This window comes from Pseudoalteromonas sp. NZS71_1, from assembly GCF_015864305.1.
GTDB lineage: Bacteria > Pseudomonadota > Gammaproteobacteria > Enterobacterales > Alteromonadaceae > Pseudoalteromonas > Pseudoalteromonas arctica.
In genome coordinates this window covers 1-115,343 of sequence record NZ_JADYXM010000001.1, presented here as the reverse complement: position 1 = coordinate 115,343, position 115,343 = coordinate 1, and the positions used below count along the sequence as shown (strand labels likewise).

The following is a 115,343-nucleotide window of genomic DNA, read 5'->3' as shown; positions in this document are numbered from 1 at the left end:
ACAAGGTGTAAAGTTAACACCTTGGTTAAACGCAAAAGCAGCTAACGAAATACACCTTGCTGAAGAGCAAGTACAGAGCGATTTTTATCTAGACGGCGGTTTAGCAGCTCCATTACCAGTACGTGAAGCTTACAACCGAGGCGCTCGTAAAATTGTTGTAATAAGAACGGTTGACGCTAATTTTCAAGCGCAATCTGCATGGGTACAAAAGCTAAGATCATTTGCTATAGCATCAGGCTATTGTCCAAAAACATTGGACTACTTGATACAGCACGAGAAAGCGTATTTAGACGAGCTTGAGTTTATTGCAAACCCACCAAGTGATGTTGAAATAATACAAATTTTTGCAGACGAAAAACTGCATAGCAAATTATTAGGTAGTTCAAATAACGATTTACGTTTTGATCATAAATTAGGCTTAGATGCCGGTCGCTCATACCTAGCAATGCAAAATTTACAGATTAACAGCAACAACAATTACAGTGCACCTACACAATACAGCTATAACTAAGTAATACAGCGATAGCCAATTAAATATAATTTAAAAAAAAGCGCATAACTTTATGCGCTATTTTTTTGCCATTCTTAATCCTCATTACGCCTCATATAAACCTTACTGCATCAAAATAAAAACTATTGCATCCCGCACCTATGCGCAAAATAAAATACTGAATCTTAAAAAGATATTATTGATTTTTTAACTAATCAATATAAAGTGTAGGTGTGATTTATTATTCATATTTATAGAAATAAAATTCAATGTTGAGTGTGCTTACTTACAGATTATTAAACACCAATACACACTTAACTATCGGGTAAAGCCAAACTTAAACACTATTATGTTTAATGCATAGTGAGCTGCCGGGTTTTTTAAGTTAAGTAGCGCTACATGCAGAGTTTAAAGTCGGTGCTAACATAAAGTAAAAGTATAAAATAAAAAGGGATTAGTAATGTTCGATACCGTCGTCAAAAGTGTAAACAACCTTTTATGGGGAGAAGGTCAGGTACTTATTTATATACTTTTGTTTACAGGTATATGGTTTTCGGTACGACTAAAAGCAATTCAAATACTTAAATTTAAACATATGTTTAGCCTTTTAAAAGGCAGCAGCAAATGTAAAAAAGACGACATTTCATCATTTCAAGCGTTGTGTACAGGGCTTTGCGCACGAGTAGGTACCGGTAATTTAGCCGGTGTGGCAGTGGCAATTTCACTTGGCGGCAGCGGAGCTATATTTTGGATGTGGGTAATAGCCATATTGGGTATGGCTACAGGCTTTGCCGAAAGCGTACTTGGGCAAGTATATAAAGTGCGCGATAGTGGCGGCGAGTTTAGAGGGGGTCCTGCGTATTATATTCAGCAAGGTTTGGGTAGCCGAGCATTCGCAATTGTGTTTGCCGCATGTTTATTTTTAGGTTACGGCTTTACGTTTAGCGCAATGCAAACGAACACAATTACCGACGCACTCAACTACGCGTTTGAAGTTCCTACATTTTATTCAGGCCTGGTTATTACCGTACTAGCCGGCTCAATTATACTCGGTGGCTTTAAGGCAATTGCCCGATTTGCAGAACGTGTTGTGCCAATAATGGGCATTGTGTTTGTACTTGCCGCCGTTATTATTACGATTATAAATTTCACGCAAGTACCCGCCATGCTTAAAGATATATTTTTATCGGCGTTTGGTTTACAAGAAGCCGGAGCGGGTGCAATGGGCGCAGCCATTAAAAACGGTATTCAACGTGGTTTATATTCTAATGAGGCCGGTGCAGGTAGTGTTCCGCATGCTTCAGCAAGTGCCAGCCCAATTCCTAATCACCCAGTAACGCAAGGTTACATACAAATGCTAGGCGTATTTTTCGATACAATAGTACTGTGTAGCTGTACCGCTGTGATCATTTTATTAGCCGATATAGACATAAGCGGTGAAATGGAAGGCATTCGTTTAACACAAAGCGCGATGACCGCTCATTTAGCACAAGGTGGTGTTTATTTTGTCGCAGCTGCTATTACCTTATTTGCTTTTACATCGGTTGTGGCAAATTACGCCTATGCAGAGAGCAACTTGCACTTATTTAAGCTCGACAACAAAGTAGGGCGCGGCATTTACACTTTGCTTTATTTATCAATGATGTTGTGGGGCGCGTCGGCCACATTAAAAGAAGTCTGGGATTTAGCCGATATTGCCTTAGGGTTAATGACAGTGGTTAACGTTATCGCTATTATACTGTTAACGCCGACTATTTTGTCTGTCACGAGCGATTACCACGCACAAAGAGACAAAGGTTTAGAGCCCGAATTTAAAGTAAAAGATGTAAAGGTACAGGGCAAATGCGAAGACGGCATTTGGGATTAATTCAGCACACTTAACTATAAAAAGCGGTTTTATGGCAACATAAAGTCGCTTTCTATTTTGCATAAATATTCACTCTCAGTGTTATAAAAATAACTGAAGAAACTAAAATTAAAGGCACAATTTTTTAGATGATCGAGATTCACGCAGGGAAAACAGCGGCTAAAATTATTAACGAACAGGGCTTTAAACCTGAACTTTTCACCTCTTTTTTAGGTGCAAGTGGCGGTCCTAAATGGTTTACATTATTTGGCTTAGATAAATATATTTTTGGTGAATTTTTTAAAAACCGTACCCAACCACTTAATTTAATCGGCTCATCTGCTGGCGCTTTTCGCTCTGCGTGTTTTGCACAAAACGATCCCGTTGCTGCCATTGAGCGATTAGCAAAATCGTATTCGCAAACTAGGTACTCAAGTAATAAACCAACACCAAGTGAAATCACAATAAAAGCGCGCGCATTACTTGAAGATGTTTTTGGCGATAACGGCGTAACCGAAATTATTAATAACCCAACATTTAAAGCACACTTTATAGTGGCAAAATCAAATGGCTTTATTGCCAGCGAAAATAAATTAATACAACTACTGGGTTTATCAAAAAGTTATATGCTAAATCGCGTTAACCGAAAATTATTAGGCTCGCAATATGAGCGTTTTATATTTGGCCCAGCAACAAGTGACTTATCAATTACCGACAGCTACAATTTTAAAACGCAAAACATAGCGCTTACTCAAAATAATTTAAAAGACGCGTTACTTGCATCGGGTTCAATACCACTTGTTATGCAAGGCATAAAAAATATTGCAGGCTCGCCGCAAGGAATATATCGCGACGGCGGAATTATCGATTACCACTTTGATTTAAAAATTAATAACCCAGGCTTAATTTTATATCCGCATTTTAATAGCGAGCCAAAAGCAGGGTGGTTCGATAAAAATTTAAAACGCAAAGTATCACCACTTAATTACGACAACGTAGTAATGATCACCCCATCAAAAGAATTTGTAGCAAGCTTACCTTACGGAAAAATCCCAGATAGAAATGACTTTACCGATCTTGATGCAGATACACGCATTAAATATTGGAATACCGTTTTTAGTGAAACTGAAAAGTTAGCCGAGGCGTTTGATGAAAAAGTTAAATAATAAAAGCTTTAATTTAAAATCATATTACTAATTTAATAACTGAAAATTGGCAACTCACAAATTACGGTATGTTATTAATGAAAAAGGGAGTAAAACCCTTTTTTATTAATGGGTTATGGTGACAGTCAATATTGATATTTTAACGTTAAATAGAACGAATGATATTAAAAATTGCCTTCCCAGTTTAGTTTTAACAAAAAAAGTAAAAAATTTCCATAATTTAGCTCTTTGTTGATTTATATTTTCCTAAAAAATAGGGTGGAAGGTACGTAATTCTGGATTTAATAGAGTTTATTCTAAAGAAGAAAAGGAAAACCATTTCAAAAAAGAATGAATTTTAATTAATTAATTTGGAATTGTATTTTTCAAGTTTTTGAAGTTCGACATGAAAGCTGTAAAAATATCTTTTATAAAGCCAAAAACTATCATTAGGCATAGCCAAATTATTATAGTTAAAGTGGTTAGTTATTTTTATCAGTTCGGATGTTTTTATATTGTGTAAAATTTTTATATGTTCGCTATCTAGGTAATGCGATATAAGCATTAGGTCATCAATATCTTTCTTTACATCATCACATACGGATTTTAAAAATTCTTTCCAGTTCATGTATCTCTGATAATATAATATAAGGTAAGGTGTTGGACTATTGATATCTATCAAATGAAGTGACTCTTCAATACTATCTTCTGTGAGTCTAGCTAAAGTTAAATCAGTATGCTCTTCTATTGTATCTTTTTCTTGAGGCTTATTTGCAGTTTGATGAATAGCATTAAAAAGATTTCTATAGTTTTTTGACATATTAGAGTTATAACTGACTACAATTGGTAATATATTTTTTTTATCTTGATTAGATTTCAAATGAATAACTATAAAATAAAATATATAGCTAGGTATTACCGCAAAAGATAAGCGATAAATTAAGTTTTCAAAATTTTGCCCCCATGAAACTAAACAAGGTATATAATCAGAAAAAAAATTTACTAAGGTAAAAATTAAAAAGCATACCGCAAATATAATATTAAGTAGTTTGTTTTTTGGTAAAATTGTAGGTTTCATTCTAACTTCCTGTTTTTATTTAGAATTCGGCGGTTATATTAAGTAGCTGCTCTTTGTAAGTCAGATAAATACTTATCTTAGATTTTATGGTTCTCTTTAAGAGTTTTATACATTAATTCAGATTTTCTTGCAGACCATTTATAACGCTAAACTAGTTGAACACCTGAGGGTTTAACCTTTCCCCAGGGAGTTGATATTGTATGATCTTCAATCGAAATTTTACAGTCTGACCAAGCGCCTTTTTCAAGTAATAGTGAAAGTAAATGTTTGTGAAGCTCCGATTCAAACGTTGTAATTTTCAGACAAATTATGATCGATTAGATAGCGCTAATAATAAATAGTTGTTGTGACTAAAAATAGTTAAATTAATAAAGTTATTAATCACTTTGGAGATAAGGATTTAGTTGGAAAGATTTGAGGGGGTTTGTTTATATAGCGGAAATACATGATCATAAAACATCACTCGCTGAAATAACCCATAAATTCATAAACTTTATGTTGAGAAAACGCCCCGCCAAAATATCTAAATGGCGGGGCGTTTGTGGTTTTTCGTGTGCAAAATAGCGTAAGCGCACACGAATTGCAGCAAAAGCCTTTTTAAGCGTAGCGGCTGCAACCCGTAACATAATGTGATTTATGGGGAGTGCAAATAACCATACTAATAGTAAGGTTACGTAATAATTAAAATCAATTATTACGTACCACTGGAGACTTGATGATAGGAACCTATGAAGCTTTGCTTCATGAAAGGCCACACACAGAATTAATATAAAGACCATTAGATAAATGGCCGCATCCAATAACCCAGTCCCGCTTAGAAAAATATCCTAGCGCAACGCGCCCACTGATAAACAATTACTTTTATAAATTCAACACTGTATTTTTTAAGAGGGGACCCGCGTGCGGGGAGATTTCTAAAAAAATGCAGGGTTGGAGCACAATGCTAAAAAAAACCCCGTAACTGTATTACGGGGTATAACTCCCATCTAAATATATACCTTCAGACTAACCAGTTAAAAATATAGACTGGTTTGTTGCTCTATCCCTTGTTAATTAAGTACACATACTTGATTTTATTCCATGAATAACTTAAGTTTAGACGGGGTGATTATTTAGACTAGTTAAAAATACATGCGGGTGTAAAATGCATAGTTCGCTAATAGAGTTTTTGTTTAATACAGATTACAAATCTTATTCTTTAAAACCAGTTGAACAATTGGTGTGTATGAGAATGCTATACCTTTCAAGTAAAGGAGAATCAATTTCTCTTTCTAATATTGCTGATACTTGTAATTGTTCAAAGCAAACTGTTTATTCAGCCGCTTCAAAACTAGTTGCCTTGGGTTTGTTTGATAGCCAACAAAATATTGGCAAGATGACTGATTATATAGTTAACCCGGATTTTCTAGATACTAGTCAGTTTGAATTACCAGAACAAGAGCCAGGTATTAACTCTTCAAGTTCGAGTGAAGAAGATATGTGGAATAGTTTTGATGCTAAAAATCTGTTCGCAAATTATGAGAGCACAGCTAATGTTAAAGAGAGCCCAATAAGTATTGAAGATGCGCATATTGATACGTTGCTAATGCAAGGGCATCAACCTGTAGATTTAGTGGCTAATCACTGTGCACCATCAAGCTCAAAAAGAAGTAAAGCCAGAAAGAAACGTAAAAAGAAATAACTTACTATTTAACAACCCATAAATTCATAAACTTTATGTTGAGAAAACGCCCCGCCAAAATATCTAAATGGCGGGGCGTTTGTGGTTTTTCGTGTGCAAAATAGCGTAAGCGCACACGAATTGCAGCAAAAGCCCTTTTAAGCGTAGCGGCTGCAACCCGTAACATAATGTGATTTATGGGGAGTGCAAATAACCACACTAACAGTAAGGTTACGTAATAATTAAAATCAATTATTACGTACCACTGGAGGATTGATGATACGAACCTATGAAGCTTTGCTTCATGAAAGGCCACATATGAAATTAATATAAAGACCTTTTGATAAATGGCCGCATCCAATAACCCAGTCCGCTTAAAAAAATATCCTAGCGCAACGCGCCCACTGATAAACTTCTCTTTTTCTCTTTTATCGCCAAATGCGTCGCCTTTCAACTCGTTGAAAGCCTACGCATGGCGCTATGTAAAAAAAACCCCGTAACTGTATTACGGGGTATAACTCCCATGTAAATATATATGCTCAGACTAACCAGTTAAAAAAATAGACTGGTTTATTGCTCTATCCCTTAATAACCAAGAAAGCATACTTGATTTTATTCTATGGATAATTTAAATTTAGACAGGTTGGTTATTTAGACCAGTTAAAAATGTAGATGGGTGTAAAATGGATAGTTCATTAATAGAGTTTTTGTTTAATACAGATTATAAATCTTATTCTTTAAAACCGGTTGAGCAATTGGTGTGTATGAGAATGCTGTATCTTTCGAGTAAGGGGGAATCAATATCTCTTTCTAATATTGCGAGTGCTTGTAATTGTTCAAAGCAAACAGTTTATTCAGCTGCTTCAAAACTAGTAACATTAGGTCTGTTTAATAGCCATCAGAATATTGGAAAGATGACTGATTACGAAGTTAATCCAGATTTTCTAAATCTCAAGCAGATAGCTTTACCTGAGAATAAGCCTGATCATTGTTCTTCTAACTTAAACGAAGAGGATTTGTGGAATAATTTTGATTCTACAAATATCTTTAGTAACAATGAAAATACAGATAATGCTAAAGATAATTATGTGAGTATTGAAGATGCGCATATTGATACGTTGTTAAGGCAGGGGCATGAACCAGCACAGATAGTGGCTAATCACTGTGTACCTTCAAACTCAAAAAGAAGCAAAGCCAGAAAGAAACGAAAGAAGAAATAACAAGATATAAGACTACCCATAAATTACGTTATGTTAAATTGAGTGGGTTTTAATAAAGCGAGCGTGATTATACAAACCAGCTCGCTTTTAGGAGAGTAACTTGGTGGTTAATTAAGCTCTGAATCAACCCAAAACTTAGTTCCTTTTAATACAGCTTGTAGTGCAAGGCCGTTTTCGGTTACAGAATATACAGTAACTTGATCTGCAATCGCTTCGGCAACCAGTGCACCGCCTTTATCTTCATATTTTGCTGCTGCATCAGCGTTTCCGCCAAATGCCCAACCATGTTCAATAAATCTGTTTAATGCAGCTTGGTTATGAAAAACCATTACAACGTTAAAATCTTTAACGCCTAAGCCAAGTCCTAAACCGGCTTCGCCCATATTCATGTAAGTCGATTTACCTGTAAGATTATTTCTAACAACACCGTAACCACCGCCAAAGCTAGCAAGCACTACATTTACATTCGCGTTATCGAATACAGCATAACCAGCAGAGTTAGCAATTTGTTTTTTAACATCAGGTTTTTCAGCGTATAATTTATCTAATGTGTTTGCTTTCATACTTTGTACAAGTGAACGTTTTTCGCTTGGTGATGCACTACCTGTAGTAGCACACCCAGTTAACGCAACTGTTAAAGCAAGTACGCTTAGTATAATTAGTTTTTTCATAATTTTTTCCTTAATAAGATATAGCAACCAACAACCATAGAATAATCACGGTATTAAAATAATTAGAGCTTTACTATGTCCAATACTAGACAGTATCGGACTTTAACGTTATTCTGTAAGTCTATTATTTAATTGAATATTTATACATTATGCTTGTTGCTTTGGTTGATACGTTAAAACAATTAAGATATCAAATTGCCCATCTAGATGACGGTACTCTCAATTCAGAATACCCAGAACTTGCATCCTTTATACAGGAAATTGGCTTGACTGTAACTGAATCAAAAGCTGATCTGACATTCTTGTATCAGTTTTTATATGTTTATGGCCGAAAGTCAGAAGCCACTTATAGTCGTTTTCGAAATGAGCTTGAACGCTTTTATTTATGGTCGTGGTTAATAGCAGAAAAATCAGTATTTGATTTAAAACGTGAAGATATTGAAGCTTACGTTGATTTTATGGTTGAACCCGATAAAGCATGGGCTGCAACTTCAGTGCAATGGCGTTATAAAGATGAACAAGGAATTCGTCGATTAAACCAAAATTGGCGCCCTTTTATGCTTAAAGAATCCATTGCTAGCCAACAAACATTATCGTCTATGTTTACAGCATTAAATGTTTTTTATAAGTTTGCCTTACTAGAAGAAAAAACGTTTGCTAACTTTGTCCCTGTTGTTAAAAAAAATAGCCCTTACTTAGTTGTACAATCACAAATTCAAATTCCAGACACATTAAGCGATATACAATGGGAATATGTTTTTGGTGTTACGCGTGATATGTGCGAACAAAAACCAGAGTTGGAGCGAAATTTATTTACGCTCGCATGTTTAAAAGGATTATATTTACGAATATCAGAATTATCTGAACGGCCACAGTGGTCTCCAGTTATGTCTCATTTTTGGCAAGATAATGATGGGTTTTGGTTTTTACGTATTATGGGTAAAGGAAATAAATTACGCGATGTAACATTAAGCGATGATTTTGTTGAATATTTAAAACGCTATAGAGTGTATAGAGGTTTACCTGCCCTTCCCCGTGTTGATGAATCAGACCCTTTAGTTCATAAAATTCGTGGTCACGGTGGTATGACTGTAAGGCAAATTAGACGTTTAGTTCAACAAAGTTTTGATTTTGCACAACAATCATTACTTGATGATGGTTTTAAAGATGACGCTGAACAACTTGGTGCAGCAACTGCGCACTGGCTTCGTCATACGGGTGCTACACATGATGCGCAAACCAGACCGCTTAAACATTTATCAGAAGATTTAGGACATTCTAAAATTGCGACTACCGATCAAATTTATATTCAAACAAATATTAAAGAGCGAGCAAAGTCAGGGCTAAAAAGGAAAATTTAATGGAGTACTTAGTAATAGCATTTATTGGCGGACTATTTTTAATTTATTCTCTAACACTTCGCCAGCTAGAAAAAACAGAAGTAACAGGTCCAATGTTTTTTGTTGTTGGCGGAATATGTTTAGCAATGTTACTACCCAATGAAGGGCAAAAAATAAAAGAAGGCGTAGATCTTCTATTGCCGTTTATAGAACTAACGCTAAGTATATTTTTATTTTCGGACGCAGCTAAATCAAAATTAAGTGTATTAAGACATAGTTTTCAGTATCCAAGTTTATTATTGTTTGTAGCCCTGCCCTTAACTTTGTTACTTGGTATTGCTGTTGCGTTATTTTTATTTTCTGAGCTTTCACTTATTCAAGCGGCGTTACTTGCTATTATATTAACACCTACCGATGCAGCATTGAGTAAAGGATTATTAGCTAGTACGCAAGTACCCGAAAAAATACGCGAAGGAATAAATACTGAAAGTGGGTTGAACGACGGTTTGTGCGTACCCGTATTTTTAATATTTATATTACTCGCAAAAAATCCTGAATCAGCTATTACTGCAACGCAAACATTAAGTGTGTTTGGTCGAGAGCTGGGACTTGCTTTATTAGTAGCAATTACAAGTATCGTTATTTTTATACCGTGTTTAAATTTTGCAATGAAACGACATTACTTTGCACAAAATACAAGCCCATTTTTATTACTTGGTTTTGCTATGGCAGTGTTTTCTTTTACGCAATATTTTCATGGCAGTGGGTTTATTGCGGTATTTGTTGCAGGTTTATTATTTGATAAATTCTCGACTGAAGAAGTAAGAACAGAATTAATTGATGATTCAGAACACATTGCAGATTTTACATCTCTTATGATTTGGTGCTTGTTCGGGTTTGTTTGCGCTTACTTAGTCATTCCTAAACTAAATACTGAGATTATAATTTACGCTTTATTGAGTACAACATTAATTAGAATAATTCCAGTTATGTTGTCACTACAGTTTACGGCATTGAATATTAAAGAGCGTTTTACATTTGCGTGGTTTGGACCAAGAGGTTTAGCATCAATTGTTTTTACATTGATGGTTATAGATACGCAAATAGAAAACAAATATCAAATTGCGACTATAGCAATGACGACTATTTTGTTTAGTGTATTTATACATGGTATTAGCACTAAACCTATTGCCGATAGCTTTGTTAAAAAATAATTATTTAAACTAGGTAAATTAAGAATACGTATTAAAAAAGGCGTAACGGTTATTTTCATCACTGATGAAGTTAATCGTTGCGCCTTTTTGTATTTAATAAATAATTTACTAAATTTGTATTTAGATAAAACTATTTAAGTACTCTTATATAAGCGATCTTATTTAAGCACTCTTATTTTATAAAGTTATTTAAGAACCTGTGCTAGTAATTCAATTGGGTGTTTTGGTTTAAATTGTTCAAAACGTTTAACTTGGCTACGACAAGAAAATCCCGTAGATAAAAGTTGCTCAGGTTTATTTTTATCTACAATTGGTTTCCAGCTCATTTCGTAAAGCGCACGTGAGTTATCTTGATTTTGTGCTTCGTGGCCATAAGTTCCCGCCATTCCACAACAACCTGTATTTGTTGTTTTTAATGTTAAACCAATATCATTGAAAATTGTTTGCCATACATTTGCTGCTTTTGGCAGCGCAGTTGTTTCAGTACAATGACTCAGTAATGTAAATTCGGTATCTGTATTTTGCTTTGCGCTTAGTGATTTAAACGATTGTGTTTCTAGCCATTCATGAGCAAGCTGCACATTAAATTCGCCACGGTTATTTTCTAAAATTGTATTATATTCATCGCGATAACACATAACGAGTGACGCATCTAAACCGACTAACGGTGCATTAATATCATTTAATTTATTTAAAAACTCGGCTGCATTTTTAGCTGTAACTTTAAATTCATGCAAAAAACCTTTTACGTGTTGCGGTTTACCATTTGGTTTAAAAGGTAACAGCATTGGTTTTTTGCCAAGTTGTGTTATTAAAGTAATAAAGCTTTCTACTAATTCGGCTTCGTAAAAACTCGTAAATGGGTCTTGTACTATTAATACATAGTCACTTTGTTGTTCTGCGTTTAATTTATTTAGTAAATCAAAATCGAATTTTTGTGCTTTAGTAATACGTTTTGAAAGTGCAGGAATACTTAACTGTGGTGTATCAACATAACCAACTGTTTTTTTAATAACATTGCTTACTAATGATGTTTTAACAATTGGGTTTATAACTTTAGCGAACTTTGCCATTAATGGCGCGCTGTTTTCTATATTGCCAACAAGGTAATCTTTTAGCGGGCGTGCATAGTAACTATGATAATAATTTAAAAAGCGCGAACGAAAAGTGGGTACATCAACTTTAATTGGGCATGCAGTTGTACATGCTTTACACGCTAAACATTCATCCATTGACGCTTTTACTTCGTGAGAAAAATCGTAAATACCTTTTCGTTTTTCGCGGCTATGAACAAAACGTTCCCACCAGGTAATGACTTCACCTTTGTTTAGTTGCTTTTCTACTTCGAGTAAATCTATATCTTTAGACTCTTGAAGGCGTAACCATTCACGCATTAAACTTGCGCGTCCTTTTGGTGAGTTACGTCGGTCGCCGGTCACTTTATACGATGGGCACATTGGCGAGTTTTCATCGTAATTAAAGCATATGCCATTACCATTACAGGTCATTGCGTTGTTAAAACTGGTTTTAACTTCTATTGATATTTGCTTATCGAAGTGCGCTCTCTTTTGTCCATCCACACTAACTAGTGAGTCTTCACTATCGATAGGAGTGCATATTTTACCAGGGTTGATACGATTATTAGGATCGAAAGCTGTTTTTATTTTTCGAAGTTGCGTATATAAATGCTCACCAAAAAACTCAGGGCTATATTCACTACGGTAACCTTTACCGTGTTCGCCCCACATTAAACCACCGTACTTAGCGGTTAGTTTTACGACCTGATCTGAAATAGTTCGCAGTAGTTTTTCTTGTTCTGGGTCGCACATATCAAGTGCCGGGCGCACATGTAAAACGCCCGCATCAACATGGCCGAACATACCATACTGTAAATTATGGCTGTCGAGTAATGCTCTAAATTCGACAATATAATCTGCTAAGTTTTCAGGCGGTACAGCGGTGTCTTCTGCAAAGGCGAGTGGTTTTTGACTGCCTTTTACATTACCTAATAAACCCACTGACTTTTTACGCATTGCGTAAATTTTTAGTATATCGCTTTTATCACTGGTTAACTGATAACCAATAACGCCATTAGCTTGATTTGCTACGCATTGCTCTAGAAGCTTACAAAGCGTGTCTACTTTGTCTTTTATTTCATCGTTTGATACTGCATTAAACTCGACCATGTTAAGGCCTTGCATATCTTTATTTGGCACGTCGGTTATTAAGTCCGATACTAAATTCCAAATAATATCTTCACGCGCTAAGTTTAAAACTTTGCTATCAACGGTTTCTACCGATGTTGCGCGTGCATCGACTAAAAATGGTGAATGACGAAGTGCGGAATCAAAACTATCATACTTAATATTAATAAGCGTTTTAAATTCGGCAATAGGCGTTAGGTTTAATTTAGCTTCAGTTACTATACCTAATGACCCTTCTGAGCCAGTTATTAAGCGGCTCATATCAAAAGTAAGTAAGTCATCACTTAGCACATGCTCTAGGTCGTAGCCGGTTAAAAAACGATTTAACCGTGGAAACTTAGCTAAAATAGCAGCGCGTTCATTAACTGATATATCTAAAACTGTTTTATATAAACTACCAATTAGTGAGTCTTGATTCGCTATAATTTGTGCTTTGTCGATGTCTATTGGGGAGGTGCACATAGGTGTGCCATCAACTAAATAAGTTGTTAGCCCTAAAACATGATCGCTCGTTTTACCGTAAACTAACGAGCCTTGCCCCGATGCGTCAGTACTTATCATGCCACCAATAGTTGCCCTGTTACTGGTAGATAAATCAGGTGAGAAGAAAAAACCATAAGGTTTTAAAAAGTCATTAAGTTGATCTTTTATTACGCCGGTTTGAACGCGTACCCAGCCTTCTTCTACATTTATTTCGAGGATTTCGCGCATATAGCGAGACAAATCTACAACAATACCAGGTGTTAACGATTGTCCGTTAGTGCCTGTTCCACCGCCACGAGGACCAAAAGTTAATGATAAAAACGGGTCGCGAGATGCTGTTTGCAATGCGAGCTGAATATCTTTTTCACTTTTTGGAAAAATAACACCTTGCGGTATTTGCTGATACACACTGTTATCGGTTGAAGCGGTAATACGCGTTGCATAACTTGCGTCGGTATCTCCGGTAAAACCTTGGTTTGCAATGGTATTTAGGTAGTTTGCGACAAGTTCTGTCGCGGCATCTTGCTGTGTAATTGTTGCTATCATGACGGCGATATTTTAGGGCATTTGACTAATTATATCATGGTGATGGCGAATAGAAATTGAAGATTTTACAGTTTGTAACACTCTTTTAGTCGATTTTAATGCAGCTTAAATTATACTCATACTAACAAGTAATGAGGTGTGTTATATGAAAAAATTACTATTACAGATCAGTGGCGTGTTATTTATTTTGCTAGGATTATTTTTTGCGGTTGTAGCTAGGGCGTGTTGACCTTTGGTTGTTGAATTTGCAGCAGTATGTTTGGTTTTTAGGCAAGGCAGAGCCTATGTAGTGTGGTTACTCCCCATAAATAGGCGATAACGCAGCATAAATACCAAACATGCGCTGCCCAATGGGTTCTTTCTAGGGACGATTAACTCTTTGTTGCTCGGTTTTTACTTAGCCCACTAGGTTACAAACCTCGCGCCGCGATTAAATCGCCCTTAGATTGAACAAATTTCAATCCACAAAGCTCAACACGCCCTTAGCCTTCACTTATATTTTTTATGGCGGGTTTATTATGCTTTTCGTTTTACTATCCTAAAGCGCGACATTACTTATCATTTTGTCAAAAGGCGTTAACTAAATCATGTGCCTATTTAGATAAAAAATTAGCCCGTTAATTTACTTTTAATTGAGTATAAAAAAATGCCAGCAATTTATTGCTGGCATTTTTATAGCTTACCTATTTATAGCTTACATATTTATTACTTTGCTAATTTTTTAGCTAGGTATAACCATGTTTCTATTACTGTGTCTGGATTTAGTGAAACAGAGTCAATACCCTGCTCTACTAACCATGCAGCAAAGTCTTCGTGATCTGAAGGACCTTGGCCACAAATACCTACGTACTTTCCTTTTGCTTTAGCTGTTTTAATTGCCATAGAAAGTAGCTTTTTAATTGCAGGGTCACGCTCATCAAATAAATGTGCGATTAAACCAGAATCACGGTCAAGACCAAGCGTTAACTGTGTTAAATCGTTAGAGCCGATAGAAAAACCATCAAACATTTCTAAAAATTCATCTGCAAGTAATGCATTTGAAGGTAGCTCACACATCATGATTACTTTAAGACCATTATCGCCGCGTTTAAGGCCATGTTCTTCTAGTAATTCAATTACGCGTTTGCCTTCTTCAAGGGTACGTACGAATGGGATCATGATTTCTATGTTAGCCATATCCATGTCGTTTCTTACGCGTTTTATAGCTTCACATTCTAGTGCAAAACAATCGCGGAAGTCTTCAGAGATATAACGGGCTGCACCACGAAAACCAATCATTGGGTTTTCTTCTTCTGGCTCGTATTGCTGACCGCCAACTAGGTTTGCGTATTCGTTTGATTTAAAATCAGACATACGAACAATTACACGCTCTGGTGCAAATGCACACCCTAGAGTAGAAATACCTTCAACCAGTTTTGTTATGTAAAACTCTACTGGTGATTCGTAACCGGCAATCATGTCAGTAATTTCTGCTTTTAATGCATCTGTTTGAGCATCAAAATTTAATAACGCTTTAGGATGAACGCCAATCATACGGTTGATAATAAATTCAACTCGCGCAAGGCCAACACCTGCATGCGGTAAGCGTGCAAAGTCAAATGCACGATCGGGGTTACCTACGTTCATCATAACTTTCATTGGTAGTTCTGGCATTTTATCAACGCGTGACGTTAGTATTTCAAAATCTAAAATACCTTCGTAAATAAAGCCGGTATCGCCTTCGGCGCACGATACTGTTACTTCTTGGCCCGCTTTAATTAAATCAGTTGCGTTGCCACAGCCTACCACTGCCGGAATACCAAGTTCGCGTGCAATGATTGCCGCGTGACATGTACGGCCACCACGATTGGTAACAATCGCCGCTGCACGTTTCATGATTGGTTCCCAATCAGGATCTGTCATATCGGTTACTAAAATGTCGCCTACTTGTACTTGATCCATTTCTTTGATTGAATCAAGAACACGCACAACACCGCTACCAATTTTATGACCAATTGCACGGCCTTCAACAACAACGTTGCTTGTACCATTTAATTGAAAGCGTTCCATTACGTTAGAGTCTTCGTTTGAGCGTACAGTTTCTGGACGTGCTTGAACTATATATAGTTTGCCGTCGTTACCGTCTTTTGCCCATTCGATGTCCATAGGACGACCGTAATGTTTTTCGATGATTACAGCTTGCTTGGCAAGTTCTTGCACTTCTTCATCTGTAATCGAAAATTTATTTGAAAGCTCAGGGGCAACATCAACGATGTCTACTTGCTTACCGTGTGCTTTATCTTCTGAGTAAATCATTTGAATGGCTTTAGAACCAATGTTACGACGTACTACTGAAGGTTTATTTTTAAGGAGTGTTGGTTTATGAACATAAAACTCATCAGGGTTAACTGCGCCCTGTACAACCATTTCACCTAAGCCGTAGCTTGATGTAATAAATACAACGTCTTCAAAACCAGACTCTGTATCAATGCTAAACATTACGCCAGATGCTGATTTATCTGAACGTACCATGCGCTGAATACCAGCCGATAACGCCACACCACGGTGATCGTAACCTTGGTGAACTCGATATGAGATTGCACGGTCGTTAAATAATGAAGCAAATACGTGTTTAATAGCGACCATGACTGAATCGATACCAACAACGTTAAGGAAAGTTTCTTGCTGGCCTGCGAATGATGCATCTGGCATATCTTCAGCGGTAGCTGATGAACGTACTGCGAATGATACATCTGCTGCAGTATCGCCATGGAGTTGGCTATATGCGTCGCGAATGGCTTGATCTAGGTTTGGTTGGAATGGTGTGTCGATTATCCATTGGCGGATGTCGGCACCGACTTTAGCGAGTGTATTTACATCATCAACATCAAGTGTATCTAGGATGTTGTGAATCTTTGCTGTGAGTCCTGATTGATCTAAAAACTCATTAAAAGCATCTGCGGTAGTTGCGAAACCACCCGGTACTTGTACACCAGCGTTTGCTAGGTTTGAAATCATTTCGCCAAGTGAAGCGTTTTTACCGCCAACTCGAGGAACATCTTGCATACCAAGCTCTTGATACCAGAGAACGTATTCTTGCACGGATCTTTCTCCAAAAAAAACAAATTGTAGGTCTAACTGTGAGAGTTAAGAAAGAAAACCTTTTATAAAGGTCATCATCATTCTACACTGGCAATAGTCCTCACGTAAACCGTGAGAAACCCATTTTAGGGATTTAAACGCAATAAAAAGGTTAATTATGAGAACTGCTTTTTATATATCAGATGGAACCGCTATTACTTCAGAGGTGTTTGGGCATGCGACTTTGTCGTTGTTTCCTATCGATTTTAATCATAAAACAATTCCATTTGTAGAAACTGAAGAAAAAGCGCACGAAATTAAAGCATTAATTAATGCAACCGCTGCAAAAACAGGCGAAAAGCCATTTGTTTTTTTTACTTTTGTTAATCACAATTTAAGTGAAATTATAAAATCGGCTGATGCAGTCACGTATGACTTTTTAACTACATATAGCGAAAAAATAGAAAAAGAACTGAATGTAGCCCCAGTTCCTAAAATGCATCGTACGCATTCTATCCACGAAAAAAGTTATGACTTTAGAATTGATGCCGTTAATTATGCTCTTATGAATGATGATGGCGGAAATATTAAAAACTTTTCTGAAGCAGACATCATTTTAATTGGCGTTAGTAGAAGTGGTAAAACACCCACAAGCTTATACTTAGCACTGCAGTACGGCATTAAAGCGGCTAACTACCCTATTACAGAAGAAGATTTAGACAATGAAGGTTTGCCTAAGTGTTTAGTCCCTTATAAACATAAGTTATTTGGACTTACGATTGACCCTGAGAGACTTGCGGCTATTAGGCATCGACGTATGGCGAACTCTAAGTATGCTTCAATTAAACAGTGTCGTATTGAGGTTCGCGAAGTGGAAATGTTGTATAAGCGTCATAAAATTGCTTACTTTAATTCTACGCATCATTCTGTTGAAGAAATATCTGCAAAAATATTGATAGAAACAGACTTGGAGCGACGTAAGTACTAACTTACTCATCAAAGAAATAAAAAAACCGCAACTAAGCGGTTTTTTTGTATCAATAAATATTATTTACGTGCGTCTTTTAGTAAATCAGCTACTAAAAAGCCTAACTCTAATACTTGGTCGGCGTTAAGGCGTGGGTCACACTGCGTTTTGTAACGCTGTGCTAGGTCATCGTCAGATAAACCGTAAGCCCCGCCTGTACACTCTGTAACGTGCTGGCCTGTCATCTCTAGGTGAACACCACCTGCGTATGAACCTTCAGCTTTGTGTACAGCGAAGAACTGACTGATCTCGCGCATAATATTGTCGAAGTTACGTGTTTTGTAACCTGATGTCGCTTTTTCAGTGTTACCGTGCATTGGATCTGAGCTCCAAATTACTTTACGGCCTTCTTGTTGAACTCTTCTTACTAGCGCTGGAAGTTTTTCAGGAAGTATATCTGCACCCATACGCGTAATTAGCGTTAAACGACCAGGAATGTTATCTGGGTTTAATGCATCAATTAAACGAATTAGGTCATCTGGGTCCATACCTGGGCCAACTTTAACACCAATTGGGTTTTTGATGCCTTTGAAAAACTCAATATGTGCATGGTCTAGTTGACGAGTACGTTCACCAATCCAAACAAAGTGAGCAGAACAATCGTACCAATCACCAGATAAGTGGTCGCGACGAGTAAGCGCCTCTTCGTAACCAAGTAATAACGCTTCGTGAGAAGTGTATAAATCGGTTTCTTTTAAGCTTGGCGCAATTGTAGAGTTAATTCCGCACACTTCCATAAACTCTAGTGCGTCTTGAATTTTATCAGCAAGTTGTTGGTATTTTTCTTTAAGTGGATTTGCAGCAACAAAGCCCATGTTCCAACGGTTTACCTGGTGAAGATCGGCAAGGCCACCTTGTGCAAAAGCACGTAATAAGTTTAACGTAGCGGCACTATGATGGTATGCAGTCATTAAGCGTTGTGGATCGGGTATACGTGCTTCTTCTGTAAACTCGATATTATTAATAATGTCGCCACGGTAAGATGGTAAAGACACGCCATTAATTGTTTCTAAGTCTGCTGAACGAGGTTTAGCGTATTGACCAGCCATGCGCGCTATTTTAACTACAGGGCATTTACCGCCGTAAGTTAATACAACAGCCATCTGTAAGATTGTTTTGAATGTATCGCGAATGTTAGCGGCATTAAAATCGCTAAATGATTCTGCACAGTCACCACCTTGAAGTAAAAAAGCACGACCTTCGCACACATCTTCAAGTTGTTTGAATAGGCTTCTTGTTTCTTCAGCAAAAACTAAAGGCGGTGCCGTTTTTAATTGGCTTTCTACTGATTTAAGTATTTCTTGATCCGGGTACTGTGGCTGCTGCAGTATTGGCAGCTCTCTCCAGCTATTTGGGTTCCACGATTGCATAATTTTTCCTCATTCCTACATTACCTGATAAGAAGAAATTAACGTATGCAGGCCCCTATGTTCAAGGACTAAATTCACTATTTTCCAATTATTTAGTTATGAGTTAAGTATAATAGTAATCTTACTTAACCTAGGTGGTTATATAACATACACTTTAGTTTTATTTCGAAGAAACTAAAGTGTTTAAATACATGCGTTTAGAGCTAACTATTTACAATTTTAACGCATTGAGAATAAAGAGTACATAAGGGTATGTTATACGTAATTTTGCTAGGAACACATCATACTTAAATAACAGCTTCTGTAATCTTAACTTTACGCGGATAATTAATTAATAGCTATCAAGTGCTATGTGCAGACCTTAATGTATGATATGAGTGTTTGTGGTAATCATTTATCTGCGCTTTAAATCCTAGACGCATAGTCTTGTATAGCACTCGTATGCAGGACTATATTCACAAGTGCCACAACTTAAAGGTGTGGTAGGCCATTAAGTTTTCTCTTCAAAGTGATAGTGCTAATTTACAATTCATCATGATTAAAGCCGCTACTGCTTGAAGTATCCTTAAAGAGGAACTGATATCAAAAAGCATTTGTAGTCATTGTAACCTTTAGCCTGATCACCGTACTGCCAACACGGTGTAATATGAGTCAGTAATTATAAATACTAGGACTGTTAGATAAATATATGAAAATTATATAACTCCGCTTAACTCATTTTTCTAAACTTAGTTTTATCACCTACTACTTAGATAATCTAGTACTTGGCGTATTAGCCTTTTTATATACGACAAAGTAAATACTCCAATCTCATATGAATTAGTAAGGAGTTTCAATCTTTCTTCATTTATATATTCCCACGTTAAAGAACACATCATACTTAATTGAAATATAATATTACTATGAGCCCCGAGTACTATTTGTTATTTATTTAGACAAAACAAAGTGCATGTAATAATATAAGACTAGTAAGATGTGTTCTTTGAGGTGTGTAATGGTAACTAAGGTACAAATTAGAAGTCAGTTTGATTTAATGAACGAATTAACTTTGAGGTTGATTGAAGAACTAAAAGAGTGTGAATTCTCCAAAGCGGAATATTATCAATTACCAGATGTAAGTAGTTTCGATGAGAGTAAAGTTCCAGAATCTATACTTGTTTCTAAAATCACTGGAGTACCTGCTCAAAAAGCAATCCTAAACTCTTTTTCAGACATGTATAAAAAATCAGGATTAAGCAGTCGTGTTTTAAAAAGGCACCCTGGTTTGCTCGTTATTAAAAATGCAGATAAACAAGCTTTAAATAATCGTATAGCTCAAGTAAATAAAGCTAAAGCTACGTTTAAAGAATGTATTTTAGCTATTGATAGCAACGATGCTCGATTTGAGGCAGTTCACAATGCTATACCAAATTTAATAACGCTTGCTGCATATCGTAAAATTCATAGTGAAAGCGAATCGCCATTTTCGGTTAGGTTTACTTGGATGCACAAACACGCAACTAAAACGCTGACTAAAAAAATGGCTCTCGAAATGCTCGACAAATCGGCCAGTTATCGAAATCCAAGAATGATAGATCAACAAAAATGGCAATCACTTGTAGCTCAAGAACAATTACGGGTTGCTAGTTTAGGCGAAAAGGAAAAACTTAGAATTCGCCGCCCTACTCGAGTGAGTCCACAGGTAAATGTGAGATATACGGCGCAAAATCGCTATCATGTGAGTGCTGCATTACCCTTTATTCTGATTAATCCAGAACCAGACGTAAAATTAGGTATATTACCTGATTATCAAAAACCCGAAACTCACCCTCGTAAGCGCGAGTATGATTTTTTGGTTGATAGGTTATATTTAGAACAGGTTGAGCGGTAGTCATTATGTTAAAAAGGCCACATAGTGTGGCCTTTTTAGTTATCCGTACAGTATTTAAAATAACGGTTATTATTTTTCTACTATTTCTTCAATTTTATCTTCATCAATCAGTACGGCATTTTCAACAATGCGTTTACCGCCTTGGATTTCAATGCGTTTATTGTGTTTGTTCAATGTAAGTATTTCATCGCAAAACTGATCAGACGGGTGCATTTCGTATGTGTAATCGATAATGTTACCGGTTTTGTCATCTTTAACATTTGTAATGCTGTATTCTGATATTGCACCTTTTTCAATCAAATCTTTCATTGTGGTGGTCATATCACGACGAAGTGCTTTTAATTTATTTTCGGTAATATCATCAGTTGAATAAATAGATCCGTATTTTTCCATAATTGAAAGTAATCTAAAATGGTACGTTTTACCTGGTGCTGCATAACGCCAAAGGTGATACAAACGAAGCATCATCCAACGCGATAATCCACGTTTTAATTCTTGAGCGCTATTAAAGTAATACCCTTTGTATTCAAGGTTATCAATCATGTTATGAACAAATGCATTTAAACAGGCAACACATTTTACATTGCCACCCTGACCTTTTTTGCCACTAAAATGCAGTGACGATAAAAAGTTCATGTTTGACTCGTAAAACGAATCATCTATATCAGAATTTTTAGTATCTGTTGCCGAATATTTAAATGAAAGTTTAGAACCTTGCAATGCTTCAAGTGACTCTTTTATTGCAGGATATGGCATTGACTGCCCTACCGCTTTGAGTTCTTGTGCTAATTCGTTCATAGAAAAAACAACCGCGTATTGAATACCGGATTTAAAATTAATTTTAACTATTTTGCCTTTAGAAGCTAAACGAATAAGTGCTCGCTCTACTTTTTCTTCTCTATCTGATGGCCAAACAAGGTATTCAACATCTTCGCCATCTTTGCGTGTACTTACAACAGCTGGCGTTATTTTTATTTCGCCATCGTACAAAATACCATCTACTTTTTCAGATATTTTACGCGTAATAATTGTTTTTTTAGGCGCTTCTTCAAGTGGCAATTTTTTATAGCCCGAGCGAACAAAGCGTCCCCACAAATCATAGTGATTAAACGTGTTTGAATATGCACGTAATCCATGTGCTGCGTTTTCAATAGAAATTCGCACGTCTTTGTTGTCTGTAAATAGTGCTAAACTTTCGTTATCTATTGCACTTTCCACCCCGTGGATTTGGCCCCTAAGTGTATCGGGCAAGTTATCTACCGAGATGTTGACCTTTCGGCTCATTGTTCTTATTTCCATTTTTATTGCGACAGCTAATAACAACACATTAAGCAACAAAAGTTAAATGTTTAAGTTAGTATAAAAGTGATCTGACTTTAAATAAAACGTTTGGATCACTATTATACTAAGTGATGTACATTACTTACGATTTCAGATCATATTTATACTAACTGGACTATCACAAATCTAATTTTTACTAACTCAGCTGTTATTTTGTCCATTACAATGGCTTAATTTTAAAATTAAGCACGACAAATACACCAAAAAATATATTCCCCTGTGGATAAAGCCTTACCGAGTTAGAATAGATCTGATCTGTACCAAGTACAGATCAGATCTATACTAATTAAAAGCGTATTTTTATGTTGCGACTAGTGCATAACTTTATAATTTACTTAGTAAAAAACTGATCTGCAGGGCTCTTTTTGTTCATAACTTCATGCGTAACCTGTGCATAACTCTATATTTAAAATAGACCTTAGTAAAAAGCTGATCCGCAGGTAGATAAAGATCTGATCTTAACCAAGTATAAACCTGATCTGCTTTTTTAAACATTATTCATATAAATCATAATGTTATGTGCTGTTTTTACACCCTTAGCCTTTATTACCTTATATATTTAACCACCTTTAAACTTCTTTATTTATACTAAGCAATATTAAAGGTGTAAAAATATTTTTAGATGTCTTGTTTTTAAAATGCATGTCGTCTTAAATAGTTGTTTACAGCTATTTGAATGGACATTATACTAACTGCCTAACTTTGAGGAAGAAAGTATGTCTATCAACAATAACGCATTAAGTACCTATCGGCTTTTGAAAGCCACAGCTGAAGTTGCTGAAAAATCATTAGAAGGACGTATTCAGCACTACCGTGCCCATCTTAAATCAGAAGAAAAAGAATTAAGAACGTATACACAAAAAGCAGCTGCTGATTTACTAGGTTGTAATAATCGTACTTTAAAAAGACGTCATGATAATGGCGACTTCGATGATTTAAACATAAAACGCGGTGCTAACGGTCACTATGCTTACACATTAGTAAATATTTTTGCTATGGCCGATATTATGGACATTAAACCAGATCATCGTACTGGTGATGACAAACTGCAAGTTATTGTAATTAATTCTCTCAAAGGCGGCTGCGGTAAAACTACCAGTATGGTTAATATAGCGGCAGCGCTTGCAACTACAAATATTAAACGTTATCGCATTGGTATTATAGATTTAGACCCACAAGGCTCTTCTTCAAGCTTTTTTCCTTCAAGTGAGCACGACCCGATTACTGTTGGTGATTTAATGCGTGATTGCATAGATTTAGACGAGGGTGAAACATGGCCTGAATTTGTGTCTAACTCATTTTTACCAACGCATATCCCAAATATTCGTGTATTACCATCGGGTATGGATGACTTTTACTTTGAGCACGAAACGGCAACATTGCTCAAAGATACCTCAAATTATGAGCAAACTCGCCATTACCACAAGTTACTTGAGAAAGTAATTGATCCCGTTAAAGACGAGTTTGATATTATCTTAATTGATACTGCACCTACCCTTAACTTTATGTTTTATAATGCATTAATGGCATCTACTGCGATGCTTATTCCTGTTCATCCGGAAGCTGTAGATTTTGATGCTAATAACAAATATTTAAAACGACTAGGTGAGATTTACCATACAGTTGCAGCACTTGGCCATGAGGGCTGGGACTTTATGCAATTTTTAGTGACCAACTATGTGAAAGGTAATCACTCACAGCGCGATATCGTTAAAGATGTTCGTAGTGCATTTGGCCGCCAAGTAATGAGCTACCCAATCAATCACAGCTCCGCGATTACCGCTAGTTCATCGTCTTTCAACACTATTTTTGATCAAAAAGCATCAGACAGCTTAGCAAGTCGTGAGTCATTAATGCGCGCTCAAGAAAATATTAAAGACGTGGTCGATGAGCTAGAAATGCTTATTCGTTCAAATTGGCAGTCAACTCAATCAACACTCAATACCCCTAAGTAAGGATGTTAAATAAAAATGGCTAAAAAACGTAAAAATGACACCCGCTTAGATCCATTTGCAACTGCTGTAGGTAGCAGTAGTCTTGATGCATTACTAGAACAAGCGAATGCTGGCGATGTAATTAGAATGCCTGCACCGAGCGACCCTGCTCGTCAAATTACGCTTGTTTGTAAAGTGATCGCACATGCTGATATTGAATCTACCACTGGTGTATATGGCAAAAATCGTCGTGTACAGGCACTTCTAAACGAAAAGTCAGTATCAGACATTCTTCCTGCAATTCGTGAGGATGGCCGAAATCAACATCCTGCCCTACTTTGGGATCAAGGTGACAAAAGTTTAGTTCTGGCAGGTTCACGTCGTCGTATGGCCTGTATTTTAGGTAACGCAGATTATTTAGTACTTAGTTCAAGCGATTTTACTGATCAAGATGCAAAAATTTTAGCGGTATCTTCAGATCAATACATTGCTCCTAGTTTATGGGAGCTTGGCCAAGCTTACCAACAAACTAAAAATGAGCTTATTGAGCAAGGTAAAAAAGGATCTTACAGAGAGATTGCCGCGGTAGAAGGTGTATCGCATACTGCAATTGCAGATGCAATTAAAGCTTATGAGCAAATTCCTGCTGATGTCATTGCACTTTACCCTACTGCTAATCACGTAGGTCGCGAAGTCGCTAAAAAGCTTGTTAGCGCAAAGGAGCGAGACGAAGAGGCGTTTAATCAACTTGTTAGTGCCCTTGCTAGTGATGAAGAGTTAAATGCGATTACAAGCGACGAAAAGCGTGCAATGGCGATCACTAAATGCCTAACTTCAGAGCCACAAGTAGCTGTTAAGCGCGAAGCTGTACTAGAAAATAACTTTATATCGGTACAACGCAATTTAAAAAGCGGTGATGTCTCTATCAAAATTGATAATAAAGTAATGACAGACAAGCGCTTAGAGCAATTAACTAAGTTATTAAGTGCCTTTAATTAGTTAGTTAAATAATGATCTGTCAGGCATATTTACTTAGTTAAATAGTGATCTGGCAGATTGTTTTGTTAGTAAAAATCTGATCTTTACTAGCCTATTTCCTCTTTAAATAATCATATTCCTTCTTCAAGATCACTTTTTTACTAACTAATCTCCTCTTTTTAGCTACATTCCTTCATTTATTATTATTGTTAGTAAAATCGTGATCTGTAATGCCTGCTTTTATGTTTCTAACTATATGTAACTTCTACCATTGCAGTTGTTTTAAATATTATTTTGTAAAATTGGATGCTTATTTTTACTTACAAACCGATTTTTTACTAAGTTATCAGCTCCAACCAGTTTATATCTTGTTAATAGTGCTTTAGCTCAGAGCACATAAGGCATATACTGGCAGGATTATTTTTAAAATTTAATGCTTAGAGTGACATGTCTGCTAACTTATCAAAAAATGATTTAATGGCTATTTTTGAAGAAATTAAAAATGAGCAGGCTACCCAGTTTCCTCTGTCTGAACGCTTTATTAAAAAACTTTTCCGTGAAAATGTTTTAGATAAAGGAAAAGAATATTATAAGAAAGGTCAAATTACTTGGCTAGAACACACCCCTAATTTTTCTGTAGTCGACTCTACTGTACAAGTGGATAATGGATCATCGTTTAATCAACGTATTGAGATCAGTAAAGTACCAACTGGTTATTCTGTTGATACGCATTGTACGTGTAATGCAAAAACTAAATGCCGACACTTAGCTGCTATTTTATTTAAGCTCAAAATAGAGCACTCTGGTGAATATGGTGAAGATTACTTTATTAATGACTGGTTTAGCGAATTAAGCGCACTTAAAAGTGGTGATCAAAACACGCCATCGCAAGTATTATTATTTGTATTAGATATTGAAAATAACAAAGTATTCTTAACACCTAAAATAGCGAATGTTGAGACTAAAAAGAATTACACGCTAGGTCGAAACCTGACCGAGCAGCAGTTAAATAGTTTTGTAACGCCGAGTGACTTACTCGAAAGTGATTTTAGATTATTTAGTTGGATACGCTCACAAAATGCAGTGGGAAGTATTGAGCTAAAAGGCCAGTGGGGTTTTAGTGCCTTACAACAGTTGATAGCTACAGAACGCCTGTTTTTCCAGCGTTCTCGAGTGCCAATTAAAGCGCAATCTGGCCAAGCATTAAGTTTTAGTTGGGAGCAAGATAAAGATCTCTCACAATTAGTTATTAAGCTTGAGCAAACACAAAACTGGGCTTTATTAAAAACAACACCACCTACTTACCTCGATTTAGATCATTTAAAAGCGGGCCGTCTTCGCACCCCATTGAGTGCAGACGAAATAGCACATTTACAAACTATGCCTGCTTTGCATGACGCTAACTTTGATAGAATATACAAGCAGCTTGCCGATAACTTTGGTGCAGGTGTAATACCCCACCCTACTAATTTACAGCCAACATTGCCTAAAATCTCTAGTAATGCTGTTTTAAAAGTAACTATGGGCGATCAAGGTTTATCTCTTTCGTTGTTATTTAAGTATAAAAATAAAAACTATTTAGCAGGTGCTGCACCTGCAAGTACGATTAATAGTGCATTTGAAAATACTGTAACTAACGAACTAATTAACTTAGGATTTGAATTTTGTAAAGGGGGTTTACAAAGTGAACTAGTATTTACAAAGCAGTCTTCAATCCATTTGCATTGGCTAATATACGAAGTATTCCCTGGCTTTAAGCAACGTGGTTGGCAAGTAAGTGTAAGTAAAGTAACGAGTCCTAATCCGCAGTGTGAAGTTAGTTTACATGTACACCGCGCAGCAGGGCATCAAATGCACTGCAAAGTATTGCTATGTGATGCTAAAGCATCGCTGTTGTTTACTAATACTGACCCGCTATATCAGTCATTAAATCGCCAAAGTGAACTATTTTACTACTATCCGCTTGGTCGTGAATTTGGGGTTATCAATAAGTCAGCAATTAACTTATTAAATGAATTTAAAGAGCGTTTTGAATTTGTAAAAACACGAGACGAATTTAATATTCCGCTTTCGTATTTACCTGAATTAGTAAAGCACACTGCTATAAACGTAGAGCTTCACGACGACTCATTAGAGCTATACTTACAAGAGCTAAATAGTCCCGATAAAGCAATTACTAAGGTTTCATTACATGGCTTAAATGACTCAGTAACACTTCGTGAGTACCAACAGCAAGGTGTTGACTGGCTTAGCTTTTTAAAACGTCACCAATTAGGTGGTATTTTAGCTGATGACATGGGCCTGGGTAAAACCTTGCAAGTTATTGCATTTTTAGCCAGTACATTTAACCGCCCGCAAGCAGGCCCTACACTTATAGTGTGTCCAACTAGTTTGGTGAGTAACTGGAAAAACGAAATTATTAAGTTTGCTAAAAGCTTAAAAGTCACCACTATTTTTGGTTCAAATCGTAACGATCCTTTACAGCACTTAGCGCAAGCGCAGTGTATACTTACTACATATCCACTTTTAAAGCGTGATATTGCATATTATTCGCCATTATATTTTGAAAATATAATCCTCGACGAAGCACAATACATTAAAAACGATACCGCACAGGTTTCGCGATTAGTTAAACGCTTAAATGCCGACTTTAAACTTTGTTTAAGTGGTACTCCAATCGAGAATAATTTACTTGAGCTTAAATCGTTACTCGATTTTGCTATGCCATCGTTACTTGGGTCTCAAGCCCACTTTAAGCAGCACTTTCAAACGCCTATTGAGCGTGAAGCTGATATGGAGAGAGCTGAGCAGTTAAAAGCGTTAATTATGCCTTTTATAATGCGCCGCACTAAAGCACAAGTAGCGCAAGAGCTGCCTGAAAAAACAGAGCTAACTAAAGAGTTTGAGTTTGAGCCTAAGCAAAAAGAAATGTATCAAGGTATTACACGTTCATTAGAAGAGAAGCTAATAGACTTATTTGCCGAACAAGGCGCACAAAAAAGTAAACTTGCATTTTTAGAGGCACTTTTAAAGTTAAGGCAAATTTGTTGCCACCCTAAATTAATAGATCCAGACACTCAAGCAGGCTCCGCTAAGCTTGAATGGTTAACAACACACTTACCGCTTATGTTAAGTCTCGGTCGTAAAATTATTATATTTAGTCAGTTCACATCGGCACTTGATTTAATAGCCCAACGCCTTGAAGAAATAAACATTAACTTTAGTATGCTTACGGGCCAAACGCGTCACCGAGATAAAGTAATCGACGAGTTTACCAGTGGTAAAACATCTGTGTTTTTAATTAGCTTAAAAGCCGGCGGTACAGGCCTTAACCTTACACAAGCCGATACAGTTATTCACTTTGATCCATGGTGGAACCCTGCTGTAGAAAAGCAAGCGACTGATAGAGCTTACCGTATTGGCCAAACTAACCCTGTATTTGTGTATAAGCTCATAATGAGTAATTCAATAGAGCAAAAAGTATTTAAAATGCAACAAGATAAACAAGCCCTTGTAGATGCGTTATTTACTGATAAATCAATGAGCTTTACAAAGTTTGATGAACAACAAATGTTATCGCTAATTAAAAACTAAATTGATTTAAAAAGTTTTGATCTTTTTATGAACTTAATTAAAAAGCGGACGTCTACTATTACGCTTGTTGGTTAATTGCAGTTAGCACAAGCATCATGTTGATTCCCCATTTAGTTACTAATTTTAGTAATGATTAAGCCAGCCCATTTTGAGTTGGCTTTTTTTATGCCTAAAATTTAGCGTTCGGCACTTATTTTAAAAGTTTTTACTTTTTTTTGAACTTAATTAAAAAACGGACGTCTACTATTATGCTTGTTGATTAATTGCAGTTAATACAAGTTTTCATGTTGATTCCCCCCATTTAGTTACTAATTTTAGTAATGATTGAGCCAGCCCATTTTGAGTTGGCTTTTTTTATGTCCAAAATTTAGTATGCAGTACTTATTTTAAAAGTTTTTATTTTTTTATGAACTTAATTAAAAAAGTGGCGTCTACTATTATGCTTGTTGATTAATTGCAGTTAATACAAGTTTTCATGTTGATTCCCCCCATTTAGTTACTAATTTTAGTAATGATTGAGCCAGCCCATTTTGAGTTGGCTTTTTTTATGTCCAAAATTTAGTATGCAGTACTTATTTTAAAAGTTTTTATTTTTTTATGAACTTAATTAAAAAAGTGGCGTCTATTATTATGCTTGTTGATTAATTGCAGTTAATACAAGTTTTCATGTTGATTCCCCCCATTTAGTTACTAATTTTAGTAATGATTGAGCCAGCCCATTTTGAGTTGGCTTTTTTTATGTCCAAAATTTAGTATGCAGTACTTATTTTAAAAGTTTTTATTTTTTTATGAACTTAATTAAAAAAGTGGCGTCTATTATTATGCTTGTTGATTAATTGCAGTTAATACAAGTTTTCATGTTGATTCCCCCCATTTAGTTACTAATTTTAGTAATGATTGAGCCAGCCCATTTTGAGTTGGCTTTTTTTATGTCCAAAATTTAGCATTCAATTTTTATTTTAAAAGTTTTGATCTTTTTATGAACTTAATTCAAAGAGCGGCGTCTACTATTATGCTTGTTGATTAATTGCAGTTAATACAGGTTTTATGTTGATTTCCCCCTATTTGATTACTAATTTTAGTAATGATTAAGCCAGTTCATTTTGAACTGGCTTTTTTTATGCCTATAATTTGATTTGTTTAAATCAACCCGAATAAAAATAAATGATCTTTCGTAAATTAATTTGAATTAATTATTTTGTTTTCCGGTCTACTCTAATGCCTGTTGTTATATAGCCTCACCCAGTAATATTAGTTATTTTGGTGATTATGTATTTAAGTTGCAGCTTACTCGGGCACATGTTGATTTTCCCTTTGATTACTTAATTTAGTAATACTTGACCAGCTTATTTTGAGCTGGTTTTTTTATGTCTGTAATTTCTTTGCTCCCCTACTTCTATTGCTTGTTATTGGTTATGATGGCATGTCTCTAAATTTTATAAGTTTATTTTATGCTCACTCAAGTACTCACTAATATTGATTGGCTAAGCGCCGGTGCTGGTGTTGCGTTAGGCGTTGTATTTTACGGCGTTGTATCAACACAGCTTCGCAAAAAGCTACATCTACAAATAAGCGAACAGCAGCAACAGCTTTCCCTATTACAAAATCAATTTGATAATAAAGAGCTGCAATATAGTGCCTTGCAAGAAGATCACGAACTGCTAGAACATACTCACCAAGAACAGCGCGATGAAGCCCAGCATTTTAAAACGCGTTTTAGCGAACAAGAAAAACAAAGCATTCAATACAATCACTTTTGGCGTAAAGCCGAAGGCGAGCTTGCAGCGCTTCGTGAGCAATATAATCAACGCGATGTTGAATATAATAATATGCGCACCACCCTCGAGCAAAAACAACAAAGCTTTACCGAGCAACTCGCGCAAATTGAGCAAAGTAAAAATATGCTCAAAAAAGAATTTGAAAACCTAGCCAATAAGATTCTAGAAGAAAAATCACAAAGCTTTAAAACCTTAAATCAAGAAAGCATTGAACAATTATTAAAACCGGTTCAAGGCGAGCTAAAAGGCTTTAGAGAAAAAATGGAATCAATACATGTTGAAGACATAAAACAACGAACCGCGCTTAAAACCGAGCTATTGCATTTGCAAGCTAAAAGCCAAGCTATAACAGATCAAGCCGACAAGCTCAGCAACGCGTTACAAGGGCAAAAGAAAACCCAAGGTAATTGGGGCGAACTCATGCTCGAAAACGTCTTAGATAGCGCTGGCTTACGTGCTGGCGTTGATTATAAGCGCGAAGTGTCGTTTAACACTGAAGATGGCCGCTTACGCCCTGATGTAGTTGTTTACTTACCACAAGGCCGCCACTTAGTCATTGATGCTAAAACATCATTAAATGCTTATACACGCTATGTGAACGCTGAAAATGAGCTAGATGCTAATCAAGCAATTAAAGAGCATGTAAACGCCGTTACAGCACGTATTAATGAGCTTGCGAGTAAATCGTACGACCGTTTACCAGGGCTTAATTCGCCTGAAGTTGTGGTTATGTTTGTACCAATAGAATCAGCTTTTGTAGAAGCACTTAAATATCAAAGTGATATTTACCAACAAGCAATCGAAAAAAATATACTGGTAGCTACACCTACTACCCTGCTTACTAGTTTAAATATTGTTAAACAGCTTTGGCGTTTTGAAGAGCAAACCAAATACTCAAAAGAGCTGGCAAATCGGGCTGAGCGTTTTTATAACAAGCTCAATGGTTTTTTATTAAGTATGGAAGGCGTAGGTAAGCAGCTTGATAAAGCGAAAGAAAGTTACGACAAAGCGTTCTCGCAATTATACCGCGGTAAAGGTAATTTAATTAAACAAGCATCAGAGTTTAAAGAGCTTGGTGTATCGGTACAAAAAGAGTTACCTAGTGAGAGCGTTGAACGTGCGCAGCTAGAGCTTGATTAGATTTATTAAGTGTTTTCAATTAAGTATGTTAAATAATGTACGTTAGAAACCAGAGGTGTTTATGAATAATAAGATTATAGGTATTGTTTTAATCGTTATAGGTATCGCTTTAATTATGTGGGGATATGACGTTTATGATGCGGCGGCTTCGCAGTTAAGCCGCGCATTTAGTGGTGATACACCAATAGAAGCATGGGCGGGTATTATTGGCGGTGCCATCTGTGTGTTAATTGGCATTAAAAAGCTTAAGTAACATAAATAAAATACAGCTTACTGGGGCTTGTTGACCTCTCAGGATAAAATTTGTTCAATCTAGGGGCTATTTAATCGCGGCGCGAGGTTTGTAATTTAGTGGGCTCGATAACTGCTCCTGCGTTATTCTAATGGCTTACATCCATGTAATAATAAGTAAAAACCGAGCTACAAAGAGTAAATTGCCCCTAGGCAGAACCCTTAGGGCAGCACATGTTTGGCATTTATACTACGTTATCGTCTGTTTATGGGGAATAACCACACTACATAGACTCTGCCTTGCCTAAATACCAAACAGTCTGCTGCAAATTTAACCTCAAAAGATAAACAGGCCCTGAATAAGCTGTATTAGTTTATTTGTAATCCATCACTTCTAGTAATTCATTTAATTTACTTTCTGGCAGGCATTCGCCTTTATCCCAATAAGAGTTTAGTAACGCAGTTAAACTGCCAATACGCTGTGACTTTTTCTGCATTTGCTCAATCAAAATGTCAGCTTCTTTTTGTTTTTTTTCTAAACGTTCGATTATTACTGTGTGGTTTAGCTCGCCGTTTTCGTTACGTAATAAAGGTATTTCGTTGAGTGAAAACCCCAAGCTTTGTGAAAATTTAATTAATTGCAGTTTTTCTAAGTTTTGTTGGGTGTAAAGCCTATAACCATTAGCACTGCGAGTGGTTGGTGCTAATAACCCTTTGCTTTCGTAAAAACGAATAGTGCTGGCAGGTATGTTGGTAAGTTTTGCAAGTTCGCCTATTTTCATAACTAATAATAACTCCACTTTACATAAACTTAGTAGGTTGACCTTCAAGCTAACTTTAAGGTTATAGTTGTTTTAATGTCAATTTAATTAGCCAATAATTATGCGCAACCCTGTGTTTACCTCCTTTACCTTGCCAAGTGGTTTAGTATTAAAAAATCGTATTGCCAAAGCCGCTATGGAAGAAAACCTAGCACAAGAGGACCAAACGCCCTCCCAAGCACTTAAAAATGTTTATAGCGCATGGGCTAAAGGCGGTACAGGGCTAATTATTACTGGCAATGTAATGGTTGATCATTTAGCGATGACAGGCCCAGGTGGCCTAGTGCTTGAGCAAAATACCGATATTACTGCCTTTGCAGAGCTTGCTCGTTTATCAAAGCAAAATAATTGCAAAGTGGTGATGCAAATTAATCACCCTGGTAGGCAAGTATTTAAAAAAATGGGTGGAAAGGCTATATCAGCGTCAAGTGTTGCACTTAATATGGGTAAGCACTCGCACTTATTTGGCGTACCAAAGGCAATGACGCAAACCGACATTGACGATGTTATTACCCGCTTTACGCAAACTGCACTACAAGCTGAAAAAGCAGGTTTTAATGGCGTACAAATACATGCAGCGCATGGCTATTTACTTGCCCAGTTTTTATCGCCACTTACCAATAAGCGCGACGATAAATGGGGGGGAAGTTTACAAAATAGAGCCCGTTTACTTCTCGAAATAACCCGCAGTATTAAAGCAGCTTGCTCCCCCACCCTTTCGGTTTCGGTAAAGTTAAACTCTGCAGATTTTCAACGTGGTGGGTTCGAACCCAGTGACGCGCAAGTTGTAGTGGATTTATTGAATGAACTCAATGTTGATTTTGTGGAGTTATCGGGTGGTAGCTACGAAGCCCCTGCCATGCAAGGTAAAACAGGTGACGAACGCACACTTGCCCGCGAAGCATACTTTTTAGAGTTTGCTAAAGCGATTAGCCACCGCTCATCAATCCCAATAATGACCACCGGCGGCATTAGTCGCTTATCTATTGCCAACAACGTGATTGAAAGTGGAGTGGCCCTCGTGGGTATTGCCACTGCGCTTGCATACCAACCAAATTTACCAAACAAATGGCAAAATGAGCCACTGCAACTAGCCGTATTACCCAGTGTTACTTGGCAAGATAAAACCCTCGCAGGGCTTGCCACTATGGCACTGGTAAAAAGGCAAATACGCCGTTTAGGCCAAGGTAAACCTGTAAAAACAAACGCTTCACCAATATTTACTTTAATTAGCGACCAGCTACGTTCGGTTAAATTAACTAAGCGTTACCGCAATCGCTTTGCTAGTGAGATTAATTAAGCTTTGGTATTCACTCTTTTTATGTATTCCGGATTTGTTTACTAATTTTTACACTTGAATAAATGTAACCATTTTTATGTTGTGTAAATGAGTATTAAAGCGTGCACCAATTTGGAAGTTTGCTTTTTTATCAAGCTATTAAAGTGCACTATTTTGTGCATATTAAAGTACTGTACGAGTAAAGAAAATAATCATTCTAAAATGTTAATTAAAGTGCGCGTTCAGCGTTTGTTAATTTAACCATCTTATTGAAATTATTGATATTTATTGTTTTTCTCCCGCTTGAGTTTGGTTGGTATTTATACTAGTTTATAGCGTAGATATTTAACCTTACTCAAGGAGAATAGTTACATGGTATCTCGCAGAAATTTTATTAAAGCAGGCGCTGCTTTAAGTTTAGGCTCTATTTTTAGTGCTTCAGCTTTGGCTGAACAATTAAAAGTAAAAATGTCTAACGGCAGTGTTATGCAAACTAAAGGAGCAATAGATAAAAGCGCTGCTCTGCCCACAAACGATGTTACTAACGCTAAGCATTACCGGCCTGAATCAAGAATGGGCTTAGGCGGTCTTGCCGCTGGGAATGGCTTTAATACTATATCAAGCGATGCAGAAATTTTAACAATGCTAAATGCAGCATGGGATTCTGGTATTCGTCATTTTGATACGTCACCTTTTTACGGCTTAAGCTTAAGTGAAAGGCGCTTCGGTGATTTACTTCGAAACAAAAAGCGTGAAGATTATGTTTTATCCTCAAAAGTAGGTCGCCTTCTTACCCCTTCAGCAGAGCCTCTAGAAAATAGTTGGCATTGGGCTGATCACTCACCTTTTCATTATAAATATGATTACTCTGCATCAGGTACGCGTCGTTCAATAGAAGACACGTTACATCGTATTGGTGTCGCCTCACTTGATATTGTTTATATTCACGATTTATCACCGCAAAATAGTGATATGGGAGATGATTGGCTTAAGTATTTTGATCAGGCTGCAAAAGGGGCTATTCCTGAGTTAACTAAAATGCGTGATGAAGGAATAATTAAAGGCTGGGGTTTTGGAGTAAATACACCTCATGCTATTTATAAAGCGCTTGATATGTCAGACCCTGATATTTGCTTACTAGCGCTGCAATATTCAATTTTAGATCATAAGCAGGCACTTGATAAAACCTTTCCTATGCTTGATAAACGAGGTGTTTCAGCAGTCATTGGTGCTCCGCTCAATGGTGGTTTTTTAGCCGGGCGTAATCGCTTTAATTATTCACCTAAAATTCCTGGGCCTATGCAGCAAAAGTTTAATGCAATAAGCGACATTGCATCTAAACATGGGATTGATATTAAAACAGCTGCACTGCAATTCGCAGAGGCGCCTTCAACGGTATCCTCAATTATTCCTGGCGCACGCACGGCAGATCAAATTAAAGCTAATGTAGCCTCAATGAAAGTTACCATACCAAGCGAATTTTGGAGTGAATTGAAATCTAAACAGCTTATTGCAGAAAACGCCCCCATACCTGCATAACAAAATAGGTGTGCCATTTGCTCGGCACACCTCGTTATAGCGAATGAGGTTGATTTTCAAGCAACGCTTAGTAGTAAGTACATTGATTGTTGGGCATTTGTATAAGCGCAGCTTGCTGGCGTTTAAAAACGAAGTTTTTAAACTTAGCTTTTAAAATTAGTTATTAGGTGTTAGAAGCTTGGTTTCTCGCGTGAGCAAGCTCTACATGCTGTGTCTCGATAAATTATAGACACAAGGCGCAGAGCTAATAGGTAGGAAAAATCTACCGATTACACTACCTCAAGCAGTAAAATATTTTATATAACAGCTCGTAACCTTATAAACCAAATGAACATCTCAGTGAGTATGTTAAAAGAGGATTGTTTAGTTGTGGTTGGCCAAAAGCATTATTACGTGCCTATTACATATTATGCGTATCGGTATCATGCTGCGCTTCACCCTGGCGGCGAGAGCGTCTGGAATAAATTAAAAGAGCTAAATGTATAAAGCAAAAAGTTACTGTAAACCCCCATTACAGTTAGCCGGTAAATTGTACAAATAGTAAATTAGCACTACTTAGTCAATTGAGCAGTGCTAATTGGTTTAATTAAAAACCACATTTACCGTTATTTATTGCCATTGCGCTTTTGCCAAAACGATCTCAACACCCCACAACTTTGCTTTTATAAACTTAAAAATATCAAGCACATTGCGATTTATTAACCCATTTTTTGTAAGGTTGGTACTTATCGTACAACACATTAAAAATATACGTGTATATAAGTATAAACACTAAAAAGCCAGCTTCTAATGCTGTAGCGGCTAGCCATGTAATATTTAAATACCAAGCAAGTATTGGCAGCGTTATAACCACCATACCCAGCTCAAAGCCACATGCATGCGTAATGCGGGTTACCAAACCTCGCTCTATTCGGTTATGCCCAACTATTTTATCAAACACTATGTTGTAAATGTAATTCCAAAGCATGGCGAAGATTGATAAACCAACACCTACTATTGCCATTTTTCCTGTTGCAAACCCACCAAAATAAGATGATGCAGGTACAACAAAAGATAATGCTATCATCTCAAATATTAGCGCCTGAAAAATACGTTCTGCTGTGTTCATATATAAATAACTTCTTAAGTTGATGACGATGGCTGTATTTTCATTCATTATAAAGATATGTGTTAGTTACTTAGTATCGGGAAAAGCGATATGTTTAGTATTGAACAGCTTCAAGCATTTGTGGCTACCGTTGAAGCTGGATCGTTTTCGGCCGCAGCGCGCGGTTTAAGTAAAGCGCAGTCGGTAATAAGCCAGCATATTATTAATTTAGAAATAGACTGTAATGCGACATTATTTGAGCGCACAGGGCGCTATCCGCAATTAACCGAAGCCGGTAAACAGTTACTACCCCAGGCTAAGGCCGTGCTTAATCAACACCAGCGATTAACAAACTCTGCATTAGCACTAAACGAAAAAACACCAACCGAAATCACTATCGCACTTGACGAAGGGATCCCGTTTAAAACTATCGCGAGTATTATTAGCAAGCTGCAAAGTAAGTATCCTTACGTATCGCTTGAGTTTTTAAGTGCATCCAGCCATGACATAATTGACATGCTAAACAGCGAAAAGCCTATAACGGGTATTATTTTTAGTGAATTAAATATACCGAGTTACTTAGACTATGAATGTATTGGATCAGTAAAATTTGATTTATATGTTGCTAAATCGCACCCTTTAGCGGGGATCAGATGTGAAAATATGGATGGCCTTCGGCTACATCGACAACTTCTTCTTCGTTCGCGCAATACACAAACAAGCAGCTTTCAGCTAAAAATTAGCCCAGAGATTTGGTATGCCGATAATTACTTTGTATTACTCGAGCTAGCAATACAAGGTAACGGGTGGTGCTTATTACCAAACCATGTAGCTGTAGATGCAGTACAAAGTGGTGAGCTGGTTAAACTTCCTCTTGAGTTTGAAGAAATGGGTTGGTTGGCTAATGTTGATGTATTACAGCATCAGCAACACAGTAATCAAGAGGTGTTTAAAGTACTAAGAAATTTACTACGGAATTTTTTAAAAATTTAGCTTTTATATAATGCCTGTTAGGCGGTTTACTTTTTATTACGCTAAATCCCAGTAAGGTGTATCGCCATAAAAGTCACTTGTAAAATCAACAAATGCACGTACTTTACTAGGTAAAAACTGTCTGTTAGCGTACACCATATACAGTCCCATTGGGTCGGGTTCGTAGTCATTTAAAATGCGCACTACTTTGCCTTGAGCCAGCGCTTCGCCAGCAATAAATGTGGGCTGCATAGCAATACCACCTCCAGCAATGGCTGTATTTAGTAGTAAGTCACCATTGTTAGCCACAAAGTTACTTTCAAGCTTTAGCTCGCTTTTTAACTCATTAACTCCAAATAATCGTTTTGTGGGTTCGCTGTGGGAATAGCGTAAATAATTATGTGACTGTAAATCTAAAAGCGTTTGTGGCGTGCCATGGCGTTCTAAATAGTCGGGTGATGCAAACACCGCTAGGTGTATAGGTGCAATTTTTTTAGCTATCAACGTTGAGTTTTTTAATACACCAATGCGCAGAGCAATATCAATACCCTGCTCTACTATATCTACATATTGGTCTGTGAGCCGTAAATCTAACTTTAAATTTGGATACTGCTTTTGAAAATCAACCAACAAACCTGCTAAATGCTTAGTACCAAACGACATAGGCGCACTAATACTAAGCACACCCGATACATTTTCGCTTAAGTTATTGAGGGAGTTTTCCATGTCTTCAATATCAATAACCACCTGCTGACAACGCTGATAATACTGATTTCCAGCCTCTGTAACACTTACTTTTCGCGTTGTACGGTGTAATAAACGCGTGCGTAGATTATCTTCCAATGCAGAAATATATTTGCTGACTAACTGCGGCGAAATATCGAGTTTATCGGCCGCTTTTGAAAACGATCCTTCTTGCACAACGGCTAAAAAGGTCTTCATGGTGGTGAGCTTATCCATTTTTTAACAATGCTTTGTTGATAATGTATAAATAAGTATCATATTTATCGTCAAAATAGAAACTTATATAGTGTTTATAACGCATCTACTTGTTTAAGGTTTTAGTATGACTCAGCCTGCTTTATTTATATCTCACGGCTCGCCAATGATGGCTGTTCAGCAATCGGCTACGTCAGATTTTCTTGCATCATTAGGTCAAACGCTTAGTAAGCCTCGTGCTATTGTGGTGTTTTCTGCCCACTTTGATGAAGCGCACGATATAGTTATTACATCAGGAGATGCGCCGCATACTATTCACGACTTTTATAACTTTCCCAAGCCCCTGTATGAAATTCAATACCCAGCACCAGGTGACCCTAAGCTTGCTAATACTATTAGTGAGTACTTTTACAAAGCGGGTATTAAAACGGTGCAAAGTGCAGATCAAGGGTGGGATCATGGTGTGTGGATCCCGCTGCGCTTAATGTACCCAGCAGCTAATATTCCCATTGTTCAGGTGTCTATTAACACGCGTTTAGGCGCTCAAGCAATGTATAAATACGGACAGTTACTTGCACCACTGCGCAGCGATAACGTATTAATTATTGGCTCCGGCGGTATTAGTCACAATCTACGTGAAATATTTAAAAGCCCTGCTACACCTAATCGTGTTCAAATGGTTAATGAGTTTACTCATTGGGTTGAGCAAAAATTAATAGCGCAAAACACCCAAGCGTTACTTAACTATTTAAATGAAGCACCCCATGCTTTATTTAATCACCCTACCCAGGAGCACTTTTTACCTCTTTTTGCAGCGCTTGGAAGTAGTGACGGTAAAGCCAAAAAAATACATGAAGATATAGAAATGGATATTTTAGCACTCGATGCTTATAAGTTTTATTAATTTGAGCGTTCGTTCAAATTAAGTTAAGCTGTAAGCAAGTACTCTAAGACCAACTTAATTTATTTTATTGCGGAGCAAACATGGCAACTACACTTGCATTTGACGTATACGGTACGCTAATAAACACTCACGGCGTACTGTCCTTACTCGACGACATGATTGGCGATAACGCCCAAGCATTTTCAAATACATGGCGCGAAAAGCAATTAGAGTATTCATTTAGACGTGGATTAATGCAAAATTATATTCCTTTCTCGCTATGTACAAAACACGCACTCGATTACGCCTGCTTAGCGCACAAAACCGAGCTAAGTGAAGATCAAAAGGGGCAACTGCTAGAGCTTTATAAAACGCTTCCTGCGTTCGATGATGTAAAAGCAGGCCTTGAGCAATTAAAAGCGAAAGATTACCGTTTGTTTGCATTTTCAAATGGGGCTGCCGACGCAGTTCATACCTTATTAGAAACCGCTGGCATTAGTGAGCTTTTTGAAGGGGTAGTAAGTGCCGACGACGTTAAAACCTTTAAACCAAACCCAGGGGTTTATAGCCACTTTTTACGCGAAACCAATTCAACAGGCGCAAACACGTGGCTTGTATCAAGTAACCCGTTTGATGTAACCGGTGCCATATCGCACGGTATGCGAGCAGCGTGGATTCAACGATCTAAAGATTCAATTTTCGATCCGTGGGAAATACAGCCAAATACTATTGCAACCGATTTACTCGATTTAAAAGCAAAATTAGAAAGCGTTAACTAATTTTCTATTCCCCCTTTTGCTTATGGTATTAAGTGCCGTGGGTGTAAAGGGGGTTTACGTTTTAACTATTTACTCCCGCCTTTATTAGCTCAATCACTGTATTCATACGTTTTGCCAACGGCCTATTTCGGTGATGGCACACATAAATAGATTCACTAACCGGACATTTTAAATGATGTGTTTTTATAAGTTGTGGTTTATTGAATGCGCCAACAGCATGAGCAGGTAATACCGTAAAACCCAGCCCTAAGCTTACAGGTTCTAGTATCAAACTAATTTGGTTAGAAAATCCCGTACGTCTTATTTGGTCAATATGCTCAAACTCACTGTAGTTTTCGCTTAGTAGTAGCTGCGCATGATGGCTTGCATCAGGATGAGCAATAAACCCTAGCTCACACAGGGTTTGCCAATTAGGCATGTTTATACCTGCAGGCGTTACAAGTAGTAGTGGCTCTTGGCTTATTTTATGGCTGGTTAGTTCGCTAAATGTTGGAGCTTGAGTTAAAAACCCGATGTCGGCACTATGGTTTGCTACAGCTTGTTCAACACTTACATTGGGCGCAAAGCGGTAATCAATAATCAGCTCTTTATGCTCAGATTGCAGTGCTAATAATTGATTATAAAACTTTAAACCACAACTGCCCGGAGATTGAATCTTTACCGCTCCGCTGTACGGCGAATCATCTTTTAATTGTTGTTCTAAAAACTGCCAATCTTTAAGAAGTAGGCTGCCCTGCTGATACAAGTTTTGGCCCTGAGGGGTAAGCGAAAACTGCTTACCATGGCGCTCAAGTAAAGCGCAGTTAACTTGTTGCTCTAGCTTTTTAATGTGCTGGCTTACACCAGATTGGGTCATATAAAGGCGTTCAGCTGTTTGGGTAAAATGATTTACCTCAACCAAAGTACAAAACGTATTTAACCATGTTGGATTTATCATTACAAAACGTACTCAAAATGATGATTAATGATAATTTTACTTAATGTTGGTCGATTCGTAAACTAACTCCATCAACTAGTCACAAGATAAGTCACAAGTTAAAGAGGAAGCATTATGAGTCATACATATCCACGTAGTTTTTCGCACATTGGTATTTCGGTTCCCGACGTTGAAAAAGCAGTCGAGTTTTACACTAAGGTTATGGGTTGGTACACCATAATGGAACCGACTTTAATTACCGAAGACAAAAGCCCAATCGGCGAAATGTGCACAGAAGTATTTGGCGAAAAGTGGGAAAAATTCAAAATAGCGCACCTATCTACAGGGGATCGTATTGGTGTCGAAATTTTCGAATTTAAAAACCAAGAAAACCCAAAAGACAATTTTGAATATTGGAAAACAGGCATCTTCCATTTTTGTGTTCAAGACCCTGATGTAGAAGGTTTAGCTGAGCGTATTGTAGAAGCTGGCGGTAAAAAACGTATGGAAGCCCCTCGTTATTACTACCCGGGTGAAAAGCCGTATCGCATGATCTACATGGAAGACCCGTTTGGTAACATCCTTGAGATTTACAGCCACAGCTACGAGCTTATTTACAGCGCAGGCGCTTACTAAATAGCACTTAGCTTAAAGCATTTAGCTAAAAACAAAGGCCGCAGTATTTATTACTGCGGCCTTTTTGTTTTAAATAGGCGTGTAGATTACTAATTAGGCAAATTTAAGGGTGTATAAAAATCAATATCTTCATTTAATTAATTATAGGTACATACACTGATAGCTTACTAATTACACAAAGTTGTACTCACATTAAAGCATGATGGAAAATTTGAGAGTGGGATTGCATCAAGCAAATTTACAATAGTTGATAGTAGCCATGAATGTAGCCTAATAGGTAAAAGTGGCACCTTCAGATCCATAGAAAGAAGGAAAGCTATCTACCAAATTTCATAAACTTTTACAAAGCAGACAATGCTATTACGTCCGCTATTCGCTATTCGCTATTCGCTCTTTGCCTAAGTTCGGCTCAGTGCCATAAGCGGACATTCAAGCGTAACTCGTTTCTGCCCCAAAGCGAGCCAGAGTAGCTGACTGTCATTGTTCTAGTAACCATATTTTGACATATTAAACCTAATGCACTTAGTATGAGCCAATGTACCTATTTACTAGTTTGGGAAGTAAAAGCATGACGAGCAAAAAAACGTTTACAATCAGTGATTTTATAGCACTTAAAAATAGCGAACTATCTAATGCGCAATATTATAGTGAAAGATTAGATCGATTCATGGAGGCTTTGGAAGGGGTTCCTCATTGGGACAATGGAGAGTACGACCTATCCGAGCTAGAAAAAGCTTGGAATGATACCGCATCAAAAATACCTTACGATGATCACGGAATGCAGTCAGTTTAAAGTAGCGTTTGTTCAGAGGTGTGCTGATGTGAATGTGTAACACACCTTTGCCCCATTTCAAGCTAGCGTACTTATCTATCACACTTAGTAGATGGAAATTTGACCTACTTTTTTCTTATCATTGTTGTGTCTAGTAAAGTGGGGGTTTACAACAATATATAAAGGAATTTTATGAGTTTTAAATCATGGACTAGCTATATGCAGTTCAGTCAATCAGTAAAAAACAAATCACGATACGTTCTTGACAGTGATTCACAGAACTTTTTGAAAGGCATTAAAGACACATGTGCTAGTCGAGTTGAGGTAATTGAGCCAAATTCATCCTTATGGCGAGCGCAAATGGGACATAAGACCGTGCCTTTTATTGATAATGATATTGAAGTGGACGATATGTCTGTTCCTTATCCTGAATCCCGTATGAGACCGTTGAAAGGTAGTGCCACTGAAGGCAGAGCCAACCCAAAGGGAATTCCTTGTTTATATGTTGCGTCAGACAAAGAAACTGCTATGTCAGAAATACGCCCTTGGTTAGGTTCAACTGTTTCAGTCGCTAAATTTTCAAATAGAAATGAGCTTAGAATAATCGATTTTTCAAAACATCATAATGGTACTTTATCATTTTTTTTTGTAGAGCCTGATGATGCTAAGAAAATAGAAGCTGTTTGGACGCATATTGATAAAGCTTTTTCTGAGCCTGTAACTAATAGTGACCAAAAATCGGACTATGCTCCCACTCAAATCATTGCAGAGTTAATCAAGTCTTTAGGTTATGACGGAATCGCATTTAAAAGCTCTTTATGTACAGGGCTTAATCTTGCTTTATTCGATTTGGATTGTGTGGACTTTAAAGGCTCCAACCTATTTAAAGTTAATAGCATTAATTTTTCATTTGAAAACCATGATGATGAACGTTACATATAGCCAACACGTCAAGTTGATTCGTTACACATAACGGTTTTTAAACTACATCATTGATGACTGACCATCTGATTAAGCAACTTTTCAATACTAAAGGTAATCCGTATGTGGCTAATCATGGGAAGTGTCTACCAAGGTTCTGTCCAAAAACGAGTTTACTCGACCGTCTGCTTCTCGCTCATAACTGTCTATCAATTGCACTCTACAATAAGTTATTTAATCGTTTTTGCTTATTTATTTTGTACTGTTTTTGGCTGGCTTAATAGGTATTACAAGTATATGATATTGATAATTATTTGTATTAACGGGTTTTTAAAGGTGTGTATGAAAAAGTCTATGTTAACTCTGGCGTTAGTTACGGGTTTGAGTGGTTGTAGCACAACAGTCACGGTGCCTAATAAAAGCCCATCGCTTTATTACACTGCGCTTTATAATGCACAGGCAAAGCCTGTTAGCTCTGTATTATTAGAGCCCAAGTTATTAAATGCCGATGTGATTTTAGTGGGTGAATTGCATACACATCCGGGCGTGCATTTATTTCAGGCTGAGTTATTTGAGCAATTAAGCAAAAGTAATAAACGCTCAGCCCTGTCGCTTGAGCAATTTAGCCGCGCGGATCAGCATACTTTAAACCAGTACGTTAAGGGTGAAATTGGTGAGCAATACTTAATTGATAACACCCAAGCGTGGCCTAACTACAAAAGTGATTACCGTGCGCTGGTAGAGCTGGCAAAAACGAACAATAGCGATGTAATAGCTGCAAATGCCCCTAAAAATATAGTTACCTGTATTGGCAGGCAAGGCATAAGTTACCTAAATAAGCTTGATGAAACACAGCAGAGCTATATTGCAGCCACTATGGATACCTCAGCAAGTGATTATAAACAACGTTTTATGACCTCAATGCACCATGGCTCGCTGAGTCAAAACGAAAATTATTATGCTGCGCAAGTTACCTGGGATGAAACCATGGGGGAGTCTATCGTTAACTATTTAAATAATCATAAAGATGCGCAGGTAATGCATATAGCGGGCGATTTTCATGTGAAAAATGGCGAAGGTATAGCGCGCGTTATTAAGCGTTTAGCGCCAGAGCTAAATGTTGTGTGGGTATCGCCGGTTACAAGTGTGCAAGCTAACCAAACAGGGTATCAGTTGCAAGTTAACCCTTTGCCACCTCGTTATGTGCAAACACAACATCAGCAAGCCGCTTTTAAAGCTTTAGCTAAACGAGGCGAGCAAACAGTTTGCTTATAAAATGACGACATAGTTGGTGAATTTCTTAACCAGAGCTCAGGTTAACTATGTCGTCATGTGTTTAGTTTAGTTATTTCGGGCTTGATTGGTTAGCGCAACCAGCGCTTTACGAACCTCTAACGGGCTGTTGCACTGGGTATTAAAGTTAATAAAGTAATTACGCTTTTGGCTTTGTATATAAAAACCAGTGGGTAATAAGCCGCTCATTATTGGGGTGTTATCAGCTACGCTGTAGTGCTGCATTAATATGAGCGACATAGCATCTTGATGGTCGTCGTTCATGTGACTTATCATGCTTTGCTGTTGGCTTTCGTCCCAGTTTTTTACCTCATCCTGCCATTCGTTTTGCTCAAGCCAAAATATTTTGCCAAAGCCACCAATATAGCGCACACGAATTACGTCTAATTGCCATAATTGAAAGTCGTGCGCATTGCGATAGCTAGCGGCTTCGGGGTATAGGGCAATATAGTTATCAAGTAAAGTGTGTGCTTGCTCACTTGGCACAACAGAGCCATCGCCTACAAGCGTTACTCGCCCGTGCTCGTTTTGATCGCCGTAGTCGGCGGCGTCAAATACGGTAAGGCTCATACGTGAGTCGTGCTTTAGATTTTTAGTGTGCTGGGCTATATCGCTAATAAAAAAGTAAACACGGCCTTGTTCGTCGCACATATAGGGGGTTACTGAGCCAAACGGGTAGCCGCGTAAATTATTAGAAATAGTCGACATGACACCGGCATTGGTTTTGTAAACCAAGGTGCGTGCATCGTTTAATGCTTGCTCTCTCATAAAAACTCCTGACGTTGAGAAAAAACCATGGGTGCATCGTTATAAGGATGAGGATTTACGTGCAGTTTCATGGCGTACATTTGTTGTAAGTTTTGTTCAGTTAATACGGTGTTTATAGGCCCACTTTGCAGCACTTTTTTGTTGTGCAGTAAAATAGCGTCGGTTGCATAAAGGCTGGCCAAATTTAGATCGTGTATTGCAATAATGGCGCTGTTGCCCTGCTCTACAAAGGTTTTAACGCAGCTGAGCAAAGCATGTTGGTGGCGCATATCAAGTGCTGATGTAGGCTCGTCGAGCAGCATTAGTTTTGGCTCGGCCGATTGTGTAAAGGCATCGAGCTGCGCTAAAGTACGCGCCATATGCACTCGTTGTTGCTCTCCGCCCGAAAGCGCACTTACGCGGCGAGTTAAATACTGGTTTAAATCCATAATAGCGGCGTATTTATGTACTTTTTCGCTTTGCATTTTTAATGACTCTACATACGGATAGCGACCCATTGCAATAAGCTCAAATACATTAAAATCAAACCCTACGTGGTTAGCTTGCATCATGACTGCGCGCTGTGTTGCAAGGCGTTTTTTAGCGTGAGAGGCCAGCGGCTTAGCATTAAAAAGTACACTGCCTGTAAAGGAGTGCATACCTGCTAAGGTATGCAACAAGGTAGATTTACCTGCGCCATTTTCACCAAGTAGTGCTACAAGTTGCCCTTGTTTAGCGCTGCCATTAATAGCGTTTAAAACGCTGTGATTATCAAAGCCAACGCTTAGGTTGTTAAACGTGATCATGACCAACCTCGCTTATTTTTCACTATTAAATAAATAAACAATGGCGCACCCAATAGCGCGGTAATAACGCCAATGGGTAGCTCTGATGGCATGATCACAATGCGTGCTAGCCAGTCAGAAAGTAGCAATACCACTACGCCAATTAGCATACAAAGCGGCAGCATATTACGTAAATGCGGCCCCACCATTAAGCGGGCAATATGCGGGACTACCAAGCCAACAAACCCTATTAAACCGGTAAGCGCTACAACCGCACCTACCCCTAATGCAACGAGTATAATGACATATAATTTAAGTTTATTAGTGTCTACTCCTAGGTACTGAGCTTGTGACTCGCCAATAAGGAGTAAGTTCATGGGGTTTTTTAACCGCCACAGGCCAACTAGGCTAATAAACAGTAACGGCGCAGCTTGAATAATCGTGCTCCAGCTTGCTCCGCCTAATGAGCCCATGGTCCAATAATTTATTAATCGTAGCGCGCTATCGTCGGCAAAAAAACTCAGTAGCCCAATAACAGCGAATGCTAACGCGTTAATAGCGACTCCTACCAATATAAGTGTGGTGATATTAATTTGCCCCTGCTGCTTGGCAATAAAATATACCAACGAGGTAACACCAAGCGCCCCTAAAAACGACGCATAAGGTAAATACAACTGAGCGTTAAAATTAAACTGCGCGCTAAGTGCAATAAACGCCACTGCAACCATTGCCGCACCTGCACTAATGCCAATAATAGATGGGTCGGCCAACGGGTTACGGCACAGCGCTTGCGTTGACGCGCCTGTTTGGGCAAGCACCAACCCTACAAGGACTGCAAGCACAAAGCGTGGCAAACGTATTTGCATAACCACATTAATTTGCAGCGCATCAAACTGATTAAAGTACTCGGGTGCAAGCCAGGCAATAGCTAAACGCCAATCCCATCCTGCAGGGCCGTACCCAATGCTTAGTAGCGCCAAAGCAAAAATACAAACAGAGGCTAATAGCATCCATTTATGAGTTTGGCTAAGTGTTATAGGCACAAAGCGGCTCAATGTTAGGGTGTTCATAAGCGGGTTTTATACTCGTTAAGCTCATTAATTGCTGTGGCAATACGTGGCGACATACCAAGCGAAAGCAGGCTATCCATTACAAGTAAGTTACAGCTTTGCGCAGCTTTTAATAAGCGTAGGTTCGGTTGCTTACAAAAAGCCTGCTTGCCGCCAATGCTTTGTACAACATGCTTTGGCGCAACTAAAAAGTCAGGCTGATTTACAGCAAGTACTTCGGTATTAATTACTTTAAAGCCTGAATGTGTAGCGCCTATATTAGTAATGCCCGCATAGCTAAATAATAAATTAGGGACGGTTTCTTGCCCTGCGGCAACAAGCCCGCGCTCATTAGCTGAGAGTAAAAATAGCGCGCTGTGTGTTTGCGCTTTTGCTTTTACAGGTAATGAGTTTGTAATGTGCGTAATAAGTGATTGCGCTTCTTGCTTGGCGTTTAAATCGGTACCAAGGCGTTTAATTAGCTCAAGTAGCTCATTAACTGAGGTGGGCTTTTTATAATGAATTAGTTTAACCCCAGTTGCCTCAATTTGTTTAAGTGCTTGGCTTCGCCCTGCGCCTTCAAGCGCTAATAAGGTGGTTGGGCGCATAGAAAGCACGCCTTCTGCCGCTAAATCGCGGTAATAACCCACTTGTGGTAATTGCGTAGCTTGCTGCGGGTACATACTAGATTGATCAACTGCTACAAGGGTACTTTGTTTGCCCAGTGCATAAATTATTTCTGTAAGGGTGCCGCCAGCACTAATAACGCGCTCCTGTGCAAGTGCAGGTTGAGCGACTAAAGCAAACAATATAAATAGGTATTTCATTACAAACTCCGGCTTTTATTTTTCGGCTATTATAACTAGTTAAATCTAAATGAAAATGATTATCATAATTAATTGATCTTAATTTGACTTAGTTGTAACATCCTCGCCATAAATAATAACTATTATCATTTGGAGTTAAAGTGAACCCCTCTACATTTAAATTTACTGCTATAGCAACCTTATTACTCGGATCTGGCACTGCATTTGCCGAAAACATAATTGACGATCATATTGTTGTGAGTGGCTCGCGCTTTGAACAAAAGCTTAAAGATGTAACAGGCTCAGTTACTGTTATTACCGAGCAAGATATAGAGCGCCAGCTAGCTGTAGATTTACAAACCATGTTTAAATACGATTCAAGCATTGCAACCACAGGCAGTGGTGCAGGCGCGCAAACACTTACTGTACGTGGTGTTGGTGGTAACCGTGTTGTATTTATAAAAGATGGCCGACGCACCAACGATGGTTATGCAGGCGGAGGGGGCTATTTAGTTGGCCGCAATTACTTTGATGTAGCAGGCGTAAAACAAGTAGAAGTAGCCAAAGGTGCTGCATCGTCTTTATATGGCTCTGACGCACTCGGTGGCATTGTGGTTATAACCACGAAAGATCCAAGCGATTATCTAAAAGATAACAGCAGCTATGTAAAAATGGCACTGGGGTATCAAGGTCAAAGTAACCAAATTGCTGCTGATATTACCGGTGCAAAAGACTTAGGCGACTTTGCAGTAAGCGCAGTTTATAGCCATCGCGACAGCGAAGAAGTACAAAATTACGACGAAAACTTACCCGGTTATGATGCAAAGTCGGACGCTTTAATAGTTAAATTTGAGCAACAGCTTGATGAAAAACGCACACTTAAATACACCCTTGATTATTTTAATCAAACGACTGAGCAAGTAATAACCCCCGCGGTTCAAGAAACCGAGGAAGACGACACTAGTTGGTCACTGGCGCTAGATTATCATTCAGAAGTAGCTACAGCTGCGTTTGATAAATGGTACGGGCAAGTGTCTTATAGTAGTTACGAGCAACAAAGCGATGCAATTAGTGGCGCAAGCACCTACACCGATTATAACGACTATCGTTTTGAGCAAAATATTTTAGGTTTAAAAGCGGTATTTAATAAAGGATTTAACGCAGAGAGTGCCGATCACGAAGTGGTATACGGGATTGATATCGATTTATACGACACCACTCGGCCACGTTTAAAAACGCGTGTTTTAGCTGATGGCACCGTTGATTTTACAGACCAAAAACAAAAAGCATTTCCCGGAGCTGACACCTCTTTAATTGGCGCTTATGTGCAAGACAGTATTTCGTTTAAAAACAGCGCATGGTCGGTTATTGCGGGCGTGCGATATGATTACTACACCCTTGAAGCTAAAAATGATGAGCTATACGCTGATGCGCAGCTTGACGATATTACCGAGTCTGCTTTTTCGCCTAAGCTAGGTGTTATATACCAAGTGGATGATAACTTATCGTTGTACGGGCAATACGTACGAGGCTTTAAAATACCACCACACGACCAAGCCTATCAAAGCCACGGTGTTGAGCCGTTTTATCAAATATTACCAAACGCCGATTTAGACCCTGAAAGCAGTGATTCGTTTGAGCTTGGGCTAAGATACGCCAGCAGCGATATTAGCGTAAACTTAAGTGCTTTTTATGCAGCATTCGATGATTTTATTGAAACCGCCGTAGTGGGTGTTGAGCCAACGTACATTCCTGGCGTAAACAAAACTTTGTATCAATATCAAAATATTAGCGAAACACAAATAAGCGGTGTAGAAGCCGGAATTGCCATGTATGTCGCTGAAAATATACTACTTGAGGCAAACGTAGCCTATGTTGATGGTGAAAACAAAGAAACCGATCAGCCACTTACCAGTATTAGCCCGTTAAATGGCTCAATATTGTTAAGTACAGAGCTGGGTAATATTAACTGGACCGCTGCGTTGCGTTTAGCTAAATCGCAATCGGATGTAGTACTTGATGCAAACGATGATAAAACTACGCAAGGGCATGGCTACGGCGTTGTTGATTTATACGCAAACTACGAATGGCAAGCGTGGCAGCTAAATGTAGGTGTACTTAACTTGCTCGATAAAGAATATGTACCTTTTGAGTTGATTGCAGGTCAATCGCAAAGTGCTGATTTTAGCCAATACACCCAACCTGGGCGTAACTTTTCAGCAAGGGTTAGCTATCAGTTTTAATTAGGGCTAAACAAATGGCAATAAACGCTGCATGGGTATGCAGCGTTTGCCTGCCACATATTTACTCAAGTCAAATTACTTAATGGTGAGTATATTCAGGTAAAGGTTTTTTAAATAGCTGGGGGCGTTTTTAAAACATGCCGTTAGTTTACTTGCAAGCGTTGTATTTATTGCGCTGTCGCACTCTAATTCCCCGTTATACTTCCCCCTAGTAAGCGGCACTAAGCTTAACGATTACTTTGTATTTTATGAATTACCAAGCCTTGTTGCTGCGTTAGTTTTACTAATGAAAATGCATTTTTTGTGTTTTATTTGTCGTTAGCTTTTCAACATATAACGGATTTTAAAAGGTTAGTTTGGTAGTAAAACTGCTTTGGCATTAGCGTATTTAAAAAATTTTGTGATTGACGATTTAGGGCTTACAAAAATAACTGTAAAGGGGGTTAACAGTCACTATAGCAAAGGCATAGTAATGATTTACAAGCCATCAAAAGCAGATGGCTGGCTTAATAAACTCATGCACTCTGTGTAAAGTATTTATCAATTTAAGGTAATACAGAGTATTACTTAACAAAGCTGTGGTTAGCTAATATCGGCTACTACGCATCGGTTACGACCATGCTCTTTAGCCTGGTATAGCGCCTTATCGGCACATTTATATACTTGGGCAATATCAGTACTATGCTCAGGCCAGGTTGCAATACCTATAGAAATAGTGATTGTTCCTATGGTGTTTATTTCTGTCGATTCTACTGTTTTACGTAAACGCTCTGCTATTTTATAGGCACTTTGGCTGTTTTCATTTGGTAGCACAAGAACAAATTCTTCACCGCCGATTCTTGATACTATGTCGTCTCTTCTTGATAGTTTTTTAATTATATTTGTTAGCGAAACTAAAGTTTCGTCGCCTTTATCATGTCCAAAAGTATCGTTAACACGTTTAAAAAAGTCGATATCAATTTCTAATATAGCGAATGGGGTTTGCTTAAGCATAAGCTGGTTAAGTAGGCCGTTTAAGCTTCTTCTGTTGTGCGTATCTGTTAAGGGATCTGTTTGTGAGTCATGGCGTAGCACACCTATTTGTGCTTGTAATAAAGTAACCTCTCTTAACATCGCTAACTTCAGTTTTTGACTTTCAAAATACCACGACTTCACGCTTTTAAGTTTTTCTAAGCTTTTTGGATCATCGAGTGTATTTGCGTTATCGGCTAATCGCTTTAGCGGCCTTGCTATAAAATGTGCAAATAAACCAATAAAAATAAATGTGACTAATGCCATAGGTATTGTTTGTTCAATGACTTCAATAGTTAATGTATCTAGCGAAGAGAGCGTTGATTCTAATGGTCTTTGCGCCACTATTCCCCATTTAGATAAAGTAATGGGTGCGTAGCCTGCGAGCATCGGCTTATTTAAGCTATTAATAACCGTTGAAGTGCCTATTTCGCCACCTATAACAGCGTCAATCACAGCATTGTTAGCAATAACGTTGCCGATTCTGGCAGGTTCTGGGTGATATAAAATGCGCTTATTTGAGCTAACAACATAAAGGTACGAACCACCTTTGTAGTAATGTTGTTCTAAAAGCTCATTTAAAATATTTTTCTCTTTTAAATAAAGAGAGCCCCCAATATAACCTAAATACTTATCTTCAGAATCAAATAGCGGGTGCGATATAAAAACAATTAAATTATCAGCTGCCGATAAATAAGGCTCACTAATTAATGGGCGTTTTTCTTTTAGTGCTTCTATTGCTCCTGGAGACTGTATTTTTTGGCCTATTAAACTTTCAAAGTGAGGCGACGTCGCTGCAACTACGCCATGTAAATTAATCACAACAGAGTTAAAGCTATCCGTTTGATGATTTAAACGAATGGCTTCATCGTTTAATAATTTGGAGTTATTTGGTGATTGCTCAATAATTTTAGCTGAGTATTCAAGCTGCTGAAGCGCAGACTTTAAAAAGTTATCAGTTGCGGAGGCTAATTTTTGTGCATAGGCTAAATTACTTTTTAGCGTATATGATGTTAACTGCTCTTTTTGAACCTGATAGGTAGAATAAAAACTCCCTACCAATGTGCTCAGTGCTGCAGAGAATGCGAGTAGCAATATAAGAAATCTTAAATTTAAAGCGGGTAGTAATTTATATAGCAAAGCTGCATTCCAAAGCACTCAAATTCAGCGCGTATTATACGAAGTTAGGTATTATACCCGTTTAAGTGTTTTTAATTAAGTTGGTTTGTTCAATTTAGCGACTATGCGTTAGGGTATGGCGAGATAAGTAATATATTCCAGCATTGCCATTTTTATCCTTTAATCAGTAAAACTCTAGCCAACTAAGTGAACGCACCGAGGTTGTTTATTAAGCTTTAAGATATAAGTTGTTGATGTCGTATAAAAAGGCAATATAACTAATAGATAAGTCAAAGTGTATGGCCATCAAAAAGTTAATATGAGGTCAGGACTAAAAACATCACACTAAGTATATAAAAAAGGCCAGAAGCAAAAGCTACTGGCCTTTCATTAAAGCCGTCATGTGTTTAGAGACGACGGGATGTTATTTAAACTTATTTACTAACGTTTTTACGACGTCTATTAAACCATACTAATGGAGTAAGTAATAAAGCTATAAAGCCAAAACTACCACCACCGCTAGATTTTGCTTCTGTTACAGGCACTGTTGCTACCGCTTCATTTTTTACCATTACAGTACTTTGTTGAGTCACAGTTGTTACACCATCACTTACGGCAACTTCAAAAACAAGCTCTTCATCTGCAGTAATAGCTGCAGGTGTGAAGCTCAAAGTTGCTGTATCAGTACCAGTGAGCGTAGCATCACTACCGCTAACCTGAGTCCAAGCATAGGTTAGTGTTTGACCATTGCGATCTGACGCTGTTGCTGTAATTGTTCCTGTAGCAGATTCAGTAATTTCCGCTGATGCACTTTCGACTAAAACAAGTGGAGCTGCGTTATCACATGCTAGTGAATCACCCGCTACAAGTTCTGAAAATACAGGAGATAAAACGTTAGACATAGTTAGGTTATCAATCCACCAACCTAAATCACTTACTGCGCCATCTGATGAAATTCTAAAGCGTACCTTTACTAAGTTGCCGTTTAGAGCATCACCAAAGTTGATAGTTTCATAATTACCATACGCGCCACTATCTTGTACGTTATTACCTGTGTATGTTTCACGTTCTTGAAGCTCTTGAGAATCGTTTTCGATTAGAACAGCGTCATAGCCAACATCAAATGTGCCGCCAATTTCAGTAGCATCAACCCAGTCACCACCATTAACACTAACTTCTACAACACCACCATCCCAGTTTTCCTCGATACTATAGAAATGCCAGAATGAAATTTCAAAGTCGCCAGAGTAACCGACTTCGAATGACTTGCTCTCTACTGCTACATCCGATTGGAAGCCATTATTTACAAGGCGCATTGCTTGTGTGCCTAGCCCAAAGCCACCTTGTTCAAAGAATGCAATATTACTACTATTATCCATTACTTGAGTGCCAGCAGCTAAATCACCACCAAACATTACGTTTTCTTTTAAATCTAATAGTGATGAACTTGCTACTTCCATATCATCTGAAACTACAGCTCCAACAGGCGTTTCTGATTTAAAGCCCATATTTACTTCAAACGTAAGTGTTTGATCAAGCGCTTCAACGATATCATCATCCGTTTCAATTTCAGGGAATGTGACTTCAATTTCTAGTGTTTCAGCTGTACCCGCTTCGTTCAAAGTAACTTTAATATCGTTACTTGTTATTGCTTCGTACGGTTGAACTTCACCAAAAGTAAGTAGGCCATCATTTTCAAATGTTACATCATGATCGCTTATAACTGTCAGTTGTGCTGTTGTACCACTAAGTACTTCACTACCACGGTTAGTAATTGTTACGCTAACCGTACTCGTTTCGCCTTTATCTAAAATATTGTCGTTAGTACAAAAACCAAGCTCTGTACCATTGTACATGTTGTTTAAGTCAGCACTTGCAAAAGCATAGCTAGAAAGCTGTGTTTTATCTGATTCAACTACACCAGTAAGGTCTTCACTGAAACGATCTGGCGATACTGCGCCAAGACCCATACCACGTTTAGCAAATGCGCCTACCATTAACTTGTAATCAGCAGGGTCTACTGCATAGGCAGCAGCTAAAATAGCATCACGTGCTTCAGTGTAGGTTGGTGCTATAGGTGTTAATTTGTAACCTGCAACTAAGTAATCTGCCATTCGAGTTTGTGCTTCATTAAAGCCATGCTCGTTAATAAGCGTTACGTAGTTTTCCCATAATACAGTTGCCCAAATTTCGCCGGCAGCATGAGGAGAAGCCACGCTTGTTGGTGAAATACCAATATCAGCACCAGCATTTTCAGTAATATGTCGGAACGATAATGCATTTACATCTGTATCAGTTGAATAAGGAAGACGACGAATACCGAAGTAGAAGTCTTCTACAAATGTGCCGCTACCATATGCTTTTTGGAACTTATCGTTACCTGTGATATTTATATCGCTTTCTTTAGCGATAAACATTAATGAGTGGAAATCGCCCCAGCCTTCGCCCATTGCGCGGCCTTGGAAGTTAATAAGGCCTGATGAATTACCGACTAAGCGGTTACTAATGTAGTGACCCCATTCATGAGCAATAATACCATTATCAAACGTACCATCTTTTAATGTTGCTTTGGTAAACATGTTAACAGTAACAACTTCACGAGCATCAATTAGGTCATACATTGCATGACCATCAGCGTAATTTAAACCCATATTTGGAATGGTTACAGTATCGTCTTCACCGCCCATTGGTGCCGGTTCTGCCGTATCTGGGTCATTATTAACAACGATAGTTGCTATCGCACCTGCATCTTGTGCATTTTTTACTTTAATTGTAAATGAGCATGAGCCACGGTCTACAATTGCAATTTTACCCGCTAGTTCAGCTGCATTTATAGCAGGCTCACAACCATCATTCACGCTTGTTGAATCTACTGTATTTCCATCATCTAAACGAACAACTTCTGCAGCCACATCACTGAATTGGTATTTACCAAAGCCAGATTCTTTTGTTGAAGCTAAAAGGCCTAAAGAGTCATGTGAAGTTACAGTAATACCAAAATCTACACCAACAACGGCATCTTTACTGTTGTACAAGTACATTTGCATACGTGGGCTAGCACCATCAGCTGGCGTAGACATATTTGCGTTATTACGACCTGAGTTATCTTGAGCTTGTGCTTCAATCGGGTCACCTTCTACGCCGCCACGACCAAAGTTAGATACTTGAGCTACATTTGACGTTTCATCAAAACCATGATCATAGAAAAAATCATGTAAAAAGTTATTCATATAAAACAAGTTAACAATAGCCGCTTTACGGTTTGCGTAGCTATTTGCAACTTCATCTACTTGATAAGGGTAGTCAAATGTGAAGTCTGCTGTTGTTTCAGCAGTAAAGTCACCTTCACTAAAATCTTGAGGTGCAACCACATCTGCGTAAGCAAATACGTTATTACCTGATGTTGTCGTTGCATCATCAGCTAACCATGGGTCCATTGTGCTTAGTTTACTGTAGTAAGATAGAGATACCATTGGCGCGTCTAAAATCTCAGTCTCGTCTACTTGCCCTGGGCCATCTGCAGGAATTACGTCACCGTGCGGGCTTTCCATTGGGTAGCCATCTTGGTTAGCGTAAACACGGTAATTAAAGTCAGCTGCATGAGATTTCAAATCTTTCGCAAAATATACTTTGCTGTTATTCGAATCTACTACATAACTAAAGTAGTCACTTTCTAAAGAGCCAACTTCTGCTACTTCTACTTCAATGTAGTAAGCAGATTTAAGCTCGCCTGCAACTTCAAAAAACACTTCTTTTGCACGTGGTGTACCTAAAACAATCTTAGAGTCATCTAATGATTTAGCCTCATACTTTGCATATCCACCTTCATTACCAATTTTACGAAGTGAGACATCAATATTTGCTAATTCACTAAATGCTTTTTTTATACTTTGCTCAGAGCTTACAAAACCCGTTAATGCAGCAAGTTTATTTTTAGATGACGACGTATCAGCAAAATAACCCGAGCTTGCTACTAGGTTGTACTCTTTATCCATTAACAAGTTGTATTCGCGGTTAAAAACTTCTACACCGTTTACTTGTTGTTTATATTTAGCACTAATAGAACCACGTTTTTGCTCTGATAAATCAACCATAACAGCAGAAGATGCTGTTGTTTTACGATTACTAATACCTGTTAAAGTTTCAATATAAAAGTCAGCAGCATATTGATTACGGTTATCAGCTGCGATTAAAGCCATGTCAGGCTTACGCTGACCTATTGCTTGCCATAAAAATGTTGCTTTACCCATTTGTGCATCGTAAATAGATTTTTGACCCGATACAGTGGCGCGTTCGGCTAAGGTTCTCTGCTGAACAGCAGCTAAAGAAGTACCCTGAGTAACTGCATTTGTAGCACTTACATCATAAAATCGAGTTTGTTCAGCGGCGGTTAGCTCACCTGCTGCTAATGTTGATGCTACAACCATGGCAATAGTTGTTAATTTAAATTGAGACATGTATCCACCTGTTTGTATTTATTATATTAAAACACTTAATGTTTTTTAATTGATTATTTTATGTAAACGCATAGTTAAGTTGTTAATATACATACTTGAATGAAGCTGAATAGCTTTAAATTTAGAGAAAAGTAAACAAAGGTAAACGAATGCAAAAAATAATTTTTACAAGTTCAGTGCCAATAATTGCAGCTTTATTACTATCTGCATGTAATAACAGTGAAAAAACAGAGGTTAACAACTCTCAGGCGCTACCTAAAACAGCAGAAATCATTATAAAAGAACCATCTAAGAACCAGAAAACTGACACTATTTTCCCTAAAAAAGAAAGCGGTCAAGGTATTATGAAAAAAGCATCTAAAAGCATAAATTCATCTGGTGATAAGCTTATTTTTAACTCTGAGCAGTTATTTAAAGGCGACGTTATTTATAATCAGAACTTAAAGCAAAAAGGTGTAGTAACAGGTACTCTTACCATTACATTAAATACCGATTCTTTGCCTGATGAGTTAAAAAATAATTATGAGTTAGTTAAGTCGACAGCTCACAATTACACATTACTTGTTGAAAAGGATGTTGATATTGCAGGATTATCTAAAGATCTAAACAACTATAGCTCAGTGAGCAATGTAGAAGTTGCAATTGATTACTCACCTATCGAAACACATTTTTAATCAGCAACAATGCACTTATCACTACCATATTATTAACATGGTAAAGTACTTTGTCAGCACATTTGTAAACTTGGTCTATTTCGTTACTATGCTCAGACCAAGTTGCAATGCCAAGAGCAATTATTATAAATACAATAGTTTACGTATTTATAGACTCAACGGTTTGACGTAATCGCTCTGCTATTTTGCGCACTTTGCTGTTCTTATTAGGTAAAAAAATACAAATTCTTCTCTACCTAAATGCGCCACAATATTGTCTTTTCAAGATGATTTTTAGTTGAATAGGCAGGTTATTGCATTGCTGATTCTAAAGAGTATAAGTTGTTGATGCTAGTTTATTAGCGCAGGCATAGTTATTTTTAGTGTACGTTTTTAACTGCTCCTTTTGTGCTTGGTAGGTAGAATAAAAGCGACTTACTAAAGTACTAATAAAGGCTGTAATCGTTAAATGAAAAATAAGAAATCGAAGATTAAGGCTATTAATAATTCTTTCGAAAATGAATGCCATCCTAAGTATGAGGCATTCAATACTTGCACCTATAATTGAGTATAAAGCCTGCAATTACATCCTATTAAAAATTTATTACCTAATATCAATAAAGCCAGAAAAAATATAACTTTTCACTAAGTTCAAAACTATAATTTATCTTCAATTTTTACAATACGTTAATGGTTTTTGTAAAGAAAACCTTCTTTTGCAGTTACTTTAAAAAGTAGTTAAGCTGCATACATTTATCTACTTTTTAGCCTTGGAGTGTGTTTTGCTAAATAAGTGTATTGTACCGTCTATCGTTTTTTTATCTGGGTGTTTAATGCCATTACAATCCTCGCTTGCTAAACCCGTGCTTTCTCTTGAACAACAACTTGGGCAAAAGTTAATACTCGACTTTCGCTACTTTTGCCAGCAAGGAGCAAGTAATAAATGCCGAACTCCAATGACCGAGTTACCTAATGAGCTCGCTACCGCTATTGCTAAATACGATATTGGTGGGGTTATTTTATTTTCTGAAAATACCCAATCGATAGAGCAAACAATTACGCTTAATAGCCAATTGCAAACAGCTGCAAGTAAATCCAGTAGTAAGCTGCCGCTATTTATATCAATAGATCAAGAAGGCGGACGTGTAGCGCGTTTTCCACGCGATGTTGCTACATCATTTACCGGTAATATGTCGATTGGCGCAACCTACAAAAAACACGGTACGAGCTTTGCGACAAAAACAGCAACTATTATAGCTAAAGAGCTAAATTCGCTGGGTATAAATATAAACTACGCGCCTACGGTTGATGTAAACATGAACCCCGATAACCCTGTTATTAATGTACGCTCGTTTGGTGAAAACCCTGCATTAGTGAGTAAATTAGGCGCCGCACAGGTAGCAGGATTTGAGAACAACGGTGTTATTACCTCGTTAAAGCACTTCCCGGGCCACGGCGATACAAACGTAGATAGCCATACAGGTTTGCCTAAAGTAAACCATGCAAAAGAAGTTATTTACGAGCAAGACCTAGCACCTTTTAAACACATTATCGCCAAGCAAAACCCAGGCATGATAATGACGGCGCATATTCAATACCCAGCGCTCGATAGTACAACGTTTATAAGTGTTAATGGCAAAACCATGATAAAACCGGCAACAATGTCGCGCGCAATCATTACTGATATTTTACGTGGTGAGCTTAATTACCAAGGTGTTGTAGTAACTGATGCGCTTGATATGGCTGGCATTAGTAATTTCTTTACACCAACTCAAGCGGTAATAAATACGTTTGCGGCTGGGGCTGACATTGCCCTAATGCCCGTTGAAATTAGAACACCGGATGATTTAAACAAGCTCGATGACCTTATTAAAGAGCTTGTTGCAGCGGTTAAATCAAACCAACTTGATGAGCAAGAAATAGCACAATCAGCGATGCGTATAATTACGCTTAAAAATAAATTTAGATTAAGCACTAATTTTGACCCTATTACCGCGCTCATAAATGCAAAGCAAACAATCGGCAGTGCAGCACATCGCGAAATAGAAGCGCAGCTTGCTGTAGAGGCAATAACGCAGGTTAGAAATAATAACAGTACTTTGCCACTTAATTTAAAAGCAGGAAGTAATGTTCATATTATTATGCCCGACACGCGTAAATGTATGGCAATGCAGCAAGCGATTGAAGCTACCAGCCAGCAAAAACTAAACTATAGCTGTAGCAGCCTACAAGGGTTTAATCCTGCACAAGCTAAAACACAAATACACGCTGCTGATGTAGTTATAGCCGGCAATGCAACGCCTAATCAAAGTGCGGTCGAAATTGGCGGTATGGATGATTTAAAAGACGATCCTAATTTTGCACTTAATAATGCAGAGCAACCAAAAGCACTTGAGTCATTATTAAAAGTGGCAAAAGAAGAAAACAAAAGCACTGTTTTTATAAGCCTAAGAGCACCTTACGACATTGCTAAATTTGGCGATTATGCAAATGCTGTACTTGCATCTTACGCATATAATATTGATGTAGATAAAAATGATATTGTATCTGGTCCTGCTTTTACCGCACTTGCAAAAGTGTTACTAGGAGAAGCACCGGCTAACGGCGTATTACCTGTCACAATAAAACCGCAAAAGGCGCACTAATATGAAACTCAATTGTGATTTAGGCGAAAGCTTTGGCGCGTGGAAAATGGGGCTAGACGATGACGTTATGCCACATATTGATATGGCCAATATTGCGTGTGGGTTTCATGCAGGTGATGCCGATGTAATGGCAAGCACGCTCACTCTTGCCAAGCAACATAACGTACAAATTGGTGCTCACCCAAGCTACCCAGATAAGCAAGGCTTTGGTAGGCGCTCAATGGTACTTAGCGAAAAAGAGCTTACAAATTGCCTGCATTATCAAATAGCCGCTATTGAGGGCATGGCAAAAGTACAAGGTTTAACACTTAGCTATGTTAAACCGCATGGCGCACTTTATAACGACATGATGGCTGATGAGCAAATATTACAAACCGTTATAAATGCAATTGCTAGCTACCCAATAGATTTGAAACTAATGGTCTTAGCGACTAAAAATGCCAATAAGCACATTCAAATAGCTAAAAGCTCAGGAGTTGATCTAATACTCGAGGCATTTGCCGACAGACAGTACACCGACGACGGGCATTTAGTGTCACGAACACTTGAGGGTAGCGTTCACAACAAAGCGGCATTACTAAAACAAGTAACTCAGCTTTTATCCGATGGCAGCGTGACAACACGAACTGGAAAAAAACTAACGCTCAAAGCCCATAGCTTATGCGTACATGGCGACAATGCTAATGGCATAGCGCTTATAAAAGATATAAAAGCCCTGTGTAACTCAGCTAACTAAACTTTTACACAACCTCAAATAGAAGCTGTAAACCCCCTTTACAGCTTTAACTCATAGAGTTAAATAAGAGCTTCATCGCATCCTACTGTTAATTTAATAATCCCTAACATATAACTACTTAGCAAATTAAAAAAGTAACAACAGGGATTAAAATGAAAAAGCTTTTAACACTTAGCCTCATTTTAGGCTGTAGCAATTTAGCCTACGCTGAAACAAATACACTACAACTGCAAGACGTGTTTAATTTAGAATATGCCAATCAAATAGATATAACCGAAGACGGTAAAACTGTTTATTTTGTGCGTAACCGCATGGATATAAAAACAGATCGCAAAGTTGGTAATATTTGGTCTGTTGATTACAAAACCAAACAAATGCAACCGCTAACCTCTGGCGTGCATATGGATTATTCGCCAGTACTCTCTCCTGATGGTCAACGCCTTGCGTTTATATCAACTCGCGATGGCAGCAGCCAAATATATATAAAATGGCTTAAAACAGGTGCTATGGCAAAAATTAGTAACTTAACGAGTAGTCCACGTTCGATTACATGGAACCCTGATTCTAACCAATTAATATTTAGCATGTTTGTTCCAAGCGCTAATTCAGCGCCAGTAAGCTTACCGGGCAAACCAAAAGATGCAACGTGGGCAGAGCCCGCAAAATTTATTGATGATGTTTATTATCGCTCAGATGGTGGCGGTTATACGCAAAAAGGTTTTAGCCAATTATTTTCCATAGACGCTAACGGTGGTAATGCCAAACAACTCACTCATGATGAATTTGATAACGCAGGCGATGTAAGTTTTAGTAACGATGGTAAGTCGCTTTATTTTTCTGCGAACAGGCACACAAACAACCAGCTAAAACCCACAAACAGTGAAATCTATCAACTCGAGTTAGCCACACAAAATATAACTAAAGTTACTGACCGAAACGGACCTGACGAGCAGCCTAAAGTATCGCCCGATGGTCGTTACTTAGCGTACACAGGTTACGATGATAAACGCACTAACTACGAAAACGCTCAGCTTTATATTCGTGATTTAAAAACAGGTAACACAACTAGCTTAACGCCAGATTTTGATCGTAGCGTAGGTCAAATAAAATGGAGTGCAAACTCCAAAGGCATATACTTTAGCTATGCAGATAAAGGTCAAACTGCCCTCGCCTATCAACCACGCAGCGGCAAGCGTAAAATTATAACAACCCAAATTGGCAGTGTTGCCTTTGGTCGCCCTTATTCTGGTGGCGACTTTGATGTAAGCGAAGGTGGCGAAGTAGCCTTTACCCTTGCAGATACTCAGCGTCCTGCTGATATAGCAACAATTAAACGCGGTAAAGCGCAGCGTTTAACTACCCTTAATGCAGATGCATTGGGCGACAAAGCTTTGGCTAAAGTGGAAGAAATTTGGATTAAATCAAGTCACGATGAGTTACCTATTCAAGGATGGATTGCTTACCCACCAGAATTTGACAGCAGCAAAAAATATCCGCTAATACTAGAAATACATGGCGGTCCAGTAGCTAATTACGGTCCACACTTTAGCGCTGAAATTCAGCTGTTTGCAGCCAAAGGAAATGTCGTTTTATACATGAACCCACGTGGCAGTGATTCATACGGTAAAGAGTTTGCACAAACTATTCATCATAATTATCCAAGTAACGATTTTGATGACTTAATGACAGGCGTTGATACGCTAATAGCGAAAGGCTTTATTGACGAGTCTAAATTGTTTGTAACCGGTGGCTCTGGTGGCGGTGTATTAACAGCTTGGATTGTGGGTCATACAGATCGCTTTGCTGCAGCTGTAGTTGCTAAGCCTGTTATTAATTGGATCAGTTTTGTACTAACTGCAGATTTTTACCCGTTTTTTGCTGATTACTGGTTTCCGGGTAAACCGTGGGATCACATTGAGCATTACATGAAGCGCTCGCCTATTAGTTATGTTGGAAACGTTAAAACTCCTACTATGTTGCTCACTGGCGAATCTGACTACCGTACACCAATATCAGAAACTGAGCAGTTTTATCAGGCATTAAAACTACAAGGCGTTGATACTGCAATGGTGCGCATTCCTAATGCATCGCATGGTATTACAGCTCGTCCATCAAACTTAATGACTAAAGTAGCTTATATTCAATGGTGGTTTGATAAACACACTAAATAAACTCTGGGTAATTAATTTATAGCTCAAATAAAAGCCACTTCAAATAAGTGGCTTTTGTATTTACCGCCTTAGTATTCAAACTGTAAACCCCCTTTACACTTCTGTGACAGTTAAATATCGGACTTAGCTAAAACTTCAGTTAGTAAAATTTCGGTTTATAGCATTTTTTGTAACTTGAGTTGGTAAAAAATCGGTTTGAGTCACTGTTTATAGCCTATCAGTTAGTAAAATTTTGTTTTATAGCACAGAGAAGTTAGTAAAAAATCGGTTTATAAATTCGCTAAGTTTGCCTATTAAAGCAAAAATCAGTCACTTACCTGCCTTTTAAAGTTGTTGTAAACGCTTTCTACAGCAAAATCACCCCAAATATGCCGTTTTATGAAAGGTTAGTTAAACTCTGATCTGTAAATCCACTCAGGTAGTTAAATAGTGATCCAACATGATTTGGCAAGGGCGTGTTGAACTTTGGTGGGTTAATTTGCAGCAGTATGTTTGGTTTTTAGGCAAGGCGGAGCTTATGTAGTGTGGTTATTCCCCATGAATAGGCGATAACGTAGCATAAATACCAAACATGCGCTGCCCTTTGGGTTCTTTCTAGGGACGATAAACTCTTTGTTGCTCGGTTTTTACTTAGCCCACTAGGTTACAAACCTCGCGCCGCGATTTAATCGCCCCTAGATTGAACAAATTTCAATCCACAAAGATCAACACGCCCTAGTTAAAGTCTGATCTGTAATTATGCTTCAATGTTCTAACTTTACTTAAAGCAATAAAAAAGGGCCTATTGGCCCTTGAGTAACACTATCTAGTTAGAAATTAAAACTGGTTCATGGTGTTGTCTTCACCACCGGCTTTTAGCGCGTTATCACCAGAGAAGTATTCTTTGTGCGTATCGCCCATGTTAGACCCTGCTAGGTCTTGGTGCTTAACAGAAGCTTGCTCACGGCGAATTTCTTGGCGTTGTACATCACGTACATAAGCCAGCATACCCATATCGCCAAAATAACCTTCTGATAAAATATCAGTGCTCAACGCAGCTGTATGGTACGTAGGCAGAGTAATTAAGTGATGGAAAATACCTGCTTCACGTGCGCCATCGCGCTGGAAGTTTTGCACTAGTAAATCGGCTGCTTGCGCAAGTTCTGTTGCATCCATTTCTGGTGCCATAAGGCCTTTATTGTCGCCAAGGCTTGGGTAAGCACTAAGGTCACGGCCTGCTTCTTCCCACTCTTGATACACTTGCTCACGAAACTTAAGCGTCCAGTTAAACGAAGGCGAGTTGTTGTATACCAGTTTTGCATTTGGCACGTGTTCTTTTACACGATTTACCAGTTCTGCAATTTGCTTAACATGAGGTTTTTCTGTTTCAATCCACAGTAAATCAGCGCCCGACTGCAAGCTCGTAATACAATCTAGTACTACGCGGTCTTTTTCAGTGCCTTCGCGGAATTGAAATAAACCGTTATCTAGGCGAGTTGGTTTACATAACTGGCCATTAATTTTCATTGCTGTGTCGCCTTCATTCAAGTCATCGACACCGTTAATTGGCGTCGTTTCTAAAAATGCATTGTATTGGCTTGCTAAGTCACCTGGTGTTTGCGACACAGGTACTTTTTGAGTAAGGCTTGCACCTAATGAATCTGTACGTGCCACAATAATACCGTTATCAATACCAAGTTCTAAAAAGGCGTAACGTACAGCGTTAATCTTTGCTAAAAAGTCTTCGTGTGGAACGGTCACCTTACCCGCTTGGTGACCACATTGTTTGGCGTCAGATACTTGGTTTTCTATTTGAATGGCACACGCACCGGCTTCAATCATTTTTTTAGCCAGTAAGTAAGTTGCTTCTTCGTTACCAAAACCTGCGTCAATATCAGCAATAATTGGCACAACATGAGTTTCAAAGTTGTCTATTTTATCAATAACAGCTTGAACGTCACCGCCATTCGCTTTTGCTGCATCTAGGTCGTTAAACAAGTGGTCTAGTTCACGTGCATCAGCTTGCTTTAAAAATGTGTAAATTTCTTCAATTAATGCAGGTACCGATGTTTTTTCGTGCATGCTTTGATCTGGCAGCGGACCAAATGCAGAGCGAAGTGCTGCAACCATCCAGCCACTTAAGTATACATAGCTGCGTTTAGTTGTTTTTTGATGGCGCTTAATAGCCATCATCATTTGTTGGGCAGTAAAGCCATGCCAACACCCTAAAGATTGGGTGTACAGGCTTGTGTCGGCGTCATATGCAGCCATATCTTCACGCATAACGTCTGCTGTGTATTGCGCAATTTCAATCCCTGTACGAAAACGGTTTTGTAAACGCATACGGCTTGCGTATTCAGGGTTAATAGCTTTCCATGCGCTGCCTTGTGATTGGCAAAGAGTAGAGAGTGTGTCTGTTTCGCGTTGATATGTTGTCATAATAAAATCCTTCGAACGAGTGTGTAATACCAACCTGCATAAATCTTTGATCAATTTAACGAATTAAATTGCACTATAACGTCGTTAAAAATTTTTTATTTAGAATAACTAGATACAAAAATTTTTGCCTAGCTCTAGCGTAATTTTCTTAACGTTAAATAGACCCCATACATAAGCAGATTGGTATAAATTATTTTAATGTTGTGAGAGTGGCTAGGAGTGTGTGCTCCGTTTCGCTTGATTCAACATTAGGCTCCTTTTCTAGATTTAGTAAATTTATAGTTGTTATTGTGGCTATACATTTTGTGAATGGCTAAAAAGCACTCAACATTGCCTTTTTGAGTTATTGTTGCCTTAACGCATAAGCACACAACAACATCGCGACCGTTTAAGGAAGGCAATTATGTCCCACACTCTCACACATTCAGGACTCAGCGTAGACACACAACTCGCTGATTTTGTTAAAAATCAATTACTACCAGGCACTCACTTAAGTGAGCATCAATTTTGGCAAAGCTTTGCACATATAGTTCAAACACTTACCCCTACAAATAAGGCACTGCTTGAAAAGCGAGAATTGCTTCAACAGCAAATAGATGACTACCATCTTGCTAATAAAACGTGGGATAGCGTTAAGTACCATGCCTTTTTGCAAGATATTGGCTATTTAGTTAAAGAGCCTACCAACTTTGAAATTGAAACCCAAAATGTAGAACCCGAAGTAGCCCTTACAGCAGGTCCTCAGTTGGTTGTGCCTGTAAGTAACGCACGCTTTGCACTTAATGCCGCTAACGCACGTTGGGGTTCGTTATACGACGCTTTATACGGTACAGATGTGTTAAGCGAAGACGATGGAGCCGAAAAAGGCAATACCTACAATCCTGTTCGTGGTTTTAAGGTAATGGCCTACGCTCGCCAGTTTTTAGATAAAGCATTGCCGCTCACTAATGGCTCGCATATAGAAAGCACTAATTATTCAGTAGTAGATGGCGCACTTTTAATTACGTTACGTGATAGCTCTCAAACCACATTAGCTAACCCATCTCAGCTTATTGGCTATCAAGGAGAAGCACAAAACCCAACCGTAGTGTTATTAAAAAACAATGATTTACACATAGAGCTACATATCGATCACCACCACATTATTGGCCAAGCAGATAAAGCAGGCTTAAAAGATGTAGTGCTAGAGGCCGCGCTTACAACCATTATGGATTGTGAAGATTCTGTAGCTGCGGTAGATGCAGAAGATAAAGTACAAGTTTATAAAAATTGGCTTGGTTTGATGCAAGGTAACCTAGTTGAATCGTTCAAAAAAGGCGATAAAACTGTAGAGCGTACTCTGCAAAGTGATAAAACATACACCGCACTTGATGGTGGCACCGTTACTTTAAAAGGCCGTAGCATGATGTTTGTTAGAAACGTTGGCCATTTAATGACGAACCCTGCTATTACCGATGTGTACAATCAACCGGTATTTGAAGGCATTATGGATGCGATGTTTACTGCCACCGCTGCCCTGCACGACCTAAATAAAAAAACAGGTATAAAAAACTCAAGCGCGCAAAGTATTAATATAGTAAAACCAAAAATGCATGGCCCTGAAGAGGTAGCGTTTACTAACACTTTATTTAGCTTAGTAGAGGAAGCGCTAAGCTTACCTAAAAACACGCTTAAAATGGGTATTATGGATGAAGAACGCCGTACTTCTGTAAACCTAAAAGCCTGTATTTATGCAGCTAAAGAGCGCGTTGTATTTATAAATACTGGATTTTTAGACCGCACAGGCGATGAAATTCATACCTCTATGCAAGCGGGCGTTGTGCTTCCAAAAGCACAGATTAAGCAGCAACCATGGATACAAGCTTATGAGGATCGCAACGTCGATATTGGCCTTGCTTGTGGCTTAAGTCATAAAGCACAAATAGGTAAAGGCATGTGGCCAATGCCAGATAAAATGGCATTAATGATGGAGCAAAAACAAGCTCACCCTAAATCAGGCGCTAATACTGCATGGGTGCCCTCCCCTACAGCCGCTACTCTGCATGCAATGCATTATCACGATATAAACGTATTTACCGAGCAGCAAAGTATAGCCAAGCGAACTATTGCGAGCCTTAATGACCTGCTTACACCGCCGCTAATGACAGACCCTAAAAGGCTTTCAAAAGAAGATATTCAAAGCGAGCTTGAAAACAACGCACAAGGCATTTTAGGTTACGTTGTACGTTGGATTGATCAAGGTGTTGGCTGCTCAAAAGTACCCGACATTAACCATATCGGGCTAATGGAAGACAGAGCAACACTGCGTATTTCAAGCCAGCATATGGCTAATTGGTTGCTAAATGGCGTGTGTTCACAGGCGCAAATAAAATCAACAATGGCTAAAATGGCCAAAGTAGTTAATGGTCAAAACGAGCACGACGCTGCGTATACACCCATGGCAATAAACGAAGAAACCCTTAATAACAGCATTGCGTTTCAAGCTGCACTTGCACTGGTTTTGGAGGGGGTAACACAACCTAGTGGTTACACTGAACCACTACTACATAGCTACCGTATAAAATATAAAGCACAAAAAACGAATACGCTTTAACCGCTTAAGCAAAGTTCAGATTAAGTGCTAAACCAGCTTTTAAGCTGGTTTTTTATCGCCTAAAATTAGAATAACATCACTTTTAAGGCATTTTAAAAATATATATTCAAATAAGCATAATACACATGAATATCTAACATTTATTCAAACGTAAAAAAATGTGTTTTGCATACACAAAACACGCTTTTTAAAGCTTTAGCTAATTAAATCTAATTTTTTACAATGGCATTGTGATAAATATTTTGTACATCGTCACAATCTTCAAGCATATTTATAAACTTATCAAAGTTAGCAATAACTTCTTCGTCTTCAATTTCAATATTAACTTGAGGAATAAACGTAATTTCGTCTACTTCAAAGTTAATGCCTTCAAATGCGTCTTCAAGGGCAGTTTTAGCTTTAAAATATTCTGTTGGTGGTGCAAATACCGATATTTTACCGTCCTCGGCTTCAACATCGCTAACATCAACATCAGCCATCATTAATGCTTCTAATACTATTTCGTCGTCATCACCCGCAAAGCCAAGTACCGCATAATGATCAAACATATGTGCTACGCAGCCAGGAGTACCAATTTTTGAGTCTGTTTTAGTAAACGGTAAGCGTACATCTTTAATTGTACGGTTCGGATTGTCAGTTAAACAGTCAACTATAACCATGCAATTACCAGGACCATAGCCTTCGTAACGGGCAACAGAGTAATCTTCCCCTGCGCCACCGGCTGCTTTTTCAATTGCTTTTTCAATAACGTGTGCGGGTACTTGGTCTTTTTTAGCTTTTTCGATTAGACGGCGTAGTGTTTGATTTACTTCGGGATCGGGATCGCCACTTTTTGCTGCAACGTAAATCTCTTTACCATACTTTGAGTTTACTTTTGTTTTTGCATTGGCTGTTTTGATCATAGAACTTTGACGAACTACAAATGCTCTGCCCATTTTGTGCCCCTAATGAATACGTTACGTTTTGCGGTATTTTACCAATTCAAAACGTATTGGGCTAGGAACAAACGTTATTTTGTAATTTAAATAACGTAGCACTTATTCTTAAATAAATTTAATAGTACGCTATTTAACATAACTCTATTTTTTCAGAATAACTCTCAACTAATGTCACTAATTCAACAAAGTCATGTAAAACGTAATCTGCCTGATCGGCATAAGCAGGCGTTGACTCTGGAGCGTATAAACACGCGCGCATATTTGCATTGTGCGCAGCTTGAATGTCGTAAAGGTAATCGCCTACATAAAGTAAATTTCTGGCGTTAATGTTCCAAAGTGTAGCAATGGCATTTAAAGCGCTGGGATCTGGCTTTGCTGGGGCATCGCTTCGCGTTAAAACTGTGCTGATAGGGAGTGGATTATTTTGTAATTTAATTGCCGCTGCTTTATCAAAATTGCGAGTAACAATCGCCATCGGAATATTTTTAGACTTTAAAGCATGAATAGCTTCACTCACACCAGGTAATATACTGGCATGTTGTGCATCTATTAATTCGTGTTGGTGAACTATATTCATTGCCTCTTCACGCATATACGGTGAGGGCAACTGAGCAATGTAATCAAGTAAGTCTTGCTCGCAAGGGCAACCTATTTGGGCCTTTATTAATGCAAAATCTAATTCTGATGAAACCAATGTTCCATCTAAATCAAAAATCACTCCAAAAATAGCCTCAACCTGAGTAGTCATATCATTCCCTGAATTTAGTTATTACTAAATGAAATTTAAACATAAAATTCTCTACTGCTTATGCCCTAGGCCGGTAAATACAAAGGGATAAATGAAACTAACTATATTTAAATATTAATACGCACCATTATCAATCTATTGATAACAAAGTAATTTAAGTGCTTGATATATCATGCGCAAAAAAAAGTAAATATACAAATTGAACTCACAAATTTTACGTAAATTTACAAATAACAGATCAAACATGAACGCAGTTTAAACGTATGAAGAAAACGCGCACATAAACAACTGCTGTGCGCGTCGGTTGGGGAAGTTTTAAATATTAATTTTGCTCAAAGCGGGCTTCGAGCCAAGTATCATCTTGAGCAAAGTTTAAAGTTTTAATCTTACCTTTGCCCTCAACGTTTACCATATTTACCTGAGATGGCCATAAATCACGAAGTGCGCCATTACTCATTTTAATTCCTTCAATGTTTTCAGGAATTGGTGCTTCTTGGTAAACCCAAAAAAACTTACCATCAACTTGTGCTCCCACAAAGTTAAGTGGTAAAGGTTCACCACTTAACGTTTGTAGAGCAACATGCGATTCAACATACTTAGCAAAACGTTGTTGGTCGGCTTTATTACTAATAATATCAATTTTGCCTTTAAACAATGTTCCTACGGCGTGTTCGGTATCATGTAAATAAAAGCGATGCATTAATTCAACATTATGCGTTCGTTTATTAAAAAGCACGGTTGTAACTGACGATTTTAGTTGATGCGCCATACTTGGCGCAGCAACTAAAAGGCAAACAATAATAAGCAAAAAGCGCATTATTGCTGCTCCTCACCGTCATCCTTTTCGTCTTTCTTCTCATCAGTTTTAAGCTCAGTTTTAATATCTTGCATGATATCGCGACTTACTTTAGCTTTACTCTTTTCCTTTTTAAACACTTCAATACGTGAAGGAATAATACGACGAGGGTAGTTATTGTTTTCAACATCTACGTCAGCTGTTTCCCAGCCTGGATCGACAGTAACTGATACAAGCGGTTTGTTTTTATCGGTAACAATCAGCTTTTGAACGTTCTTATAATTACGACGCCAAATTTCAGCAGGAATATAGCGCTCTTCTTTAGTGCCATCTTCATATGTTAGTTCTAATAAAATAGGCATTACCAAACCACCAAGGTTTGAAAATTCCATAACGTAATAGTTTTTATCTTCTTCTAAAGCACGCTCAAGCGTTTTACGCTCCCACGGCTCTAAGCCTTTTAAAAACTTATTGTACGAGTTACGTTCTTTATTGGTTACAGTAAAACGGTCGTTTTCGTCATAAAAATCGGTAACATCAGAGTTTTTCTCAACCCATGTTTTTTTACCTTGTGCGCGGTTACGCTCAACAAATAATGAAGTAGGTTTGTCTGCTTCAATATCACGTAAACGGCTGTAATCAATATCAGGGTTTTTAGTGTCTAAACGTAGTTGATATACTTTATCTAAAGAGATATCTACATGGTCTGTGGTGTAAAACCAGCCACGCCAAAACCAATCTAAATCAACACCAGAGGCTTCTTCCATTGTACGGAAAAAATCAGCTGGAGTAGGGCGCTTGTATTTCCAGCGCTGAGCATACTCTTTAAATGCAAAGTCGAATAAGTCACGGCCTAAAATTACTTCACGTAAAATATTAAGGGCTGCTGCAGGTTTAGTATAAGCATTAGGACCTAAGCGTAATACACTGTCTGACTGAGTCATAACAGGTACTTGGTTTTCAGACTTCATGTAGCTCACTATATCGCGAGGCTCAACACCCCAAGGAATAGTAGGATCCCATTCACGACCAGCAACGCCATCTAAAAAGCTGTTTAAGCCTTCATCCATCCACGTCCATTGGCGCTCATCTGAGTTAACAATCATTGGAAAGTAAATATGACCCACTTCATGAATAACTACGCCAAGTAAAAAGCGCTTTTCAGCTTGAGAATAAGTACGTGTACCATCATCTTGTAACTTAGTACGCGGGCCGTTAAAGGTAATCATTGGGTATTCCATACCGCCAACAGGGCCATTTACCGATTGCGCAGTTGGGTATGGGTAGTCAAAAGAATACTTAGAGTACACTTCCATTGTGTGTACTACCGCTTCAGTTGAGTACTTCTCCCATAAGTCACCACCTTCTTTAGGGAAGAACGACATTGCCATAACTAAAGGTTGAACGTCACCACCTTGCTGATAACCCTTTGCATCCCACATAAACTTACGAGACGACGCCCAAGCAAAGTCACGTACATTTTGCGCTTTAAAGTGCCACGTTTTAGTTTTGTCGGTGCCTTCTTTTTCGTTTTCTAGCGCTTCTTCTGCGTTAACAATAAACACAGGACGCTTAGATGTTTCGGCTTGCTTTAAACGTTTACGCTGAGTACTTGTAAGTACTTTGCTCGCGTTATCAAGTTTACCTGTTGCCGATACAATGTGATCTGCCGGAACAGTAATCTCAACATCGTAATCACCAAACTCAAGCGTAAACTCACCTGAGCCTAAAAACGGCTTGTTTGTCCATGCTTCGTAATCGGTATAAGCCGCTAAACGAGGAAACCACTGAGCAATTAAGAATATGTCGTTGCCGTCTTCTTCAAAGTGCTCGTAACCAGAACGTGCACCCACTGCATCTTCTTCAACAATGTTGAAGGCAAAGTTCATGCTAAATTCTACTTCTTTACCTGGCTTTAATGGCTCGTTTAAATCGATGCGCATTAAGGTATCAACTACAGTTACGCGTAGCTCTTTACCATCGTCATCTTTTACGCCACTGATTGTATAACCCAGTTCGTTGTCGCTCATAAATTGCTGACGGCGTAAGTCGCCTAAACTTAATTTAGCGGGCTTTTGAGCTGGTAGGCTTTCTAAAGTGCTTTTAAACGTTTTAGTTGTTTCGGCAATAGAGTCACTTTTAAAAATATTTTGATCTAACTGTAACCATAAATATTTAAGCGTATGTGGTGAGTTATTTTTATATTCAATGCTTTGGCTACCGGTAATGCGGTGCTTTTTTTCATCTAGCTTCACATCAATATCGTAATTTACACGTTGCTGCCAGTATTTTTCACCGGGTTCGCCAGCGGCACTACGATAAACATTGGGTGTAGGAAGTGCTTCGTCTAATTGACGAAATTTATCAACAAAAGAACCTTTTGTTTGCTCAACCGAAGACGCCATAGCTGCACTCGATATTGCGAACGGCAATACAAAAGCACTTAGCGTAAGACCTATTTTTTTCATTGTTAGTCCTAATATAATTTTGTGAGCGTACTTTGACAAATATACCAGTTAGCTTCAATAAATTAGCGACCAAGTACCGTATTTTTAGGGTGATGTTCACTTAGTTTTTTAGATTGAAAAATACAATTATTTTGTAACAAAATACGAATAGATAAAAACTGTAAAGGGGGTTTACAAAATTGGGTTTTAATAATGGTTTTGATCGGTTAAATACAAAGTCCCAGAACTTAAAAAAATATCATTCATTTTATATATATTGCTAAAAAAGTATTGCTTTGGCATTACCAGGTAAACCATTAATCCTACGTATAAGTATTACTAATTCGCAACAAGTAAAATGGCCTAAAAGCCCTTTCTACTGAACAAAAACACAGTGAAACGAGTAAATAATTGGCTCAAATATTGCCGAACTTCATTAATATTCGCTATTTGTACGATAAATGACAAATAGTGTAATTTTAGGTTGATCTTTAGTGCTGTTTATATTTAAAATCGCCAACCTTTTTATTTGAGGCAAATAAATTCGTCACATTTATCCTCAAATTAATATCGATTACTAGCAAGAAATGCGGTGGGCTTATGGATTTTTACATCCTAAAAAAACAACAAGAACTAATTGCGATTCCAGCAAGTGAGAATAACTGTAAGCAGTATCTCGATTCGGGTTATTTTTATATCGATAAAGTAGCAGCGTGCAACGAAACTAATGCACTAAAGGCGCTACACGCAAAACAAACTAAAACGTTAAAAATTCCATTATTAATGGCACTTTTAGCATTACCGGTTGTTTTTTCAGCTTGGTACAGTTTAACCTAACGTAATGCATGCCTTAGGCTTGCATCTTTAACAGCCTTGGGTATATTGGCGCTCTTACGGTTTTATTAAGAGCGCGACATGAAAGTCCTCCACACCTCAGATTGGCACCTTGGCCAACAATTTTACGAACACGATCGCCGTGTTGAACATCAAGCTTTTTTTACATGGTTATTAGCCACTCTTGTTGAACAACAAATAGACTTACTTTTAGTTGCGGGCGATATTTATCATACAGCGACACCAAGTGCTAGCGCCGAAAATCAGCTTTATCAATTTATTAAAGACGCCAAAAAAGCATGCCCACTATTACACGTAGTGATTATTGCGGGTAACCACGACTCTGCAAATCGTATTTTGGCAGCTCAGCCATTACTTGCACAGTTTGATACTCACGTAGTAGGGCGCTTTGATGTCGCAACACTCGATGAAACTGTTATTACCATAAATACCAATGGTAAACGCGCTGTAATCGTCGCTATGCCATTTTTACGCGCAAGTGATGTAAGTTTACTTAGCCAAACCGAAAGCGGCCCTAGTTATGCTCAAGGCGTTTCAAAAGCTTACGAACTTGCACTAGAGCAAGCTACTAATATAAACGAGCAAAACTCACCATTAATAGTTATGGGGCATTTACACGCAAAAGGCGGGGATATTTCAAGTGATTCTGAGCGTAACTTAGTAATAGGTGGTGAAGAGTCTATTTCTGCTAATGTATTTGGTAAACAAGCCAACTACGTCGCTCTTGGGCACTTACACAAAGCGCAACAAGTCGCTAAAAGTGATGTTATTCGATACAGCGGCACACCTATCCCTATGTCGTTTTCAGAACGTAACTACACGCACCAAGTAAATGTTGTTGAGTTTATTATTGATGAAAAACAACATATTAGTACAACTGTAAACCCCCTTTACATTCCGCGCTCTGCCGATGTGATTATTTTACCAAAAGGGGAGTGTGTACCATTAAGCGAACTATGCGAGCAAATTAAAGCGCTCGACACCGCACAAAATATAATAGCGCCTTATTTACGTGTAAAGCTTAAATCAAGCGATACCGACACCACCTTCAGAGAACAAATAGAACAAGCACTTGAAGGCAAGCATATTAAATTTTGTGGTATTGAACGTGTACGTGAGCAATCAGCGCAAAATGACGACAACACCGTATTTGAAGATTTAAGCGAAGTTGAAATGCTCAATCCACTAAACCTATTAGAACAAGCATTCGCAAACGATAAAGACATGGCAGGGCAAAGCGTACCCGATGAGCTAAAAGCACTTTTAAGTGACGTGATAAACGAGCTAACGGAGCAGGAACAACTATGAAAATAACCGCAGTTCGTATTCATAATTTAGCCTCAATAGTTGACGCTGAAATAGATTTTACTAAAGCTCCATTAAAAGACGCAGGTCTATTTGCCATTACTGGCGATACTGGCGCTGGTAAAAGTACCTTTTTAGATGCCATTTGTTTAGCCCTTTATACAAAAACAGCGAGGCTGCGCGGTGATAAAGGTAACTTAATTGAGTTTAACGGCGACAGCATTAAGCTTAATGATGCGCGAAACTTGCTACGCAGAGGTACATGGGAAGGCTACGCCGAGGTCGACTTTTTAGGACAAGATAAACAGCTTTATCGTGCGCGCTATACAATTGCACGGACCCATAAAAAAGTAACAGGCAAACTTAAAGTAGCAGAGCACACTTTAGTAACCCTGCCAGACGAAACCCTTATAGCTGACAAAAGCCACACAATAAAAGAAGTCGAGAGTAAAATAGGGCTTAACTTTGAGCAGTTCTCCCGTGCCGTACTTTTAGCACAACATGAGTTTGCTGCGTTTTTAAAAGCCACTGGCGATGAGCGAGCGCAACTTTTAGAGTGCTTAACAGGTACCGATAAATTTAGCCGTATTGGCGTGCGTATTTTTGAACGTCATAAAGAGCAAGTAGCAAAGCTTGAAGCGCTTAAAGCAGGCCTTCAAAGCTATACTTTGCTAGCACCAGAAGAACTTGAGCTACAACAAACCAAGTTAACCGATTTAAAAGCGCAAACCGAACACACTAAAAAAGAGCTATCCAAAACCGAAAAAGCACTTAACTGGTATCAGCAAGCTACAGTACTTGAGCAAAACTTACTGCAAGCACAGCAAACCCAGCAACAAGCAAGCTCAGCGCTTGAAAGTATTACCTCACAAAGCGAGCAGGCAAAACAAGCCAAGCAGGCGCTTGAAATAAAAGATAACCGCAGCCGTTTTAATTTGTTAACCGATCAAAATACGGCTTTGGATCAGCAAATAACATCGCTTAAAAGTGTTGATCATTTAGCGGTAATTAACGAGCGTAATACCGCGCTTACTAAGCATACCGAGCTGCTTAATAACGCCAATGAGCAAAAACAAAATGCAGCGCCCGTTATAGCTAAAGCGCGAGAGCTCGACAGCAATATTGCCTTGCAAACTCAAGCTGTAAAAGGTACTGAGTCGCAAATAACCAAAGAGCAATCTCAGTTTGATGAGTTCACACAGCAGCTTAAACAAAGCAATAGCGAGCTTGAACTCGCTAATACCGAATCAACTAAAAGCCAGCAATGGCTTAATGAGCATGCACAGCTGCATGTTTTAGCAAAAGACTGGAGCTACTATCAGCAAAGCTTTAATACCTACTTAAATGCACAGCAGCAATTAACCGCAAACCTTGCACAAAGCCAAACTCTTAATAGCGAGCTTGCAAGTCAGAGCGATCTTTTAAATGCGCAAAATAATAAAGTGCAGCAGTGCGAGGTGGCACTTAGTGGTGAGCAATCAACTTTACAGGCATTAAATACTCAGCTTAATGAATTTAATGCAGAGCACTGCGACGCGCAGCTAAAAAGTATTGATTACTTAAAAGAGCAGCGAGAGCGCTACGGGCAATTTAACGCAGAACTAAAACAAAGCACTCAACGCCAACAAGTACTTAATCAGCAGTTAAATGAAAGCCAGCAAGCCCATGCTTTACTTAATCAGCATTTAATAACCAGCGAGCAAGCGCTTAAAGGTAGCGAGTACGCACTCAACCAAGCGCGCTTAAGAGCCAGCGAAAACGTAGAACATTTACGCACAGAGCTTCGCCCTAATGAGCCTTGTTTAGTGTGCGGCGCAACTGAGCACCCGTATGCGGTAAATCAAAATCAGCAATTAAATAACTTAATTACTGATTTTGAAAATGCTTTTAATATAGCTAAAAAGCAATTTGACCATGCACAAAGCGAGCTGCATAAGCACCAAACTCAACACGCCGTATTAACTGCTGAACACGGACAACTTGAGCAAGTAATACAAACAGCAAAAGCCAAACAGCTCGACATTAAAAATACCATGCAAGGCGCACGTACAGAGCTTAACGACTTAACGCCTGATCAGCTTGAAGTAACTTATAAGCAGTTAACGGAGCAAAAAGCGCAATACTTTGAGCAGCAAAAACGTCAACGTACACTGCAAACTAAAGTAAATGAGCTACTTGCAGCACTTAAAGCAGAGCAGCAAGTACAGCAGCAACTTAGTAATAAACACCTTGAGCTTACACATCAGCAAAACCAAATAACGAGTAAGCAAAGCGAGCTTAGTGCGCAAATTAACGAGCTCGGTACAACGCTCAATAGCCAATTTGAAAATAGTGATTTTTGGCAGCAACTACAAGCCAATACGCTTGAACTTAGCGAGCTGCACGAGCAGGTTACGCAGTATCAGCAAACTCAAACGCAACTTGAGCAAAGCCAAAAACGTCAAGACACAGCTAATGAACAAATAAAGCAGCTCACACCGCTTATAAGTAACAACGAGCAGTCGTTAAAAGCACTTAATGAAGAGCTTGTAAAAGCTAAAAATTTACTAAGCACTGTACAAAGTGAGCGCTTAGCTTTATTTAATAACGAGCAAATAAGTGCAGACGACTACCAAGCAAAACTTACAAGTGCGCAAGAGCAACTGCAATCGCAGGTTCAAGCGAGTCAAAAAGCATATGACGACGCTATAAAACAACGAGATGAGCACGCCATAACGCTTAAAAATGTAGAGCAACGCTTACTTGAAAACAGCCAAGAGCTAGCAACGCTTGAGGCACGTTATAACCAGTGGTTTACTGACTTTAAAGCGCAATATAGCAATGCAACGCACGAACAGGTCAAAATTTTACTAACGCTTAGTAGCGAGACTATTAAAGCGCATTTAACTCAGCACGAGCAGTTAACTCAAGCCCTAACAGATGCAAACGCCGCATTAAAACAGCAGCAACTTACGCTTGAAAAACACAACAGTAGCGATAAACCAACGCAAAGTGCAGAGGCTTTAAGTACGCAACTAAGCAGCTTAAACGAGCAACAAACGCAGCTGCAAAATTCATTACTAGCAACTAATACCGCTATTGAGCAACACAACCAAAACGCAAAAGCGCTTGAAGGTAAGCAGGCTGAGTTAACTAAACTTAAAACGCTGGTTGAACAGTGGCATTTGCTTAATAAAGTCTTGGGTGATGCAACGGGTAAAACCATGCGTAACTTAGCGCAAACACAAACGTTAAAAATATTACTGCATTATGCCAACAGCCATTTAAAAACGCTCAATAAACGCTACGAATTAACCGCCATAGCGCAAACACTCGACATTGCAATTATTGACCGCGACATGGCCGACGAGCAACGCTCTGTTAATACACTCTCAGGCGGGGAGTCATTTTTAGTATCGCTCGCACTTGCACTTGGTTTAGCATCGCTTTCGTCAAACAAAGTACAAATCAATTCTTTGTTTATTGACGAAGGGTTTGGTACGTTAGACAGCGAAACCCTAAGCATTGCAATGGACGCTTTGGATTCTTTGCAAGCACAAGGCAGAAAAGTAGGCGTTATATCGCACGTAACACAAATGAGCGAGCGTGTAGCCACTCAAGTGCATGTAGCCAAAAAGCCAGGTGGATATTCCACAGTTGAAGTTTTATAAGCAACATTACTGAAAACAAGGAGATACAATGCCAACGTTTACAGGCGAGCAAGCAACACAATACGATAGCCGTATAACCCGTTTAGTTCCTGGTTATGAATTATTACATCAGCTCACTAACGCACAGCTAAAAGCAACGCTAAGCGATAATGCGCATATTTTAGTAGTAGGGGCAGGCACAGGCAAAGAAGTACTTGCACTGGCTGCATTAAACCCTACATGGCAATTTACCGCGCAAGATACATCAGCCGATATGCTTGCTATCGCGAAGCAGCAATTTGATGAGCAAGGCATAGCAAGCCGCGTCAATATTCACAACGGACCTGTTAATAAATTATCGGTTAAAGCCGATGCCGTTTTATGTTTATTGGTAATGCATTTTGTACAAGATAATGGCGATAAAAAAGAGTTATTAAAAGCGATTAAAGGAAGCCTTAAAAAAGACGCCAACCTTTATATTGCAGATTTAATGCGCCCTGAAACTTCATTTGAGCGCGAAGCTCAGCTTACAACGTGCGCGCAATTGGGTTTAACCGAAACAGGTAAAACACAAACAGGGCACGACTTAGAAAATGAGTTTTACCCGCTAGATAGAATGCGCTTTAGCGAACTGCTAAATGAGTGCAAATTTGGCATTCCGAAGCTGTATTTTAAAGCGCTAGGTTTTAGTGGGTATGTAGTTTAAGTTTTACAAGCTGAACAAGCACCCGCGATTCAGCACCAATAAAAACACCGAGTGAACAAACTCGGTGTTTTTATGTAAACCTCTCTACACCACGCTTTTATTTTATACGTAGGTCGGTTAAGCGAAGCGCCACCCGACGCTCTAATATCCACATCACTCAGATCATTGCTGTGCCAGCAATCCTAACCAATCTCTCCAAGCGCTTTCATTGCAGCTTGTGCTTTATCTGTTTGTACAAAAATATGGTCGTGATAAAACGCAGCTACTACATTAGCGCTAATGCCATGCTCAGTCAGCTTTGCAGATACCGCAGCAGTTAGCCCAACGGCCTCTAAGCTTGAATGTACATTAAGAGTAATTAAATTATATTTACCCTCGTAAGTAATACCTGCTTTATCGGCGGTTTCAGCTTTTAAAATAAGGGTTAGCCCTTCCTCTTCAACATAAGTGGCAAGTGGCTCTAAATGAACATAATCGGCAAGTGAGCCTGCTAAGCAACAAAAAATATACTCGCCTTGCTTAAGCGCTGGCTGCATTGATTTTAATAATTCGTTTAACTCTAAAATTCCGGCCATGGTCGTTCCTTACAATGTGTTATTTAACCTGAACTCTGGTTAAGATATTTACTAACATATTAAATTATTTTGATATTTAAATTTATTTTCTCTAGCCAGAGATTTTCAGTGAAAGCAAGGCGAATTTACGCGTCAATAGCTGGCCTATTGCAAGTAAATTCAACGCAGTTAGCGCTGAAAATAGCTGCTTGAGATAGATTTATTATCCAGAGTTCAGGTTATTTAGTCATTTTTAGCTGCGCGACTAGTTCGCTTAATCTCGCAATTTTTATATTACTTAACTGTCTATAATCAAAATATGGGCACACAATAATGTTGTTACTGGTGTCTATTGCAAACTCGTCGTCGAGCCAATCAAATTGTGCATGTAACTTACCTTGTTGTAATAAGTTTTTAGCGTGCGTACGACCGGCAATTATGTGCAACTGGTTTTTATTGCTAGTAGCTTTATTTGCACACGTAATAGTAGTGTTAGGCGCGCTAAATAGCAGGGCAGTTTTACTGTTTTTTTGCAGTAAATACTCATCGCGATATTGTTGCCAAGTAGAGGCTTGTTTAGCAAATGAATAATGCTCACTTGGCAGGGCAAATAGCACTTTTGCGTACACGTTAAACACTTTGCGCCAACCATTACCACAGTGCTGGTTTATGGTATTTATTTGCTCATTTATAACCGGCTCAAGGCATTCGAGTGTTTCAAAAAACGGCATTGGCGGCGCTTTTGCTACGTATACCGCCACGCTAAATTGCGTATCACCTAAGCCAACTAATTGGGTATTCAAGTTAGTTAGCCTTGTTTTGCGCTAAAATACGGTCGAGGTTATTTGCAAAGTTTTGGCGATCGGTTTGGCTAAGTGGCGGCGGCCCACCACTCATTTCTACGCCACTTGAGCGCATGGTATCCATAAAGTCTCGCACGTTAAGTATTGAGCGGATATTCTCGGTGGTATAAAGCTCGCCACGCGGGTTGAGTGCTTGCCCGCCGTTATCAATTACTTCACTTGCTAGCGGAATATCGCCCGTAATAACTAAATCGCCTTTTTCAATACGTTTTACTATTTCGTCGTCGGCTACATCAAACCCTGACGATACTTGTACGTGGCTTATGTATTTTGACGGCGGGATACGCATTGCGTGATTAGCCACTAAAATAGTCTCGATTTTCATACGCTCAGCAGCTCTAAAAAGTATTTCTTTTATAACAACAGGACACGCGTCTGCATCTACCCAAATTTTCATGCTATGGTCATTTTTATTGCTTTAGAATTAATATGATCCTATAGCAATTTTTTTTAATCGGCTAGCAAACTTTATACTCATCTATATTTAGATAATACGTACTATTTATGTAATTTAAAAAGGAGCTTACATGAAGGCTATTAAATACGGTTTACTTATTACAGGGCTATTTTTTCTTAGTGCTTGCACCAGCCCTCCTGAGGGAATAACACCTGTTAAAAACTTTGATATACAAAAATATAAAGGAAAATGGTTTGAAATAGCACGGCTCAATCACTCATTCGAAGAAGGTATGGAGCAAGTTACCGCGACTTATTCAATTAACGACGACGGCACAGTAAAGGTCCTTAACAAAGGGTATTTAACGGATGATAAAAAATGGGATGACGCCGAAGGCTTAGCCAAGTTTGTTGAGGGCACTGACACCGGGCATTTTAAAGTCTCGTTTTTTGGTCCATTTTATGGCGCTTACGTGATTTTTGAACTTGACCAACCCGATTATCAATATGCATTTATAACCAGTTACAACAAAGATTACTTGTGGTTTTTATCGCGTACACCAACGGTTAGCAAAGAGCTTAAAGAACACTTTTTAACTAAAGCTAAAGAGTTGGGCTTTGCTACCGATGAAATAATTTGGGTTGAGCAATAAACAATGTAAAGCCCCTTTACAGTAGTAATAAAAGAGTCACCTAACTGTAAAGTAACTTAAATATATTATGGTTATATTGTGTGTACTTGCCGTGAGACAGTAAGTATTGGAAACACTGAATATCCCCTATTGTTGGCAAGCTATATAGCTTGCCATTTTTTTTGCCTAATCTATGGGAAAGTAACGGATCACGTTTTTACTAACTAAGGCTAGTTTAATGCTAAAAACAACCCACTTAGTACAACTAACACGCTATTTAAAACACTAAACCACTTTACGTAGCCTACTAAAAAATTATAAAAAACCATTATAATTAAGACACTTAGGCTCATAAACCCGCAAAATAGTAATGTTCCATAACCACCTTGAGTAACTATACAAAGCACCAAGCTTAGTAAAATACTGATCCAAGCAGCTAATAGCAGCTTTTTACGTTGGGATTCTGTAGGGCGTTTTTTAAATACATCTTTAAAATGATTATACTTAGCCAGCGCAAAACAGTTAAAACTGAGCAGGCATAGGCTAAACCCAAGTAAATCAATCATGGTTTTTGCCTTTTAAGGTTATTAGATTGACTAGGGCTGATTATTTTTGAGTTGTTTTTAGCAGTACGTAATTTTTCGGTTTGTATAAAAAATAATATACTAAATAACAAAAACAGTGCATCAAAAGTAAATAAAGCCCACTGTTTGTGCATCAAATAGCTAACTATATTACCGTTAGTTGTAAGTGCATTAATAACCGGTACGCTTAAACATGCAACAGCATTTATAGCTGCCATAACTCGCCATTGCAGTGTGTCGCGCTTTATAAGTGCTAAAAGAGCAACTGCTAGCCATGTTAAAAAGAACGCGAGTATTTCTTTATCGGCGCGCTCTGCGGTAGTTGGGCTAAGTAGTCTGTTAGCAATAAAAAATGCACACGTTGCCAGTGGAAGTCCCATAATAGTGGCTAGGTTTAACCCTTCAACTAGTTTTAAACCAAACGAAGGTTTAACGTTATTTTTAGTTCGCTCGCGAATTCGCTTAGCCCACATAATACAGCCAGAGCCAATCATTACACAGCCTGCAATACCGCCTAATACGTATAACCAGCGCAACAACCACGTAGCTAAACGCCCCGTATGCATTGAATTAAGCGACTCGTAAAGCGCTTTGCTGCTAGTTAGTTCGTCATCAGTTTTAGCGACCATTTGCCCTGTAGCACCACTAAATATTAAGCGTGGTGCTTGGTCACGTAGTGTTTTACCTGCGCTTACCAATACGGTAATTGTTGAAGCTGCCATATTTGGTTGGTTAACTTGTACGCGAGTAATATCTGCATGAGGCCACTTAGTATAAACCTGATCCAAAATGCTTTTAATCGGCACCATTGACGATTCGCCTTGGGCTTTATCGGTCATGGTGTTGCGAGGCGTTACATCATTAAAAAAGCCACGCATGCCGTCATCGTAAGACGTTTGCGCAGGGTAAGGGAACAACATAAATATAAGCGTAATAATGCCTGTGTAAGTAATCATTAAATGAAAAGGAAGGGCAAGCACAGAGCTTAAATTATGGGCATCTAACCATGTACGGCTGCCTTTGTTGCGTCTAAAGCTAAACATATCTTTAAAAATACGCTTATGAATAACCACACCCGATATAATGGCAATTAGCATAAAAAAGCTAGCAAAGCACACAATCCAGCGTGCGGTTATTGCATCCATGTAATGTAAATCATAGTGCAGCCGATAAAAAAAGTTACCACCTTTAGTATCTACAAAGGGCTCAAGCTCTTTCATGGTATTGGGGTTTAACTGTGTGTTTTTAAACTGGCTGCGGCGCTGGCCTGGCTCTTTTGGCTTTGCATAACCATAAATTAAATAAGGAATACGCGGCTCAGGTAATGTAATACGCCAGCTTGATGAGTTAGCTCCATGGTTAGCTAAGTAATCGAACCCTGTAATTATTTGTTGTTTTTGCGCTTCTATACGCTGTGTTTGGGCTTGTACATTATGTATGGCAGGTTGATTCCACAGCGTTATTTCGTCTCTAAAAAAGCTAAGTGTTCCTGCAAAAAATATTAAATATAATAACCAACAAACGAGTAACCCTACCCAAGTGTGTAACCAAGTCATCGATCTGAAAAAGCTGTCTTTCATACCCAACCCTTTAGTAATACAAGCAATCCGATAAACGCACCTGTACTTAGTAAAATACTGATCCACACTTTTCTTAATGATTTAACGCTAAAGGCATAAATAAATACTACGGCATAAATTAAAATGCTGATTGAAACACTAAACAGTACAGCGTCTTGCTTAGCTATTGGCAATACAAAACTTAATAACGCAGTACTTGCAGAGGTAAAGGCATAGCCACCAATTATGGCAATAAAAAAACGTAAAAATACCAAAACTCGATAACTGCTTACGCTTTTTACTATAAGCGCAATTACGTTAACCTTATCGAATGGCGCACTGTGCAAAGGTGCCTGCATAGTTAATTAATCCCTTTATTTAAAGCTGAGGATAAAACAAAGGCGCTATTATATATGTTACAAATACAAAAGATAGCTATTCTCATTTACGGCGACTAACTTTTAGTAAATTATCCTTCTTACTTAACCTGAACCTTGGTTAACAGGTTTTATACGTATTGAATTATGGTGATATTTAAATTTATTTTCTCTAGCGCTGAAAATAGCTGCTCGAGATAGATTTATTATCCAGAGTTCAGATTACTTAGTAAAATACTGATCTGTTATTGTTTAATGATATTGCACAGGCTGCATGTAAAGCTTAAGGTTAATAAACTGAGTAAAAATAAAGAGTGAAATAACGATGAGCGATCACGAAAAATTAAATTACGTAGAGTTTCCTGCATGCGACTTACCCGCAACTAAGGCCTTTTTTAGTCATGTATTTAATTGGCAGTTTACTGACTACGGCCCAGAATACACGGCGTTTAGTGGGCAGGGGTTAGATGGTGGGATTTTTCAGGCTCCATTAAAATCACTAACTCAGCATGGGGCAGCATTACTTATTTTTTATAGCAACGACATACACGCAACCTTTAAAAAAGTAGAGACATTTGGCGGAGTAATATTAAAACCTATTTTTGAGTTTCCTGGCGGTTGTCGGTTTCACTTTACAGAACCAAGTGGTAACGAATTTGCGGTATGGGCGAAAGAACACTAGGTACTATAAGGGCTGTAGGGCATTTAGGCTTAAAGATCAGGATTTTACTAACTAATCGCCATTTTAGATAAAATAAACCGATTTTTTACCAACTCATTTATCCTAAATGGCCATTTAGGATAAAAATTAAGCATTTAAGGCCAGATAAACATGAATAGTCACCAATTAATAGACCAAGTTAGTAAATGCGTGATCTGTGATCCTCATTTACCTTTAGGGGCTCGACCTGTAATACAATTTAACCCAAACGCACGTATTTTAATCGCGGGCCAAGCACCGGGTATAAAAGTTCACGAAACAGGCGTGCCGTTTAACGATGCAAGCGGAAACCGCCTACGAGAATGGCTTGGGCTAACAAGGGATGAATTTTACGATGCTAATAATATAGCAATTTTACCTATGGGCTTTTGCTACCCGGGTAGGGGTAAGTCGGGTGATTTACCACCGAGAAAAGAATGTGCCCCAGCATGGCGCGAGCAATTATTGGCTGCACTACCAAATATTGAGCTGACAATAGTATTAGGTAAATACGCGCAGGCGTATCATTTACCGGAGACTAAAAAAATGCCACTTACGGAGTTAGTAAAATCGTGGCGTGAGTATTGGCCAAATTATTTAGTGCTTCCACACCCCAGTCCGCGTAATAATATATGGCTTAAAAAGAATCCATGGTTTGAGCAAGATGTACTTCCAGAACTGGGTAAACGCATTGCGACTATTTTAAATAAGTAATGCTTCTAGCATTAGGATTTATTGTAAAGGGGCATTATACCAATCCGCAATAATACTTAATCATTTTGCGGGGCTAAACGTGTCGCTACCTGTGTTAAAAAATTCTCATTTACGACTGCATGGATGTAGAAGGTAGAGCAATGCAGGAGCAATTGCCGAGAACAACTAAATAGCGAATTTTTTGCCTAGCTATCAACACGTTTTTCCATCCTCAAAATAGATCACTTAATTAAGCGAATTGGTATACAGTTAACTTAAAAATTAACACTCCAATTAAAAACAATAACAAACGAGGCTGTCTAATTTGAATGCATCTATATTAACTGAAGTAATACTTCCGCTCGCTCTTGCACTTATTATGTTTGGTATGGGTCTTGGGCTCACAACAAACGATTTTACTCGTCTATTTAAAAGCCCGCTTGCCATTGTTATGGGTTTAATAGGCCAACTTGTAGCAATGCCTTTATTAGCATTAGGGCTGTGTTATTTACTTAACCTACCAACGCCTATCGCTATTGGTTTAATGATATTAGCTGCCTGCCCAGGTGGTACTATGTCAAATGTAGTAAGCCAGCTTGCTAAAGCTAATTTAGCGCTTTCGGTAAGTTTAACCGCTGCCTCTACCGCAATTAGTATAATAACCACACCGTTTATTATTGGTTTTGCTATGAGCCAGTTTGCCCCAGCGGACGATGCTACTTTTTCTATTTTAACTACTTCATTAGGGTTATTTTTTATTACCTTAGTGCCAGTTGCTATAGGCATTTGGTTACGTCACTTTAAAAGTGATTTTGCCATTAAAGCAGAGCCGTTTTTTAGACGCTTCTCGTTGTTTTTTATGCTTATGATGATTGCCGCACTAGTAATAAAAGAGCGCGATTTATTAGTTAGCTCATTTAACGATGTATTTTGGGCGTGCATAGCACTTAATATTGGTTCAATGGTTGTTGGTTGGTTAATTGCTAAGTGTTCAAAATTAAATTTAACTGATTCGCTGACGCTTTCAATTGAGGTTGGAATTCAAAATGCATCGTTAGCTATTTTAATTGCTATTAGCTTTTTGAATAAACCAGAATATGCGGTTACCGGTGGCGTGTATGGCCTTGCTATGTTTATAGGGCCACTGCTATTAATTGGCGGGTTAAAGCTTAAAAATAAACGTACCGCTAGGGCTGTTAACTAGGACTTTTAATTAGGGCATGTTGACCAAGTTACTTTAATTTATGGCTGCGGATAACGTAGCCGTAAACTCCAGTCTAAAAATACCACCTGTTAAATGTATGCTCAGCACCCATCGCGTCAACAAATTGTAGGCTCACAAAAGACTCTCAAGCTTGAATATTGCACTAGGCGCTGAGCTTGTTTGCGCGAGGAGTGAAGCTTCTAATTACTAAGGCGCATTTTAGGATGGGATAAGAGTGTAAGTAATACGGTGAAAAACAGTTAATTATTTGGTTACTAAAACTGCGCCTCAAATATGAGGCGCTACTTTAAAACTTACTACTTGGTTTGCATGTTTTTAGCGCGTTCTTCTGCATCTATTAATGCTTGCGATTTTGGCGCGCGTTTTTTCTCTTCTATTGTGGGCTTTTCAGTTGAGTCAGGATCCCAGCTTGAGTCTAACGATAAGTTAGCAAATGGATTGTTACTGTCTGCTTTTTTAGGCTCAATTACTGGCTCATCAACTAGCGATGTCGTTTGTGTTTGCTCAGGTATCGCGTCTTCTTTTTTAGGCATCGGCTTTTCACCAGGTAATGGCGCGTCTGGGTTAAATGTACGCACCTCTGGTTCTTTAAAGTCTTGCTCGGTTGTATACGTAGTCGATTGAGCGTCAGATATTTGCTCTGGAGCGTGTAAATCTATAACCGGCTCACTCGCTGTTACTGGCTCAGGAGTAGTAATAACCGGCTCTACAGTGTTATGTTCGGCTTCTATTGGCGCAGATTCCGTTACTTGCGCTGTATAGTGCTTACGTTGTTTTTTTACTGGCTTTGCATCTGGGTCAAAGTCGCGTACCTCTGGCTCATTAAAGCTGCTGGCATTTTTAATGCGCTCTAAGGTTGTTTTGGCGGCGGCTTCAAACTCGGCGGTATTAGGCTCTGGTTTTTGTTTTACTTCGTTAAACGTAGCGGTACTTGTTTGCTCTAAAGTATCTGCTGGCTCCATTTGTGCAGACTCAATTTCACTTGTTTGCGATGGAGTAACTACGTTGTTTTGCTCATCTGAGATCTGCGTTGTTGTATGTTCAATATCAGTGTTTTGCGCTGTGTTAGTAGGTTCCACTGACTCTTCATTTGTCGCTACGCTGCTCTCAACTGCTTTATTATTTTGAGTTGCTTCGTTAATGACGACAGGCTCAATCTCTGGCTCTTTTGTTGTTTGTACTGGCTTTGTTGCTTCAATTTCAGGTTTAGCTGGCGTAGCAATTTTTTCTGATTTAACTTCAGGTGGAGCCGCTATAGTCGGTTCTGCCATCGCTTTGCTTTGTTTTGCACGGCGCAGGCGCACGACTATCATAGCGCCAATAAGTACCACTATAACAAGTATTAAAGTGGGTAAAAGTAACGAGCTTGGGCTTTGTGCTACAGGTTGCGGCGCAATTACAGGCGCTAGTTTAGTTAACACCGGTGCTGATTTTAAAGGTACAGGCTTTTCAGACGCAGGTTGAACGCTTTGCTCTGGCGTCGCCGGTTTTACTTGCTCTATCACAGTTTCGTTTTTTTGCTCTGTAACTACTTGCTCGGGTGCTGCTTTTTTTGGCTCTGCATCAATTACTATTTCGTTACTGTTGGTATTTAGCTGATCGTTTATTTGTTGTTTTTGATCATTAGTTAAATTAAGGGTTTGCTCGTTGATGCTTTCTTTAACAGCTTCTTCAGTGGGTTTAATTACAGGGGCAGGTTCAACAATTTTAGGTTGTGGCTGAGTAATAATAGTCGGCTCAGGCTCTATTATTTGGGGCTTAGGTTGTGCTTGAATTTCTTTTGGCTTATTACAGTTATTTTTGTAATCACGCGCAGCTTTACGATATTTTTGACTCGCTTTATTATTACTATTTTGCTGCATTTCTTGTTTAATTAAAATGCACATAGCTTCGTTGTATGCAGCACTTTGCGCACTATAAAATAAGGCAAAGCAAAGGGTAAATCTAATTAGTTTTGATATCATGAAGTTATGCGCGCTTAAATATTAATAGTTTGATTTTAAGCGCAAAATTAAAAATTATCCAGAGTAATAGAACTAATCAATCACCATAAGGCTACGATATTCATCGTAAGCAAATTGGTCGGTCATACCGCTTATATAATCTTGGATTAATCTACAACGATAATAAAACTCGTATGCCGCAAAGTGATCGGGCTCTTCTTGCATCGCATCTATTGCGTGTTGGTAACTATTTAAGTGCTTTTTAGAGAGCTTTTTAACAAGTCGCGACTCTATTAATAAACGTGAATCGCCATTTAATGCACGCTTAAAGTCATCCTTGTTTAGTAGCAGTAATGGTTTATAGCAATCGAGCAAACCATTAATTATGCGATACCCTTGTAGCTCTAATTTTTCGACTTCTTTGTTTGAAAATACATGCTCAAGCGCTACCTGCTTTAGTGTTTTAGTTACTGCATGTAGATGGCTTCTATCTTCTAAAAGCGCTTGGTTAAAATCGCCATGGTAAATAGGTTCTATATTTTCGATAAAGCGTTTTGCGGCGTGATTTACTAGCGGATGTAGCAATGCAACCCGCAGGTATATAAAAAATTCACTATTAAAATTATAGGGTTGTGCTTGTGCACGCTCTAGTGCGTAGTCTACGGCTTTGTCTACAAAATTTTGATGTTGAGCGTCGTCGATTAACAGGTTTATTAATACTTTTTTGTAACTACTTTTAAGTTTTTCGCACAGCAACTCAGTGCTTATTATGTCTTTTTCTACGGCGTCTTCTATGTCGGCTAGGCAATACGAAATGTCGTCGGCGGCTTCCATTATGTAACTTGCAGGATGGCGGCAGTAAGGCTCAATAGTGAGCTCTTTTTGTAGCGCTTCAACAAAGTTTTTTTCGCTGTAGTAGTAACCTACTTTTTTCATTAAGTAGTTTTTATTTTGGGGTATGTCTTTTACATCAAGCCCAGCAGGGCGAGTGTATTTTAAAATACCAGCACTTTGGCTGTAGGTTAAATTAAGCGTTTGCAAAGAATGAATTATACGTATGCCTTGAGCGTTGCCCTCAAAGTTACAAATATCGAGCGCAAGGTGTTTAAAAACAACACCTATACCGGTGTTTGGTTCTTTACAGCGTTCGGGTGTTACGCTTGCTAGGTTGTTATTAAACCAGTGGTTAATAGCCGCTTCGCCAAAATGTCCAAACGGTGGGTTGCCTATGTCGTGCATTAGGCAGGCCATTTCTACTAAGCTTTCTAGTGGGCGCTCTAGGTCGGTTAAGCCGTAATCTTTTTGTTGCTCATAGCTTAAATTAGCAAAAATACGTTGCACTATAAAACGACCAACTTGTTGAACTTCAAGCGAATGGGTAAGGCGAGAGCGCACAGCTGCGTTGCGCTCAAGCGGAAACACTTGTGTTTTTTGCTGCAGCCTGCGAATAGCAGCACTGTTAATAATACGTCCACGGTCGCTTTCTAGCGCCATCTGTAAGTTAGAGGTTGTGCGGTACATTCGTGCTGGCGTTATTTTTTTACTAAAATCTATGGTCATCTTTATACTTGTCCTTTTTTACAATTGATGACTGGCATAGTTTTTAGCACATAGTCATTTGTCTTTAATATACAGGGTTTAATCTATCAGTTTGTATCATAAAGTAACAACTTGCTTTAAAATAATTTTTTGAGTAATTGTTGTGCATTTATAGGTGTTTATAATGAAACAGTGGATTTTAAAGGCAGTATCAATTTGCCTAATGTTAGGAATGAACAGCGCATTTGCTGCAAAAGAGCAAACTGTGGTGCTTGTATCAATTGATGGCCTGCGTTGGGATTATATTGAAAAACACGGCGCGCCAAATTTAAAAGCAATGGCCGAGCGCGGTGTTCGCGCACAAAAACTAATACCTGTTTATCCAACTAAAACGTTTCCTAATCATATTTCTATTATTACGGGCTTACTGCCAGTAAACCATGGCATTGTTGATAATAGCTTTTGTGATAAAGCCCGTAAAAACGACTGTTACAGCATGGGCAAAGCATTGGGCGATAGCACATGGGTAAAGGGTATTCCGCTTTGGAATTTAGCAAAAATGCAGGGGCTTAAATCGGCTACTTATTTTTGGCCTGAGTCAGATGCATTATTTAACGGCATGACACCAGATTACTTTTATCACTATTCTAAATACAGCGATTACCAAAGCCGTGTTGATCAAATTATTCAGTGGTTAAGCTTACCAAAAGCACAGCGCCCACGTTTTATTGCGAGTTACTTTTCGCTAGTTGACAGCATGGGCCATGAATTTGGGCCAGACGCACCACAAACGCGTGATGCAGTTAAACAGCTTGATGAATTAATGGGGCAATTACAAACTCGCTTAAGTAAATTAGAGCAAGAGGTAAACTTAGTTATTGTGTCGGATCATGGTATGACGAGTATAGATCCAGATAAAAGCATTGACACAACCACACTACCTCAAGATGAAAACTTTTTAGTTAAAAATACTGGCCCACGTTTACTTATTTATACTCAGCCTGATGCTAAAAACGCTGATATTGAAGGTTACAAAGCACGTTTACGAGATGCGTCAAACGGTCGTTATACAGTATTAACTGACGAACAATTAGCAGCGTATCATTACAATAAAGGCACTCGCGTAGGCGATATTGTGGTGCAAACTACAGCGCCAGCGGTATTTACCAATGGTAAAAAACCAACCTATTTAGGGACTCACGGTTATGCATATACCGAGGATATGGCAGCATCATTTATTGCTGTAGGCCCTGCATTTAAACAAGGTGTAAGCCTTAAAGAAGTAAATAACCTTGATATTTACCCAGTACTTGCAAAAGTGATGGGACTTAAATTGTTAAACAAAGTAGATGGCAATGGTAAAACATTAATGCCAGCAATTAAGCAAAAAATCGTTGTGCATTAGCTTAATCTAAAAGAGCGCGTAAGCGCTCTGCAGGGAAGAACATGTTAAAACTTTAAAGTGGGCTATTTAGCCCACTTTTTTATTGGGCAGCTTATTTAAAGTTAGCAATACTTGTTTTTGTAGCAGTAACTGTGCGAATTGCATGCGCTTGGTTTGTAATACCAAATGCAATACCGTTTACGCTCCAGCCAGGGTTAGAGAAGTAATCGTACTGAGTAGCGCTACCGTAAACGTGCGGGTAAGCCATTATACTTGCAAACTCGTTTTGTACGCCGTGACCCATGCCATCTACATATACACCGCCAGACGTATCACCTTGTTTGCGTGAATGCGCTAAACCTTGGTTATGACCAAGTTCGTGTACAAATGTAGTTGCACCACAATCAATTGCAGTGATTGAGTACATACGGCTGCTCATTGAGCTGTATAGATTGCCATTAGTGCCTTGGCCAACCCATGCTAAACCACATGAAATAAGCCCATTGCCAGCACTTTGACCAGTACCTAATACGGCAATCATGTCGGCTTTCCAATCGCTGCGTAAACCATCTACGTAGCTGCTATTTGTAACCGAATCTAACCAATCCTCAGACGGCGTTACTGCATAGTCACCTAAGTTTTGTTTGCCAGCTAAGCGTAGTGTTATATCAACGCCATTTTGGCTATATACCTGATTACTAAAAGCAATTAGTTGATTTATTTTAGTGTCAATATTGCTAGTTGCAGCAGCTGATTGGTCGGTATATAAAATACCGATATCGATTGTTTCTGCTTGTGCAACACTTGCTGCACATAATGCCGCAGCCAGTGCGGTTGTTGTGATTACTTTTTTCATTATTGTATTTCCTTACTCTTGTTGTGGTTGGAACTTGTTTTTAACTTGGTTGAGCTCATAAAAAGCAGACACACTAAAGCTGCCTTATAGTGCGGCTTTAGTTGTTTTTTATATTTTGATTATTGGTTAGCCATCAATTTTTGGTGCAAATATATCGATGCTTTTATCTGATTTGGGTTTTGGTGCGGTTACATCATGCTCTATGTGGCTTTTATATAAATCGCGTTTTGCTGCAATCCATCCGTACTTACCTTTACTTTCGAATACATAATTGCCAGAAGGCGCAGTAAATTGACCATACACGGCATCTTTACCTACCGTTAAAACGGTATTATGCATGCGGCCATCAACACCCACTATTTTGCCAAATATGCTCTTATCGCCATTTTCAGACTCAACCACATTAGTCACTTCTGCGGTGAATGTTTCGGCTGTTTGCGGAATAGCTAAATCAAAATTTTCGCCAGTTTCTAAAGCCTGTAAAGAATTTAAATCAAACTCAATGTAGGCTTCGTTATGTAAGTCGGTAGGTAAAACTTTTGCGTTTATGAGCACTTGCTTTGCTTTGTCGGATAGGCGATTTACGGCATCAAATTCTTCAAACGGTAAATTGTTGTCAGAGGCAACAATGGGTTTAACGGTAATTGGATCTTTACTCATATCAATAGGTGCAGGGGGATGTGTATTGCGCGTTTTTTGTAAATCAATAGGAACAAAATCAATAGCAACAGGCGCGATAGGTTCGCCCGTTTCATCTGCATTAAAAAAAAGCCCATAAACTGCAAATGCCGATAATGGTATAGCAATTAGTAAGACGACAGATCTCTTCATTTGTTTCTCTTTTAGTGTTTTTGGTTAACTGTTTGTTACGTTTTATATTATTTAATGGATTAGATCAAGATAATAAATGTAACCGAAAAGAATTAATTCTAAATTTCATAATTCCTTATAAAATATAAGGATATTTATTTTTGGTATGTTTTTTGCTCTTTTTAGTATTGGTTTTTTGTAGGGTTTATGCGGCCTTTGGCGCGTTTGTGGGTACTTGTTTGTTTAGTTAAATACAATGGTTAAAAGTGACTTTTTGACGTTAATTACAATGAAAAATAAAAAGTGAATTTTTTTCACTCTTTGTAAACTAATCGCTAATTGCAATGCATTTATCGGGCACGTATGTTGTGTGCTGCATAAATGGCATTACGAGGGATTTATGAAGGTGTCTGATCAGTTGCTTAACCGAATTACAGCAGGGCTTGTGGCTGTAATTATTGGTTTTTCGAGTTCCATTGCATTGATTTATCAGGTGGTGATAACCCTTGGAGGCACGCCCGATTTAGTAGCTAGTTGGATTTTAATGCTTGGTTTAGTGATGGGCACAACGTCAATAGGTTTGTCGTACTATTACAAAGTGCCTGTTTTAATTGCGTGGTCTACCACGGGGGCTGCATTACTGATTTCAAGTGCACAAGGGTATAACTTAAACGAGGCTATTGGCGCGTTTATGCTCAGTGCATTGCTCGTTTTTTTGTCGGGGGTGACGGGCTGGTTTGAAAAAATAATGAACCGTATTCCAAGTGAGCTTGCGTGCGCCATGTTGGCCGGCGTACTTGTTACCTTTGGTATTGATGTTTTTAATTTTATGAACGACATGCCTTTAGTGATTGGCTTAATGGTTGTTATGTACTTTATTGGTAAACGCTTTTTTGCCCGCTTTGCTATGTTAAGTGTGCTTATTATAGGTGTACTACTCGCCTGGCAAATGGGCCATATTGATACCAGCGCACTGCACTGGAAAATGAGCGAATTTGCTTATATTGAACCCGTTTTTCACTTGCAAGCATGCATTAGCATAGGTTTACCACTTTATATAGTTACCATGACCTCGCAAAATTTACCGGGTATTGCTGTTTTAAAAGCGCATAAATATAAAGCGCCTATATCTGCGTCTCTTAATGTGACTGGTTTTGTAAATATGCTTACCGCCCCGTTTGGAGCTTATTCTATTAATTTAGCCGCTATTACTGCTGCTATTTGTATGAGTGATGAAGCGGATGAAAATCATGATAAACGTTATTGGGCGAGTATAGCGGCGGGCGCATTTTATATTTTAATGGCGCTGTGCGCGGCTACATTAGTCGGGTTGGTGGCAAGTTTACCGCAGGCACTTATTTTAGCTTTGGCGGGCATTGCGCTATTTGGCACCATTGCTAATAGTTTGCAGCAAGCCCTTAGTAGTACTAAATATACGGAGGCCGCAATTGTTACTTTTTTAGTAACAGCATCTAACTTAACATTACTCTCAGTGGGGTCTGCTTTTTGGGGAATTATAGCGGGTGTGCTTACGCTCCTTATCACCCAAAAAGACTAAAAACTTTATTGTGTACAAAGAGCTGCTGGTGAGTATTTAAAACAAAATTATAGTTTATTTATATTATAAAAATAGCTTAACTAAGCTTATAAAAAAGGCTGCAATTGCAGCCTTTAGTTTTATAAAACAAGATTTACCTAATCAAAAGTATGATGGCGAGTTACACTAAACCGATTAAGTATATGGTGCATAATATACACAACGCACAGACTTAATATTATAGCCACCGATACCGAGCTAAACCGGTACATTGCGCTATAAACAAGATCTTGGCCTGGCCCGAGTGAGTTCCCAAATAAAATACCAAACGTAGTCAACACACCAAAACCAATACCAGGTATGCCTCCGCCTAAAATATGAAAACGCGCAAAAAGAAACGAAAGTATCCATAAAATAGCCATCGGAAAAAGTAAAAAATCAGAGTGACTATACAAAAATAGTTGCGATAGTAACGCTGCATTACACCCTATAAGCGTTCCAATTGCTCGCTGCCAACCAGCCATACCTGCGGCTTTCCAGCACAATGAAAACAAAATAAGCACAGAAGCTGCCTGCGCAGATATTGAGTCTTGTAAATCAAGAACCTGAAAAACCACAAAAGAGAGCGTAGCCACGGTTGAGCATAACAATACCTCATGGCGAATACTTTCTTTTGCTTTAGCTGGCATTACTCGCCCGGGCCTTGCGGTTACATCAGGAAATAGGCCATGCATTAATGCTCCAATAACAACGGTTAAAAATATAGCCAAACCATTAGTTAAAATTAACGGATAAATACTACTTCCTTCATCAACATAGCTCGAAAAATGTAGCTGAATAGAAAGGCTGATCACGCCTAAAGCGCCAAATAAAAAGGCGCTGCCGCTACTCATTTGGTGAAATAAAAAGCAGAAAACACCAAACACTAACAATGTCATAACGACTGGCAAGTGAGAAAATAATCCCTGCATTATCAGCACTATAAGCGCGCTAAATGCAGCAGATGCTATAAATTGATTTATAAGCCCACGACTTAACGTAGGTACCATGCCCAATATCAACATAGGATAAACGGTAAAAAATATACCATTTGGCCAGTTCATTAATTTACTAATAGTAAAGCCAAGGGTGCATCCACCTGCAATGCGTAGTGCTTGGCGAAGGCCATTAGAGTCTAATTGTGGGCCTTGGCTAACAATTTGAGTCATAAAGCCTCCATTAATAAATGTAGTGTAACCAGCTAATAAATCTAATTTGTGCAGAGCCAAACCATTGCCCAATTGTCGATTCGGGTAATAATTGTACTGTTGCACGTGACCCGCTTGGCATGTTCGCTATTAAGTCTTGATGATTTACGAGCTTTAAATGAATGCGTTGACGCTGTGCGTCACGTACCCAACGATTGCTGGTTTCTGTTGTACTTAGTAAACCATTTGCACTAAGTTGACCGTTGCTAACACCTGCTTCAAATGTTTCTAGTATTGCGTCGTAAACTTCACCTGGGCGGCTATCAAATACGACGCGCGCTTGAGTGCCTTGCTTCATATTTGAGAGTGACTTTTCTCTAAAGTCGGCAACTAAGTCGGCTTTTTTAGCGACAATAGCTAATAATGGGCTACCTGCAACAGCGTACGCGCCGTCTAATAATTGTAAGTTAGCAACTACGCCGTCACTTAGTGCACGTACTTGCGTGTAGGATAAATTTAACTCAGCTTGCGCTAACTGGTTAGCAGCATGACGCATAGCTAAGTTTTTATTACCTGAGTCACCTCTAGCTAAAACCGCTTCAGCTAACTGCGCTTCTAGGGCCGCAACATTTGCTTTACTGGCCTCAAAGTTAGCACGAATGCTTTCAAGCTCTTGCTCCGATATAGACTTTTGAGTATAGAGTTTTTCGCCTCTGCTTTTTAATAGCTTTTGCTCATGCTGCTTAGCATTTGCAGCACTAATTTGTGCTTCAAGGGCTTTAACATTGGTATCAAGACGCTTGTTTTGTAATTTGGCATCATCAAGCGCGAGTTGAGCTTGCTCTTTGGCTAAATTATATGGGCCTTCATCGATACTAAATAATATATCGCCCGCTTTAACTGATTGGTTATTATTAACTTGCACACTAGTGACTCGGCCACTAATTTGCGGTGATATTTGCACAACAGGGTGGTATACACGTGCCTGTGGTGTCACAGGCAAAACCATATCGGCCACTAAATAGTAAATAAATACTAAGATAAACCCTATGAGAGAAAACCTTACATAGCGTGCAAACTTTTGATCCGGTGTCATTTTTAGCCTTACTTATTAACTTGAATACATTTAAGGGCGTTTTGCTCTATTTTGATCAAACCAAATGCAATGGCATCTAGCTGCTCAACAGATAAACCGCTGTATAACTGATTTTTTATATCGGAAATGGTCTCTTGCAATGAATGTAAAATGGCATCACTTTGCTCAGTAAAATAGAGTCTTTTACTGCGCTTATCATGTTTGTCTACACGGCGAACGATTAACGATTGCTCCTCTAATTGCTTAAGCGTGCGAGTCAGTGAAGGCATTTCTATCCCTAAGCTATTAGCAAGTTCAAGTTGTGTTAGTCCCTCACCACGCATATTTATATGCATTAGTGCAGTCCAGCGCGACTGAGTAAGCCCCAAAGGCTCAACAGCAATGGTTACTGCTTCGCGGCATAAGCGATGAACTCGGCCCATATTACCGATAACTGTTAAATCGAGCGTCTCGTGAAAAGGTTTTTGTGTAGGCATAGCCATCCCAACATAGTTAGCAAGCTAACTATTTTATCATTACTTAGCAAGCTAAGTAAATATGTGTAAGTGCGGGAAGTGGTAAAATATTTGCTAAACCTCACCTGTAAAAAAATGGTGAGGTTTAGGGAGTTTTAAAAGTTAAGTAAATTAGCTGGGGAGTATTGATCGGTAAGTACTTTTGTATCTGCAGGCCAATCTTGGCCGTCTTTAGTAAAGTGCATAAGTTGGCTAATCGCTTTTATATCTACACCGTATTTTACTAATTTAGGGGCGAGAGCATTTACACGCGTGTTAATTTGCGCTTCGCTCGGTATTGATTTAAGCCCCGCTAAAATAATACGGTTACTACGATTTTCGCGGCTTACATTTATAAAGTCGCCAAATACAGCGTGGTAAGTTGCCGACTCATGCTCATAAAGTTTACTACTTGAAAACGTATTTGCGGCAATAACGCCACCATCGGCCAATACGCTTTGCACTTCTTCAAAAAACTCTTTAGTGAGCAAATGCTCCGGAATATAGTCGCCGTTAAATGCATCTAAAATAATCCAATCGTACTTTTGCTTTTTAATAGCGGCGCGTTTTATAAAAATACGGCCATCTTGCACGCTTGATGTCACTAAGTCATTTTCTATAAAGTTAAAGTAATCGCGTGCAACTTTAGTTACTGCAGGGTCTATTTCAACATTATGAATATTTGCAGTGGGGTATAGCTCATGAATAACATTAGAAAGCGTACCGCCACCTAATCCTATAATAAGTACACTTTTAGGGTTGTCGGTTACTAAAAGGCTCGCAAACGTCAATTTTGTGTAATTAAAAACAAGTTTGTCGGGATTGCTTTTATACATGCAACTTTGGCTTGTTTGGCTACTTTTAGTATTAAATTTAAGGCAACGTAAGTCGCTCGTTTCTTCAACAATAATATTGCGATAAAGCGAGCGTTCTTCATGAATAACGTTACTAAACGCAGAACCTGAAAACACAATTAATGGCAGTAGCAAATATTTAAGCATGAGCAAGCCCCTTATTATTAGCCAAGGTATTAATAGCAATCGCTACTAAACCCAGTGACCCAAGCGTTAAAGCAAAGGCGCTAATAATTGTATTCACGTCAAACGCGAGTACAAAGTAAAAAGAGGTAATTATAGTACCCAGGGCACTGCCAAGCGTACTTACAAAGTATAAACGCCCAGCCACTTGGCCGCTTTTATCGCTATCTGTTACCAGTAAGCGCACAGAGTAGGGCGAGATCATGCCTAAAATAACGGTAGGTATAAAAAATAAAGCAGTTGACGCTAAGAGTGAGCCGTAGCGGCTATCTTCAATATGGGTAAATATAAATTCCATTATAGGCTGCGAAAATAATGTAATAGGCACAACCATAATGCTGGCAATTAAAAATATTAAACCATATTTGGTAAGGGATGCATTTTTAGTGCTGAGTTTACCACCAAGTAAATACCCAAAAGATAAACTAAGCATAAACACAGTAATTATACTGCCCCAAATATGCACGCTACTGCCAAAAAAGGGGGCAAGAATTCTCCCACCTAAAAGCTCAATGCCCATTATGCAAAAGCCGCTGCAAAAAGCTAAAAAGTAAATTAACGCGTTTGTTTTTATGCTCATGTAATTATCGTTATGTAACTTAAGTAGAACACTATACTAACGTGATGCATACAAAGCTGCTAGGGCCTGTTGACCTTTCAGGATTAAAATTTGTTCTATCTAGGGGCGATTTAATCGCGGCGCGAGGTTTGTAACCTAGTGGGCTAAGTAAAAACCGATCAACAAAGAGTTAATCGTCCCTAGAAAGAACCCAGAGGGCAGCGCATGTTTGGTATTTATGCTGCGTTATCGCCCATTAATGGGGAATAACCACACTACATAGGCTCTGCCTTGCCTAAAAACCAAACATACTGCTGCAAATTTAACCTCGAAAGATAAATAGGCCCTAGGGTAATAATTAACCTAAGTTTAATTTTAAAAAAGAAGTTTTGTTATAGCAATTTGTTAGTTAGTTGAATTCTGATCTATTTAGCTTGCCTAGGCCCTCGCGATTTAGCACTTAAGACGCTTTTTCATTTAAATTAATTTTTTCTTAAGTTTTCTTTAAGTTTCACTCGTTAAGTTTAAACCCTGAAATATAAACAGGTTTAAATGAGCGAGCTTATGCAATTAGCCCACACTTCTACATCATTAGATTTAACACAAAATAACAGTCAGTTTATTAGTGCTCGTATTGATGATGTGCATCGAAAAAATCTCGAAAACACAGTGAAAGAAGGTTTTTTAGTTGCGTATAACGCTAAGCTTACTTCTTTTATGCCACTACTTTGCCAATACGTTACCGAGCAAGGAAAGTGCACGTTAGGGCTAAGGCAAGCAACTTCGCCATTGTTTATTGAGCAATATTTAGCATCACCCGTTGAAGATTTTTTAGATGAAAGTATTTCTCGCAATAAGATTTTTGAACTTGGTAATCTCTGCTCTACAAATCGAAGAGCAACACTTGCACATTTTATTATTGTTAACGAAGCTCTGCAAAGTGTGGGGGCAAAACATTTAGTGTTTTGTGCAACCAACAAAGTGCGTGCTTTATTGCGCTTACTTGGTGTTACGTGTACCGAAATTGCACTTGCGAGCAGTTTTGTAGTTGAGAACCCATTAAAGTGGGGCAGCTATTACGCCAACCAACCAACAGTATGCATTGTGAGCCTAGAGCAAGCTCACCAACAAGTATTAAATACCCCAATGCTTTATAGTTTGATGCAGCAAAACCACTCAAATATCAATTCTTTGGTAAATGCATTGGTGAATGTATGAATTACTATAATAGCCATGCAGTATCGCCACTAATTATTGCCCATAATAAAGAGCAAACACTTGAAATTAACGGTGGTGAGTTTAACCAGCAAATACAAAAAGTAGTAAAAAGACTACAAAGCTTTAACGGCAAATGTGTCGCTTATAAGCTCGATAATACGCCAGCTTGGCTTGTTATTGATGCCGCTACTGCAGTTTCTAATAAAGTGGCTGTGCCAATTGCTCACTTTTTTAGTGAACAACAAACTCAATATGTACTAGCGCAATGCGGCGCACATTTATTTATTAGCGACACGCTAAACCCTTTACTTGGGGAGCCGACTGCATCGATTACTATGTTTGAGTTTTACACGTTATATATTTACGAAATTGTTGTAGCTAAACCCGTCAGCTATTTTCCAGAAACTCAAAAAGTAACGTTTACATCAGGATCGACTGGGCAACCAAAAGGCGTGTGTTTATCTGCAAAGAGCCAAATGCAGGTAGCTCAATCTCTTTGCGATAAGATTAATATTAAAAAGCCTGTTCATTTATGTTTATTGCCGCTTGCTGTATTGCTTGAAAATATAGCCGGTGTGTATGCCCCTTTAAAAAGTGGCGGTACAGTGCATTTAATGCCGTTAAATGAATTAGGATTTGTTGGAACTGCATTAAAACAGCCCGCACAGCTTATAGCTGCTATTGATAAAGTTAAGCCAAATACGCTTATTTTAGTGCCTGAACTATTAGCATGCTTAGTTGCTTTTGCAGAAGATGGGTGGCAACCGCCTAGTTCGTTACAGTTTATTGCAGTGGGTGGTGCGCTTGTCAGCGAAATGCTATTAACCAAAGCGCGCAGCTTAAATTTACCGGTATACCAAGGTTATGGACTTTCTGAGGCGGCATCTGTAGTGAGTTTAAATACACCCACAAACGATAACCTTCACAGTGCCGGCTCTGTGTTACCTCATATTCAAACCAAAATTGAAAATAGCCAACTTTTTATAAAAGGCGATTTGTTTTTAGGTTACTTAAATCATCAACCTCACGACAAAAACCAGTGGTATGCAACCGGTGATCTAGTCGAGCAGCATCAAAATACCTTATTTATTAAAGGCCGCCTAAAAAACCTAATTATTACCAGCATGGGTCGCAACATCAGTGCCGAGTGGCCTGAATCACTATTACTAAGTCAAAGCGGAATTTTACAAGCGGTTGTGTTTGGTGAAGGTCGACCTTTTTTAACCGCCATTATTTATGCCGATTCAAAGCTATGTAACCCCGTGTTAGCTCAATACATTAACGCAATTAATGAACAACTACCCGACTATTCACGAATTCAAAAATGGCATCGTTTAACTGCCCCATTAAGTGTGCAACAAGGATTATTAACCACAAATAATCGCCCAAAACGAGATGCCATAAGTAAGCAGTACCATGCTGTGTTTGAGCAATTTTACCGACTTGGAGAAGTAATTAATGAGTGATTTTTTTAACACCCTCAAAGAGCAAACTAAACAAGAGCAAAACTATCTGCTTGCAGCGCCTATTATTCAGCGTGTTTTTAAAGGCGAAGCATCACTTGAAGAATACGCCTCGTTTTTAGCGCAAGCGTATCACCATGTTAAGCACACTGTGCCATTAATGATGTCGGTTGGTGCACGATTAACCGACAATCAAGAATGGCTGCGCGAAGCCGTCGCAGAATACATTGAAGAAGAGATAGGCCATCAAGAGTGGGTACTTAATGATATTGCAGCCTGTGGTTTTGACAAAGAAACAGTACGGTGTAGTCAGCCGCAATTTGCTACCGAAATGATGGTGTCGTATGCGTACGACTCCATTACACGTAAAAATCCATTGAGCTTTTTTGGCATGGTGCATGTGCTTGAAGGCACTTCTATAGCGCTTGCTGATGGCGCGGCTTCAAACATTGCAAATGCTGTGGGCTTACCTAAAAAAGCATTTAGTTATTTAACCTCTCACGGCGCACTTGATATAGAGCATGTGAAGTTTTTTGAAAACCTAATGAACCAAATAACAGACGAGGCGGATCAACAAGCCATACTCCATGGTGCAAAGCGCTTTTATCGTTTATACGGCGATATATTTCGTGGACTCGATGACGAACCATTTTTTAAAGCAAATGCACAAGGCAAATTGGCATGAGTAGTTCTTTATGTGTATTAACTGGTGCAACAGGCGGAATAGGGCAAGCGATTGCTAAAGCCCTATATGCAAAAGGGTGGACGTTACTGCTTGTAGGGCGAAATACCCAAACCCTCGAAAAACTGAGCCGTGCATGCCCAGACAGTGAAATATTTGCTGGCGATTTAACCGACGATACAACACGTATTAACCTAGCAATAAAAGCCAAGCAACTCGGCGGCGTTAAATTACTTATTAATAACGCAGGTATAAATACAATGCAAAGCCTTGAGCACACAAGTAATGAGCAAATAGATAATATGCTCATTACTAATTTGTCGGTGCCTATTAAATTATGCCAGCTATTTTTAGGGCAGTTAGCGTATACCCAAGGCACCATTGTTAACGTGGGCTCATCGTTTGGCAGTATTGGTTACCCATTTCAAACACTTTATTGCGCCAGTAAATTTGGTTTACGTGGTTTTACAGAAGCGTTATCACGTGAGTTGAATGGTTCAGGCGTTAAAGTGACCTATTTAGCACCAAGAGCAACAGATACATCTATTAATAGCAGTAAAGCGCGGGCAATGAATAAAGAGCTTGGTAATAAAATGGACTCGCCAGAATTAGTTGCTCAAGAGTTATTAGCACTTATAAGTTCAAACCAAACAAGGCGCTTTATTGGTTTTCCTGAAAAACTATTTGCACGCATAAATGGCGCATTCCCAAGCGTTGTTGATAACGCTATTGCAAAACAACTTCCTAAAATTAAACGTTTTTTAAGTTAACAAACACACAAGGGCAAAATTATGTATAAATTTATACTCGCATTTTATTTAGTACTAACAACTGTATTTGCAACCGCAGTACATGCAGATGAAATACAAGACTTAACCTCTATTCAACAAAAGTGGGCAACTGCTAACTACGAACTTGAAGATGATGCGCAAATAGACGCGTTTACGCAACTGAGTGAGCAAAGCGCGTTGTTTGTTAAAAACTACCCAAACTCGGCGCAAACACATATTTGGAATGGCATTGTGTTAGCCAGCTTTGCAGGTGCAAAAGGGGGCTTGGGCGCACTTGGTTTAGCAAAAGAAGCAAAAGCGTCACTCGAAAATGCACTCTCAATAGATGGCAGTGCATTAAATGGCTCAGCTTACGCAAGCCTTGCAACGCTTTATAGCAAAGTACCCGGTTGGCCAATTGGTTTTGGTGATGACGACAAAGCTGAAAAATTATTTAAACAAGCGCTCGCTTTTAACCTCGAAGGCATTGATACTAATTACTTATACGGTGAATACTTGTATGACGAAGGCGATTATAAACAAGCTAAAGCACGACTACTTGTAGCACAAGCTGCGGGCATTCGTGATACTCGTGCAAAAGCAGATAAATATCGCCAACAAGCAATAAGCCAGCTATTGGTAAAAGTAGATAAAAAACTAAAAAGATAAACACATAATGCATTTATTACTCGTTGAGGATGATCATTTAGTGGCGCAAGGACTTATTCGCTCTTTGCGTCAAGAGGGCTACAGCGTAGAGCATAGTGGCACAGTAAAACACGCCTTAGAGTGCCTTTCTAGTGGTGAAATTGAGCTTGTTATTCTCGATTTAGGATTACCTGATGGCGATGGCTCGCAAGTTTTAAAGCATATTAAAGCGCAAAAAAAAGTTATTCCGGTGGTTATTTTAACTGCTCGCGGCAGTATTGACGACAAAGTCCAAGGGCTCGATATGGGGGCAGACGATTACCTTGCAAAGCCGTTTGACCCCGCTGAGCTATTTGCCCGTTTACGTGTAGTAAGTCGGCGCATTAACCAAACGCAATCAAGCTTATTGCGCTGTGGTGACGTAGTAATTGATACCTCTGCTCATACAGTTACACTAAGTGGGCAGTCACTTACACTACCGCGAAAAGAATACATGCTTTTAAAAGCGCTGATGGAAAATCAGGGAAGGGTGCAATCAAAACAACAACTCGAAAACAAACTTTACCAATGGGGTGAAGAAGTTGGCTCTAATACCATAGAGGTGCATATTCATCATCTTCGTAAAAAATTTCCTAGCGATTTTATTAAAACCTTACGTGGCATTGGCTACGTAGCTGGTAAGCGTTAGAGTGTGTTTGTTTTTCGAGGTTGAAAATGTCTATTCGTAAACGCCTGACCTTAATTTTACTTTCAATGATGGTGCTAACTTGCTTTTTAGCTTTAGTAAAAGGCTATCAAAAAAGCATGCACCACGGCGAAAACTTGCTTGATAATGAACTTAAAATAGTGGCTGGCGTTTTAATTGAACAACCATTAGCACTAAGCACAAATGCAGTACAAGTAAGCAATAATAGTGCTCAGTTGTTGTATCAAATCTGGCAAAACAATAGTTTACTTAGCGGCTCATCGAGTTTAACGAATAACCAAATTAGTTTTAGCGAGGGCTTTCAAACTGCCAATGTAGCAGGGCAGCGTATGCGAGTGTTTGTGATGAGAAAAAATACTCGTAAAGTCATCGTTGCTGAGCCTATGTCAAAGCGGTTTGAATTAGCTGAAGCCGTTATTTTATCTGCAATGTTACCTATGCTATGGGCAGTCCCTCTGCTTGCTATTTTTATAAGTTTTTTTGTTAAATACGCATTAGCCCCTCTTACTCGATTATCTAAGCAGTTGGCTACTCGCCAAGCAAACGACTTTACGCCAATTAACTGGCAGGTAACCGACGAGGAAATTAAACCGGTTATTAATCGTTTAAACGACTTATTTAAACGAGTAGAAACCGCTTACTTACGAGAGCGCTTTTTTGCTTCAGATGCAGCTCACGAATTACGTACCCCGCTCAGTAGCTTAAAAATTAATGTACACAATTTAGCTAGTAAGCAAAGCAACTCGCAAAACCATCAAGAACTCCAAGCAATGTCACAAGGCATTAATCGCTTAAGTAATATTGTTGAACAAATGCTAATTTTAGGGCGCACCCAGCCTGAACAATGGCAGAGGCAGTTTAGCGAGCAGTCATTGCTAGCGATTACTCAGCAAGCCGTATCGGAGCAATACGACAAAATAGATGAAAAAAACCAAACTATTAGTCTTGAAGGTGATGATTTTGTAATTAATGGTGATGAGTTTACATTAACCACACTCATCGCTAATTTACTTAGCAATGCCATAAAATACACCCCCAATAATGGTCAAATAATAATTAAATTAGCATCAAGTAATAACAGCTATAGTTGGCAAATTGATGATTCTGGTGCGGGCATGACTGAAGAGCAAAAAGAGCGAATATTTAATCGCTTTTATCGCGTAGGTGGCGATCAACATCCATCAGGCGAGCAAGGTGCGGGTTTAGGTATGGCGATTGTTCAACATATAATTGCTATTTATGGCGCAAGTATTTATTTAGCGAATAGCTCTTTAGGCGGACTAACCGTTAAGGTTACTTTTACAGGAGTAAAAAGTGACTAAACGTTTATTTAATCGGTGCCTTTGTTGTTTGCTATTTTTGTCGTTTAACGCGGCGAGTAAAGAGTACCTTATTGTTTTGAAAGATCATTTGTTTTACCCCTCGCAAATAATTATTCCCGCAAATAAAAAAGTAAAACTATTGATAGAAAACCAAGACAGCACACCAGAAGAGTTTGATAGCTTTGATCTAAACAGAGAAAAAGTACTCTACCCAAATCGTAAAAGCATTATTTATATAGGGCCGCTAAGTAAAGGGCATTACGAGTTTTTTGGTGAGTTTTCGCCAAATACAGCAAGGGGCGTTGTTATAGTTAGCGATGAAGGGGCGCAGCATGCTAATAACTAGTTTAGTCATGAGCCTTAACCAATTACTACCAGTGGCTATTTTATTAGTGCTACTACAAGTAGTTAAAAAACAAAGCTCTTTAAAAATAGGCTCTGCTTTAGTAATAGGCGCGGTAATGTCGTTTTTGTACATGCAAAGTGCGTCGTGGGTGAGCCAGTGGTTTGAACACCAAGGGTTAGAGTACTCACAAATAGGGCTATGTATCACTATATTTATTGCTGTATTGGTATTTGCACTAAAGCAAAAGTCAGCGGCATTTTATATCGCAGTTATAAGCACAATAACGCTGTATTTAAGCCATTATATTATTTACCTCACCAGTTTTTGGCAAAATAATGATGCAGGGCAAAGCTTATTTATTGGCACTTTATTAGGTGTGGGAATTTGTTTAAGTTTTAGCGTATTGCTGTACTTTTTAATGAATGCAATTAAGCACCGTTTTGGTATGTATCCGCTTTTTACTTTGCTTGCTTTTAACAGCGCGGCTAAGTTACTAGTTGCACTGGATTTGGCAAGCCAAATAGATTTAATTACAAACACCTCAACAGTGTGGGATTTACGTAATTTGTTAAGCGAAAACTCTGAACTAGGCCGCGTACTGCGTGCTCTTGTTGGTTACGAGGCCACTCCTGATTTAATGAGTGTACTTATATATAGTACAAGCAGCGTGTTATTTTTATTACTTTGTTATGTTATTTCGGCTTCAATAACTAAGGAACGTGTATGAAAGCACTCAACCTATATTCAGCGCTTAGTTTTACCGCTCTTTGTTTGTTGGTATTCTCAATCCAAGCAAAGGCCGATGGTATTGTTGTTGATAAGGTATATCACCCCTATGTTTTGCCTTTTGAGCGTGAATTTGAGTGGCGATTAGTGTCGCACCAAACAGATAGTGGCAACATACTAGCGCAGCGTTTGGGTGGCGGTGGTGCTATTAACGATACAATGGCACTCGAAGGCTATTTAGTTGGTGAGCGAGACGACAACGGCGACTTTGGATTAGAAGCTTATGAGCTTGAGCTACGTTGGCAATTAATTGAACAAGGTAAATTATGGGCTGATTGGGGCGCGTTATTTGAGCTTGAAAAAAAGCATAACGAAGATGTGTATGAGGCAACTTCGGGTTTTGTGATCGAAAAAGAATTTGGAAAAACAAGTCTTACGCTAAATGCTTTTTTGGTTTATGAGTGGGGGCAAGACATTAAAAACGAATGGGAAAGTGAGTTTAGAGCACAATATCGCTATCGATATCGCTCTGCTTTCCAGCCTTCTATAGAGGCTTACGTAGGTGAAGACTTTATTGGTATAGGGCCTGGCTTTATAGGTTTACAGCGCTTTGATGGGCAAAAGCAATTAAAATGGGAAGCGGGTTTCATCACTGAGATAAGCCAATCAGAAAAAAACCATAGTTTTAGGCTCGCATTAGAATTTGAATTTTAATAACAACTAAAAGTAGTTTTGGTTGTTTATTATTCTGATTATAGATAGGTACTTGACATATTATTTAAACTCTATATAGTGGGCCGCAGCTAGAAAGAAAGCATGTAAGCTATAAATCTCCATTTCGATATAAGTAATACTTGTAGTACCGTCCTGAAGTTTTTAAAGTACCATCTCATTTTTTGCTACACCCGCTCTTATGAGCATATTTTTATTTTTATTTCAGGATATTACAATGTCTAACATCGTATCAGGTACAGTTAAGTGGTTTAACGAGTCTAAAGGTTTTGGTTTCATCGAGCAAGAAAATGGCCCAGACGTTTTCGCACATTTCTCAGCAATCAAAAGCGAAGGTTTCAAAACTTTAGCTGAAGGCCAACGTGTAGAGTTTACTCTTTCACAAGGTCAAAAAGGTCCACAAGCTGATAACATCACAGCTGTATAATTTTACTTTTTAAGTAAAATGAAAAAAAGCGCTTAAGGCGCTTTTTTTGTGTCTGAAATTTGACTCAAACCAAGCAACGCCCATTATCAATGTAAATTAACTAAATGATATTGCTATTATTTATCCCCTCCTAATATTCGTTTTTCTATTCTTCTAAGTCATTCTTCTAAGTCATTGTGCTAATGCAAGTGAGTTTAAGCTTGTAATTTATACCGAACATTTCTCCCTTATAATTTCAAAACAACAAATTCAAAACGACAAAGACCAGCTTGTTAGTAGTACTCTCGATATTGTAAAAGATATTTGCACAGCTATTGATATAACCTGCGAGTTTAAATTGCTTCCTTGGAAGCGTGCTTATAACTTAGTTTAAAAGCCCCTTACTTTGGCATTGTTTCAATAATTAAAAACATCGAACGTGACCCACCATTTTATTGGGCTGGGCCGCTAGGCGCGAGTCAAACTTTCTTTTATAAGCTCAAAGCTGATAAGTAAGTTATATCAATTCCATTAAGTATGCGGTCTAAATTTTACGCCGAAAAAACAATTCAGCTCTAGGCGTATATAAAATTGGTTTTAAAGCGGGCGAAAACTTACTAATGTTTGGAGGCAAAACAATATATGGATTTGTTTTTAAAAAGAAAAATAGATCTAATTTTGGGCTCATAATGACAATAATGCATCAGCTGGAACCTTTGACTATAAAGTGGGGAAGGTGCTGAAAGGCTGCAAAAATTATATCTTTGTGCGCTTGTGAGCAATTACATTGCATTTAATAAATCAGTACCAGAGCATGTCATAAAGCAATTTTATGAAGAATATAAAAAGTTAAAAATGAAAGATGATTTTGTCGCCCATAAGCATACTTATCTTCAATGATTTATCTTTCGTAAGGCAGCCCTTTATTTTGCTTTATTTTTAAAAATGCAGCTTGCAGCGCTTCAATTAAACGCATATCTGTTTTTTTATTTGCAGCTAAATAAGCATCAATTGTTAGCTCATCTATTTTATAAATAAACTTTAAGTGTGCTGGTTTGAGCTTTAGATAATCACTCATCTGCTGCATGAATAAAGGATCGTCTACAATTAAATCTACTTTTTTAGCTAATAGTAAAGAGTATGATTTTTGAATATCAGAGGTTAAAACAACTTCAAATCCAAGTTTCGTGAGGGTTTGTGTTGAAAAGTCATTGCGTTGCATTGCAATTTTATACACTTTTGCTTGTTCAGTATTATTTATAATAAGATCATTTCGCTCTGATAGGCCGATAAAGCCCAGCTCAAATCGTCCAACTGGTCCAATCCAATAAAATTTATTTTCTCGCTCTACAGTGCGTGCAAGGCTGTATATAAAGGTGTTTTTTAACTCATCTGCAATTTTATAAGCACGTGCCCAAGGATACATTTGAATGTTAGGTGTGAGATCAGCCTCAGCAAATATATCTCTAATAAACTGAGTACCTTCACCTGCTACCTCGCCATTAATCAATACTTGGTTTGGTGGTGCTAACTCTGTAACAACAAGCAGGGCTTCCTTTGCTTGAACATACACAGAACAAATTAAAAAAAGAGAATAAAGAATATATTTCACAATAGCGAATCGTCATTCGGTTAGCTTAAGTAATAATAAGTGTGGCTGAAAATATGAAAAACACAAAAATTATTTATGTGAACTTGTTACTAAGATATTGGTTTATTTGAGTTATGTATAACTATAAAGGGGGCTAGATAGATAAGTGGTTCGAGGTTAGAAGTAGTTGAGGCTAAAAATTAAGGCCTAAAACGATAAAAGGGCCTTGCGGCCCTTGGTGAAGTATCGTTCAAGTCAGATAGAGCTTTAACCCCTTAAAGCGCTATCCTCTTGTTTTGCAACACCGGTGTTCATCTCAATAAGTTTCTAAGCTAGCGAGAGGAAAAACCCAGCAATTGCTGCGCTCATAAGGTTAGCCATAGATCCTGCTAACACTGCTCTGAGCCCTAAGCGTGCGATATCCTTCCGCCGACTAGGCGCCATACCGCCTAACCCACCTAGTAAAATGGCTATCGATGATAAGTTAGCAAACCCACATAAAGCAAAAGTAACGATTGCTTGTGTGTGCGCGCTTAACGTATCGCGATAATTTATAAAGTCTAAGTAAGCAACAAACTCGTTTACTACTATCTTTTGACCAATAAAGCTGCCGGCTATAATCGCTTCATCCCATGGCACACCTAGTAACCATGCAACTGGAGCAAATACATAACCTAATATTTCTTGAAGCGTTAATGTTGGGTAATCAAACCACCCACCAATACCGCCTAATAAACCGTTTAATAGTGCAATTAGCGCTACAAAAGCAAGTAACATTGCACCTACATTAAGTGCTAAATGCATACCGTTTGCAGCACCTGATGCAGCTGCATCAATTACATTTACAGGCTTATCTTCGTCATCTAAATCTAAATCAGCTAAGTTATCTCTAGGCGTTTCAGTTTCTGGCACAATCATCTTGGCCATTAAGAAACCACCTGGTGCAGCCATAAAGCTCGCAGCAATAAGATACTTAAGATCTACGCCAATAATTACGTAACCGGCCATTACAGAGCCTGCTACAGTGGCTAAGCCACCTACCATTACTGCAAACAATTCCGATTTTGTCATCGTTGCTATAAATGGCTTAACTATTAACGGTGCTTCAGTTTGGCCTACAAAAATATTTGCAGTTGCTGAAAGCGATTCTGTGCGAGAGGTCTTCAATAATTTTTGTAAACCGCCGCCTAAAATCCTAATTATCCAATCCATAATGCCAAGGTGATATAACACAGCAACAAGCGCTGAGAAAAACACGATAACTGGCAAAACTTGAATTGCAAAAATAAAACCTAATGTGTCTTGTGAGGCGAGTGGACCAAATAAAAACCCAATACCATCATTAGCATAACCAATAACCGACGAGACGGCTGATGACATGCTAGTTAACACATTTTTTCCTGCTTCGAAAAACAGAACAAAACCGCCTATAACAATTTGCATCGCAAATGCTATACCAACGGTTCTTAAATTAATTGCCTTGCGATTAGTTGACGCAGCAAAGGCAATGCTTAGTAGCACACACATGCCTACTAAGCTCATAAATGTTGTCATACAAATGTTTCCCGTTGTTATTCTTGTAGTAAATATTTAATTTTACTTTTTATTATATCAATCGCAACGCGGTTCATGCCGCCTCGAGTCACAACTAAATCAGCGTTATGCTTAGAAGGCTCAATGAATTGATAAAACATCGGTCTAACAGTTGCCTGATATTGCTCAACAACAGATTGTAATGTTCTGCCTCGTTGCTCCATATCACGTTGCATACGACGCATTAAACAAATATCTAAAGGTGTATCTATAAACACCTTAATATCAAATTCTTTATTAAGCGCTTTATCACTCAATAGTAAAATACCTTCAACAATGAGTATTTTAGCAGCTGGCACCCGGCGTGTGGTTGCGCTACGCGTGTGTTGAGCATAATCATACGTTGGTACTTCTACTGAGTTACCACAACGAAGTTGCGTTAAATGCTCAAGCATTAATGCGTGTTCAAATGCATCTGGATGGTCGTAATTTGTTTGCGTACGATGAGCCATCGGCAAATGCGACTGATCCTTGTAATAAGCATCTTCTTCAATAATGGCGATAGCGCCTGGTTCAAGCTCATTAACCAATTCATTGTAAATTGTTTGGCTAAAAAGAGATTTGCCCGACGCTGATGCGCCTGCAATGGCTATAATAGTAGTTCGTGTCACTAAAGTTCTCATCCACACAGAAAGATATATTGTTGGTAGATCACAATAGCAAAAAAGACACGATTAATCTCTTTTGCTTCGCTCAAGGGTGCAAATTTATAATGTTTAGGTTTTATGAAACAGGACTTTTGTCCTGTACGGAAAATTCGATCAGCGGATAAAGTAACCACCTAGAATCAAAGTGAGGTCAAAATGGCAAGAGCAATTATTTTAATGGCAGATAGCCTAGGAATCGGTGCAGCACCAGATGCAGATAAATTCGGCGATCTTGGGGCTAATACATTCGCTCACTTACTAAAAGCATATTACGACGAAACAGGCAGTGCGCTGTCGCTTCCTAACCTATCAAAACTTGGGTTAGTGGATGCATGCGAAGCTGCCGGTGGCGAACCGTGTTTAATTTCAGACCGCCAAGCTCCTCAAGGTGCATGGGGTTACGCTAAAGAAATCTCTAGCGGAAAAGACACGCCATCAGGTCATTGGGAAATGGCAGGCGTACCGGTGTTATTTGATTGGGGATATTTCCCAAAAACACAGCCAAGTTTCCCACAAGAATTTATAGACGAGTTTATTGCTCGTACAGGTATTCCTGGCATTTTAGGCAATTGCCATGCATCAGGAACTACCATTTTAGAACAGCTAGGTGAAGAGCACGTAAAAACAGGTAAACCAATCTGTTACACCTCAGCTGATAGCGTGTTTCAAATAGCCGCGCATGAAGAGTCATTCGGCCTAGAGAAGCTTTATCAAGTTTGCGAAATCGCACGGGCGCTACTTGATGAAATGAACATAGGACGAGTGATTGCGCGGCCATTTTTGGGTTCAAATAGCCAAGACTTTGCCCGAACGGGTAATCGTCGTGACTATTCAGTACTTCCGCCAGCACCAACATTGCTAGATGTACTAGCAAAAGACGGCGGCGAAGTAATTAGTATTGGTAAAATTTCAGATATTTACGCGCATCAGGGCATAACCCAAAAGCATAAAGCACCTGGACTTATGAACTTGCTAGAAAAAACCAGCGAAGTAATGGAAAGCGCGCCAGATCGTAGCTTAATCTTTACTAACCTAGTTGATTTTGATGAAAAATTTGGTCATCGTCGTAATCCAGTAGGATACGCAAAAGCATTAAAAGAATTTGATGACTATTTACCAACTATACTAAATCAGTTAAAAGCAGATGACGTATTAATGATCACTGCAGATCATGGCTGTGACCCAACCTTTCCAGGTTCTGAGCACACTCGTGAATACGTACCTGTTATTGCATACCAGCCAGGTATGAGTAACACACCATTAGGTGAACGCAACAGCTTTGCAGATATAGGTCAAACACTGGCACAGTGGTTTAGCTTATCTGCGCTTGATTACGGCGACAGCTTTTTAAATGAGCTAAAAACGCCAAATAAAAAGGAAAACAATTAATGAGTACTCCGCATATCAGTGCAAACGTTGGTGATTTCGCCGAAACAGTATTAATGCCAGGCGACCCGCTACGTGCGCAATATATTGCTGAAAACTTTTTAGATGATGCAGTACAAGTTACAGGCGTTCGTAACATGTACGGTTTCACTGGTACTTACAAAGGTAAGCCAGTAAGTATCATGGGTTCAGGCATGGGCATCCCATCAATGTCTATTTATGCACGTGAGCTAATTGTAAGCTTTGGCGTTAAAAATATTATACGTATTGGTACGTGTGGCGGTATTGGCACCGATATCAAAATTCGTGACGTAATTTTTGCACAAGGTGCAAGCACAGATTCAAACGTAAACCGTGCACGCGTACGTGGCTACGATTTTGCTGCTATTGCTAACTTTGACCTACTTTTAAACGGCGTAAACGCTGCTAAAGAGCTAGGAATTAAAGCAAAAGTAGGTAACGTATTTACGACAGACACATTCTATCAAGCTGATGACTCGTTCTATAAAGACTTAGACAAGTTAGGCATGCTAGCAGTAGATATGGAAACAGCTGGTTTATACGGCGTTGCAGCTGAATACGGCGCAAATGCAATGGCATTATTTACAGTAAGTGACCACGTAATCACTGGCGAAGCAACACCTGCTGATGAGCGTCAAAGCACGTTTAACGAAATGGTTAAAATTGCATTAGAGTCAATAGCTTAAATAACACATAACAGTTCCTTGGTAACGTATTCACTAAGTTTTGGAGACACGCCCAAAGTGAAGTGAGACTAAACCTCCAAAGCCGCATTTTATGCGGCTTTTTTTATGCCTGAAGAAAATGGGTAGCAGCTTCTAATTACTTATACCAATTCGCTTAATTAAGTGATCTATTTTGAGGATGGAAAAACGTGTTGATAGCTAGGCAAAAAATTCGCTATTTAGTTGTTCTAAATGAGAATTTTTTAACGCAGGTAGCGACACGTTTAGCCCCTAAAAATGATTAAGTATTATTGCGGGTTGGTATTAATTCAACCATCTAAAAACTGCGTTTTTAAACGCCTGCAAGCAGCGCGTCTACAGGTGGATTTTAGCCACCGCGTTAAGTTTTCCACGTAGGCGCAGAGCTTGCTCGCGCGAGAAGCGCAGCTTCTAATTACTTAATCACCCATCCTAAAAACTAC

At 38.6% G+C, this 115,343-nt stretch carries 93 protein-coding genes (1 of these 93 running past the window's edge); 53 read left to right on the top strand and 40 right to left on the bottom strand.

All coding sequences use genetic code 11. The features are described 5' to 3' along the window. From I6F43_RS00465 to I6F43_RS00455, 3 genes are all read left to right on the top strand, one after another. Positions 1-511, top strand: partial view of a patatin-like phospholipase family protein gene (locus I6F43_RS00465; RefSeq protein WP_197100440.1) — the 3' portion only. The gene continues 503 nt to the left of window position 1, outside the view; only the last 511 of its 1,014 coding nucleotides appear in the window; its start codon lies beyond the left edge, outside the window; it ends in the stop codon at positions 509-511. Between the two features lie 439 nt (positions 512-950). Further along, positions 951-2,357 (top strand): alanine/glycine:cation symporter family protein, encoded by a 1,407-nt coding sequence (locus tag I6F43_RS00460; RefSeq protein WP_076924661.1) that lies wholly within the window; start codon positions 951-953, stop codon positions 2,355-2,357. Positions 2,358-2,485: 128 nt separating this feature from the next. After that, positions 2,486-3,502: a patatin-like phospholipase family protein gene (locus I6F43_RS00455; protein ID WP_197100438.1), complete on the top strand. Its 1,017-nt coding sequence runs from the start codon at positions 2,486-2,488 to the stop codon at positions 3,500-3,502. A 337-nt stretch (positions 3,503-3,839) separates the two neighbouring features. On the opposite strand, the gene I6F43_RS00450 is transcribed toward I6F43_RS00455, so the two are convergent. Further along, positions 3,840-4,559, bottom strand: coding sequence for a hypothetical protein (locus tag I6F43_RS00450; RefSeq protein WP_197100436.1), 720 nt, complete (start codon positions 4,557-4,559; stop codon positions 3,840-3,842). 1,144 nt (positions 4,560-5,703) lie between these two features. Between I6F43_RS00450 and I6F43_RS00445 the strand changes: the two genes are divergently transcribed. After that, complete coding sequence (locus I6F43_RS00445; RefSeq protein ID WP_197100434.1) at positions 5,704-6,240, top strand: hypothetical protein; 537 nt, start codon at positions 5,704-5,706, stop codon at positions 6,238-6,240. Between the two features lie 4 nt (positions 6,241-6,244). Here the strand turns inward: I6F43_RS00445 and I6F43_RS00440 are convergent, their stop codons facing one another. Next, on the bottom strand, positions 6,245-6,673 hold the full coding sequence (locus tag I6F43_RS00440; RefSeq protein WP_197100432.1) for a hypothetical protein: 429 nt from the start codon (positions 6,671-6,673) through the stop codon (positions 6,245-6,247). A 229-nt stretch (positions 6,674-6,902) separates the two neighbouring features. On the opposite strand from I6F43_RS00440, the gene I6F43_RS00435 reads away from it, so the two are divergent. Beyond that, on the top strand, positions 6,903-7,439 hold the full coding sequence (locus I6F43_RS00435; protein ID WP_197100429.1) for a helix-turn-helix domain-containing protein: 537 nt from the start codon (positions 6,903-6,905) through the stop codon (positions 7,437-7,439). A gap of 107 nt (positions 7,440-7,546) precedes the next feature. Here I6F43_RS00435 and I6F43_RS00430 read toward each other — a convergent pair whose 3' ends face one another. Next, the gene (locus tag I6F43_RS00430; protein WP_007583197.1) at positions 7,547-8,110 is read right to left on the bottom strand and encodes a YSC84-related protein; all 564 of its coding nucleotides are present in this window, start codon (positions 8,108-8,110) and stop codon (positions 7,547-7,549) included. A gap of 149 nt (positions 8,111-8,259) precedes the next feature. Here I6F43_RS00430 and I6F43_RS00425 point away from each other — a divergent pair, with 149 nt between their 5' ends. Together I6F43_RS00425 and I6F43_RS00420 are read left to right on the top strand one after the other, a co-directional pair. Further along, positions 8,260-9,471 (top strand): tyrosine-type recombinase/integrase, encoded by a 1,212-nt coding sequence (locus I6F43_RS00425; RefSeq protein WP_197100427.1) that lies wholly within the window; start codon positions 8,260-8,262, stop codon positions 9,469-9,471. After that, positions 9,471-10,664, top strand: a complete 1,194-nt coding sequence (locus tag I6F43_RS00420) for a cation:proton antiporter (protein ID WP_197100425.1) — start codon at positions 9,471-9,473, stop codon at positions 10,662-10,664. The genes I6F43_RS00425 and I6F43_RS00420 overlap by 1 nt, the downstream gene beginning before the upstream one ends. 185 nt (positions 10,665-10,849) lie before the next feature. On the opposite strand, the gene ydiJ is transcribed toward I6F43_RS00420, so the two are convergent. Both ydiJ and ppsA read right to left on the bottom strand, forming a co-directional pair. Further along, positions 10,850-13,897, bottom strand: coding sequence for a D-2-hydroxyglutarate dehydrogenase YdiJ (ydiJ, locus tag I6F43_RS00415; RefSeq protein ID WP_197100424.1), 3,048 nt, complete (start codon positions 13,895-13,897; stop codon positions 10,850-10,852). A 705-nt stretch (positions 13,898-14,602) separates the two neighbouring features. After that, positions 14,603-16,978 (bottom strand): phosphoenolpyruvate synthase, encoded by a 2,376-nt coding sequence (gene ppsA / locus I6F43_RS00410; RefSeq protein ID WP_007583187.1) that lies wholly within the window; start codon positions 16,976-16,978, stop codon positions 14,603-14,605. A 157-nt stretch (positions 16,979-17,135) separates the two neighbouring features. Here ppsA and ppsR point away from each other — a divergent pair, with 157 nt between their 5' ends. Beyond that, on the top strand, positions 17,136-17,945 hold the full coding sequence (ppsR, locus tag I6F43_RS00405) for a posphoenolpyruvate synthetase regulatory kinase/phosphorylase PpsR (protein WP_007583184.1): 810 nt from the start codon (positions 17,136-17,138) through the stop codon (positions 17,943-17,945). A gap of 59 nt (positions 17,946-18,004) precedes the next feature. On the opposite strand, the gene I6F43_RS00400 is transcribed toward ppsR, so the two are convergent. Further along, complete coding sequence (locus I6F43_RS00400) at positions 18,005-19,354, bottom strand: class II 3-deoxy-7-phosphoheptulonate synthase (RefSeq protein WP_008167282.1); 1,350 nt, start codon at positions 19,352-19,354, stop codon at positions 18,005-18,007. Positions 19,355-20,348: 994 nt separating this feature from the next. Between I6F43_RS00400 and I6F43_RS00395 the strand changes: the two genes are divergently transcribed. Next, on the top strand, positions 20,349-21,224 hold the full coding sequence (locus I6F43_RS00395) for a DNA replication terminus site-binding protein (protein WP_101217264.1): 876 nt from the start codon (positions 20,349-20,351) through the stop codon (positions 21,222-21,224). Positions 21,225-21,293: 69 nt separating this feature from the next. Here the strand turns inward: I6F43_RS00395 and I6F43_RS00390 are convergent, their stop codons facing one another. Beyond that, positions 21,294-22,508 (bottom strand): hypothetical protein, encoded by a 1,215-nt coding sequence (locus tag I6F43_RS00390; RefSeq protein ID WP_024591590.1) that lies wholly within the window; start codon positions 22,506-22,508, stop codon positions 21,294-21,296. Between the two features lie 773 nt (positions 22,509-23,281). Here I6F43_RS00390 and I6F43_RS00385 point away from each other — a divergent pair. From I6F43_RS00385 to I6F43_RS00365, 5 genes are all read left to right on the top strand, one after another. Next, positions 23,282-24,520 (top strand): AAA family ATPase, encoded by a 1,239-nt coding sequence (locus tag I6F43_RS00385; RefSeq protein ID WP_007583176.1) that lies wholly within the window; start codon positions 23,282-23,284, stop codon positions 24,518-24,520. Positions 24,521-24,535: 15 nt separating this feature from the next. Next, on the top strand, positions 24,536-25,498 hold the full coding sequence (locus I6F43_RS00380) for a transcriptional regulator (RefSeq protein ID WP_197100422.1): 963 nt from the start codon (positions 24,536-24,538) through the stop codon (positions 25,496-25,498). A 426-nt stretch (positions 25,499-25,924) separates the two neighbouring features. Beyond that, positions 25,925-29,071: a DEAD/DEAH box helicase gene (locus tag I6F43_RS00375; RefSeq protein ID WP_010552907.1), complete on the top strand. Its 3,147-nt coding sequence runs from the start codon at positions 25,925-25,927 to the stop codon at positions 29,069-29,071. Positions 29,072-30,522: 1,451 nt separating this feature from the next. Next, the gene (gene rmuC / locus I6F43_RS00370) at positions 30,523-31,989 is read left to right on the top strand and encodes a DNA recombination protein RmuC (protein WP_007583680.1); all 1,467 of its coding nucleotides are present in this window, start codon (positions 30,523-30,525) and stop codon (positions 31,987-31,989) included. A 61-nt stretch (positions 31,990-32,050) separates the two neighbouring features. Further along, the gene (locus I6F43_RS00365) at positions 32,051-32,242 is read left to right on the top strand and encodes a DUF3185 family protein (RefSeq protein ID WP_007583678.1); all 192 of its coding nucleotides are present in this window, start codon (positions 32,051-32,053) and stop codon (positions 32,240-32,242) included. A 352-nt stretch (positions 32,243-32,594) separates the two neighbouring features. On the opposite strand, the gene I6F43_RS00360 is transcribed toward I6F43_RS00365, so the two are convergent. Further along, a complete protein-coding gene (locus I6F43_RS00360; RefSeq protein ID WP_007583676.1) occupies positions 32,595-33,002 on the bottom strand; it encodes a MerR family transcriptional regulator in 408 nt (135 codons plus the stop codon). Between the two features lie 100 nt (positions 33,003-33,102). Here I6F43_RS00360 and I6F43_RS00355 point away from each other — a divergent pair, with 100 nt between their 5' ends. From I6F43_RS00355 to I6F43_RS00345, 3 genes are all read left to right on the top strand, one after another. Continuing rightward, on the top strand, positions 33,103-34,341 hold the full coding sequence (locus I6F43_RS00355; protein ID WP_197100420.1) for an NADH:flavin oxidoreductase/NADH oxidase family protein: 1,239 nt from the start codon (positions 33,103-33,105) through the stop codon (positions 34,339-34,341). 351 nt (positions 34,342-34,692) lie between these two features. Beyond that, positions 34,693-35,859, top strand: a complete 1,167-nt coding sequence (locus I6F43_RS00350) for an aldo/keto reductase (RefSeq protein ID WP_010552904.1) — start codon at positions 34,693-34,695, stop codon at positions 35,857-35,859. 339 nt (positions 35,860-36,198) lie between these two features. Beyond that, complete coding sequence (locus I6F43_RS00345) at positions 36,199-36,345, top strand: hypothetical protein (protein ID WP_197100418.1); 147 nt, start codon at positions 36,199-36,201, stop codon at positions 36,343-36,345. Positions 36,346-36,538: 193 nt separating this feature from the next. Here I6F43_RS00345 and I6F43_RS00340 read toward each other — a convergent pair whose 3' ends face one another. Continuing rightward, positions 36,539-36,967: a PACE efflux transporter gene (locus I6F43_RS00340; RefSeq protein WP_197100415.1), complete on the bottom strand. Its 429-nt coding sequence runs from the start codon at positions 36,965-36,967 to the stop codon at positions 36,539-36,541. Positions 36,968-37,057: 90 nt separating this feature from the next. Here I6F43_RS00340 and I6F43_RS00335 point away from each other — a divergent pair, with 90 nt between their 5' ends. Then, entirely contained in the window at positions 37,058-37,939 is an 882-nt protein-coding gene (locus I6F43_RS00335) for a LysR family transcriptional regulator (protein WP_007583664.1), read from the top strand. A gap of 36 nt (positions 37,940-37,975) precedes the next feature. Here I6F43_RS00335 and I6F43_RS00330 read toward each other — a convergent pair whose 3' ends face one another. After that, the gene (locus I6F43_RS00330; RefSeq protein WP_197100413.1) at positions 37,976-38,878 is read right to left on the bottom strand and encodes a LysR family transcriptional regulator; all 903 of its coding nucleotides are present in this window, start codon (positions 38,876-38,878) and stop codon (positions 37,976-37,978) included. Between the two features lie 106 nt (positions 38,879-38,984). Between I6F43_RS00330 and I6F43_RS00325 the strand changes: the two genes are divergently transcribed. Together I6F43_RS00325 and I6F43_RS00320 are read left to right on the top strand one after the other, a co-directional pair. Beyond that, positions 38,985-39,761, top strand: a complete 777-nt coding sequence (locus I6F43_RS00325) for a DODA-type extradiol aromatic ring-opening family dioxygenase (protein ID WP_076924880.1) — start codon at positions 38,985-38,987, stop codon at positions 39,759-39,761. An 80-nt stretch (positions 39,762-39,841) separates the two neighbouring features. Next, positions 39,842-40,519, top strand: a complete 678-nt coding sequence (locus I6F43_RS00320) for a haloacid dehalogenase type II (protein ID WP_024591580.1) — start codon at positions 39,842-39,844, stop codon at positions 40,517-40,519. A gap of 61 nt (positions 40,520-40,580) precedes the next feature. Here I6F43_RS00320 and I6F43_RS00315 read toward each other — a convergent pair whose 3' ends face one another. After that, the gene (locus tag I6F43_RS00315) at positions 40,581-41,456 is read right to left on the bottom strand and encodes a LysR family transcriptional regulator (protein WP_197100411.1); all 876 of its coding nucleotides are present in this window, start codon (positions 41,454-41,456) and stop codon (positions 40,581-40,583) included. Between the two features lie 114 nt (positions 41,457-41,570). On the opposite strand from I6F43_RS00315, the gene I6F43_RS00310 reads away from it, so the two are divergent. From I6F43_RS00310 to I6F43_RS00295, 4 genes are all read left to right on the top strand, one after another. Then, positions 41,571-42,071, top strand: coding sequence for a lactoylglutathione lyase family protein (locus I6F43_RS00310; protein WP_002959229.1), 501 nt, complete (start codon positions 41,571-41,573; stop codon positions 42,069-42,071). Positions 42,072-42,639: 568 nt separating this feature from the next. Continuing rightward, complete coding sequence (locus tag I6F43_RS00305; RefSeq protein ID WP_197100409.1) at positions 42,640-42,864, top strand: hypothetical protein; 225 nt, start codon at positions 42,640-42,642, stop codon at positions 42,862-42,864. A gap of 171 nt (positions 42,865-43,035) precedes the next feature. Continuing rightward, a complete protein-coding gene (locus I6F43_RS00300; RefSeq protein ID WP_197100408.1) occupies positions 43,036-43,785 on the top strand; it encodes an RES family NAD+ phosphorylase in 750 nt (249 codons plus the stop codon). A 321-nt stretch (positions 43,786-44,106) separates the two neighbouring features. Then, positions 44,107-45,039: a ChaN family lipoprotein gene (locus I6F43_RS00295; protein ID WP_197100406.1), complete on the top strand. Its 933-nt coding sequence runs from the start codon at positions 44,107-44,109 to the stop codon at positions 45,037-45,039. Between the two features lie 66 nt (positions 45,040-45,105). Here the strand turns inward: I6F43_RS00295 and I6F43_RS00290 are convergent, their stop codons facing one another. From I6F43_RS00290 to I6F43_RS00275, 4 genes are read right to left on the bottom strand one after another with little or no spacing between them, the layout of a single operon-like run. Next, complete coding sequence (locus I6F43_RS00290; protein WP_197100404.1) at positions 45,106-45,825, bottom strand: HugZ family pyridoxamine 5'-phosphate oxidase; 720 nt, start codon at positions 45,823-45,825, stop codon at positions 45,106-45,108. Continuing rightward, positions 45,822-46,610 (bottom strand): heme ABC transporter ATP-binding protein, encoded by a 789-nt coding sequence (locus tag I6F43_RS00285; protein WP_182694848.1) that lies wholly within the window; start codon positions 46,608-46,610, stop codon positions 45,822-45,824. Before I6F43_RS00285 ends, I6F43_RS00290 begins: the two co-directional genes overlap by 4 nt. After that, positions 46,607-47,659: a FecCD family ABC transporter permease gene (locus tag I6F43_RS00280; RefSeq protein ID WP_197100402.1), complete on the bottom strand. Its 1,053-nt coding sequence runs from the start codon at positions 47,657-47,659 to the stop codon at positions 46,607-46,609. Before I6F43_RS00280 ends, I6F43_RS00285 begins: the two co-directional genes overlap by 4 nt. After that, positions 47,656-48,465, bottom strand: a complete 810-nt coding sequence (locus I6F43_RS00275) for a heme/hemin ABC transporter substrate-binding protein (protein WP_197100400.1) — start codon at positions 48,463-48,465, stop codon at positions 47,656-47,658. The genes I6F43_RS00280 and I6F43_RS00275 overlap by 4 nt, the downstream gene beginning before the upstream one ends. Before the next feature lie 140 nt (positions 48,466-48,605). Between I6F43_RS00275 and I6F43_RS00270 the strand changes: the two genes are divergently transcribed. Next, positions 48,606-50,687 (top strand): TonB-dependent hemoglobin/transferrin/lactoferrin family receptor, encoded by a 2,082-nt coding sequence (locus I6F43_RS00270; protein WP_197100398.1) that lies wholly within the window; start codon positions 48,606-48,608, stop codon positions 50,685-50,687. A 582-nt stretch (positions 50,688-51,269) separates the two neighbouring features. Here I6F43_RS00270 and I6F43_RS00265 read toward each other — a convergent pair. Both I6F43_RS00265 and I6F43_RS00260 read right to left on the bottom strand, forming a co-directional pair. Beyond that, entirely contained in the window at positions 51,270-52,793 is a 1,524-nt protein-coding gene (locus I6F43_RS00265) for a sensor domain-containing diguanylate cyclase (protein WP_197100396.1), read from the bottom strand. Positions 52,794-53,251: 458 nt separating this feature from the next. Next, entirely contained in the window at positions 53,252-57,274 is a 4,023-nt protein-coding gene (locus I6F43_RS00260; RefSeq protein ID WP_197100394.1) for a rhombosortase-dependent M36 family metallopeptidase, read from the bottom strand. A gap of 149 nt (positions 57,275-57,423) precedes the next feature. Here I6F43_RS00260 and I6F43_RS00255 point away from each other — a divergent pair, with 149 nt between their 5' ends. From I6F43_RS00255 to I6F43_RS00240, 4 genes are all read left to right on the top strand, one after another. After that, positions 57,424-57,948, top strand: a complete 525-nt coding sequence (locus I6F43_RS00255) for a hypothetical protein (RefSeq protein ID WP_197100393.1) — start codon at positions 57,424-57,426, stop codon at positions 57,946-57,948. A gap of 812 nt (positions 57,949-58,760) precedes the next feature. Next, entirely contained in the window at positions 58,761-60,572 is a 1,812-nt protein-coding gene (locus tag I6F43_RS00250; RefSeq protein WP_197100392.1) for a glycoside hydrolase family 3 protein, read from the top strand. A 1-nt stretch (position 60,573) separates the two neighbouring features. Next, positions 60,574-61,308: a 5-oxoprolinase subunit PxpA gene (locus I6F43_RS00245; RefSeq protein WP_197100391.1), complete on the top strand. Its 735-nt coding sequence runs from the start codon at positions 60,574-60,576 to the stop codon at positions 61,306-61,308. A 152-nt stretch (positions 61,309-61,460) separates the two neighbouring features. Then, a complete protein-coding gene (locus tag I6F43_RS00240; RefSeq protein WP_197100390.1) occupies positions 61,461-63,479 on the top strand; it encodes a S9 family peptidase in 2,019 nt (672 codons plus the stop codon). An 816-nt stretch (positions 63,480-64,295) separates the two neighbouring features. Here I6F43_RS00240 and I6F43_RS00235 read toward each other — a convergent pair. Further along, complete coding sequence (locus I6F43_RS00235) at positions 64,296-65,897, bottom strand: isocitrate lyase (protein WP_007583624.1); 1,602 nt, start codon at positions 65,895-65,897, stop codon at positions 64,296-64,298. Between the two features lie 403 nt (positions 65,898-66,300). Here I6F43_RS00235 and I6F43_RS00230 point away from each other — a divergent pair, with 403 nt between their 5' ends. Beyond that, complete coding sequence (locus I6F43_RS00230; RefSeq protein WP_197100389.1) at positions 66,301-68,490, top strand: malate synthase G; 2,190 nt, start codon at positions 66,301-66,303, stop codon at positions 68,488-68,490. Between the two features lie 209 nt (positions 68,491-68,699). Here the strand turns inward: I6F43_RS00230 and I6F43_RS00225 are convergent, their stop codons facing one another. The 4 genes from I6F43_RS00225 to I6F43_RS00210 all read right to left on the bottom strand — a co-directional run bounded on the left by I6F43_RS00225 (position 68,700) and on the right by I6F43_RS00210 (position 73,440). Beyond that, complete coding sequence (locus I6F43_RS00225) at positions 68,700-69,425, bottom strand: YebC/PmpR family DNA-binding transcriptional regulator (protein WP_007583619.1); 726 nt, start codon at positions 69,423-69,425, stop codon at positions 68,700-68,702. Between the two features lie 133 nt (positions 69,426-69,558). Further along, positions 69,559-70,176: an HAD family hydrolase gene (locus tag I6F43_RS00220; RefSeq protein WP_007583617.1), complete on the bottom strand. Its 618-nt coding sequence runs from the start codon at positions 70,174-70,176 to the stop codon at positions 69,559-69,561. 322 nt (positions 70,177-70,498) lie between these two features. Further along, the gene (locus tag I6F43_RS00215) at positions 70,499-70,993 is read right to left on the bottom strand and encodes a DUF6702 family protein (RefSeq protein WP_007583614.1); all 495 of its coding nucleotides are present in this window, start codon (positions 70,991-70,993) and stop codon (positions 70,499-70,501) included. Then, positions 70,993-73,440, bottom strand: a complete 2,448-nt coding sequence (locus tag I6F43_RS00210) for a M1 family metallopeptidase (RefSeq protein ID WP_165721980.1) — start codon at positions 73,438-73,440, stop codon at positions 70,993-70,995. Before I6F43_RS00210 ends, I6F43_RS00215 begins: the two co-directional genes overlap by 1 nt. Before the next feature lie 579 nt (positions 73,441-74,019). Here I6F43_RS00210 and I6F43_RS00205 point away from each other — a divergent pair. The 4 genes from I6F43_RS00205 to I6F43_RS00190 all read left to right on the top strand — a co-directional run bounded on the left by I6F43_RS00205 (position 74,020) and on the right by I6F43_RS00190 (position 79,914). Continuing rightward, a complete protein-coding gene (locus tag I6F43_RS00205; protein WP_002959190.1) occupies positions 74,020-74,256 on the top strand; it encodes a hypothetical protein in 237 nt (78 codons plus the stop codon). Between the two features lie 78 nt (positions 74,257-74,334). Beyond that, positions 74,335-75,582 (top strand): exonuclease SbcCD subunit D C-terminal domain-containing protein, encoded by a 1,248-nt coding sequence (locus I6F43_RS00200; protein WP_197100388.1) that lies wholly within the window; start codon positions 74,335-74,337, stop codon positions 75,580-75,582. Continuing rightward, the gene (locus tag I6F43_RS00195) at positions 75,579-79,229 is read left to right on the top strand and encodes an SbcC/MukB-like Walker B domain-containing protein (RefSeq protein ID WP_165726419.1); all 3,651 of its coding nucleotides are present in this window, start codon (positions 75,579-75,581) and stop codon (positions 79,227-79,229) included. Before I6F43_RS00200 ends, I6F43_RS00195 begins: the two co-directional genes overlap by 4 nt. Before the next feature lie 28 nt (positions 79,230-79,257). Further along, positions 79,258-79,914, top strand: coding sequence for a class I SAM-dependent methyltransferase (locus I6F43_RS00190; protein WP_010552879.1), 657 nt, complete (start codon positions 79,258-79,260; stop codon positions 79,912-79,914). A gap of 182 nt (positions 79,915-80,096) precedes the next feature. Here I6F43_RS00190 and I6F43_RS00185 read toward each other — a convergent pair whose 3' ends face one another. The 3 genes from I6F43_RS00185 to I6F43_RS00175 form a co-directional block, all read right to left on the bottom strand. Continuing rightward, entirely contained in the window at positions 80,097-80,489 is a 393-nt protein-coding gene (locus I6F43_RS00185) for an ACT domain-containing protein (protein ID WP_024592701.1), read from the bottom strand. Positions 80,490-80,707: 218 nt separating this feature from the next. Beyond that, positions 80,708-81,271 (bottom strand): DUF6942 family protein, encoded by a 564-nt coding sequence (locus I6F43_RS00180; RefSeq protein WP_007376691.1) that lies wholly within the window; start codon positions 81,269-81,271, stop codon positions 80,708-80,710. Between the two features lies 1 nt (position 81,272). Further along, on the bottom strand, positions 81,273-81,728 hold the full coding sequence (locus I6F43_RS00175; protein ID WP_197100387.1) for a YaiI/YqxD family protein: 456 nt from the start codon (positions 81,726-81,728) through the stop codon (positions 81,273-81,275). Between the two features lie 130 nt (positions 81,729-81,858). Here I6F43_RS00175 and I6F43_RS00170 point away from each other — a divergent pair, with 130 nt between their 5' ends. Beyond that, complete coding sequence (locus I6F43_RS00170) at positions 81,859-82,380, top strand: lipocalin family protein (protein WP_007376693.1); 522 nt, start codon at positions 81,859-81,861, stop codon at positions 82,378-82,380. A gap of 209 nt (positions 82,381-82,589) precedes the next feature. On the opposite strand, the gene I6F43_RS00165 is transcribed toward I6F43_RS00170, so the two are convergent. Genes I6F43_RS00165 through I6F43_RS00155 form a run of 3 tightly spaced genes read right to left on the bottom strand, consistent with a single transcriptional unit; the run spans position 82,590 to position 84,861 of the window. Then, complete coding sequence (locus I6F43_RS00165) at positions 82,590-82,925, bottom strand: DUF3325 domain-containing protein (protein ID WP_007583595.1); 336 nt, start codon at positions 82,923-82,925, stop codon at positions 82,590-82,592. Next, positions 82,922-84,523 carry a PepSY-associated TM helix domain-containing protein gene (locus I6F43_RS00160; protein ID WP_197100386.1) on the bottom strand — a complete coding sequence of 534 codons (1,602 nt, stop codon included), beginning with the start codon at positions 84,521-84,523 and terminating at the stop codon, positions 82,922-82,924. The genes I6F43_RS00165 and I6F43_RS00160 overlap by 4 nt, the downstream gene beginning before the upstream one ends. Then, positions 84,520-84,861 carry a hypothetical protein gene (locus I6F43_RS00155; RefSeq protein WP_007583591.1) on the bottom strand — a complete coding sequence of 114 codons (342 nt, stop codon included), beginning with the start codon at positions 84,859-84,861 and terminating at the stop codon, positions 84,520-84,522. Before I6F43_RS00155 ends, I6F43_RS00160 begins: the two co-directional genes overlap by 4 nt. A gap of 343 nt (positions 84,862-85,204) precedes the next feature. Here I6F43_RS00155 and I6F43_RS00150 point away from each other — a divergent pair, with 343 nt between their 5' ends. The 3 genes from I6F43_RS00150 (at position 85,205) to I6F43_RS00140 (ending at position 87,476) form a co-directional block, all read left to right on the top strand. Beyond that, positions 85,205-85,561, top strand: coding sequence for a VOC family protein (locus I6F43_RS00150; protein ID WP_197100384.1), 357 nt, complete (start codon positions 85,205-85,207; stop codon positions 85,559-85,561). Between the two features lie 150 nt (positions 85,562-85,711). Beyond that, on the top strand, positions 85,712-86,293 hold the full coding sequence (locus tag I6F43_RS00145) for a uracil-DNA glycosylase family protein (RefSeq protein WP_024591552.1): 582 nt from the start codon (positions 85,712-85,714) through the stop codon (positions 86,291-86,293). A gap of 304 nt (positions 86,294-86,597) precedes the next feature. After that, entirely contained in the window at positions 86,598-87,476 is an 879-nt protein-coding gene (locus I6F43_RS00140; protein ID WP_024591551.1) for a bile acid:sodium symporter family protein, read from the top strand. A gap of 317 nt (positions 87,477-87,793) precedes the next feature. On the opposite strand, the gene I6F43_RS00135 is transcribed toward I6F43_RS00140, so the two are convergent. Both I6F43_RS00135 and dgt read right to left on the bottom strand, forming a co-directional pair. Beyond that, positions 87,794-89,461, bottom strand: a complete 1,668-nt coding sequence (locus I6F43_RS00135) for a cell surface protein (protein ID WP_197100383.1) — start codon at positions 89,459-89,461, stop codon at positions 87,794-87,796. Between the two features lie 72 nt (positions 89,462-89,533). Further along, positions 89,534-91,000 (bottom strand): dGTPase, encoded by a 1,467-nt coding sequence (dgt, locus tag I6F43_RS00130; protein WP_197100382.1) that lies wholly within the window; start codon positions 90,998-91,000, stop codon positions 89,534-89,536. Between the two features lie 163 nt (positions 91,001-91,163). Here dgt and I6F43_RS00125 point away from each other — a divergent pair, with 163 nt between their 5' ends. Then, on the top strand, positions 91,164-92,384 hold the full coding sequence (locus I6F43_RS00125) for an alkaline phosphatase family protein (RefSeq protein ID WP_197100381.1): 1,221 nt from the start codon (positions 91,164-91,166) through the stop codon (positions 92,382-92,384). 91 nt (positions 92,385-92,475) lie between these two features. On the opposite strand, the gene I6F43_RS00120 is transcribed toward I6F43_RS00125, so the two are convergent. Both I6F43_RS00120 and I6F43_RS00115 read right to left on the bottom strand, forming a co-directional pair. Beyond that, positions 92,476-93,219 (bottom strand): zinc-dependent metalloprotease family protein, encoded by a 744-nt coding sequence (locus I6F43_RS00120; RefSeq protein ID WP_007583576.1) that lies wholly within the window; start codon positions 93,217-93,219, stop codon positions 92,476-92,478. A gap of 126 nt (positions 93,220-93,345) precedes the next feature. Continuing rightward, entirely contained in the window at positions 93,346-94,050 is a 705-nt protein-coding gene (locus I6F43_RS00115) for a hypothetical protein (protein ID WP_197100380.1), read from the bottom strand. Positions 94,051-94,429: 379 nt separating this feature from the next. On the opposite strand from I6F43_RS00115, the gene I6F43_RS00110 reads away from it, so the two are divergent. Next, a complete protein-coding gene (locus tag I6F43_RS00110; RefSeq protein WP_024591511.1) occupies positions 94,430-95,587 on the top strand; it encodes a benzoate/H(+) symporter BenE family transporter in 1,158 nt (385 codons plus the stop codon). Positions 95,588-95,724: 137 nt separating this feature from the next. On the opposite strand, the gene I6F43_RS00105 is transcribed toward I6F43_RS00110, so the two are convergent. From I6F43_RS00105 to I6F43_RS00085, 5 genes are all read right to left on the bottom strand, one after another. Next, positions 95,725-96,774: a DUF2955 domain-containing protein gene (locus I6F43_RS00105; protein WP_024607811.1), complete on the bottom strand. Its 1,050-nt coding sequence runs from the start codon at positions 96,772-96,774 to the stop codon at positions 95,725-95,727. Between the two features lie 10 nt (positions 96,775-96,784). Then, positions 96,785-97,849 (bottom strand): HlyD family secretion protein, encoded by a 1,065-nt coding sequence (locus I6F43_RS00100; RefSeq protein ID WP_024591513.1) that lies wholly within the window; start codon positions 97,847-97,849, stop codon positions 96,785-96,787. Between the two features lie 8 nt (positions 97,850-97,857). After that, positions 97,858-98,325: a MarR family transcriptional regulator gene (locus I6F43_RS00095; protein ID WP_007583567.1), complete on the bottom strand. Its 468-nt coding sequence runs from the start codon at positions 98,323-98,325 to the stop codon at positions 97,858-97,860. 134 nt (positions 98,326-98,459) lie between these two features. After that, positions 98,460-99,344 carry a spermidine synthase gene (locus I6F43_RS00090; RefSeq protein WP_121953523.1) on the bottom strand — a complete coding sequence of 295 codons (885 nt, stop codon included), beginning with the start codon at positions 99,342-99,344 and terminating at the stop codon, positions 98,460-98,462. Further along, a complete protein-coding gene (locus I6F43_RS00085; protein WP_010555216.1) occupies positions 99,337-99,960 on the bottom strand; it encodes a fused MFS/spermidine synthase in 624 nt (207 codons plus the stop codon). The genes I6F43_RS00090 and I6F43_RS00085 overlap by 8 nt, the downstream gene beginning before the upstream one ends. Positions 99,961-100,503: 543 nt before the next feature. On the opposite strand from I6F43_RS00085, the gene I6F43_RS00080 reads away from it, so the two are divergent. From I6F43_RS00080 to I6F43_RS00030, 11 genes are all read left to right on the top strand, one after another. After that, positions 100,504-101,157 (top strand): thermostable hemolysin, encoded by a 654-nt coding sequence (locus tag I6F43_RS00080; RefSeq protein WP_033026818.1) that lies wholly within the window; start codon positions 100,504-100,506, stop codon positions 101,155-101,157. Beyond that, entirely contained in the window at positions 101,154-102,623 is a 1,470-nt protein-coding gene (locus tag I6F43_RS00075; RefSeq protein WP_197100379.1) for an AMP-binding protein, read from the top strand. The genes I6F43_RS00080 and I6F43_RS00075 overlap by 4 nt, the downstream gene beginning before the upstream one ends. Beyond that, on the top strand, positions 102,616-103,305 hold the full coding sequence (locus I6F43_RS00070; protein WP_197100378.1) for a TenA family transcriptional regulator: 690 nt from the start codon (positions 102,616-102,618) through the stop codon (positions 103,303-103,305). The genes I6F43_RS00075 and I6F43_RS00070 overlap by 8 nt, the downstream gene beginning before the upstream one ends. Then, entirely contained in the window at positions 103,302-104,072 is a 771-nt protein-coding gene (locus I6F43_RS00065) for an SDR family oxidoreductase (protein ID WP_197100375.1), read from the top strand. The genes I6F43_RS00070 and I6F43_RS00065 overlap by 4 nt, the downstream gene beginning before the upstream one ends. A gap of 21 nt (positions 104,073-104,093) precedes the next feature. After that, positions 104,094-104,741 (top strand): tetratricopeptide repeat protein, encoded by a 648-nt coding sequence (locus I6F43_RS00060; RefSeq protein WP_197100373.1) that lies wholly within the window; start codon positions 104,094-104,096, stop codon positions 104,739-104,741. Between the two features lie 7 nt (positions 104,742-104,748). After that, on the top strand, positions 104,749-105,408 hold the full coding sequence (locus tag I6F43_RS00055; RefSeq protein ID WP_197100371.1) for a response regulator: 660 nt from the start codon (positions 104,749-104,751) through the stop codon (positions 105,406-105,408). A gap of 26 nt (positions 105,409-105,434) precedes the next feature. After that, a complete protein-coding gene (locus tag I6F43_RS00050) occupies positions 105,435-106,748 on the top strand; it encodes an ATP-binding protein (RefSeq protein WP_197100369.1) in 1,314 nt (437 codons plus the stop codon). Beyond that, a complete protein-coding gene (locus tag I6F43_RS00045) occupies positions 106,741-107,094 on the top strand; it encodes a cupredoxin domain-containing protein (protein WP_197100367.1) in 354 nt (117 codons plus the stop codon). The genes I6F43_RS00050 and I6F43_RS00045 overlap by 8 nt, the downstream gene beginning before the upstream one ends. Beyond that, on the top strand, positions 107,081-107,821 hold the full coding sequence (locus tag I6F43_RS00040) for an iron transporter (protein WP_169044056.1): 741 nt from the start codon (positions 107,081-107,083) through the stop codon (positions 107,819-107,821). Before I6F43_RS00045 ends, I6F43_RS00040 begins: the two co-directional genes overlap by 14 nt. Continuing rightward, on the top strand, positions 107,818-108,534 hold the full coding sequence (locus I6F43_RS00035) for a hypothetical protein (RefSeq protein ID WP_197100365.1): 717 nt from the start codon (positions 107,818-107,820) through the stop codon (positions 108,532-108,534). Before I6F43_RS00040 ends, I6F43_RS00035 begins: the two co-directional genes overlap by 4 nt. A gap of 235 nt (positions 108,535-108,769) precedes the next feature. Then, positions 108,770-108,979, top strand: a complete 210-nt coding sequence (locus tag I6F43_RS00030) for a cold-shock protein (protein ID WP_002959120.1) — start codon at positions 108,770-108,772, stop codon at positions 108,977-108,979. An 880-nt stretch (positions 108,980-109,859) separates the two neighbouring features. Here I6F43_RS00030 and I6F43_RS00025 read toward each other — a convergent pair. The 3 genes from I6F43_RS00025 to udk form a co-directional block, all read right to left on the bottom strand. After that, positions 109,860-110,570 carry a substrate-binding periplasmic protein gene (locus tag I6F43_RS00025; protein ID WP_197100363.1) on the bottom strand — a complete coding sequence of 237 codons (711 nt, stop codon included), beginning with the start codon at positions 110,568-110,570 and terminating at the stop codon, positions 109,860-109,862. Between the two features lie 306 nt (positions 110,571-110,876). Next, entirely contained in the window at positions 110,877-112,103 is a 1,227-nt protein-coding gene (locus tag I6F43_RS00020; protein ID WP_007583535.1) for a NupC/NupG family nucleoside CNT transporter, read from the bottom strand. A 17-nt stretch (positions 112,104-112,120) separates the two neighbouring features. Continuing rightward, complete coding sequence (udk, locus tag I6F43_RS00015) at positions 112,121-112,753, bottom strand: uridine kinase (protein WP_007583533.1); 633 nt, start codon at positions 112,751-112,753, stop codon at positions 112,121-112,123. A gap of 192 nt (positions 112,754-112,945) precedes the next feature. Here udk and I6F43_RS00010 point away from each other — a divergent pair, with 192 nt between their 5' ends. Both I6F43_RS00010 and deoD read left to right on the top strand, forming a co-directional pair. Next, on the top strand, positions 112,946-114,178 hold the full coding sequence (locus I6F43_RS00010; protein ID WP_010555228.1) for a phosphopentomutase: 1,233 nt from the start codon (positions 112,946-112,948) through the stop codon (positions 114,176-114,178). Beyond that, positions 114,178-114,882, top strand: a complete 705-nt coding sequence (gene deoD / locus I6F43_RS00005) for a purine-nucleoside phosphorylase (protein WP_002959109.1) — start codon at positions 114,178-114,180, stop codon at positions 114,880-114,882. Before I6F43_RS00010 ends, deoD begins: the two co-directional genes overlap by 1 nt. Positions 114,883-115,343 lie beyond the last annotated feature (461 nt).

Coding starts and splice junctions, on each gene's coding strand:
- I6F43_RS00290 (WP_197100404.1), bottom strand. CDS start 45,825: ATGAGAGAGCAAGCATTAAACGATGCACGCACCTTGGTTTACAAAACC.
- I6F43_RS00335 (WP_007583664.1), top strand. CDS start 37,058: ATGTTTAGTATTGAACAGCTTCAAGCATTTGTGGCTACCGTTGAAGCT.
- I6F43_RS00050 (WP_197100369.1), top strand. CDS start 105,435: ATGTCTATTCGTAAACGCCTGACCTTAATTTTACTTTCAATGATGGTG.
- I6F43_RS00120 (WP_007583576.1), bottom strand. CDS start 93,219: ATGAAAAAAGTAATCACAACAACCGCACTGGCTGCGGCATTATGTGCA.
- I6F43_RS00090 (WP_121953523.1), bottom strand. CDS start 99,344: ATGCTTAAATATTTGCTACTGCCATTAATTGTGTTTTCAGGTTCTGCG.
- I6F43_RS00185 (WP_024592701.1), bottom strand. CDS start 80,489: ATGGCCGGAATTTTAGAGTTAAACGAATTATTAAAATCAATGCAGCCA.
- I6F43_RS00255 (WP_197100393.1), top strand. CDS start 57,424: ATGCAAAAAATAATTTTTACAAGTTCAGTGCCAATAATTGCAGCTTTA.
- I6F43_RS00275 (WP_197100400.1), bottom strand. CDS start 48,465: ATGAAATACCTATTTATATTGTTTGCTTTAGTCGCTCAACCTGCACTT.
- I6F43_RS00095 (WP_007583567.1), bottom strand. CDS start 98,325: ATGCCTACACAAAAACCTTTTCACGAGACGCTCGATTTAACAGTTATC.
- I6F43_RS00395 (WP_101217264.1), top strand. CDS start 20,349: ATGGTAACTAAGGTACAAATTAGAAGTCAGTTTGATTTAATGAACGAA.
- I6F43_RS00165 (WP_007583595.1), bottom strand. CDS start 82,925: ATGATTGATTTACTTGGGTTTAGCCTATGCCTGCTCAGTTTTAACTGT.
- I6F43_RS00190 (WP_010552879.1), top strand. CDS start 79,258: ATGCCAACGTTTACAGGCGAGCAAGCAACACAATACGATAGCCGTATA.
- I6F43_RS00040 (WP_169044056.1), top strand. CDS start 107,081: ATGCTAATAACTAGTTTAGTCATGAGCCTTAACCAATTACTACCAGTG.
- I6F43_RS00195 (WP_165726419.1), top strand. CDS start 75,579: ATGAAAATAACCGCAGTTCGTATTCATAATTTAGCCTCAATAGTTGAC.
- I6F43_RS00030 (WP_002959120.1), top strand. CDS start 108,770: ATGTCTAACATCGTATCAGGTACAGTTAAGTGGTTTAACGAGTCTAAA.
- I6F43_RS00035 (WP_197100365.1), top strand. CDS start 107,818: ATGAAAGCACTCAACCTATATTCAGCGCTTAGTTTTACCGCTCTTTGT.
- I6F43_RS00445 (WP_197100434.1), top strand. CDS start 5,704: ATGCATAGTTCGCTAATAGAGTTTTTGTTTAATACAGATTACAAATCT.
- I6F43_RS00135 (WP_197100383.1), bottom strand. CDS start 89,461: ATGATATCAAAACTAATTAGATTTACCCTTTGCTTTGCCTTATTTTAT.
- I6F43_RS00230 (WP_197100389.1), top strand. CDS start 66,301: ATGTCCCACACTCTCACACATTCAGGACTCAGCGTAGACACACAACTC.
- I6F43_RS00385 (WP_007583176.1), top strand. CDS start 23,282: ATGTCTATCAACAATAACGCATTAAGTACCTATCGGCTTTTGAAAGCC.
- I6F43_RS00110 (WP_024591511.1), top strand. CDS start 94,430: ATGAAGGTGTCTGATCAGTTGCTTAACCGAATTACAGCAGGGCTTGTG.
- dgt (WP_197100382.1), bottom strand. CDS start 91,000: ATGACCATAGATTTTAGTAAAAAAATAACGCCAGCACGAATGTACCGC.
- I6F43_RS00240 (WP_197100390.1), top strand. CDS start 61,461: ATGAAAAAGCTTTTAACACTTAGCCTCATTTTAGGCTGTAGCAATTTA.
- I6F43_RS00360 (WP_007583676.1), bottom strand. CDS start 33,002: ATGAAAATAGGCGAACTTGCAAAACTTACCAACATACCTGCCAGCACT.
- I6F43_RS00080 (WP_033026818.1), top strand. CDS start 100,504: ATGCAATTAGCCCACACTTCTACATCATTAGATTTAACACAAAATAAC.
- I6F43_RS00020 (WP_007583535.1), bottom strand. CDS start 112,103: ATGACAACATTTATGAGCTTAGTAGGCATGTGTGTGCTACTAAGCATT.
- I6F43_RS00210 (WP_165721980.1), bottom strand. CDS start 73,440: ATGAAAAAAATAGGTCTTACGCTAAGTGCTTTTGTATTGCCGTTCGCA.
- I6F43_RS00390 (WP_024591590.1), bottom strand. CDS start 22,508: ATGAGCCGAAAGGTCAACATCTCGGTAGATAACTTGCCCGATACACTT.
- I6F43_RS00425 (WP_197100427.1), top strand. CDS start 8,260: ATGCTTGTTGCTTTGGTTGATACGTTAAAACAATTAAGATATCAAATT.
- rmuC (WP_007583680.1), top strand. CDS start 30,523: ATGCTCACTCAAGTACTCACTAATATTGATTGGCTAAGCGCCGGTGCT.
- I6F43_RS00375 (WP_010552907.1), top strand. CDS start 25,925: ATGTCTGCTAACTTATCAAAAAATGATTTAATGGCTATTTTTGAAGAA.
- I6F43_RS00315 (WP_197100411.1), bottom strand. CDS start 41,456: ATGATAAATCCAACATGGTTAAATACGTTTTGTACTTTGGTTGAGGTA.
- I6F43_RS00200 (WP_197100388.1), top strand. CDS start 74,335: ATGAAAGTCCTCCACACCTCAGATTGGCACCTTGGCCAACAATTTTAC.
- I6F43_RS00325 (WP_076924880.1), top strand. CDS start 38,985: ATGACTCAGCCTGCTTTATTTATATCTCACGGCTCGCCAATGATGGCT.
- I6F43_RS00250 (WP_197100392.1), top strand. CDS start 58,761: ATGCCATTACAATCCTCGCTTGCTAAACCCGTGCTTTCTCTTGAACAA.
- I6F43_RS00220 (WP_007583617.1), bottom strand. CDS start 70,176: ATGACTACTCAGGTTGAGGCTATTTTTGGAGTGATTTTTGATTTAGAT.
- I6F43_RS00300 (WP_197100408.1), top strand. CDS start 43,036: ATGAGTTTTAAATCATGGACTAGCTATATGCAGTTCAGTCAATCAGTA.
- I6F43_RS00260 (WP_197100394.1), bottom strand. CDS start 57,274: ATGTCTCAATTTAAATTAACAACTATTGCCATGGTTGTAGCATCAACA.
- I6F43_RS00065 (WP_197100375.1), top strand. CDS start 103,302: ATGAGTAGTTCTTTATGTGTATTAACTGGTGCAACAGGCGGAATAGGG.
- ydiJ (WP_197100424.1), bottom strand. CDS start 13,897: ATGATAGCAACAATTACACAGCAAGATGCCGCGACAGAACTTGTCGCA.
- I6F43_RS00320 (WP_024591580.1), top strand. CDS start 39,842: ATGGCAACTACACTTGCATTTGACGTATACGGTACGCTAATAAACACT.
- I6F43_RS00235 (WP_007583624.1), bottom strand. CDS start 65,897: ATGACAACATATCAACGCGAAACAGACACACTCTCTACTCTTTGCCAA.
- I6F43_RS00170 (WP_007376693.1), top strand. CDS start 81,859: ATGAAGGCTATTAAATACGGTTTACTTATTACAGGGCTATTTTTTCTT.
- I6F43_RS00400 (WP_008167282.1), bottom strand. CDS start 19,354: ATGCAATCGTGGAACCCAAATAGCTGGAGAGAGCTGCCAATACTGCAG.
- I6F43_RS00075 (WP_197100379.1), top strand. CDS start 101,154: ATGAATTACTATAATAGCCATGCAGTATCGCCACTAATTATTGCCCAT.
- I6F43_RS00305 (WP_197100409.1), top strand. CDS start 42,640: ATGACGAGCAAAAAAACGTTTACAATCAGTGATTTTATAGCACTTAAA.
- I6F43_RS00340 (WP_197100415.1), bottom strand. CDS start 36,967: ATGAACACAGCAGAACGTATTTTTCAGGCGCTAATATTTGAGATGATA.
- I6F43_RS00460 (WP_076924661.1), top strand. CDS start 951: ATGTTCGATACCGTCGTCAAAAGTGTAAACAACCTTTTATGGGGAGAA.
- I6F43_RS00435 (WP_197100429.1), top strand. CDS start 6,903: ATGGATAGTTCATTAATAGAGTTTTTGTTTAATACAGATTATAAATCT.
- I6F43_RS00205 (WP_002959190.1), top strand. CDS start 74,020: ATGGATTTTTACATCCTAAAAAAACAACAAGAACTAATTGCGATTCCA.
- I6F43_RS00215 (WP_007583614.1), bottom strand. CDS start 70,993: ATGCGCTTTTTGCTTATTATTGTTTGCCTTTTAGTTGCTGCGCCAAGT.
- I6F43_RS00295 (WP_197100406.1), top strand. CDS start 44,107: ATGAAAAAGTCTATGTTAACTCTGGCGTTAGTTACGGGTTTGAGTGGT.
- I6F43_RS00330 (WP_197100413.1), bottom strand. CDS start 38,878: ATGGATAAGCTCACCACCATGAAGACCTTTTTAGCCGTTGTGCAAGAA.
- I6F43_RS00150 (WP_197100384.1), top strand. CDS start 85,205: ATGAGCGATCACGAAAAATTAAATTACGTAGAGTTTCCTGCATGCGAC.
- I6F43_RS00355 (WP_197100420.1), top strand. CDS start 33,103: ATGCGCAACCCTGTGTTTACCTCCTTTACCTTGCCAAGTGGTTTAGTA.
- I6F43_RS00115 (WP_197100380.1), bottom strand. CDS start 94,050: ATGAAGAGATCTGTCGTCTTACTAATTGCTATACCATTATCGGCATTT.
- I6F43_RS00055 (WP_197100371.1), top strand. CDS start 104,749: ATGCATTTATTACTCGTTGAGGATGATCATTTAGTGGCGCAAGGACTT.
- I6F43_RS00420 (WP_197100425.1), top strand. CDS start 9,471: ATGGAGTACTTAGTAATAGCATTTATTGGCGGACTATTTTTAATTTAT.
- I6F43_RS00430 (WP_007583197.1), bottom strand. CDS start 8,110: ATGAAAAAACTAATTATACTAAGCGTACTTGCTTTAACAGTTGCGTTA.
- I6F43_RS00155 (WP_007583591.1), bottom strand. CDS start 84,861: ATGCAGGCACCTTTGCACAGTGCGCCATTCGATAAGGTTAACGTAATT.
- I6F43_RS00365 (WP_007583678.1), top strand. CDS start 32,051: ATGAATAATAAGATTATAGGTATTGTTTTAATCGTTATAGGTATCGCT.
- I6F43_RS00175 (WP_197100387.1), bottom strand. CDS start 81,728: ATGAAAATTTGGGTAGATGCAGACGCGTGTCCTGTTGTTATAAAAGAA.
- I6F43_RS00145 (WP_024591552.1), top strand. CDS start 85,712: ATGAATAGTCACCAATTAATAGACCAAGTTAGTAAATGCGTGATCTGT.
- I6F43_RS00245 (WP_197100391.1), top strand. CDS start 60,574: ATGAAACTCAATTGTGATTTAGGCGAAAGCTTTGGCGCGTGGAAAATG.
- ppsR (WP_007583184.1), top strand. CDS start 17,136: ATGAGAACTGCTTTTTATATATCAGATGGAACCGCTATTACTTCAGAG.
- I6F43_RS00225 (WP_007583619.1), bottom strand. CDS start 69,425: ATGGGCAGAGCATTTGTAGTTCGTCAAAGTTCTATGATCAAAACAGCC.
- I6F43_RS00455 (WP_197100438.1), top strand. CDS start 2,486: ATGATCGAGATTCACGCAGGGAAAACAGCGGCTAAAATTATTAACGAA.
- I6F43_RS00070 (WP_197100378.1), top strand. CDS start 102,616: ATGAGTGATTTTTTTAACACCCTCAAAGAGCAAACTAAACAAGAGCAA.
- I6F43_RS00285 (WP_182694848.1), bottom strand. CDS start 46,610: ATGATCACGTTTAACAACCTAAGCGTTGGCTTTGATAATCACAGCGTT.
- I6F43_RS00310 (WP_002959229.1), top strand. CDS start 41,571: ATGAGTCATACATATCCACGTAGTTTTTCGCACATTGGTATTTCGGTT.
- I6F43_RS00450 (WP_197100436.1), bottom strand. CDS start 4,559: ATGAAACCTACAATTTTACCAAAAAACAAACTACTTAATATTATATTT.
- I6F43_RS00125 (WP_197100381.1), top strand. CDS start 91,164: ATGAAACAGTGGATTTTAAAGGCAGTATCAATTTGCCTAATGTTAGGA.
- deoD (WP_002959109.1), top strand. CDS start 114,178: ATGAGTACTCCGCATATCAGTGCAAACGTTGGTGATTTCGCCGAAACA.
- I6F43_RS00160 (WP_197100386.1), bottom strand. CDS start 84,523: ATGAAAGACAGCTTTTTCAGATCGATGACTTGGTTACACACTTGGGTA.
- I6F43_RS00010 (WP_010555228.1), top strand. CDS start 112,946: ATGGCAAGAGCAATTATTTTAATGGCAGATAGCCTAGGAATCGGTGCA.
- I6F43_RS00280 (WP_197100402.1), bottom strand. CDS start 47,659: ATGAACACCCTAACATTGAGCCGCTTTGTGCCTATAACACTTAGCCAA.
- I6F43_RS00350 (WP_010552904.1), top strand. CDS start 34,693: ATGGTATCTCGCAGAAATTTTATTAAAGCAGGCGCTGCTTTAAGTTTA.
- I6F43_RS00100 (WP_024591513.1), bottom strand. CDS start 97,849: ATGACACCGGATCAAAAGTTTGCACGCTATGTAAGGTTTTCTCTCATA.
- I6F43_RS00380 (WP_197100422.1), top strand. CDS start 24,536: ATGGCTAAAAAACGTAAAAATGACACCCGCTTAGATCCATTTGCAACT.
- I6F43_RS00105 (WP_024607811.1), bottom strand. CDS start 96,774: ATGACTCAAATTGTTAGCCAAGGCCCACAATTAGACTCTAATGGCCTT.
- I6F43_RS00085 (WP_010555216.1), bottom strand. CDS start 99,960: ATGAGCATAAAAACAAACGCGTTAATTTACTTTTTAGCTTTTTGCAGC.
- I6F43_RS00060 (WP_197100373.1), top strand. CDS start 104,094: ATGTATAAATTTATACTCGCATTTTATTTAGTACTAACAACTGTATTT.